The organism is Janthinobacterium sp. BJB301, assembly GCF_002735685.1.
Taxonomy (GTDB): domain Bacteria; phylum Pseudomonadota; class Gammaproteobacteria; order Burkholderiales; family Burkholderiaceae_D; genus Janthinobacterium; species Janthinobacterium lividum.
On sequence record NZ_PDZJ01000002.1, the window covers coordinates 1 to 115343 of the forward strand.

90 protein-coding genes and 1 tRNA gene (1 of these 91 running past the window's edge) are annotated in these 115343 nt (G+C 63.4%); 27 read left to right on the top strand and 64 right to left on the bottom strand.

Features of this window, described 5'->3' with window-relative positions:
• Positions 1-6835 (bottom strand): putative Ig domain-containing protein (locus CSQ91_RS13415; RefSeq protein WP_143451030.1); only part of this gene is annotated, 6835 nt, incomplete at its 3' end.
• Between the two features lie 607 nt (positions 6836-7442).
• Positions 7443-9455, bottom strand: coding sequence for a S9 family peptidase (locus CSQ91_RS13420; RefSeq protein ID WP_099388701.1), 2013 nt, complete (start codon positions 9453-9455; stop codon positions 7443-7445).
• 316 nt (positions 9456-9771) lie between these two features.
• On the opposite strand from CSQ91_RS13420, the gene CSQ91_RS13425 reads away from it, so the two are divergent.
• A complete protein-coding gene (locus tag CSQ91_RS13425) occupies positions 9772-10281 on the top strand; it encodes a DinB family protein (RefSeq protein WP_318526613.1) in 510 nt (169 codons plus the stop codon).
• A gap of 596 nt (positions 10282-10877) precedes the next feature.
• On the opposite strand, the gene CSQ91_RS13430 is transcribed toward CSQ91_RS13425, so the two are convergent.
• The 5 genes from CSQ91_RS13430 to CSQ91_RS13450 form a co-directional block, all read right to left on the bottom strand.
• Positions 10878-10954: transfer RNA gene (locus CSQ91_RS13430), tRNA-Pro, on the bottom strand.
• Between the two features lie 102 nt (positions 10955-11056).
• On the bottom strand, positions 11057-11671 hold the full coding sequence (locus tag CSQ91_RS13435; RefSeq protein WP_070282345.1) for a TetR/AcrR family transcriptional regulator: 615 nt from the start codon (positions 11669-11671) through the stop codon (positions 11057-11059).
• Between the two features lie 62 nt (positions 11672-11733).
• Complete coding sequence (gene adeC, locus CSQ91_RS13440; RefSeq protein WP_070282347.1) at positions 11734-13182, bottom strand: AdeC/AdeK/OprM family multidrug efflux complex outer membrane factor; 1449 nt, start codon at positions 13180-13182, stop codon at positions 11734-11736.
• Position 13183: 1 nt separating this feature from the next.
• Positions 13184-16348, bottom strand: a complete 3165-nt coding sequence (locus CSQ91_RS13445) for an efflux RND transporter permease subunit (RefSeq protein WP_099388703.1) — start codon at positions 16346-16348, stop codon at positions 13184-13186.
• A gap of 15 nt (positions 16349-16363) precedes the next feature.
• Complete coding sequence (locus CSQ91_RS13450; protein WP_052140403.1) at positions 16364-17572, bottom strand: efflux RND transporter periplasmic adaptor subunit; 1209 nt, start codon at positions 17570-17572, stop codon at positions 16364-16366.
• 423 nt (positions 17573-17995) lie between these two features.
• On the opposite strand from CSQ91_RS13450, the gene CSQ91_RS13455 reads away from it, so the two are divergent.
• The gene (locus tag CSQ91_RS13455; protein ID WP_099388704.1) at positions 17996-19507 is read left to right on the top strand and encodes an ATPase domain-containing protein; all 1512 of its coding nucleotides are present in this window, start codon (positions 17996-17998) and stop codon (positions 19505-19507) included.
• A 7-nt stretch (positions 19508-19514) separates the two neighbouring features.
• Complete coding sequence (locus CSQ91_RS13460; RefSeq protein WP_099388705.1) at positions 19515-21065, top strand: hybrid sensor histidine kinase/response regulator; 1551 nt, start codon at positions 19515-19517, stop codon at positions 21063-21065.
• A gap of 3 nt (positions 21066-21068) precedes the next feature.
• Here CSQ91_RS13460 and CSQ91_RS13465 read toward each other — a convergent pair whose 3' ends face one another.
• Positions 21069-22955 carry an MFS transporter gene (locus tag CSQ91_RS13465; RefSeq protein ID WP_034785493.1) on the bottom strand — a complete coding sequence of 629 codons (1887 nt, stop codon included), beginning with the start codon at positions 22953-22955 and terminating at the stop codon, positions 21069-21071.
• Between the two features lie 245 nt (positions 22956-23200).
• Between CSQ91_RS13465 and CSQ91_RS13470 the strand changes: the two genes are divergently transcribed.
• Complete coding sequence (locus tag CSQ91_RS13470; RefSeq protein WP_099388706.1) at positions 23201-26413, top strand: DUF2339 domain-containing protein; 3213 nt, start codon at positions 23201-23203, stop codon at positions 26411-26413.
• On the top strand, positions 26410-27867 hold the full coding sequence (locus tag CSQ91_RS13475) for a DUF3999 family protein (protein WP_099388707.1): 1458 nt from the start codon (positions 26410-26412) through the stop codon (positions 27865-27867). Before CSQ91_RS13470 ends, CSQ91_RS13475 begins: the two co-directional genes overlap by 4 nt.
• Before the next feature lie 25 nt (positions 27868-27892).
• On the opposite strand, the gene CSQ91_RS13480 is transcribed toward CSQ91_RS13475, so the two are convergent.
• A complete protein-coding gene (locus CSQ91_RS13480; RefSeq protein WP_034785491.1) occupies positions 27893-28636 on the bottom strand; it encodes a helix-turn-helix domain-containing protein in 744 nt (247 codons plus the stop codon).
• A 160-nt stretch (positions 28637-28796) separates the two neighbouring features.
• On the opposite strand from CSQ91_RS13480, the gene CSQ91_RS13485 reads away from it, so the two are divergent.
• Genes CSQ91_RS13485 through CSQ91_RS13495 form a run of 3 tightly spaced genes read left to right on the top strand, consistent with a single transcriptional unit; the run spans position 28797 to position 30451 of the window.
• Positions 28797-29219 (top strand): hypothetical protein, encoded by a 423-nt coding sequence (locus CSQ91_RS13485; protein ID WP_052140399.1) that lies wholly within the window; start codon positions 28797-28799, stop codon positions 29217-29219.
• Positions 29220-29243: 24 nt separating this feature from the next.
• Positions 29244-29660, top strand: coding sequence for a hypothetical protein (locus tag CSQ91_RS13490; RefSeq protein ID WP_034785489.1), 417 nt, complete (start codon positions 29244-29246; stop codon positions 29658-29660).
• A 5-nt stretch (positions 29661-29665) separates the two neighbouring features.
• The gene (locus tag CSQ91_RS13495) at positions 29666-30451 is read left to right on the top strand and encodes a DUF2145 domain-containing protein (RefSeq protein WP_034785488.1); all 786 of its coding nucleotides are present in this window, start codon (positions 29666-29668) and stop codon (positions 30449-30451) included.
• On the opposite strand, the gene CSQ91_RS13500 is transcribed toward CSQ91_RS13495, so the two are convergent.
• The 26 genes from CSQ91_RS13500 to CSQ91_RS13625 form a co-directional block, all read right to left on the bottom strand.
• A complete protein-coding gene (locus CSQ91_RS13500) occupies positions 30448-31071 on the bottom strand; it encodes a 4'-phosphopantetheinyl transferase family protein (RefSeq protein ID WP_143451031.1) in 624 nt (207 codons plus the stop codon). The two genes, CSQ91_RS13495 and CSQ91_RS13500, sit on opposite strands and share 4 nt — an antisense overlap.
• A gap of 133 nt (positions 31072-31204) precedes the next feature.
• Entirely contained in the window at positions 31205-31801 is a 597-nt protein-coding gene (locus CSQ91_RS13505; protein WP_099388709.1) for a hypothetical protein, read from the bottom strand.
• Between the two features lie 107 nt (positions 31802-31908).
• The gene (locus CSQ91_RS13510) at positions 31909-32358 is read right to left on the bottom strand and encodes an excinuclease ATPase subunit (protein ID WP_099388710.1); all 450 of its coding nucleotides are present in this window, start codon (positions 32356-32358) and stop codon (positions 31909-31911) included.
• 73 nt (positions 32359-32431) lie between these two features.
• A complete protein-coding gene (locus CSQ91_RS13515) occupies positions 32432-33664 on the bottom strand; it encodes a beta-ketoacyl-ACP synthase (protein WP_099388711.1) in 1233 nt (410 codons plus the stop codon).
• A complete protein-coding gene (fabG, locus tag CSQ91_RS13520) occupies positions 33661-34386 on the bottom strand; it encodes a 3-oxoacyl-ACP reductase FabG (RefSeq protein ID WP_249154090.1) in 726 nt (241 codons plus the stop codon). Before fabG ends, CSQ91_RS13515 begins: the two co-directional genes overlap by 4 nt.
• The gene (locus CSQ91_RS13525; RefSeq protein ID WP_099388713.1) at positions 34379-34852 is read right to left on the bottom strand and encodes an ApeP family dehydratase; all 474 of its coding nucleotides are present in this window, start codon (positions 34850-34852) and stop codon (positions 34379-34381) included. Before CSQ91_RS13525 ends, fabG begins: the two co-directional genes overlap by 8 nt.
• A complete protein-coding gene (locus tag CSQ91_RS13530; RefSeq protein ID WP_180278433.1) occupies positions 34849-36039 on the bottom strand; it encodes a beta-ketoacyl-ACP synthase in 1191 nt (396 codons plus the stop codon). The genes CSQ91_RS13525 and CSQ91_RS13530 overlap by 4 nt, the downstream gene beginning before the upstream one ends.
• Entirely contained in the window at positions 36040-36594 is a 555-nt protein-coding gene (locus CSQ91_RS13535; protein WP_099388714.1) for a DUF3261 domain-containing protein, read from the bottom strand. It lies immediately after the preceding gene.
• Positions 36594-38978 (bottom strand): MMPL family transporter, encoded by a 2385-nt coding sequence (locus CSQ91_RS13540; protein WP_099389258.1) that lies wholly within the window; start codon positions 38976-38978, stop codon positions 36594-36596. The genes CSQ91_RS13535 and CSQ91_RS13540 overlap by 1 nt, the downstream gene beginning before the upstream one ends.
• Before the next feature lie 5 nt (positions 38979-38983).
• The gene (locus tag CSQ91_RS13545; protein WP_099388715.1) at positions 38984-39595 is read right to left on the bottom strand and encodes a LolA family protein; all 612 of its coding nucleotides are present in this window, start codon (positions 39593-39595) and stop codon (positions 38984-38986) included.
• Entirely contained in the window at positions 39592-40047 is a 456-nt protein-coding gene (locus CSQ91_RS13550) for an acyl-CoA thioesterase (RefSeq protein WP_034750379.1), read from the bottom strand. The genes CSQ91_RS13545 and CSQ91_RS13550 overlap by 4 nt, the downstream gene beginning before the upstream one ends.
• Entirely contained in the window at positions 40040-41608 is a 1569-nt protein-coding gene (locus CSQ91_RS13555; protein ID WP_099388716.1) for an HAL/PAL/TAL family ammonia-lyase, read from the bottom strand. The genes CSQ91_RS13550 and CSQ91_RS13555 overlap by 8 nt, the downstream gene beginning before the upstream one ends.
• Positions 41595-42566, bottom strand: coding sequence for an LpxL/LpxP family acyltransferase (locus tag CSQ91_RS13560; protein WP_099389260.1), 972 nt, complete (start codon positions 42564-42566; stop codon positions 41595-41597). The genes CSQ91_RS13555 and CSQ91_RS13560 overlap by 14 nt, the downstream gene beginning before the upstream one ends.
• Positions 42563-43318: a glycosyltransferase family 2 protein gene (locus CSQ91_RS13565; RefSeq protein WP_257217336.1), complete on the bottom strand. Its 756-nt coding sequence runs from the start codon at positions 43316-43318 to the stop codon at positions 42563-42565. The genes CSQ91_RS13560 and CSQ91_RS13565 overlap by 4 nt, the downstream gene beginning before the upstream one ends.
• Positions 43311-44399, bottom strand: a complete 1089-nt coding sequence (locus CSQ91_RS13570; protein ID WP_099388717.1) for a class I SAM-dependent methyltransferase — start codon at positions 44397-44399, stop codon at positions 43311-43313. The genes CSQ91_RS13565 and CSQ91_RS13570 overlap by 8 nt, the downstream gene beginning before the upstream one ends.
• On the bottom strand, positions 44393-46225 hold the full coding sequence (locus tag CSQ91_RS13575; RefSeq protein ID WP_257217337.1) for an AMP-binding protein: 1833 nt from the start codon (positions 46223-46225) through the stop codon (positions 44393-44395). The genes CSQ91_RS13570 and CSQ91_RS13575 overlap by 7 nt, the downstream gene beginning before the upstream one ends.
• Positions 46218-46763 carry a hypothetical protein gene (locus CSQ91_RS13580; protein WP_099388718.1) on the bottom strand — a complete coding sequence of 182 codons (546 nt, stop codon included), beginning with the start codon at positions 46761-46763 and terminating at the stop codon, positions 46218-46220. Before CSQ91_RS13580 ends, CSQ91_RS13575 begins: the two co-directional genes overlap by 8 nt.
• Positions 46764-46766: 3 nt before the next feature.
• A complete protein-coding gene (locus CSQ91_RS13585; protein WP_099388719.1) occupies positions 46767-47024 on the bottom strand; it encodes an acyl carrier protein in 258 nt (85 codons plus the stop codon).
• Between the two features lie 29 nt (positions 47025-47053).
• Entirely contained in the window at positions 47054-47308 is a 255-nt protein-coding gene (locus CSQ91_RS13590; protein WP_034750401.1) for a phosphopantetheine-binding protein, read from the bottom strand.
• Positions 47301-48092, bottom strand: a complete 792-nt coding sequence (locus tag CSQ91_RS13595; protein WP_099388720.1) for a lysophospholipid acyltransferase family protein — start codon at positions 48090-48092, stop codon at positions 47301-47303. Before CSQ91_RS13595 ends, CSQ91_RS13590 begins: the two co-directional genes overlap by 8 nt.
• Positions 48085-48846 (bottom strand): beta-ketoacyl synthase chain length factor, encoded by a 762-nt coding sequence (locus CSQ91_RS13600; RefSeq protein WP_099388721.1) that lies wholly within the window; start codon positions 48844-48846, stop codon positions 48085-48087. Before CSQ91_RS13600 ends, CSQ91_RS13595 begins: the two co-directional genes overlap by 8 nt.
• 753 nt (positions 48847-49599) lie before the next feature.
• The gene (locus CSQ91_RS13605) at positions 49600-50673 is read right to left on the bottom strand and encodes an ABC transporter ATP-binding protein (protein ID WP_034785487.1); all 1074 of its coding nucleotides are present in this window, start codon (positions 50671-50673) and stop codon (positions 49600-49602) included.
• Between the two features lie 35 nt (positions 50674-50708).
• Positions 50709-52499: an ABC transporter permease gene (locus CSQ91_RS13610; protein ID WP_034785486.1), complete on the bottom strand. Its 1791-nt coding sequence runs from the start codon at positions 52497-52499 to the stop codon at positions 50709-50711.
• 183 nt (positions 52500-52682) lie between these two features.
• On the bottom strand, positions 52683-53780 hold the full coding sequence (locus tag CSQ91_RS13615; RefSeq protein ID WP_099388722.1) for an ABC transporter substrate-binding protein: 1098 nt from the start codon (positions 53778-53780) through the stop codon (positions 52683-52685).
• 43 nt (positions 53781-53823) lie between these two features.
• A complete protein-coding gene (locus CSQ91_RS13620; protein WP_070282362.1) occupies positions 53824-54819 on the bottom strand; it encodes a tripartite tricarboxylate transporter substrate binding protein in 996 nt (331 codons plus the stop codon).
• A 3-nt stretch (positions 54820-54822) separates the two neighbouring features.
• The gene (locus CSQ91_RS13625) at positions 54823-55884 is read right to left on the bottom strand and encodes a porin (protein ID WP_099388723.1); all 1062 of its coding nucleotides are present in this window, start codon (positions 55882-55884) and stop codon (positions 54823-54825) included.
• A 214-nt stretch (positions 55885-56098) separates the two neighbouring features.
• Here CSQ91_RS13625 and CSQ91_RS13630 point away from each other — a divergent pair, with 214 nt between their 5' ends.
• The 4 genes from CSQ91_RS13630 (at position 56099) to CSQ91_RS13645 (ending at position 59562) form a co-directional block, all read left to right on the top strand.
• Positions 56099-56821, top strand: coding sequence for a response regulator (locus CSQ91_RS13630; protein WP_099389262.1), 723 nt, complete (start codon positions 56099-56101; stop codon positions 56819-56821).
• Positions 56818-58323, top strand: coding sequence for a sensor histidine kinase (locus CSQ91_RS13635; protein WP_034785480.1), 1506 nt, complete (start codon positions 56818-56820; stop codon positions 58321-58323). Before CSQ91_RS13630 ends, CSQ91_RS13635 begins: the two co-directional genes overlap by 4 nt.
• A gap of 168 nt (positions 58324-58491) precedes the next feature.
• Entirely contained in the window at positions 58492-59052 is a 561-nt protein-coding gene (locus tag CSQ91_RS13640; protein WP_034785479.1) for an outer membrane beta-barrel protein, read from the top strand.
• 144 nt (positions 59053-59196) lie between these two features.
• Complete coding sequence (locus tag CSQ91_RS13645) at positions 59197-59562, top strand: ribonuclease E inhibitor RraB (RefSeq protein WP_099388724.1); 366 nt, start codon at positions 59197-59199, stop codon at positions 59560-59562.
• 63 nt (positions 59563-59625) lie between these two features.
• Here CSQ91_RS13645 and CSQ91_RS13650 read toward each other — a convergent pair whose 3' ends face one another.
• The gene (locus CSQ91_RS13650; RefSeq protein WP_034785478.1) at positions 59626-60948 is read right to left on the bottom strand and encodes a homoserine dehydrogenase; all 1323 of its coding nucleotides are present in this window, start codon (positions 60946-60948) and stop codon (positions 59626-59628) included.
• A gap of 73 nt (positions 60949-61021) precedes the next feature.
• Positions 61022-62251, bottom strand: a complete 1230-nt coding sequence (locus CSQ91_RS13655) for a pyridoxal phosphate-dependent aminotransferase (RefSeq protein WP_034750427.1) — start codon at positions 62249-62251, stop codon at positions 61022-61024.
• 424 nt (positions 62252-62675) lie between these two features.
• On the opposite strand from CSQ91_RS13655, the gene CSQ91_RS13660 reads away from it, so the two are divergent.
• From CSQ91_RS13660 to CSQ91_RS13705, 10 genes are all read left to right on the top strand, one after another.
• Positions 62676-63068, top strand: coding sequence for an Mth938-like domain-containing protein (locus CSQ91_RS13660; RefSeq protein WP_070260554.1), 393 nt, complete (start codon positions 62676-62678; stop codon positions 63066-63068).
• Positions 63065-64738 (top strand): glycosyltransferase family 39 protein, encoded by a 1674-nt coding sequence (locus tag CSQ91_RS13665; protein ID WP_099388725.1) that lies wholly within the window; start codon positions 63065-63067, stop codon positions 64736-64738. The genes CSQ91_RS13660 and CSQ91_RS13665 overlap by 4 nt, the downstream gene beginning before the upstream one ends.
• 206 nt (positions 64739-64944) lie before the next feature.
• A complete protein-coding gene (locus tag CSQ91_RS13670; protein ID WP_070260552.1) occupies positions 64945-66081 on the top strand; it encodes a DegT/DnrJ/EryC1/StrS family aminotransferase in 1137 nt (378 codons plus the stop codon).
• 11 nt (positions 66082-66092) lie between these two features.
• Positions 66093-67088 carry a glycosyltransferase gene (locus CSQ91_RS13675; RefSeq protein WP_034785511.1) on the top strand — a complete coding sequence of 332 codons (996 nt, stop codon included), beginning with the start codon at positions 66093-66095 and terminating at the stop codon, positions 67086-67088.
• Positions 67088-68005, top strand: coding sequence for a formyltransferase (locus tag CSQ91_RS13680; protein WP_099388726.1), 918 nt, complete (start codon positions 67088-67090; stop codon positions 68003-68005). The genes CSQ91_RS13675 and CSQ91_RS13680 overlap by 1 nt, the downstream gene beginning before the upstream one ends.
• A 21-nt stretch (positions 68006-68026) precedes the next feature.
• Positions 68027-69079 carry a bifunctional UDP-4-keto-pentose/UDP-xylose synthase gene (locus CSQ91_RS13685; protein ID WP_070282370.1) on the top strand — a complete coding sequence of 351 codons (1053 nt, stop codon included), beginning with the start codon at positions 68027-68029 and terminating at the stop codon, positions 69077-69079.
• A complete protein-coding gene (locus CSQ91_RS13690; protein ID WP_070282372.1) occupies positions 69079-70038 on the top strand; it encodes a polysaccharide deacetylase family protein in 960 nt (319 codons plus the stop codon). Before CSQ91_RS13685 ends, CSQ91_RS13690 begins: the two co-directional genes overlap by 1 nt.
• A gap of 74 nt (positions 70039-70112) precedes the next feature.
• Positions 70113-70583 (top strand): peroxiredoxin, encoded by a 471-nt coding sequence (locus CSQ91_RS13695; protein ID WP_034785468.1) that lies wholly within the window; start codon positions 70113-70115, stop codon positions 70581-70583.
• A gap of 290 nt (positions 70584-70873) precedes the next feature.
• Entirely contained in the window at positions 70874-72694 is a 1821-nt protein-coding gene (locus CSQ91_RS13700; protein WP_099388727.1) for a PhoH family protein, read from the top strand.
• 137 nt (positions 72695-72831) lie between these two features.
• A complete protein-coding gene (locus CSQ91_RS13705; RefSeq protein WP_099388728.1) occupies positions 72832-73506 on the top strand; it encodes a site-2 protease family protein in 675 nt (224 codons plus the stop codon).
• 24 nt (positions 73507-73530) lie between these two features.
• On the opposite strand, the gene CSQ91_RS13710 is transcribed toward CSQ91_RS13705, so the two are convergent.
• A complete protein-coding gene (locus tag CSQ91_RS13710; protein ID WP_257217339.1) occupies positions 73531-75942 on the bottom strand; it encodes a TonB-dependent siderophore receptor in 2412 nt (803 codons plus the stop codon).
• 146 nt (positions 75943-76088) lie between these two features.
• Positions 76089-77771, bottom strand: a complete 1683-nt coding sequence (locus CSQ91_RS13715; RefSeq protein ID WP_099388729.1) for a serine hydrolase — start codon at positions 77769-77771, stop codon at positions 76089-76091.
• 239 nt (positions 77772-78010) lie between these two features.
• On the opposite strand from CSQ91_RS13715, the gene yidD reads away from it, so the two are divergent.
• The 3 genes from yidD to CSQ91_RS13730 all read left to right on the top strand — a co-directional run bounded on the left by yidD (position 78011) and on the right by CSQ91_RS13730 (position 79971).
• Positions 78011-78490 carry a membrane protein insertion efficiency factor YidD gene (gene yidD, locus CSQ91_RS13720; RefSeq protein WP_080753757.1) on the top strand — a complete coding sequence of 160 codons (480 nt, stop codon included), beginning with the start codon at positions 78011-78013 and terminating at the stop codon, positions 78488-78490.
• 256 nt (positions 78491-78746) lie between these two features.
• Positions 78747-79688: a bestrophin family protein gene (locus CSQ91_RS13725; RefSeq protein WP_034788620.1), complete on the top strand. Its 942-nt coding sequence runs from the start codon at positions 78747-78749 to the stop codon at positions 79686-79688.
• Between the two features lie 82 nt (positions 79689-79770).
• Positions 79771-79971, top strand: coding sequence for a heavy-metal-associated domain-containing protein (locus CSQ91_RS13730; RefSeq protein WP_099388730.1), 201 nt, complete (start codon positions 79771-79773; stop codon positions 79969-79971).
• Positions 79972-80017: 46 nt separating this feature from the next.
• On the opposite strand, the gene CSQ91_RS13735 is transcribed toward CSQ91_RS13730, so the two are convergent.
• The 8 genes from CSQ91_RS13735 to CSQ91_RS13770 form a co-directional block, all read right to left on the bottom strand.
• Entirely contained in the window at positions 80018-80746 is a 729-nt protein-coding gene (locus CSQ91_RS13735; protein ID WP_099388731.1) for a glutathione S-transferase, read from the bottom strand.
• 20 nt (positions 80747-80766) lie between these two features.
• Entirely contained in the window at positions 80767-81186 is a 420-nt protein-coding gene (cueR, locus tag CSQ91_RS13740) for a Cu(I)-responsive transcriptional regulator (RefSeq protein ID WP_034788623.1), read from the bottom strand.
• Between the two features lie 2 nt (positions 81187-81188).
• Complete coding sequence (locus CSQ91_RS13745) at positions 81189-83624, bottom strand: heavy metal translocating P-type ATPase (protein WP_099388732.1); 2436 nt, start codon at positions 83622-83624, stop codon at positions 81189-81191.
• Positions 83625-83728: 104 nt separating this feature from the next.
• On the bottom strand, positions 83729-84484 hold the full coding sequence (locus CSQ91_RS13750) for a FecR family protein (protein ID WP_257217340.1): 756 nt from the start codon (positions 84482-84484) through the stop codon (positions 83729-83731).
• Complete coding sequence (locus CSQ91_RS13755) at positions 84453-92609, bottom strand: YDG domain-containing protein (RefSeq protein WP_099388734.1); 8157 nt, start codon at positions 92607-92609, stop codon at positions 84453-84455. Before CSQ91_RS13755 ends, CSQ91_RS13750 begins: the two co-directional genes overlap by 32 nt.
• Positions 92610-92625: 16 nt before the next feature.
• A complete protein-coding gene (locus CSQ91_RS13760) occupies positions 92626-94236 on the bottom strand; it encodes a ShlB/FhaC/HecB family hemolysin secretion/activation protein (protein ID WP_099388735.1) in 1611 nt (536 codons plus the stop codon).
• Positions 94237-94446: 210 nt separating this feature from the next.
• Positions 94447-96702 carry a CHASE2 domain-containing protein gene (locus CSQ91_RS13765; protein ID WP_257217341.1) on the bottom strand — a complete coding sequence of 752 codons (2256 nt, stop codon included), beginning with the start codon at positions 96700-96702 and terminating at the stop codon, positions 94447-94449.
• The gene (locus CSQ91_RS13770; protein WP_099389264.1) at positions 96699-98321 is read right to left on the bottom strand and encodes a GAF and HD-GYP domain-containing protein; all 1623 of its coding nucleotides are present in this window, start codon (positions 98319-98321) and stop codon (positions 96699-96701) included. The genes CSQ91_RS13765 and CSQ91_RS13770 overlap by 4 nt, the downstream gene beginning before the upstream one ends.
• 197 nt (positions 98322-98518) lie before the next feature.
• On the opposite strand from CSQ91_RS13770, the gene CSQ91_RS13775 reads away from it, so the two are divergent.
• A complete protein-coding gene (locus CSQ91_RS13775; RefSeq protein ID WP_099388736.1) occupies positions 98519-99415 on the top strand; it encodes an MBL fold metallo-hydrolase in 897 nt (298 codons plus the stop codon).
• A gap of 169 nt (positions 99416-99584) precedes the next feature.
• Here CSQ91_RS13775 and CSQ91_RS13780 read toward each other — a convergent pair whose 3' ends face one another.
• The 7 genes from CSQ91_RS13780 to rpsF form a co-directional block, all read right to left on the bottom strand.
• On the bottom strand, positions 99585-100595 hold the full coding sequence (locus CSQ91_RS13780) for an inorganic phosphate transporter (protein WP_034783457.1): 1011 nt from the start codon (positions 100593-100595) through the stop codon (positions 99585-99587).
• Between the two features lie 42 nt (positions 100596-100637).
• Positions 100638-101264 (bottom strand): DUF47 domain-containing protein, encoded by a 627-nt coding sequence (locus tag CSQ91_RS13785; protein ID WP_010400015.1) that lies wholly within the window; start codon positions 101262-101264, stop codon positions 100638-100640.
• A 94-nt stretch (positions 101265-101358) separates the two neighbouring features.
• Positions 101359-102744, bottom strand: a complete 1386-nt coding sequence (locus CSQ91_RS13790) for a replicative DNA helicase (protein ID WP_034750488.1) — start codon at positions 102742-102744, stop codon at positions 101359-101361.
• Positions 102745-102879: 135 nt separating this feature from the next.
• The gene (gene rplI / locus CSQ91_RS13795; RefSeq protein WP_034783456.1) at positions 102880-103335 is read right to left on the bottom strand and encodes a 50S ribosomal protein L9; all 456 of its coding nucleotides are present in this window, start codon (positions 103333-103335) and stop codon (positions 102880-102882) included.
• A 27-nt stretch (positions 103336-103362) separates the two neighbouring features.
• Positions 103363-103653 carry a 30S ribosomal protein S18 gene (rpsR, locus tag CSQ91_RS13800; protein WP_010400024.1) on the bottom strand — a complete coding sequence of 97 codons (291 nt, stop codon included), beginning with the start codon at positions 103651-103653 and terminating at the stop codon, positions 103363-103365.
• Between the two features lie 25 nt (positions 103654-103678).
• Entirely contained in the window at positions 103679-103978 is a 300-nt protein-coding gene (gene priB / locus CSQ91_RS13805; RefSeq protein ID WP_099388737.1) for a primosomal replication protein N, read from the bottom strand.
• 20 nt (positions 103979-103998) lie between these two features.
• The gene (rpsF, locus tag CSQ91_RS13810; RefSeq protein ID WP_034750499.1) at positions 103999-104388 is read right to left on the bottom strand and encodes a 30S ribosomal protein S6; all 390 of its coding nucleotides are present in this window, start codon (positions 104386-104388) and stop codon (positions 103999-104001) included.
• 275 nt (positions 104389-104663) lie between these two features.
• Between rpsF and lexA the strand changes: the two genes are divergently transcribed.
• Positions 104664-105299, top strand: coding sequence for a transcriptional repressor LexA (gene lexA, locus CSQ91_RS13815; RefSeq protein WP_034783454.1), 636 nt, complete (start codon positions 104664-104666; stop codon positions 105297-105299).
• Positions 105300-105365: 66 nt separating this feature from the next.
• On the opposite strand, the gene CSQ91_RS13820 is transcribed toward lexA, so the two are convergent.
• The 10 genes from CSQ91_RS13820 to truA form a co-directional block, all read right to left on the bottom strand.
• Positions 105366-106607 (bottom strand): cystathionine gamma-synthase family protein, encoded by a 1242-nt coding sequence (locus tag CSQ91_RS13820; protein WP_099388738.1) that lies wholly within the window; start codon positions 106605-106607, stop codon positions 105366-105368.
• 43 nt (positions 106608-106650) lie between these two features.
• On the bottom strand, positions 106651-108174 hold the full coding sequence (gene purF, locus CSQ91_RS13825; protein ID WP_034783451.1) for an amidophosphoribosyltransferase: 1524 nt from the start codon (positions 108172-108174) through the stop codon (positions 106651-106653).
• A 39-nt stretch (positions 108175-108213) separates the two neighbouring features.
• The gene (locus tag CSQ91_RS13830) at positions 108214-108702 is read right to left on the bottom strand and encodes a CvpA family protein (RefSeq protein WP_034783449.1); all 489 of its coding nucleotides are present in this window, start codon (positions 108700-108702) and stop codon (positions 108214-108216) included.
• Positions 108703-108722: 20 nt separating this feature from the next.
• Positions 108723-109694 carry an SPOR domain-containing protein gene (locus CSQ91_RS13835; protein WP_099388739.1) on the bottom strand — a complete coding sequence of 324 codons (972 nt, stop codon included), beginning with the start codon at positions 109692-109694 and terminating at the stop codon, positions 108723-108725.
• 24 nt (positions 109695-109718) lie between these two features.
• The gene (folC, locus tag CSQ91_RS13840; protein WP_034783446.1) at positions 109719-111017 is read right to left on the bottom strand and encodes a bifunctional tetrahydrofolate synthase/dihydrofolate synthase; all 1299 of its coding nucleotides are present in this window, start codon (positions 111015-111017) and stop codon (positions 109719-109721) included.
• A gap of 101 nt (positions 111018-111118) precedes the next feature.
• The gene (accD, locus tag CSQ91_RS13845) at positions 111119-111991 is read right to left on the bottom strand and encodes an acetyl-CoA carboxylase, carboxyltransferase subunit beta (RefSeq protein WP_010400390.1); all 873 of its coding nucleotides are present in this window, start codon (positions 111989-111991) and stop codon (positions 111119-111121) included.
• A 197-nt stretch (positions 111992-112188) separates the two neighbouring features.
• Positions 112189-112986 (bottom strand): tryptophan synthase subunit alpha, encoded by a 798-nt coding sequence (gene trpA / locus CSQ91_RS13850; RefSeq protein ID WP_099388740.1) that lies wholly within the window; start codon positions 112984-112986, stop codon positions 112189-112191.
• A 133-nt stretch (positions 112987-113119) separates the two neighbouring features.
• Positions 113120-114370, bottom strand: coding sequence for a tryptophan synthase subunit beta (gene trpB / locus CSQ91_RS13855; protein WP_099388741.1), 1251 nt, complete (start codon positions 114368-114370; stop codon positions 113120-113122).
• A complete protein-coding gene (locus CSQ91_RS13860) occupies positions 114363-115046 on the bottom strand; it encodes a phosphoribosylanthranilate isomerase (protein WP_099388742.1) in 684 nt (227 codons plus the stop codon). Before CSQ91_RS13860 ends, trpB begins: the two co-directional genes overlap by 8 nt.
• Positions 115047-115074: 28 nt before the next feature.
• A protein-coding gene (gene truA / locus CSQ91_RS13865; protein ID WP_099388743.1) for a tRNA pseudouridine(38-40) synthase TruA crosses the window boundary here: on the bottom strand, positions 115075-115343 show its 3' end. It continues 535 nt past the right edge of the window; the window shows 269 of its 804 coding nt (coding positions 536-804); its start codon lies off the right edge, out of view; its stop codon occupies positions 115075-115077.

Sequence of the window (115343 nt, forward strand, 5' to 3'; positions counted from 1 at the left end):
CAGGACCGAAGTAGTTCGCATTCGGCACATACGTCACCTTGAAGGAGCGGCCGCTGCCGCCCCCCGCCGCGCCGCTCGCCACCACCGTGACGCGCCCATGCTGCGGCGGCGTGACGATGGTCACATCCGTGATCGGGCTGCCATCCGTGGAAGCGATGGTCAGGCTCACTTCCTGGTTGGCCGAGGTCGTTGCCGTTTCATTCGGCACCGGCGGCGGCGCCTGGTTCACCTGCAGGGTCAACGCTTGCTGCACCGTGAACTGGTGCGCGTCCTTCGCTTGCAAGGTGAAGTTGTAGCTGCCGGCCACCGTTGGCGTGCCGCTGACGATGCCGGTCGCCGCATTGAGCACCAGACCGCTTGGCAAGGCGCCGCTGCTCACGGAGTACGCATACGGCGCGATGCCGCCGGCCGCCGTGAATGTCTGGCTATATGCGTCGCCGGCACGGATCGGCGCCAGGCTGGCCGGCGTCAGCGTCAGGACCGGTGCCGCCACTGCCAGGGTATAGCTGTTGCTCGCGCTGAATGGCGCACCCACGCCCGTGCTGCTGTCGGTGACCTTGATGCTGAACGGGAAACTGCCCGCCACATTCGTCGTGCCGGACAGTACGCCCGTGGCCCCGTTCAGGCTCAGGCCAGCGGGCAAGGTACCGCTGCTGACGCTGAAGGTGTACGGCGCCGTGCCGCCCGCTGCCGAGAGGGTCGCGCTGTAGGCCGCTTCCGCCGTCGGATTGGACAAGGCCGCTGGCGTCAGGCTGACTGTGGCCGAAGACACCACCAGGGTATAACTTTGCGTGCCGGTGAACTGGTGCGCATCGGCCGCCTGCACGGTCAAGGTAAAACTGCCGGCTGCCGTTGGCGTGCCGCTCAGCAAACCGCTGCTGCCCAAGGTGAGGCCAGCTGGCAGGCTGCCGCCCGACACCGTGTAGGCATAGGGAGCCACGCCGCCGCTGGCCGACAGTGGCTGGCTGTACGCCGTGGCCACTGTCGCCGCCGGCAAGGTGGCCGGCGTGAGCGTGATCGTCGGCGCGCCGACGGGCACGGTATAACTGTTGGTGGCGCTGAACGGCGCACCCGTGCCCGTGCTGCTGTCCGTGACCTTGATACTGAACGGGAAACTGCCCGCCACATTCGTCGTGCCGGACAGTACGCCCGTGGCCGCATTCAGGCTCAGGCCAGCGGGCAAGGTACCGCTGCTGACGCTGAAGGTGTACGGCGCCGTGCCGCCCGCTGCCGTCAGCGTCGTAGTGTAGACCGCTTCCGCCGTTGGATTCGGCAAGGTAGCCGGCGTCAGGCTGACCGTGGCCGAGGACACCACCAGGGTATAGCTTTGCGTGCCGGTGAACTGGTGCGCATCGGCCGCCTGCACGGTCACGGTGAAATTGCCACCCGCCGTTGGGGTACCGCTGAGCAGACCACTGCTGCTCAGCGTCAGGCCCGCAGGCAGGCTGCCGGCCGACACCGTGTAGGCATAGGGAGCGACGCCGCCGCTGGCCGACAATTGCTGGCTATACGCCGTGGCCACTTTCGGCGCCGCCAGCGAACCTGGCGTCACCGAGATTACGGGGGCAACGACTATCAAGGTATAGCTGTTGCTGGCGCTGAACGGTGCCCCCGCGCCCGTGCTGCTGTCCGCAACCTTGATGCTGACAGGGAAGCTGCCGGCCACATTGGTCGTACCGGACAATACGCCGGTGGCTGCGTTCAGGCTCAGGCCGACGGGCAAGGTGCCGCTGGTCACGCTGTAGGTATACGGCGCCGTGCCGCCCGTCGCCGCCAGGGTCGCAGTGTAGGCTGCCTCCGCCGTCGCATTGGGCAAGGTGGCCGGAGTCAGGCTGACGCTAGGATTGCCTACTGTGACCGTCACTGTGGCTGACGCAGACGTGCCGCCGGCATTGCTGGCCGTATAGGTAAAACTGTCTGGCCCGGCATAGCCTGCCGTCGGCGTGTAGGTGATGCTGGTGCCGCTGACCGTCGCCGTGCCGTGGCCGGCTGCGGAGGCCACCGCCACCGACGTAGCCGTACCGCCGCTCAGGTTCAGGGTGATCGGATTGGCGCTGCTGCCATATGCCACGCTGGCGCTGACGGCGCCGGCAATGGGCACGCTTGGCGTCACCGTGATCGTCACGACGGCAGCCGCCGACGTGCCGCCACCATTGCTGGCCGTGTAAGAGAAGCTGTCCGGCCCGGAATAACCTGCCGCCGGCGTGTAAGTGATGCTGGTGCCGCTGACCGTCGCCGTGCCATGGCCGGCGGCGGAGGCTACCGCCACCGACGTCGCCGCGCCGCCGCTCAGGTTCAGGGTGATCGGATTGGCGCTGCTGCCATACGCCACCGTCGCGCTGACGGCGCCGGCAACGGGCACGCTGGGCGTTACCGTGATCGTCACGATGGCTTCCGCCGACGTGCCGCCACCATTGCTGGCCGTGTAGGAGAAGCTGTCCGGCCCGGAATAACCTGCCGCCGGCGTGTAAGTGATGCTGGTGCCGCTGACCGTCGCCGTGCCGTGGCCGGCAGCGGAGGCCACCGCCACCGACGTCGCCGCGCCGCCGCTCAGGTTCAGGGTGATCGGATTGGCGCTGCTGCCATACGCCACCGTCGCACTGACGGCGCCGGCCACTGGGGGTGCCACCACCACCGTGACGGAGTAGGCGCGCGACCCCGTGTAGGGTCCGCTGCCACTGCTGCTGTCGGTCGCGGTGACGGTGAAGTTATATGGCCCCGCTGCCGTCGGCGTGCCGGACAAGGTGCCGTCCGCCGCCAGGCTCAGGCCCGTCGGCACGCTGCCGCCGGTGATGGCATAGCTATACGGGGCCGTGCCGCCGGCGGCGGTAATGCCCTGGCTGTAGGCGACGCCGGCTGTCATCGCCGGCATCACCGTTGGTGCCACCGTGATCGTCGGCGCAGTGACAGTCATCGAGTAGGCGCGCGCGCCGGAATACGGGCCGCTGCCCGTCGAACTGTCGGTGGCGCGCACGGTAAAGTTGAAGACGCCGCCCGCCGTCGGCGTGCCCGACAGTACGCCGGTGGCAGCATTCAAGGTCAGGCCGGCCGGCAAGGTGCCGGCGCTGATGGCGTAGGTGTACGGCCCGGTGCCGTCCGCGGCCGTCACGCTCTGGCTGTATGCGCTACCCACGGCCGCCGCAGGCACGGTGCTTGGCGCAATCGTGATGGTGGGTCCGCCGACCGTGATCGTCACGGTGGCGGGCGCCGAGGTACCCACGCCGTTGGATGCCGTGTAGGTGAAGCTGTCCGGCCCGCCGTAGCCGGCCATCGGCGTGTAGGTGATGCTGGTGCCGCTGGCCGTCGCCGTGCCGTGCGAGGCAGCGGAGGCCACAGCCACCGACGTCGCCGCGCCGCCGCTCAGATTCAGCGTGATCGGGTTGGCGCTGCTGCCATAGGCCAGGCTGGCGCTGACATTGCCGGCCACGGGCGCGCCGGCCGCTACGGTGACGGAATACGCGCGCGATCCCGTGTAGGGGCCGCTGCCGGTGCTGCTGTCGGTCGCGGTGACGGTGAAGTTATATGGCCCCGCTGCCGTCGGCGTGCCGGACAAGGTGCCGTCCGCCGCCAGGCTCAGGCCCGTCGGCACGCTGCCACCGGTGATGGCATAGCTATACGGGGCCGTGCCGCCGCCGGCGGCAATGCCCTGGCTGTAGGCGACGCCGGCTATCATCGCCGGCATCACCGTTGGTGCCACCGTGATCGTCGGCGCAGTGACAGTCATCGAGTAGGCGCGCGCGCCGGAATACGGACCGCTGCCCGTCGAACTGTCCGTGGCCCGCACGGTAAAGTTGAAGACGCCGCCCGCCGTCGGCGTGCCCGACAGTACGCCGGTGGCAGCATTCAAGGTCAGGCCGGCCGGCAAGGTGCCGGCGCTGATCGCATATCCGTACGGCCCGGTACCGTTCGCGGCCGTCACGCTCTGGCTGTATGCGCTACCCACGGCTGCCGCAGGCACGGTGCTTGGCGCAATCGTGATGGTGGGGCCGCCGACCGTGATCGTCACGGTGGCGGGCGCCGAGGTGCCCACGCCGTTGGATGCCGTGTAGGTGAAGCTGTCCGGTCCGCCGTAACCGGCCGTCGGCGTGTAGGTGATGCTGGTGCCGCTGGCCGTCGCCGTGCCGTGCGAAGCAGCGGAGGCCACGGCCACCGACGTCGCCGCGCCGCCGCTCAGGTTCAGCGTGATCGGGGTGGCGCTGCTGCCATAGGCCACGCTGGTGCTGACATTGCCGGCCACGGGCGCGCCGGCCGCGACGGTAACGGAATACGCGCGCGAACCCGTGTAGGGGCCGCTGCCGGTGCTGCTGTCGGTCGCGGTGACGGTGAAATTGAATGGTCCCGCCGCCGTCGGCGTGCCCGACAGAGTGCCATCCGGAGCCAGGCTCAGGCCCGTCGGCAAGCTGCCGCCGGTGATGGCATAGCTATACGTGGCCGTGCCGCCGGCGGCGCTGATGGACTGGCTGTAGGCGACGCCGGCCGTCATGGCCGGCATGACCGTCGGCGTGATGCTGATCGTTGGTGCTGCCACCGTCATCGAGTAGGCGCGCGCGCCAGAGTATGGGCCGCTGCCCGTCGAACTGTCCGTGGCGCGCACGGTAAAGTTGAAGACGCCGCCCGCCGTCGGCGTGCCCGACAGCACGCCAGTGGAGGCATTCAAGGTCAGGCCGGCCGGCAAGGCGCCGGCGCTGATGGCGTAGGTGTATGGCGCGCCACCGTTCGCGGCCGTCACGTTCTGGCTGTAGGCCGCCCCAACGCTTGCTGCTGGCACGGTGCTTGGCGCAATCGTGATGGTGGGACCGCCGACGGTGATCGTCACGGTGGCGGGCGCCGAGGTGCCCACGCCGTTGGATGCCGTGTAGGTGAAGCTGTCCGGTCCGCCGTAACCGGCCGTCGGCGTGTAGGTGATGCTGGTGCCGCTGGCCGTCGCCGTGCCGTGCGAAGCAGCGGAGGCCACGGCCACCGACGTCGCCACGCCGCCGCTCAGGTTCAGCGTGATCGGGTTGGCGCTGCTGCCATAGGCCACGCTGGTGCTGACATTGCCGGCCACGGGCGCGCCGGCCGCGACGGTGACGGAATACGCGCGCGATCCCGTGTAGGGGCCGCTGCCGGTGCTGCTGTCGGTCGCGGTGACGGTGAAGTTGAATGGCCCCGCCGCCGTCGGCGTGCCGGACAAGGTGCCGTCCGCCGCCAGACTCAGGCCCGTCGGGACGCTGCCGCCGGTGATGGCATAGCTATACGTGGCCGTGCCGCCGGCGGCGCTGATGGACTGGCTGTAGGCGACGCCGGCCGTCATGGCCGGCATGACCGTCGGCGTGATGCTGATCGTTGGTGCTGCCACCGTCATCGAGTAGGCGCGCGCGCCAGAGTATGGGCCGCTGCCCGTCGAACTGTCCGTGGCGCGCACGGTGAAGTTGAAGCTGCCGCCCGCCGTTGGCGTGCCCGACAGCACGCCGGTGGAGGCATTCAAGGTCAGGCCGGCCGGCAAGGCGCCGGCGCTGATCGCATATCCGTACGGCGCGAAACCGTTCGCGGCCGTCACGTTCTGGCTGTAGGCCGCCCCAACGCTTGCTGCTGGCACGGTGCTTGGCGCAATCGTGATGGTGGGACCGGCGACCGTGATCGTCACGGTGGCGGGCGCCGAGGTGCCGATGCCGTTCGTAGCCGTGTAAGTGAAGCTGTCCGGCCCGCCGTAGCCGGCCGTCGGCGTGTAGGTGATGCTGGTGCCGCTGGCCGTTGCCGTGCCGTGCGAGGCAGCGGAGGCCACGGCCACCGACGTCGCCGCGCCGCCGCTCAGGTTCAGGGTGATCGGGTTGGCGCTGCTGCCGTAGGCCACGGTGGCGCTGGCGGCGCCGGCCACGGGCGCGCCGGCCGCCACGGTGACGGAATACGCGCGCGACCCCGTGTAGGGGCCGCTGCCGCCGCTGCTGTCGGTCGCGCTGACGGTAAAGTTATACGGTCCCGCCGCCGTGGGCGTGCCGGACAGGGTGCCGTTCGCGGCCAGGCTCAAGCCCGTGGGCAGGCTGCCGCCGGTGATGGCATAGGTATAGGTGGCCGTGCCGTTCGCCGCAGTGATGCCCTGGCTATAGGCAAGACCGACGGTCATTGCCGGCATGACCGTCGGCGCGACGGTGATGGTTGGCGCATTGACCGTCAGCGCATAAGCGCGCGTGCCATTGGCAGCCAGCGAGTCCGTGGCCCGCACGGTGAAATTGAACGTGCCTCCCGCCGTCGGCGTGCCAGACAGACTACCGGCGCCGGACAGGCTCATGCCTGCAGGCAAGCTGCCAGCCGTTACCGCGTAGGTGTAGGGCGCCGCGCCGCCAGTCGCGCTCAAGGCCGTCACCGGATAAGCCTGGGCCACCGTCGCAGTCGGCACGGTGGCAGGCGACAGCACGATGGCGGAAGTGATCGTGACGTTGTACACGATGGGCTGCGCCACATCGTCCTTGACGGTGAAGGTATCGGAGGTCGCGCTGAGATTCGTATTCCTGTAGCGCACGGCATTCGTCTGGTTCGAATCCTCCAGCGTGCCGTGTTGCGGCGGCACCAGGGTGCCCGTCAGGCCGAAAGGGGAGCAAGCCGAATTGGAATAATCCTCGTAATACTCTTGCCCCGCCACCACGCTGATGTTGCGCGGACTCGGGCAGGCACTGGCGGCGGAAGCCTGGCTGGAAAAGAGGGATAGCAAGACAAACAGCAGGGTTCCCGCCAGACGCATCAGCCACGATGGCAGCAAGCCTTGGACAGGCTGCGCGCCATGGGCCCTGGCAATGAAGCCATCAACACTCCGGACAGGCGTGGATAGCCATCCAAATTTCGTGAAATTCAGAAACATTTGTCTTCCCTCAATACATTTATCTTGGCGCTGGAGCTATTGCAGATAACGGTCAAGGCAAACCTGCACGCCGATGACAACTACCGTCAACAGGACTCAAGGTGGCTTCCCAGCATGATTAAACCTTGCTTTAAGTCAATCTATGCTACTACGGCTTACAAAGAAAGCAACTATAAAATATTATCAAATAGGGAAGTTTTTTAATAAAAATCAATTGCTATTAAAATAGTGTATTTATTCAACAACAATTATGGAAAAGAAACCTGCGTGGGAGGCTATATTGACCTGCTCGCCGTAAGCCATGCGAACGCGGCATCACGCTAGCCTGCATGGGCAACAGCAAGGGCTTGCCGCCCATTTTCCCTGTCGAGTACGCTCGGTGCGCCAACAGGAAGACGGCTTTGCATGGGGAAATTCTGGCGGCGCATGCTTGCCGCTGCAGCAGCAGCGACCGCATCGAATACGGCCTCGCGTACCCTGCCATCAGTTGCACGCACGCCACGCCGGACGCTGTCACCTTGCAAGCCACCCGCGCAGAAATTCTTGCCAGCGGGCAGCATGGCCTGCCCGGCATGTTGCCCGCTGGCCATGCCACCTGTCGTCAGCTTTACTGCAGTGCTTGCTTCAAGCCCGGTGCAAACTCCGCGCCATGCTTGACCTGCGCGGTGGACGCCTTCAGGGTGGCGCCGATGGGCTCGGCGCGGCCAGCCAGGCATTGCCCCAGGAAGTTTTCCGTCACCGCATTGAAGGCGATGTTGTTCACGGGCCGGGCAAAGCCATGGCCCTCGTCGGGGAACAGCACATACGTGACGGGGATGTTCTTGGCCGCCATGGCCGCCACGATCTGGTCCGATTCAGCCACGTTGACGCGCGGGTCGTTCGCGCCCTGGCCGATCAGCAGCGGGCGCTGGATATTCTGCGCAAAGTTCAGCGGCGAACGCTCCTTCAGCAGCGCCTTGCCCTCTTCCGTGGTCGGGTCGCCCATGCGCTTGTAGAACTGCTGCTTGCCCGCTTCCCAATACGGCGGTATGGTTTGCAGCAAGGTAAACAGGTTAGACGGGCCGACGATGTCGACGCCGCAGGCAAATGTCGTCGGCGTGAACGCCATGCCGGCCAGGGTGGCATAACCGCCATACGAGCCGCCCATGATGGCCACCTTGTCGGCCGTGGTCACGCCGCTTTTCACCGCCCATTGCACCGCGTCGAGCAAGTCGTCATGCATCTTGCGGCCCCACTGCAGGTCGCCGGCCGAGATGAATTGCTTGCCGAAGCCCGTCGAGCCGCGGAAGTTCACCGACAGCACGGCGTAGCCGCGGTTGGCCAGCCACTGGTGATAGCCGTTGTAGCCATACGTATCGCGCGCCCACGGGCCGCCGTGCACCAGCAGCACCATCGGCACCGCCTGCGATGGCGTGCCGCCGGCGCTCGCCTTCGATGCTTGCGGCAGGGTCAGATACGACACCAGGTTCAGGCCGTCGCGCGCCTTGATTTGCTGCGGATACATGGGCACCAGCGGTGCGCCTTCCAGTTCCGGACGCGTCACGTACAGCCGCGTGAGCTTCCTGGTCTTGCGTTCGTACAGCCAGCTCGATGGCGGCGCCGTGACGGCATCGACGGCCACCAGCCATTTATCGTCGGCATCCGTGCGCGACGTTACCGTGAACTGGCCCTGGGTATTTTTTTTCAGGAAGGCCAGGTCGGCTTTCAGGTCGTTCGTCAGCGGCAGATACTCCTGCTGCAGAAAATTGACCGTGTAGGCCTGCACGCGGCCCGTGCGCGTGTCGTACAGTGCATCGGCAATATCCGTGCGCGGGTCTTGCGCCACCACCGTGCTCTTGCCGCTGGCCACGTCCTGCGCCAGCAGCGCCGAAGTATTGCGGCCGCGCGAATCGTTCCAGTACAGGGTCTTGCCATCGACCGTGAACGCCAGCGGCGACGTGGTCTGCGCATCTTCCAGGCCCACTTCGGCCAGCGGCGTGCTCTCGACCTTGCCATCGGCCAGGCGGAAATACGTCATGCCGCCATCGGCGCGCGCCTTGCTGGCAATGCGCAAGTTGAGCAGTTCATCGGCGACATAGCCGCCATAGCCATCATTCTGCTGCACCAGGGTCAGCTTGCCGCTGGCCAGGTCCAGGCTGTACACGTCGTGCCAGCGCGCATCGCGGTTATTGATGCCGACGAGGATGCGGTCCTTCACCTTGCTGCTGATCTGGACTATCCGCACGCGGGTCTTCTCGAACGGCGTGTAGTTGATCTGCTTGCCGCTCGCCACGTTCACGCCGTATAGCAGGAAGTTTTCATCGCCGCCCTTGTCCTGGATGAACAGCAGGGTTTTCGAATCGGGCGACCAGAAGCTGCTGCGGATGGGCCGCACCTTTTCTTCCGTCAGCGGGCGAGCTTGCGCCGGGTCGCTGGCCGGCGCCACCCACACATTGAGCACGCCGTCGCGCGGCGCGATCCACGACAGCCACTTGCCATCCGGGCTGATGCGCCCGCCGGACTTGCTGGGATTGCCAAAAATCTTCGCCCGCTCGATCAGCGGCGTGTCATTGGCAGGGGCTTGGGCGTGCGCCGGCAGGGCGGCGGCAAACAACAGGGCAGGCAGGGCATAACGGATCATGGACACCTCATGGTTGATGAATGAAGGGAAACTTCACACGTGCATGTGCCAGGCCATCATAGGCCAAACGGCTGTTGCCAGGCTGATCACAATGACCAAATCAGGAAACGGGGGAACAGAATGCCTGTAGCGGGGAATGAAATGCGGGAGGCAAGAATTGAGCAAGCGCAAGACGCTGGCACGATGGCCCGATGGCGTGACCCGAGCGGACGTAGCACGCTTGCCAATTCTTGCAAAACCATACACTATCTGCGTGCAGTAATTCAGCCCTGACATGGAGAGAGCACTCATGAGCACATGTGACCATATCGTCCGAATGGCCGCCTACAATGAAGTAATGAACGAGAAACTGTATAGTGCAGCTGGGCAACTATCTCAGGAGGAGCTCTTTGCCGACCGCAAGGCATTTTTTGGCTCCCTCTTCGGCACGATGAACCACCTTGTCGTCGCCGATACGATCTGGCTCAAGCGTTTCTGCGGACATCCGGCACGCCAGCCGGCGCTCGACGCCATCCGCGCGGCGGCCGCTCCGGCGGCGCTGAACCAGCCGCAGGCCGAAGACCTGACGGGCCTGCTCAGGCTGCGCCATACGCTGGACCAGACCATACAGCGCTGGGCCGCCGACCTGACGCCAGACGACCTGGAACAGCCGCTCGGCTACGCCAACATGAAAGGCATGGTGTCGCGCAAACGCTATTCGAGCCTGATCATGCATTTTTTCAATCACCAGACGCATCACCGGGGCCAGGCCACCACCCTGCTGTCGCAAAGCAGCATCGACATCGGCGCCACCGACCTGCTGATGCTGATTCCCAACGAAGACTGACGAGCGCAGTGTTCGTTTGCTCGCAGAATTGACCCACTCTGTTTGACCCGCCTTCCACTGCTTGGCAAACGCTGCCACGCAGTCGTATGACCCTACGTAGCCCAGCTCTTTCAGGTCTTCATGGATCTGCTTCAAATTGCGCCGCTGCTTACGCGGCTTAGTCGTCTCGGCCTTGAGCCAGCCGGATAGCTGCACCGAGTATTTGTCTAATCCGCTAATTGATCGCCGCTCCGCATAGGAGGGCTCAGTGTCTAGCTGGAAAATACACGAAATCTCACTCGCCGGTGACATGAACCAGGATGCGCCGAAAGGCTGGACTCCACGAGGACTTAAAAGAGTTGGGGTTCGATGGGGGGCTTACGACAGGGTCGCGGCGTTCGCGAGGACATGGAGGGCCGTCAAGTAGGCCTGGTCAATTCGGCCAGCAAACAAACATGCTCGGGCCTGGGAAAGAATCGTCAGCAGGAAAAACCTGTTTCAACCCATGCCAAATGATTGCAAACAAGCCCATGTTTTCGTAGGGGTAAATGCAGGGATAAAAACTCTCACCCAAGAAAAAGGCCACTCCGAAGAGTGGCCTAAGTCCTTGAATCTAATGGTCGGGGCGAGAAGATTCGAACTTCCGACCCCATGCACCCCATGCATGTACGCTACCAGGCTGCGCTACGCCCCGACGAGGTGGGAATTATAGCAGAGCCTTTTAGGTTTTTGCCATGCTTTGCGCGTGATTCATATCGAACTGCGCAAACTTTTTTGCATGGCCCTGGCAAGCGGCCTATTCGTTCAGCAGCAGCGCCGTCAGGACGATGCGGAAGCCCGCGATCAACGGCTCGACTTTCACGTCCGGATTGTGAATGAGGCGCACGGGCAAGCCCTGGTAAATGGCGACGAGGGCATTCAGGCGGCCTTCCAGCATCTCTTCATCGGCCGGCAAGCCGCGCTTGATGCGCGCATCGCGGATGATGGAGAGAAACAACTGGCGCGAACGCTGGTCCGAGCATTGCAGCATTTCCGCGATCACCGGATTGCGCGATGCTTCCGCAAAAATTTCCAGCGGCATCATCCACGTTTTCGGGTCCAGCGCTTCAAGCACATGCTCGCCCGCATTGTCGATCACGGCCTGCAGCGGGTCTTCGCGCTGCGCCAGGTCCTGCATCAGGTTCGACACCCGCTCCGTATTCTGCATGACGAAGGCGGCGATGATCGCATCCTTGCTGTCAAAATAATTATAGATGTGGCCCGCGCTCATGCCGGCCGCTTTCGATATCTCGGCCATGCTGGCGCCGTGGAAGCCACGGCGGCTGAAACAGCTTTCGGCCGCATCGAGCACCTGCTTGCGCCGCGTGTTGGCGCGCTCGGGGTCCGGATGCTTCTTTTCAACTTGGTTCATGATTTTCCAGTAGCGCGCCGGCCCTGCCCTTGCGGGCAAGGCCGGCGTCGGCGTCCCCGTGATTATTGGGCGCCGCCAGCCGCCGCGACGGCTGTCTGCTCAGGCTGCCAACCGCCGCCCAGCACCTTGTACAAGGTCACCAGATTGGTCGATTTGGCCAGGCGCGCCGTGATCAGGCTCTGCTGCGCCGTGTACAGCGCGCGCTGGGCCACCAGGGCGTTCAGGTAGGACTCGGCGCCCTGCTTGTAGCGCGCGTCGTGGATGGTGTAGCTCTTCGTCGACGCCTCGACCAGCGAGACCTGCGATTGCAGGCGCTCGTCGATGGTACCGCGCTGGGCCAGCGCATCGGACACTTCGCGGAAGGCGACCTGGATCGCCTTTTCGTATTGCGCCACGGAGATTTCACGCTGCACCTTGGCGATATCGAGGTTGGCGCGGTTCACGCCGCCATCGAAGATCGGCAAGCTGATCTGCGGAATGAAGCTCCACGTGCCGCTGCCCGCCTTGAACAGGCCCGACAGGTTGTCGCTCAGCGAACCGGCCGTGGCCGTCAGCGAAATGCGCGGGAAGAAGGCCGCGCGCGCCGCACCGATGTTGGCATTGGCAGCGCGCAAGGTGCGCTCGGCCGCCAGCACGTCGGGACGGCGTTGCAGCACGTCCGACGGCAAGCCGGACGGAATCTCCGCCAGGGCCGTGACGGCGCCGAACTCGCCTTGCGGCAGCAGATCGGCCGGCACGGGGCCGCCCACCAGCAAGACCAGCGCGTTTTGATCCAGCGCAACCTGGCTCGTGTAGACAGCCACGTCGGAACGGGCCGACTCGACGCTGGTCTGGGCATCGTACTTGTCCAGGCCGGAGGTAGCACCGGCACTGAAGCGGCGCACGGCCAGGTCATACGACGACTGCTGGCTCTTCAAGGTATCTTGCGCCACGCGCAGGCGCTGCTGGTCGGCCACCAGGTTCAGATAGGTGCTGGCCACTTCGGCCACCAGGCTGATCTGCTGTGCACGGCGTGCTTCTTCCGTGCCCAGGTATTGTTCCAGCGCGCTGTCGGACAGGCTGCGCACGCGGCCGAAGAAGTCCAGCTCGTACGCCGACACGCCCAGGTTCGCCGTGTACTGGCGGTTGATGGACGCTTCGCCGTTGGCGCTGGCGTTCTTCGGCACGCGGCTGGCCGACTGGCCGCCGGACGCCGACAGGGTCGGGATCAGCGCGGCGCGTTCGATGCCGTAGGTGGCGCGCGCCTTCTCGATGTTGAGGATCGAGACGCGCAGGTCGCGGTTGTTGGCCAGCGCCAGTTCCAGTACCTGGCGCAGGCGCGCATCGGCAAAGAACTCGCGCCAGGCGACGTCCGCCACCGGCTTGGCGTCGGCGGCGGCCGTGTCGGCCTTGTAGGAAGGACCGGTCGGCCAGCTTGTGGGCGCCGGCGCTGCCGGACGCTCATACGTAGGGGCCAGGCTGCAACCGGCCAGCAAGGCCAGTGCCGCCATGGAGAGTAGCGATTTTTTCATATTAATGTGCATCCTTGGAAAGCGTGACGGCTGGCGAACCAGGCGTCGCCGGCGTGGTTGGCGCGTCCGGCTTCGAGAAGAAGCCGCGCACCAGCACGAAGAACACCGGCACGAAGAAGATACCGAGGAACGTGGCCGTCAACATACCGCCCAGCACGCCGATACCGATGGCGTTCTGGCTGCCGGAGCCGGCGCCGCTGGAAATAGCCAGTGGCAACACGCCCAGGCCGAAGGCAATCGAGGTCATCAGGATCGGACGCAGACGCAGACGCACCGCGTGCAAGGTCGCGTCCAGCAGCGACATGCCCGATTCCTGCATTTCCTTGGCGAATTCGACGATCAGAATCGCATTCTTCGCCGACAGGCCCACCACCGTGAGCAAGCCCACCTGGAAGTACACGTCGTTCGACAGGCCGAACATCCACGTACCGAGCACGGCGCCGATCACGCCCAGCGGTACCACCAGCAGCACGGAGAATGGAATCGACCAGCTTTCATACAGCGCGGCCAGGCACAGGAAGACGATCAGCAGGGACAGCGCGTACAGCTGCGGCGTCTGCGAACCGGATTCGCGCTCTTCCAGCGACACGCCGGTCCAGCTGAAGCCGATGCCAGGCGGCAACTTGGCCACCATTTCTTCCATCGCGTTCATGGCGGCGCCCGTGCTTTGGCCCGGCGCCGGCGTACCCAGGATCTCTACCGACGGCAAGCCGTTGTAGCGTTCCAGGCGTGGCGACGCGTAAATCCACTTGCCGGTGGCGAAGGCCGAGAACGGCACCATCTGGCCAGCGGTATTGCGTACGAACCACTTGTTCAAGTCTTCCGGCAGCATGCGCGAACTGGCGTCACCCTGGATGAATACTTTCTTCACGCGGCCACGGTCGAGGAAGTCGTTCACATACGAACTACCCCAGCCGACGCTCAGCACGCGGTTGATTTCCGATATCTGCAAGCCCAGCGCCGTTGCCTTCTGCTGGTCGATGTCGATCTTGTACTGCGGCGTATCTTCCTGGCCGTTCGGGCGCACGCCGACCATGGCCGGATTCTGCGACGCCATGCCCAGCAACTGGTTACGCGCCGCCATCAGGGCGTCATGGCCGACACCGCCGATATCCTGCAGCTGCATGTCGAAACCGGTGGCGTTACCCAGTTCCAGCACGGCAGGCGGTGCAAACGTAAACACCATCGCATCCTTGATCTGCAACAACTTGCCCATGGCGCGGCCCGCCACTGCCGGCGCTTTTTGCGCCACGTCCTTGCGCAGCGACCAGTCTTTCAGGCGCACGAAGGCGATACCCGTATTCTGGCCGTTACCGCCGAAGCTGAAACCGGCCACGGCAAACACGGAAGCGACGTTATCTTTCTCGCTGTTCATGAAGTGGTCTTCGACCTGCTCGATCACTTTCAGGGTGCGCTCTTGCGTGGCGCCCGTCGGCAATTGAATCTGCGTAAACAGGATGCCCTGGTCTTCTTCCGGCAGGAAGGAGGTCGGCAAGCGCATGAAGATGAACACCAGGCCGGCCAGCAACAGCACATACAGCAGCATCGAGCGGGCGCGGTGGCGGATCATGCTGCCGACCAGGCCCTGGTACTTGTTGCTGCTGCTATCGAAGCTGCGGTTGAACCAGCCGAAGAAACCCTTGTTGGTCGCGTGATGGCCCTTTTCGACCGGTTTCAGCAAGGTGGCGCACAAGGCTGGCGTAAAGACCAGCGCGACGACGACGGACAGCACCATCGACGAGACGATCGTGATCGAGAACTGGCGGTAAATCACGCCCGTCGAACCGCCGAAGAAGGCCATTGGCACGAACACGGCCGACAGCACCATGGCGATACCGACCAGCGCGCCCGTGATCTGCGTCATGGACTTGCGCGTCGCTTCCAGCGGCGACAAGCCCTCTTCGCTCATCACGCGCTCGACGTTTTCCACCACCACGATCGCATCATCGACCAGCAAACCGATGGCCAGCACCATGGCGAACATGGTGAGGGTATTGATCGAGTAACCGAATGCATTCAGAATGCCGAAGGTACCCAGCAGCACGACCGGCACGGCCATGGTCGGGATCAGGGTAGCGCGGAAGTTCTGCAGGAACAGATACATCACCAGGAAGACCAGAATGACCGCTTCGACCAGGGTTTTGACCACTTCTTCGATGGACAGTTTCACGAACGGGGTCGTGTCGAACGCCACCTGGTAGCTCATGCCTTCAGGGAATTGCTTGCTCAGGTTGCCCAGCATGGCTTTCGCCGCATTGGCCGTATCGAGCGCGTTGGCGCCCGTCGCCAGCTTGATCGCCACGCCGGTTGCCGCATGGCCGTTGTAGCGGGCCACGGTGTTGTAGTTCTCGCGGCCCAGCTCCATGGTGGCCACGTCCTTCAGGTGCACCATGGCGCCGTCGGTCGTGGTTTTCAGCAAGATGGCACCGAACTGCTCCACCGTTTGCAAACGGCTTTGCGCCGACACGGTAGCGTTCAGCTGCTGGCCCTTGATGGACGGCGTGCCGCCCAGTTCACCGGCAGACACTTCCGCATTCTGCGCCTGCACGGCCGTGATCACGTCCGCCGGGGTCAGGTTGAAACTTTGCAGCTTGGCCGGATTGAGCCAGATACGCATGGCGTACTGCGAACCGAACAGCGTCACATCGCCCACGCCGGCAACACGGCTCAATGGGTCGACGACGTTGGCGGCCACATAGTCGCTCAAATCGGTCTGGTCCATCTTGCCGTTTTCGGAAATGAAGCCGAACACCATCAGGAAGTTCTTGGTGGCCTTCGACACGACGAGACCCTGTTGCGTGACAGCCGTCGGCAGCAGTGGCGTGGCCAGCTGCAGCTTGTTCTGTACCTGCACCTGGGCGATGTCGGGATTGGTGCCGCTGGTAAACGTCAGCGTAATGCTGATGCCGCCAGTGGCGTCGCTCGACGAAGCCATGTAGCGCAAGCCGTCGATACCCTTCATCTTTTGTTCGATGACCTGGGTGACGGCGTCTTCCACGGTCTTGGCGGAGGCGCCAGGATAGGAGCCGCTGATCGAAATCGACGGCGGAGCAATACTCGGGTACTGCGCGATCGGCAGGCTGAGGATCGAAATCACGCCGGCAAGCATGATGACGATCGCGACCACCCAGGCAAAAATCGGGCGGTCAATGAAAAAACGGGCCATTAATATTCTCCTGAATTAGTGGGCGCTGGCAGCCGATGCTGCGGCAGAGGCGGCAGCGGCAGGCGCGGCAGGCGCCTTGGCCGGCACGGCAACGGCTGGTGCGCCTGGCTTGACTTTTTGCAAGCCTTCCACGATCACGCGATCGCCTGCGGCCAGGCCGGACGTCACCAGCCAGTCGTTGCCGACCGTACCGCTGGTGGTCAGCACGCGTTGCTCGACCTTGTTTTCCTTGTTCAGGATCAGGGCCGTTGCCTGGCCCTTCTGGTTGCGCGTCACGCCCACTTGCGGCACAGTGATGGCTTTTTCATCGACGCCCGTTTCCAGCTGGGCACGTACGTACATGCCTGGCAGCAATTCGCCTTTCGGGTTCGGGAACAGCGCGCGCAAGACCACGTTGCCGGTGGTCGGATCGACCGTCACGCCAGCGAACTGCAGCTTGCCCGGTTCGCTGTACTTGCTGCCATCCGGCAAGATCAGGTCGACCTTGGCCTGGCCTTCGCCCACTTTTTTCAGCGAACCGTCGGCCATCTGGCGCTTCAGGCGCAGCAGATCCGTGCTCGACTGTGTCACGTCGACGTAGATCGGATCGAGTTGCTGCACGGTCGTCAGGGCTTCCGCCTGACCCGCCGTGACCAGCGCGCCGGCCGTCACGGTCGAGCGGCTGGTGCGGCCGCTGATCGGCGCCGTCACGGTGCTGTATTTCAGGTTGATATTCGCCGATTCCAGCGCCGCTGTGGCGGACTCGACGTCTGCCTTCGCTTGCTCGAACGCCGCGACGGCGTCATCGTATTCCTGGCGGCTCACGCCTTCGATGGCGACCAGCTCCTTGTAGCGCGATGCTTTCGGGCCGGCCGTCAGCAGGTTGGCCTTGGCTTTCGACAAGGCCGCCTTGGCCGAATTGTAGGCCGCCTGATAGGTGGCGGAATCTATCTGGTACAGGGCCGTGCCTGCTTTCACATCGCTGCCTTCGACGAACAGGCGCTTCTGGATCAAACCACCGACTTGCGGGCGCACATCGGCGACCTGGTAGGCATTCGTGCGGCCGGGCAGTTCGGCGCTCATCGGCAACGCGGCCGGATTAACAGTAAACACGACCACCTGTGGCGCTTGCTGCGCGTGAGGTGCTTCCTGTTTTTTACTGCAGCCGGCCATGATTACAGTGGCGCACAGAACGGCAATAGCGCCGCTCGTACGCGGCGACGTCAGGGAAAAAGTTGGTTGCATCTTGGACTTTCTGAAAAAGAAGCTGGCTAGTGTCGTTAGAAATGACTAAATTTATTAACGCAGATCAAAGAATGAACGATCATTCTAAAATCGTCAAGCATCGTTACAATTGAAACATAGTAACTATCAAGCGAATTAAATTATCAATGAAGCAATAAAATGAGGACAGCGACAGCGTCTGCACGTCAGCCAATTCGAACAGGAAGCTAGCGGACGGCGGCAAAACGGCAATGCGGGAAAGTTGGATTGAATGAATACTGTAGCAGGGTAATGCGTTTTTTGCTGAAGCCTTGATCGCGCGCGCAACACTGCCCCACGCGCGGCCGCCGGCCGCCATGAACATTTACCAATGGTATCGAAAAGACATGCCGCGGCGAACGCGCTAGTATAGTCTCCACAGCGTGGCAAAGCGGGGGCGCAACGATGACATCACAGGCGCGAAAAACACGGCGGCAGGATGGCGCCAGCGGCCCGGACACGCCGCCACTGCTGTCGACGGGGGTCGCTGGCCTCGATGCCATCCTCTCGGGCGGCTTGCTGGCCGAGCGCCTGTACTTGGTCGAAGGCGTCCCCGGCACGGGCAAGACCACCCTGGCGCTGCAATTTCTGGCCGAAGGCGCGCGCAGCGGCGTGCCCGTGCTGTATATCGCCCTGGCGGAATCCGAGATCGAACTGCGCGGCGCGGCCCTGTCGCATGGCTGGGACCTGGCCGGCATCGCCATCGAAGAAGTGGCGCCCAACGACGACATCCTCGACCCCGAGCGCCAGTACACCATCTTCCACCCGTCGGAAATCGAACTGGCATCGACCAACCAGCGCATCCTCGCCGCCATCGAAAAGCACCGCCCTGCCCGCCTGGTGCTCGACTCGCTGTCCGAACTGCAACTACTGGCGGAAAACCCCCTGCGCTACCGGCGCCAGGTCGTGGCATTGAAACAATACCTGGCCAGCCGGCACTGCACCACCCTGCTGATCGATGACCGTTCCGCGGTGGACGACGGCTTGCAAGTGCGTAGCGTAGCCCACTGCGTCATTTCCCTGGAGCTGCAAAACCAGGATTATGGCAATGACCGGCGCCGCGTGCGGGTGGTGAAATACCGGGGCGTGCCGTTTCGCAGCGGCACCCACGACTACAAGATCGCCCATGACGGCCTGCTCGTCTTTCCGCGCCTGGTGGCGGCCGACACGCGCCGCGATGGCGACCATCGGCGCCTGTCGAGCGGCGTGCCCGAACTCGACACCATGATAGGGGGCGGCCTGGAAGAAGGCATGAGCACGCTCATTTCCGGCCCGGCCGGCAGCGGCAAGTCCACCCTGGCGGCGCAATTCGTGCACGCGGCCACGGCGCGCGGCGAACCGTGCGCCATGTTCCTGTTCGAGGAAGCGCGCAGCAAGCTGCTGAACCGGGCCGACAACGTGGGCATGCGCCTGCAGGCGGCGCTCGACTCCGGCCTGCTGAGCGCACAGCAGATCGATCCGGCCGAGCTGACCCCGGGAGAATTCGCCCAGGCCGTGGTCGACGCGGCAGAACGGGGCGCCCGGGTCATCGTCATCGATAGCCTGAACGGCTACATGCACGCGGTGCCCGACGAGCGCTTCCAGAGCACCTATCTGCACGAACTGCTCAATTACCTGGGCCAGCGCGGCGTGGCCACCCTGCTCGTCGGCGTGCAGCAAAACATGCTGGGCACCGCGATGACAACTTCGGCCGACGCCAGCTACCTGGCCGACGGCGTCATCATGCTGCGCTATTACGAAACGGAAGGCGAGGTGCGGCAAGCCATTTCCGTCTTCAAGAAGCGCGGCAGCGCGCACGAGCGCAGCATCCGCCGCTTCGAGATCAGTCCGCAGGGCATCCGCATCGGCCCGGCCCTGGCCGGCTTTCACGGCATCCTGTCCGGCTTGCCCACCGTCGGCGGCACGCCCTTCCCCTAGGAATGCCATGGAGCAGCGTATCCTGATCTACGCGCCTGGCGGCCAGGACGCCTCCCTGACCACCAGGGTACTCGCCAGCGTAGTCATCGCCAGCCACGCCTGCCGCTCCGCCGGCGAGCTGGCCGAGCAGCTGGCGCTGGGCGCCGGCGGCGTGCTGACGGTGGACGAGGCCTTGCATGCAGGCGTCTACGCCGTGCTCGACACCTACACCCGCCAGCAGCCGGACTGGTCCGATTTGCCCATCATCCTGCTGACGCATGCGGGACTCGACTCCTTGCCCTTGCGGCAAGCCGTCGCCACCCTGGGCAACCTGACCCTGCTGGAACGCCCCGTGCACATATTGACCCTGATCACCTCGGCCCACGCCATGCTGCGCGCGCGCCAGCGCCAGTACCAGGTGCGCGAGACGCAGCGGCGCAAGGACGAATTCCTTGCCAGCCTCGGACATGAACTGCGCAATCCGCTGGCGCCCATCAAGACTTCGGTGGCCCTGCTCAAGCACCTGTATCCGGCCTCGGAGCAGGTCAGCAAGGTCAGCGGCGTGATCGAGCGCCAGGTGACGCATCTGACGCGGCTGGTGGATGACTTGCTCAACGTGGCGCGCATCACCAGCGGCAAGGTACTGCTGCAGCGCGAAAATATTGAATTACAGCAAGTACTCGACCATGTAATCGAACTGTGCCAGCCCGCAGCCGACAGCCGGCACATCAGCATCACGCGGGCGTTGCCGCCGCTTGCCATCACGCTGCACGCCGACTATGCCAGGGTGGTGCAGATCTTTGCCAATATTGTTTTGAATGCCGTGAAGTTCACGCCGGATGGCGGCCACATCCACATCACGGTGCGCCTGGCGCAGGGGCAGCTGCAGGTGACGGTCGAAGACAATGGCATCGGCATCGAGCCGGACGCCATCCCGCGCATCTTTTCCATGTTCGAACAGGGACGCACGGTGGAAGGCCAGATGGCCAGCGGCCTGGGCATCGGCTTGAGTCTGGCGCGCCAATTTGCCGAGATGCATGGCGGCAGCATCGACGCGTACAGCGACGGCCCCGGCCGCGGTAGCCGCTTCATCGTCACCTTGCCGGCCAGCGCCGGCGACGCCCAGACAGCCACCCCGGCCACCCCGGCGGCGGCCAGCGGCGAGGCGCCCACCGGCGCGGACCCGCCCGTGCAAGTGCTGGTGGTGGATGACAACCTCGATGCGGCCGATTCCTTGCAAAGCCTGTTCCAGCTCGAAGGTTATGCCGCCAATGTCGCGTATGGCGGCGCGCAGGCGCTGGAGGCCGTCGATATGGCCTGGCCACAACTGATCGTAATGGACCTGGGCATGCCGGACATGGATGGTTATGAGGCGGCACGCCAGATACGCCAGCGTGCGCAGGGGCGCGAAGTGCTGCTGATCGCCCTGACGGGCTGGGGCCAGGGCGAGGCGCGCTCACGCACGGAACAAGCCGGTTTCGACCATCATCTGACGAAACCGGTGGATTTCGCCGCCATCGCCGCCCTGCTGGAACAGCACCTGGCGCGGCGGACGGGGACAGCTACGCGGACAAAATAGCGTTTATTTCCACTTGCCGCGCAATTCCTGCACCTTTTGCTGCAGCAATTCCGGCGTGGCGGCCTCGGGCGCCACGGGCATGCCCACGGCCAGCGACAAACGCGAGCGCAAGCCCGCCTTGAAAGCACGCTCGAACAAATGGCCATTGCGATGGCTCAGCAGATGCCCCCACAAGCCGCGCAGCGCCAGCGGAATCACGGGTACCTTGCTGCGCTCGACGATCTTGGCGATGCCGCCCTTGAATTCGCTGATCTGGCCCGTGCGCGTCAGCTTGCCTTCCGGGAAGATGCACACCAGCTCGCCTTCGTGCAGCGCTTGCGCGATATCGATGAAAGCCTTTTCCATGAGGAACGGGTCTTCCTTGGCCGGCGCGATGGGGATGGCCTTGGCCGTGCGGAAGATCCAGCCCATCAGCGGCATCTTGAAGATGCGGTGGTCCATGACGAAACGGATGGGGCGCGGACTGGCCGCCATGATGACGATGGCGTCCACATAGCTGACGTGGTTGCATACCAGCACGGCCGCCCCCTCCGTAGGGATGCGTTCGCCATCGACCACTTTGACGCGGTGCACGGTCTGGATGAGTATCCACGCGAGGAAACGCATGAGAAATTCCGGCACCAGCGAAAAGATGTAGGCGGCCACCAGCGCGTTCAGGATGGCCGTGACGAGGAACAGCTGCGGAATCGTAAATCCTTGTCCCAGCAGCACGATGGCCACGCCGGCCGCCGCCACCATGAACAGGGCGTTGAGGATATTCATGCCGGCGATCGTGCGCGAAATGTGTTTCGGGTCGCAGCGCGTCTGGATCAGGGCGAACAGGGGCACGATGAAGAAGCCGCCGAAGACGCCGATCATGACGATGTCGATCAAAATGCGCGGCACGCCCGCCTGGCTGACGAACGCCAGCGCATCGACCACTTGCGTATTCGCATACGCATTGCTGGCGAAATACAGGTCGATGCCGAACAGCGACAGGCCGATGGAGCCGAACGGCACCAGGCCAATCTCGATCTTGTGGCCGGACAGGCGTTCGCACAGCAAGGAACCCGTGCCGATGCCGACGGAAAACACCGTCAGCAGCAGCACGAACACGCTGTGGTCGCCATGCAGGAAATCCTTCGAGTACACGGGGAACTGCGCCAGGATCAGGGCGCCATAGAACCAGAACCAGGAATTGCCCAGCATGGCTAGGAAGACGGGACGGTTCTTGCGCGAAAAATTCAGGTTACGGAATGATTCGGCAACAAAATTCAGGCTCACCTTCAAGTCCGGCTCCGGCGCCGGCGTGCGCGGCACGCGGTAGCTGGCGACCAGGCCGAATACGGCCACGGCGATGGTGGCACCGGCCACCAGTTCCACGCCCAGCGGCTTGTGCACGATCAGCACGGCACCGAGGATTTCGCCCAATAAGATGCCGACAAACGTGCCCATCTCGATCAGGCCATTGCCGCCAACCAGTTCCTCGGGTTTGAGCTGCTGCGGCAGGTACGCATACTTGACGGGGCCGAACAGGGTCGAATGCACGCCCATGCCGACGACGGCCGCCACCAGCAGCCACAGCGTATGCGTCATCCACCCAGCGGCGGCCACGGCCATGATGGCCAGTTCCATCCATTTCACGAAACGGGCCAGGCCCGCCTTTTCAAACTTGTCGGCCAGCTGGCCCGCCGTGGCTGAAAACACGACGTAGGGCAGGATGAACAGGCCGGGAATCAGGTTGGTGATGGTGGACGGATCGAGCGTGGTCCAGCTCAGCGCATCGTAGGCGAGGATCACCATCAAGGCCGTCTTGAACAGATTGTCGTTGAAGGCGCCAAAGAACTGGGTCCAGAAGAAGGGCCCGAAACGGCGCTGCGACAATAAGGAAAACTGGCTGCTTTGACTCATGGCATGGGGAACTGGCAATTAAGGAATTGCTAAAATACAGCACTATCTTGCGCACGACAATCTGAATGTCGACATCTTGCTTGGCATCAATACCGAAAGCAGCATGCCGCGTCATGCTCGCCTTGCCGCTCCATGCGCTGGCTGGCACTTACCCTGACACAACAGAAATCGCTTGTTTCTTGATAATAAGGTAATGTGCGCATACCGCTGGCGCCCCTGCCCGCCCCTTCCGGAAAGCTGCCTCCATGTCTGGATTCACATCATTGACCATTCTGGCCTTGCTGGTCACCGCCTTCGTGCTGGTGCTGCAGCACCGCAGGAAAGTAGCGGATCTGGAGTTGCTGACGGCGCGCTTGCGCAAGGAAGTCGACGGCATCCAGCAGCGCCTGCGGGCGCTGGAAGGCCAGGCCGAAGCGCCTGCGGCTACGTCCGTCGTTGCCGTAGCACCCTCCGTACCCGCTAGCGTGGCGCCGGTGGCAGTGCCTGCACCCATGCCGCCGCCCACGCCCGCCCCCGTGCCGCAGGCGGCCGCGCTCAAGGTGGCCGAAGTGGCGCAGGCCGCGCCGGCAGCAGCTCCCGCACCCGCCGCGCCCGTGCCGCCAAAACCAGCCCCGCCGATTCCAGCCCGGCCCGTTCCTGCCGTCCCCAACACCCCTTCCTGGATCGCGCACCCGGACGGCCTCGTTGCCAAGGCAAAGAACTGGCTATTCACGGGCAACCTGGTCGCCAAGCTGGGCTTGCTGATTCTCTTCCTCGGCGTCAGCTTCCTGCTCAAGTACGTGTCGGCGCAGGTCACGCTGCCCATCGAACTGCGCCTGGCCGGCATCGCGCTGGCCGATATTGCCCTGCTGGCCTGGGCCTGGCGCATCCGCCTCAGCCGTCCCGGCATCAGCCTGCCGCTGCAGGGCACGGCGCTGGCGATATTGATGCTGGTGACGTTTGGCGCCTTCCGCCTGTATGAACTGATCCCGGCCGGCCTGGCGTTTGCCGTGCTGTTCGTGCTGACGGCGTTCACCTGTCTGCTGGCCGTGCTGCAAAACGCCGTCTGGCTGGCCGTCTTCGGCATCGTCGGCGGCTTTGCCGTGCCGCTGCTCGTGTCGACGGGCAGCGGCAACCATATCGGCCTGTTCAGCTATTACGCGCTGCTCAATGCGGGCGTCTTCGCCATCGCCCTGAAACGCGCCTGGCGCGTCCTGAATGTGCTGAGCTTTGGCTTTACCTTCGTCGTCGCCACCACCTGGGGCCTGCTGCGCTACACGCCCGAGCACTACCTGTCGACGCAGCTGTTCTTGATCCTCTTCGTGCTGTTCTACGTCGGCATCGCCATCGCCTATTGCGCGCGCCAAGCGCCGCGCCTCAAGCATTACGTGGATGGCACCCTCGTCTTTGGCACGCCGCTGGCGGCCATGGGCTTGCAATACGGCCTGGTCCAGCACTTTCACTTCGGCCTGGCCTTTTCCGCGCTGATTGCCGGGCTGGGCTACACGGGACTGGCCGTGGCACTGTGGCGCCGCGCAGGTTTCAAACTGCTGGCCGAAGCCTTCCTCGCGCTGGGCATCGTCTTCGGCACCCTGGCCATTCCGTTCGCCCTCGATGGCCGCTGGACCTCCGCCGCGTGGGCGCTGGAAGGCGCGGGCATCGTCTGGGTCGGCTTGCGCCAGCGCCAGACACTGGCCTGGGCCTTCGGCCTGCTGGTGCAGGGGGCCGCCTGGATTGCCTTCCTGATCGCCATGCAGGAACTCGATACGGCTGCGGCCCTGCACGCCAACATCTGGCTCGGCTGCGCGCTGCTGGCCGCCGCCGCGCTGGTGATGGCCTACAATTTCCGCCGCCACGCCAGCCATTTGCATCCGGAGTTCATGAGCAGCCTGTCCGTGCTGTTCCTGACGGCCGCCGCAGCCTGGCTGCTGGGCGGCATCTGGAGCGAAATCCTGCTGCGCACGGATGCCACCACGCAATTGAACCTGCTGACAGTCAGCGCGCTGGCTGTGGCCGCCTTGCTGGCGGCGCTGGCGCGGCGCGAACAATGGCATGCGCCGCGCGCGCTGCTGCTGGCCGTGCAGGTACTGGCCGGCATGGTCATGCTCAGCCGCGCCAGCTGGGCCTGGGACCAGCACCCGGCCAGCCTGTTCGACGGTTCCTTCCTCAGCGCGCTGCTGCTGGGCGCCGCCGCCTTCGCCAGCGCCCGTTTCCTTGCGCTGCGCGCGCGCGGCGGCGACGAACTGCTGGCTCTGGCAGCACGCCCCCTGCTGGTCTGGAGCGGCTTGCTGTGGTTTGCCGCCATCCTCGTACCGCTCGTCAGCTGGCTGCTGCGCCTGATCGACGGCGATCCGAGCATGCAGCCGCACGCGGGCGAGCACTGGCTGGCGCTGTACCTGATCGCCGTGTGCGTCACGACGCCCGCGTTCGCCATCCTGGCGCGGCGCCTCGATTGGCCGCAGCTGCGCTGGTTCACCGTCGCCACCTGGCTCGGCCTGGGCTTGTGGAGCGCCAACATGCTGCTGGCGCTGTACCTGCGCGATTACCTGCCGACCGGCTTGAGCTGGCTGGCGCTGGGCAGCGCCCTGGCCGCCGGCGAATACCTGCTGCTGGCCTGGCCGCAAGCTGGCTGGCAACTCGGCCTGCGGGCGCAGCGCCTGCTCCATACGCTGCGCACTGCCGCGCCATGGCTGATGCTGTGGCCGGTCGGCGCCATGCATGTCAACGCCTGGCTGGCACAGCATGAAGACCGCGTCAGCCCGGCCTGGGCCCGCTACTTGCCGGCCTGGGCCATGATGCTGGTGCTGGCCTTGCTGATCCGCCGCTGCCGCGCGGGCGCCTGGCCGGTGGCGCCGATTGCAGAGTGGTACCAGCGCACCCTGATACCGCTAGGCGCACTCTGGTCGCTGCTGCTGATTGCCGCCTGGAATATCTTCGACGATGGCGCCATGGCACCGCTGCCCTACTTGCCGCTGCTCAATCCGCTGGACTTGAGCACGGGCTTTGCCATCCTGCTGGCCATTGCCAGCTACCGCCTGCTGCCGGCGAAGCAGTTGCCCCTGCCTGCCCTGTGGCAAGCACGTCTGCCTGCCGTGGCCGCCTGCTGCGTGTATGTGTGGTTCAACCTGATGCTGCTGCGCACGGTATCGCACTATGTCGGCGTGCCGTACACCTTTGACGCCATGCTGGCCTCGCAATTCGTGCAAGCGATGCTGTCGCTGGTATGGAGCATCACGGCCCTGCTGCTGATGCGCCACGCGGCGCGCCATCAACGGCGCCAGCAATGGAGCATGGGCGCTGTGCTGTTGGGACTGGTTGTCTTGAAACTGTTCCTGATCGATCTGTCGAACGTGGGCGGCATCGAACGCATCATCTCCTTTGTCGGTGTCGGCTTGCTGATGGTCTTGATCGGCTACCTGGCGCCTTTCCCCAAGGCTGCCGCGCCAGCGCCAGCCGAACCGCAACAAGGAGCAGCATGAAACACTCATTGATCTGCTGCAGCCTGCTGCTGGCAGGCGCCGCGCTGGCCGCTCCTGGCCAGGACAGGCCACAGGAATATGGCTGGAGCATGCCGGTGACCGTGCCGGCCGGCGCGGGCATCGTCAAGCTGGCATTGCCCAAGGAAGTCTACCTGCACGCCAGTTCGGCCAGCCTGGCCGACGTGCGGCTGTTCGATGCCGACGGCAAGCGCCTGGCCTATGCCATCGGCGCGCCGCCCGCCCAATCGGCGACGCAGCGGACAGCCATTCCCGTTCGCATTTTCCCCGTGACGGGCGCGCCGGCAACTGGCGACGGCTTGCAAGGCATCGACATCCGCACGGCGGACGATGGCCGCTTGCTGTCGGTCAGCACCCGCGCCGGCACAGCAGCGGCCACGGCGGCGCTGCAAGCGCTGATACTCGACCTGGGCAAGCAGACGCAAGACAGGCGCATCGCCGCCTTGCGCTTCACGCCACCGGAGCGCACGCAAAATTACAGTGCGCAAGTACTGCTGGAAGTGAGCGACGACCTGAAGCAATGGGATGCCATCGGCACCACCACCTTGAATTGGCTCAGCAACAGTGACACGCAAACGCTGGCCAACGACAGCATCGCTTTTGCGCCACGCGCTTTCCGCTACGCGCGCCTGAGCTGGCAGGAAGGCCAGCCGCTGGTGTTTGCATCGATTGCGGCGCAAGCCGTCAGCGAAACCGAGGCGGCGCCGCCACGCGCGAGCATCGTGCTGCGCGGTGCGCCAGGCAAACTTGCTGGCGATTGGGCGTATGCCACGCCGATCGCCATTCCCGCCGACAGCATTGCGCTGCAATTCAAGGAGCGCAATGTGGTGCTGCCCGTCACGCTGGGCGTGTATCGCCAAAGTCATTATGTGCCGCAGCGCCGCCTGTCCCTGCACCGGCAAACACGACCGGCAAATGGCGAATATTTTGAGCCGCTGCTGACCACCAGCTTTTACCGCATCAGCGAGGCTGGCAAGGAACGCGTCTCCGGCGACCTGGCCATGCCCGTGGTGCAGACCACGCAATGGGTGCTGCGGCCCGAGTCGCAAAGTACGGCGATGCCGACCAGCGCGCCGCTGTTGCGCCTTGGCTGGACGCCGGAAACGCTGGTGTTCCTGGCCGGCGGCAAGGGACCATATCGCCTGGCATTCGGCAAAACCGACGCGCAGCCGGTGGCGCAGCCGCTGTCGCAGGTGGCGCCCGGCTATGGCGACGGCGAATTGCAGGCGCTGCCGATGGCCACATTGGGCGCGTTGACGGCGCGCGCTGGCGCAAGCGACGCCGCGCCGGCACCGGCTGGCACCAGTGCGCCGTGGCGCCTGGCCGCGCTATGGGCGGCCCTGCTGCTGGGCGTGGGCGTGCTGGGCTTTTTTGCCTGGCGTTTGCTGTCGCAGATGAAAGAGGAACAAGGCAGTAGCGACAAGCAGGAACATTAGCCGCCTGAGCGCGTAGCTTGCCGACTCACTGCCGCAGCAGCGCCTTGAACGTCTGCGGCATCCACGGCCGCGCCGCCAGCATGAAGCTGATGGCCAGGCGCTCCTCACCAGGCAGGCGCGCATCTTCCTGGTGTTGCTGCGAGAATTCCACCGCGACTTGCTTCAGGCGCTCCAGCAAGGCCGCCGTGGACTTTTTCGACAGCATCACGTTCACCAGGCGCAGCAATTCCGTTTCACCATCGAATTGCGAATTCAAATAGTCGCCATAGGCTTCCTTTTTGAAATACGTATGGATGGGACCGTTCGGTATCCACGCAAACGTGCGCGCCACCAGCAGTTTGACCCGGTTATTCGGCAGCAGTTCCAGAAAACCGATCTTGTCGAGACGCAGCAGGTATTTCACGGCTTGCGCTTCGCTGATGTCGTAGATGGCAACGATCTGTTCCAGCGGTAACAGGTTCAGGGCGGACACGGCCACCACGAACAGCCGGGTGTCCTCGATGATTTCCTTTTCTTGCGCATACGTCAGCCCCGTGATCAGGGTGGGCGCGGCCTGGGCTGACTGCACGGCCAGCGCCAGCTGCTGGAAATCGCTGCCGATGGCCACCAGGATCTGATCCAGCCGCTGCAGGGTAAATTGCTTCTGCGAAAACATCCGCTTGACGCTGGCTTCGGATACGCCGATGCGCTGGGCCAGCTCGGCATACGTGACGGAACGCGCTTTCAACAGGCGTTTCAAGGCTTCGATCAAGGCGTGGGTTTGTGGCATGCACTTCCTTTATATAAATAGCATCGGTTCCAGCGGCAAAAAAGTAGCGCAATACGCTACCTGCGGTATGCCTGCCCGCTACGAGTAGCGTTTTCATTGACCAATTGCCCACAGTCTACAATGATGGCGTTGCCACTTGGCACACTTGAAGGAGAAACACATGAAACGCCTGCTGCCCCTCTGCCTGTCCCTGTCGCTGTTGACGCTCTCCGTAGCCGCTCCCGGCCTGGTCCACGCCGCCGCCTCCGAGAACCTGTCGAAAGGTTCGCAAAACCTCAGCCAGGGTTCCGCCGTGGTCGTCGCGGGTTCCATGTCGATGCTGGTCGCCTCCGGCCAGGTGGTCGTCGCCAGCGTGGAAACGGTGGGCGAAGGCATCGTCATCGTGCTGAAAGGCGCGTCCGAAGCGGGCGGCGCTTCCATCCAGATGAGCGCGCAAGCGGCCAAGGGCCTGTCGCTGGCAGCCGGCACCGTGGTCAACGTGGTGGCGCTGTCCACCGGCCACATGCTGGTCATGTCCGGCAAGGCCATCGCCTTCATCCCGAACGAACTGGGCAAGGCGCTGCTGCACCACTCCAAAGCGTAAGCACCAATGAAGAACGGACATCCCATGAAACAGTTGCTCGCCACCGCCCTGCTGTGCGCCGCCAGCCTGGCGCCGCTGGCCCAGGCCGCCAATTCCGACACCACCAACGCGTCCGACAACGCCAGCATGGCCTCGGCCATCGTCCTGGTCGGCTCCATGTCGGTGCTGGCCGCCGCCGGTGAAGTTGTCATCGACAAGGTGGAAGACGTGGCCGACGGCAGCGTCCTCGTACTGAAAAGCACGGCCCGGGGCGCCTCGCAGGCTGCCACGGCTTCCGTCAAGCTGAGCCAGAAGGCCACGCAAGGCCTGTCGCTGGCGGCCGGCACGGTCGTCAACGTGGTGGCCGTGTCGACGGGCCACATGCTGGTGCTGTCGGGCAAGGCCATCGCCTATGTGCCGAACGCCGCCGGCCAGGCCATCCTCTACCATTCGAAAGCGTGAACCCCATGAAACGCCTGACCGTGATTGTCATCAGCCTGGCCCTGGCCGGCGCCGCCCATGCGGGACGCTCGTGCGAGGAAAAGCAAACGGATGCGAGCACCCTCGTCAAATCGATGGACCTGGCGCAAAAGACCCTGCAGGCGCTCGATGGCTCGGGCGCGCAGGTGGCGCTGGTGGCGCGCGCCGGGCAAGACCTGTCGAAGTACAATTTGCGCTATTCGCACATGGCGCTGGCCTGGCGCGACCACCCGAAAGGCCGCTGGCTGGTGGTGCATGAACTCAATGAATGCGGCACGGCGCAATCGTCGCTGTACAACGAAGGCTTGGGCAATTTCTTCATGGATGATGTGTTCATGTATGAAACCCTGATCCTGATTCCCGGCCAGGATACGCAGCAGCAACTGGTGCGCCTGCTGACGTCGAACACGCCCAAGCGCCTGCATGAGCCGCACTACAATATGCTGGCCTACCCGTTTTCCACCAAGTACCAGAATTCGAATCAGTGGGTGCTGGAAACCCTGGCCGCCGCCAGCAACGAGCCGGGCAAGATCGAAACGCGCGCCGAAGCGCAAGGCTGGCTGCGCAGCGCCAGCTACGCGCCGCAAACGCTCAGCATACCCGCCGCCACGCGCCTGGGCGCGCGCATGTTCCGCGCCAATATCGCTTTTGACGATCACCCGTTCGAACGCCGCATGACGCGCCAGATCGATGTCGTCACCGTCGACTCCATCGTGCGCTTCATGCGCCAGCGCGAACCGAAGGTGCAGGAAATCGTCGTGCGGGGGAATTAGTCCGACACCAGGCCCGGCACGATCAAGGCGGGCGTCTGCGCCAGCGGCGCCGCGCTGCACAGCACGATGGACAACTCGGCATGCGCCAAGGTCACGCAGCTTGCCGCGTCCAGGCCCAGCTTGTAGCGCGCCTCCGCCTCGCTCCAGCGCTGGTAAAACGCCGCCAGCCGCGCTTCAAGCGGCATGCTTTCCAGCTCGGCGGCCACATCTGCGCCAAACGCCTGGCGCGCCAGCGCCAGCACGTCGCGCCGCGGGTCGCGCAGCTCAATATCGAGTCCCACCTGCGTAGTACCGCTCAATGCGCAGGCGACCCAATGGCCGCTGTGCGAAATGCTGAAATAGGGACCGCCGGCTGGCGCCAGCAGCCGCGGCGCCTGGCCTGCTCTCTCTTCCAGCGCGATGGACTCCGGCGCCACTTCCAGCATTTCCCCCATCGCCGTGCGCAGCAGGGCGCGCCCCAGCAGGAACTGGCGCCGGCGCAACGGCCGCACAAAGCGCGCGTAGCGGGCCGCTTCCGCCCCACCCAGCCACGTTTCATACTGGCTGCTCTGCGCAAGATCAATGCTGCGGGAATCGAGCAGCCAGATGCTGGCGCCGGTACTGGGCAAGGCTGGTGGCATGACAAGATCGGGATAGACAAAGGCGCAGTCTGCCACAAATTGCCAGTATGCATGCGGCAAAAAAAATGGCAGCGCGGTTGCCCATCGCTGCCATTCTCCGCAGGTCTGCAGGCGCTTGCGCGCCACGCCCGTCTTAGTTCGTCATTGCTGCTTCGACCGCTTTACTATCGGCGCCCGTCGGGCCGCCTTCGGCACGTACATAGTTGGCCTTGATGTAAGCGCTGGTCAGGTTGGCGATGCGGGTCAGCATCAGGTTATCGTGCACGCCGAACGTGAATCCTGCCGCCATCGCGTCCGCGCGCTGGAAGAACTCTGGCGTTGCGACCAGGGCCCCCTTGTTGTCATGGATCATGACGCGCATGCGCACGCCCGAGCTGCCGGCCAATGGTCCCAGCAGTACTCGCTTGGCGCCGCTCTTGAACTGGATTTCTTCGACGATAGGCTCGATGATCAGCACGCGGCCATTGGCCGGGGCGGCATTCCAGCTGGTCAGCGATTCGGCCAGGTCCTTGCGGATGTTCTCGTCGATTTTGGCCATGCCGGCCTGGTTGCCCTTGTAGCCTTCCGCAAAGACTGTCGGCTTGACTTCAATACGGCCAAACGACGAGAAAGCCTCGCTCGGCGGCGGATTGGTTGTCGATGATGCCTTGATGCGCGTGGCGCAGCCTTGCAACATGGTCAATGCCAGCAGTGCACCGGCCAGGATGACAGTTTTCGATACTTTTTGCATATTCTCTTTCTACTTTTTATTGGAATGGCTTCCGGACGCGATCGCTGCATCTGATTGCGCTGGTTACCGATGGGGTGGACTTCCCTGCTGCTTCCTGCTACTGCTACTTACTTATCTGCCTTCAACTTCACGAACTCGCCCTTCAAGGCCACTCCCGTCATCATCGTGCCTTCATGGCACTCGAATTCCGTGGCGCTGGAATTTTCGATGTTTTTGTAATTGCTGACGATATTGACGACGGCATCGGCGCCCACCGACTGGGCGCGCTTTTGCAACGACAGCATGGCCGACAGGAAGGCCCAGTTGCACGAGGTTTCTGCCGACTTGCCGACGCCATTGGTTTTCTGGCTGGTCTTGTCGCTGCTGATGCGCGTGGCAATCGGGGGCGTTGCCTGGTCGCCAAAATAGAATTTGACGGTATCGCCAAGGCGGGCCTGGGCGTCGTTGGCGGACATCGCATTGGCGATCGACATCATGTGTTTGGTATCGCCTGCCTGTGCCGGCAAGGCAATCGTCAGCGCTGCACTCAGCGCCGCCAGGATCATCATTTTTTTCATGCTGTTTTCCTCGATAAATTAAAGATAGTACAAAAGGAGCCACACTTGCCACTTGCGCCCGCACCAGCGGGCTTCACGGCCGATAACGCTTGAAGATCAGCGACGTGTTGATGCCGCCAAATGCAAAATTATTCGACATCACGTACTCGCATTCGATGGCCCGGCCTTCGCCTGCGATGTAATCAAGCGTTGCGCATTGCGGGTCGACTTGCTGCAGATTGATGGTGGGCGCAAACCAGCCTTCGCGCATCATCTCGATGCTGATCCACGCCTCCAGCGCGCCGCAGGCGCCCAGGGTGTGGCCCATGTAGCTTTTCAGCGAACTGATAGGGGTGCGGTCGCCAAACACCTCGAACGTGGCTTGCGACTCGGCGATATCGCCCTGCTGCGTGCCGGTGCCGTGCGCATTGATGTAGCCGATATCGGAAGGCTGCAAGCCTGCGTCGGCCAGCGCCAGCAGCATCGCCTGGCGCATGGTGACAGCGTTCGGCTGGGTCACGTGGCAGCCATCGCTGTTCGTGCCGAAGCCCACCAGCTCCGCGTGGATGGCGGTGCCGCGCGCCTGCGCATGGTCGAAATCTTCCAGGATCAGGCAACCGGCGCCCTCGCCGATGACCAGGCCATCGCGGCTGGCGTCGAACGGGCGCGGCGTCGTATGGCCTGCGTCGTTGCGCGTGCTGGTGGCGAACAGGGTGTCGAAGACGGCCGCCTCGGTAGCGCACAGCTCCTCGGCGCCGCCGGCGATCATCGCCAGTTGCTTGCCGCCGGCGATCGCCTCGTAGGCGTAGCCGATGCCCTGGCTACCCGAGGTACAGGCGCTAGAGGTGGTGATGACGCGGCCCGTGACGCCGAAGAACACGCCGATGTTGACGGGCGCCGTATGCGCCATCATCTTGATGTAGGTGGTGGCGTTGATGCCCTTGGTGGTACGCTCTTCCATCATGCGGCCAAAGTCGCCGATGGCGCTGGGCGTGCCGGCCGAGGAACCAAAGGAAATACCCATCTGTCCGCTCTTCACCACGGGGTGCCCGGCCAGGCCCGCGTGTTCCAGCGCCAGTTCGCTGGCGCGCGTGGCCATCAACGCGATGCGTCCCATGCTGCGCACGGCCTTGCGGTTGTAGCGGTCCGTCAGCGCGAACGGCGCGGCCGGCGCGCCCAGCTGCGTGTTCAAGCCTTCGTAGTCGGCCCATTCGTCCATGCGCACGACGGCATTGCGGTACTCGCCCAGACGCTGGCGGATGGCCGGCCAGTCGTTGCCGATCGGGCTGATGCCGGCCATGCCGGTCACGACTACCCGGCGGCTCATGCCATGCCTCCATTCACGGAAATGACCTGGCGCGTGATGTAGGCCGCCTCTTCGCCGACAAGGAAACTGACCGCGGCCGCCACTTCTTCCGGCGTGCCGACGCGGCGCGCGGGGATCATCTTCAGCGCTTCGTCGAGCGGCACGTCACTGATCATGTCCGTCTCGATCAGCCCCGGCGCCACGCAGTTGACGGTGATGGCGCGCTTGGCCAGCTCCAGCGCCAGCGCCTTGGTGGCGCCGATGATGCCGGCCTTGGCCGCGCTGTAATTGACTTGGCCCCGGTTGCCAATCAGGCCCGAGACGGAGGCCATGGTGACGATGCGCCCGGGCTTGCGGCGCTGTACCATCGGCATCACCAATGGGTTGAGCACATTGTAGAAACCGTCGAGGTTCGTTTGCAGGACGATGTCCCAGTCCTCGCCCGACATGGCGGGAAACGCATTGTCGCGCGCCACGCCCGCGTTGCACACGACGCCGTAGTAGCAGCCATGTTCGGCGATATCCGCTTCCAGCGCGGCGGCTGCCGCGGCACGGTCGCCGATATCGAATTGCAGCACACGCGCCACGCGTCCCAGCGCCTGCACCTGCTGCGCCACCGCGTCGGCTTCGCCGCGCGCGCTGCGGCAATGCAGCACTACGTCAAAACCGTCGCGCGCCAGGCGCAAGGCGATGGCCTTGCCGATGCCGCGCGACGATCCCGTCACCAATACACTTTTACTCATGCTGCGCTCCATTCATACTCTCCTGCAGAAATTGCTTTGCATCCTCGGGCTGGAATACCGTAATCGTCGCTTGCGCCAGGACGGCACCCGCCATCTCGATACGGCACTCGAACGCGCCCAGTCCATTCTCGCCCTGCAAGGCCTGCTGCACATGCACCTGCAGCACGCTGCCAGCGGCAAATACGGGCACCTGCGCTTCATAGCGCCGCGCCCCCAGCAAAAAACCGATCTTCACGGGTGCCCCGGCCTGGCGCGCCAGGTAGCCCGCATGCGCGGCGATCGCCTGCGCCATGTATTCGATGCCGACCCAGCTGCCAACGCCGGCCGACGGCGCGTCATAAAACACGCTGTCGGCATGGATGGCCACTTCGGCGCACAGGTTGTCGGCATCGGCCGACAGCACCCGGTCAAGCAGCACCATGGCGCCTGAATGGGGCACCAGCTCGCGGATAGCTGGAAAACTCATGCTCTCCTCCCGAACAACAGGGCGGCGTTCGAGCCGCCGAAAGCAAACGAATTGCTCAGCGCCCAGGCGAGCGGACGCCCCAGGCGCGCGCCGGGCAGGGCCAGGCGCAGCAGCGGCAGGGACTCGTCAGGGACGCCATCCCATAGGTGCGGCGGCAGCACCCCCTCGGCGTTATCGTCCTGCATCGCCAGCCAGCACAGCGCCGCCTCGATAGCTGCCGCCGCGCCCAGCGCGTGGCCCGTCAGCGGCTTGGTGGAACTGCTCATCGCCGTGGCGCCGAACAGGTCGAACACCACGCGCGCTTCCATCGCATCGTTCTGCGGCGTGGCCGTGCCGTGCAGGTTCACGTAGTCGACTTGCGACGCCGTGATGCCCGCGCGCGCCAATGCCTGGGCAATGGCCAGCCGCGCGCCGCCGCCTTCCGGATCGGGGGCAGACATGTGGTGGCCATCGGACGATTCGCCCCAGCCGCGCAAGGCCACGGTGGCCGGTTCCGCCGTCATCAGGAACAGGGCCGCACCTTCGCCGATATTGATGCCGTCGCGGTTCGCGCCCAGCGGATTGCAGCGCCGCGCGCTGACAGACGCCAGCGCGGAAAAACCGGCCACGGTAAAGCCGCACAGGGTATCGACGCCGCCCGTCAGCACGGCGTCGCACAGGCCCATGCGGATCAGGCGCGCCGCGCTGGCCATCGCCTTGGCGCCCGACGAACAGGCACTCGAATGCACGAAGGCCGGTCCGTCGATGCCCAGTTCCTCGGCCAGCATCAATGCCGGTGATGCCATCTCCTGCTGCCCATAATGAAAGGCGTCCGGCAAGCCGTCGCCCGCCACATGCTGGCCGATCGCGCCTTCCGTCTCGGCGATGCCCGAGGTGCTGGTACCGATCACCACGGCCACTCGGTCCGCGCCGTAGCGGGCGATGGCCTGTTCCACGGCCGGGCGGATCTGCGCCAGCGCGGCCAGCGCCATGCGGTTATTGCGGCTGCGCGCGGCGATGCCGTGCTGCGCCACCGATGGCAAGGCCGCAGCGACCACGCCCAGCGGCAGCACTCTTCCCGGCGTATAGGTATCGACGGGCACCACGCCGCTGTGCGCGGCAAACAGGCGCGCGCGCACTTCTTCGCGGCTGGCGCCCAGCGCACAGACGATGCCGCATTCATTCAGGTACACAGTCAAGCCAGTCATTCAACTACCTTCCGGGGCGTTCTGTATCGTCAGGCGATAGCGGTAGCGCAGGTTGTCGAGCACCACCGTGCCGCTCCAGCGCGGCATGCCGCTGTACTCGATCACCGTCACCGCTTCGTCATGCAGGAACAGAGTGCGGCGCAAACCGCTGTCCTCGATGCGCCAGCCGGCCGGCAGTGCTTGCGCAATCGCCTCGCGCGGCCACAGGGTCAGTTGCATGTCTTCCAGCACGTCCTCGGCGCGCACCTGCGCCGGCAGCATCAGGTGGCGCCACGAGGTCATGTCCTTGCCGTCGTAATGCAGAGAAAGCACGCGCTGGCCGAACGCCAGGCCCACCAGGTCCAGGTGCGATGGTTCCACTTCCAGCGCCGCATCGAGTTCGTCGATGCGCCCTGCCCGTTCGACGACCAGGTGCTGCTGCACGCTGACCGTGGCATCCAGCGCCGCCGGCGCCAGTTTCAGGCCCAGGCGCGCCGGCGTGGAAGACGGCGCGCTGGCGCAGCCGGCCAATGCCAGCAGCAGCGCCGGCGCCCATCGTTGACAGTGCAAAAACATCAGAGTTCTCCTGCGGCATCGGCCGCGCTACGGTTTTCGGCTTCGGCAAAGCATGGCGACAGCAGCCACACCAGCGCCGTGCCGATCAGCATGGTCAGGCCAAACGCCTGCAATGCGGCCGTCTTGCTCAGTGCAAGCAAGCCGAAAGACAGAATGGTGTTCGCCGCCGACAGGCCCACGGCCAGCCACGGCGTGTTGTTGCGGCGGTCCGGATGCTCCTGCATGAAGATGCCGTAGTCGACGCCGACGCCGAGCAGCAGCATCAGCGCCAGCACGTGGAACAGCTGCAGCGGCAGATTCAGATAGCCCAGCAGGGCCAGGGCCGCCACGCTGGCCAGGGCCGTGGGCGCCAGCACGCGCCAGGTGCGGCGCCGGTAGCGGGGCAGCAGCAAGCCAAAGACCACCAGATAGGCGCCCAGCACGACGGCGCCCATGTACACGCGGTAGCGGCCAAGCACCGAGGAAATCTCGGCCACCTTGTCGACCCACTGCACGCCCGGCAAACCGTCGGCCGCCCGCGCCAGCAGCGGGATGGCCGCGTACTGCATGCCGCGCAAGGCGACGATCGAGGCATGGCCGCCTTCCACCTTGCCCAGCCACAGATGGCGCCACGGCTCGCTGGCCGGCACGTCCAGGAAGGCGTCTATCGACAGCGGCGCTCCCGCCCGCGCCTGCTGCGCGCGTACCTTGCCGGCCCACTCCGGCCCCTCATCGACCGACTGCGCCAGCAGGTCGAGCGCGGCGCCCGGTTGCAAAATGGCCGCATCGAGCAGCGCGCGGCGCGCCGCCTGCGTTTGCAGCGACGGCACCCAGTTCGACATGGCCTGGTAGCCGCTAATGTGCTTTTGAGCGATCAGCGGCAGCAGCCGCTGTTTCAGCGCTTCCTCGCGCTGCAGCACGGCTTCCGCGCTATCGCCGCGCACCAGGTAGAACTGCACCGGCGTGGGTCCGTCCAGCAGCTTGCTCAATTTGATCTGGTCGCGTATCAGGTGCGCGGGCGGCGTTTGCAGCAAGCGGATATCGTCGTTGACACCGAGGCGGCTGATGCCGAATACCGCGAACAGGACGAACAACACGCCGCCAATCAGGGTGGCGCGGTTGGCGCGCAGCAGCGGCCAGCGCGCGCGGGCCTCTCCATAGCGTTCAACCAGGGCGCCGCTTTTCAAAGTGCCGCCACCGATCAAGGCAGGAAACCAGAACACCACCGTCAACCAGGCGAATACCAGGCCCAGGGCGGAAAACACGGCCATGTGGCGCAGGCCCGGGAATGGCGTCAGGGCCAGCCCCATATAGCCGATAACGGCGGCCAGCAAGGTCAGGCACAGACCCGGCAGCAAGCGGCGCAGCAAGGTACGCGAGTCCAGCGCAGGATCGGCGCCCAGGCGGTTGCACAGGAAATAGATGCCGTAATCCTGCGCCACGCCGATCAGGCTGGCGCCGAACACCAATGTCATCAGATGTATTTTGCCGAACAGCAGCCAGCATACGGACAGGGAACCGAGGCAGCCGATGCCGATCGACAGCAGGATCAGCGAAATCGGCTTGATCGAGCGGAAAGTCAGCCACGTCAGCAGGATGATGCCGGCCAGCGAACCGAGGCCGATGGTGGACATTTCGCCCGCCGCCTGGCTGCTGGCGGCCGCAGCATGCAGGATCACGCCGGCGCTGATGATTTCCACGCCGGCCACGGCCTGCCGCGCCGCCGCTTCGGCTTGCGCCAGCACCGGCAGCACGCTTTCCTGCGCGCCCAGCGAAAAGGCGGGCAGGCTCAAGGTCATCGGCAGCAGCACATACTGCCGCTCGCCGTCGGCGACGAACAGATGACCGTCGCGCGGACGCACGGGCGTTTCCTGCGCACGCTCCTGCACCCAGCCACCGAACAGGCCAAAGGGATCGTCCTGCCAGGCGCCCAGCTTCGGCCCGCCGAACGGGCTATACAGCTGGCTCAGCGCGGCGTCGCGCCAGAATGCGGGCGCTTCCTGGCGCAGCTGCGTTTCCTGCTGCGCCGTCAGCAAGGTCAGGCGATGCTGCTGGAACAGCGCCAGCCAGTCGTTCTGCGTCTGCTCGTCGAGCGGCGTGGAGTGGAACAGGCCTGCATGGCGCGCCAGCACGGCGCCGTAGGCGTCGGCCGCCTTTTTGGCCTCGCTCCAGTCGGACGCACCGACCAGCACCACCAGACGCTGCTGCGCCGCGTCGACCATGTGCGTAAATGACGCCTGCAGCACCGGATCGCGCTCCTGCACCGGCAGCAAGGCGAGAATGTCGGTTTCGGGCGCGATGCGCTTGCCCAGCCACAGATAGGCGTTATGCGCCAGCAGCAGCGCCACCACCAGCGCCCAGGCAATGGCCAGCAGGCGCCCGGCTTGGCGGCCGCGGTTGGTCAGGGAAATCAAAACAGGGCCGCCTCTTGCGCCGTGATGGCGGCCGGTCCCGTTTCAATCGCCGAGAACACGATGCTGGTGCGGTCGCCGCTCGCTTCGCTGATGCTGATGTTTTTCACGAAGGCACCGCCATCGAGGCGGATGCTGCCGATGGCCTTGGCCAGCGCCGGCTGGCGCGCCTTCAGCGCCACGTGCCAGGTGCCGCCATCGATGCTGCCGTCCACTTCAAACAGCGTATCAAGTTGCGCCAGGTCGCCGGCCAGCAGCGAAAACAGCACGCTGTTGATCATCTTGACCACCGGCTCCGTCTTCGCATCGAGGCGCATGGCCACGCGCTCGCCCTGGAAATGCACGATCTCGTCGCGCGTCAGGCGCAGGGTATTCGGAAACGGCTGCAAGGTGCGCCACAAGACGCCCTTGCCAGCCACCACGCAAAAGCGGCCATTCGACGCCAGAGCCTTTTTCATGCCAGCCAGCTGCTTGCTTTGGTCAAAGCGGCCGCACAGCTGCTGCGGCTTGGCCAGCATGGCCTCGATCTTCGCCACAGGCGCGGACGCATTGACCGGCAGCGTCGCCAGCAGGCACAAACTCGCCAGCAAGACTTTGAATTGTTTTTTCATACGGCTTTCAATCCCAATTTTTCAAACAGTATCGGCGGCGAGGCAAAGCACATCTCGCCGCTGGCGATATCGACGGCCACCTGCGTCGTGCTGGCACGGTTCAGGCGCTTGCCCGTCGCGCTGTCGCTGACCAGGTACTCGATCTTCAAGCGGTCTTCCCACTCCACCAGGTCGGCGCGCAGGGTCAGTCGCTGGCCAAACGTGGCGGGCGCCACGTAGCGCAAATGCATGTCGATCACGGGCCAGGCATAGCCGGACGCCTTCATGTCGACGTAGTTGTAGCCGATGCTGTCGAGCAGCGCGCAGCGCACCACTTCGAGGTATTTCACATAGCGGCCGTGCCAGACGATTTCCATTGGATCGAGGTCGAAGAACTGCACCTGCATCTCGACTTCGGCGTGCCAGCGGCTGGGCGTGGCCTTTTTGCCGCGCACTTTATGCGTCTCAGTCATTCCCGGCTCCGTACAATGGCCAGGCCTGGACACGTATGCGTTCGAGCAGCACGCGCAGTTCCGGGTCGAGTCGGCGGTCTTCCTCGACGGGCGCGATGTCGGCCGCCAGCGTCTCCAGCATCGCCGCCAGCGCCGCTTGCGGCGGCACGTCGGGATTGACCTTGCAGCGCAGCCAGACACCCTGGCGCACCGTAATCAGCAGGGCCGCCGCGACCTGCTCGCACAGTTCCAGCACGCGCAGGCAGTCGCGCGCGGCGATGGTGCCCATGCTGACCTTGTCCTGGTTGTGGCATTCGGTCGAGCGCGAAAACACGGAAGCCGGCATGGTCAGCTTCAGCGCTTCGGCCGTCCAGGCGGAGGCGCTGATCTGCAATGCCTTGAGGCCGTGATTGATGGCCGCGCGCGGGCCGGTGGCGCCCGACAGGTTGGCCGGCAAGCCTTGGTTGTAGCGGCTGTCGACGAGCAAGGCCATCTGGCGGTCCAGCAAGTCGGCCAGGTTGGCCACCGTGTTCTTCATGCTGTCCATGGCGAAGGCGATATGGCCACCGTAGAAATGGCCGCCATGCAGCACGCGCTCGCCTTCGGCGTCGATGATCGGGTTGTCGTTGGCGCTATTGAGCTCATTCTCGATGGACGAGCGCAACCAAGGCAAGGCATCGGCCAGCACGCCGATCACGTGCGGCGCGCAGCGGATCGAATAGCGGTCCTGCAGGCGCTTGCCGTTGCGTTCCCAGGAATCGGTGGGCAAGTCCGCGCGCAGCCAGGCCGCCACCTGCTGCATGCCCGGATGCGGCTTGACGGAAAACAGGGTTTCATCGAAGTGATGCGCATTGCCGTCGAGCGCGAACGAAGCCATGGCCGTGATGCGCGTCGTCAGGCGCGTCAGGTATTCGGCACGCTCATACGCCAGGCAGGCCAGCGCCGTCATGACGGCCGTGCCGTTCATGATCGCCAGGCCTTCCTTCGGCCGCAGGCGCAGCGGTGTGATGCCCGCTTCGCGCAGCGCCTGTTCCGCCGGCACCTGTACGCCATCGCGCCACACTTCGCGCTCGCCGCACAGCACCGCCGCCAGGTAGGACAGTGGCGTCAGGTCGCCGCTGGCGCCGACCGAACCTTCCGACGGAATCAGCGGCAGCAGGCCGGCGTCGAGCAGGCGCGCGATCTGCGCCAGCAGCTCCACGCTGACGCCGGAAAATCCTTTGCTCAGCGACGCCAGGCGCGTGGCCATGATGGCGCGCGTCTGCGCCGGAGTGAAGAATTCGCCGAGGCCGCAGCCGTGATACGTATATAGATGATGCGGCAGCTCGGCCACCAGTTCCGGCGGCACGGTCACCGTGCACGAATCGCCGTAGCCGGTGGTCACGCCATAGATGGTGCCATCCTCGCGCAGCAGGCGGTCGAGGAAATCGGCGCCGCGCGCGATCGCCGCGCGAAAGACCGGATCGGTCGACAGTTCGGCGCTGGCCCGGCCATGCGCGATATCGGTAATGTCTTCGACACGCAGGCGTTCGCGGTCGAAGCGGACGGCGCGCCGGGTGTTTTTCAGGTCAGCGAGGTGCATCGGGAATATCCAGTCTTGAAGTATCGGGGAGTTGCCAAAAATCGTAAAAATTGAACCACTCGAGTGGCGCGCGCAGGCAATGCTGCTGCAGGCGCGCCGCGTAGGCGGTGGCCAGTTCGGCCAGCATCGCCTCGCGCGCCTTGCGCGGCAGGTGCAGCGATTCGCGGAATAATTCGAAGTGTATTTCCGAGCGCTGGCCGATGCGCATCGAAAACAGCAGGTACACCGGGCATTGCAGCACGCTGGCCAGCACATACGGGCCGATCGGGAATGCGGCCGCCTGGCCCAGGAACGGCGCCACGGCGACGCGCGGCTGGGGCGAGACGGGAATGCGGTCGCCGGCGATCACCACGAACTCGCCCTGCGCCACCTTCTCGGCCAGCAGCATGGCCGTGGCAGGCGTGATTTCCGTTACCTGCATCAGATTGAGCTGGCTATCGGGATTGAGGCGCTCCAGCATGCGATTGAACGCTTGCGCATGGCGCGTATGCACGAGCACCGTCAGCTTCAGGCGCGTATTGCGCTGCGACAGTACGCGGCACAGATCCAGGTTGCCCAGGTGGGCGCAGACCAGCAAGGCGCCGCGTCCCTCCTCCAGGCAGCGATACACGCCGTCTTCGCCATCGACGCCGTGCAGGCTCACGTCGCGCGTGTCGTACAAGCCGCCCCACAGCAGCATCTTGTCGAGAATGGTTTCCGCAAACGCGGCGAAGTGCCGCAGCACGCTCAGATTCGCCGGGCCGCCGCAGGCCGCGACGCGGCGCAGGTAGCTGCGCGAGACGCGGCGTGCACGGGCATGCGTCAGCACGTACCAGGCCAGCACCGGATACAGCACGATGCGAAACGGCCAGCGGCCGAACACGCGGCAAATCCAGAACAGCAGGCGCATGCCGGCCACGAAGCTGACTTCGTTGAAGCCGGACCAGTGTCCGCGCGCCTGCTGCGAGGCCGTCGTCATCGCGCGCGCCAGTGGCGTGCCAGCAGGCGCGGTGCGCGCCACAGCATGCCGAAAAACAGGCGCGAGTGCATGCGTGAGATCAGCACGTTGTCGCGCCACAGCTCGAAATGCGAGACGCCGTCACTGGGGTAACTCACCTTCGTCGGCAGATTCGCCATCGACAAACCATCCCAGTACAGGTGCACCAGCACATCGGTGTCGAAGTTCATGCGCTGCCCCAGCTGACGCTTCCCTGCCAGCGCCATGAAAGGCGCCAGCGGATAGACGCGAAAGCCGCACATGGAATCGCGGATCTGCAGCGACAGGGTATTGATCCACACCCAGACGTGCGTCGCATAGCGGCCGTAGTAGCGCGCCTTCGGTACCGTGGCATCGTACACGGGATAGCCGACCACCACCGCCGCCGGCGCGGCCTGCGCCTGCGCCAGGAAGCGCGGCACGTCGTCCGTTTCATGCTGGCCGTCGGCATCGATCTGCAGCGCGTGGCTGTAGCCGTGCGCATGCGCGTGGCGGCAGCCCGTCAGCACCGCCCCGCCCTTGCCCTGGTTGTGCGCATGGCGCAGCAGGGTCACGCGCGACGGATGCGCCGCGGCCAGCGCATCCAGGGTGCGCGCGCCGGCGTCAAGGCTGCCGTCATCGACGAGGATCAGCGGCACGCCGTGCGCCAGCAGGCGCTGCACCACGGCGCCGATCGCGTGTTCATGGTTGAACACGGGGATCACGATGCAGGGGTGAAAACGCACTTCAGTCACCGCGTGCTCCGGCGCGGCCAAAGCGCAGCAGCGAGTGGCAATAACCGATGCCGTCGCGCGTCGTCAGCAATTCCAGGCCAGCCTCCTGCGCCAGACGGATATAGTCGGCGCTCTGGTAAATCTTGCTGTTACCGCTGGCCATGGCCGTGAAGTATGGCGACGTGTTGATCAGGCAGTAGGCAGCGATATCGTATTGCTGGCGGTCCCAGAAGGTATCCATGATCAGCACCTGGCCGTTCGGTCCCAGCGCCTGCGCCACGCGGCGCAGGATGCTGGCGATGGCCGGCTCGGAAAAGCAGCTGAGGAATTGGCTCATCCAGATCAGATCCATGCCGGGCGGCAGCGGCGCCGCGTCGTCGAGCAGGTCGCAGGCGTGCAAATGGGCACGCTCGCGCACGCCACCGTCAGTCAGTGTCCGCTCGGCCACCGCCAGCTGGCGCTCGAGGTCGACCAGGTGCAGTTCCACGCCAGCATGGTAGGCCAGCGCTGCGCTGGCGAACTTGCCCGTATTGGCGCCGATATCCATGATGCGACGCGGCGCCGTGGCGAAGACGTCCGGGAAGATCTCGGGGAAGGAGGTATCCGAATAATGGTGGTCGAAGGCGAACCAGCTGCCCTTGGCCGGTTCCGACAGGGCCGACAGGCCCTGGTACAGGGTGGGCCAGTCGCCCAGCGCGGCCAGGCCCAGTGGCTGCTCGGCGTCGAGCGAACGATCGAGGTCGAACAAACCCTGGTAGCAGACGTCATGCATGAAATCCAGGTTGACCTGGGTGATGCTGTCCGTCAGCATGCAAAAACCGACCTTGTCGAGCACATACGCGCCCTCGCGCAGCGACACGACGCCGGCCGACAGGCAGGACTCCAGCGCCACTTTCAGCGCATACTCGGTCCAGCGGCCGCTGGCGGCCATGTCGGCAATCGTCAGGCCGCTGTGGCCCGTGTCGGCCAGCGCCTGCAGCATGCCGCGCTTCCAGGCATAGCGCACGCATTGAAAGACGACGGGACCGAAAGCGATTTTTTGCGCCTCGAAACGGGCGGCAAAGGCGGTCTGGCGTTCGGGTGAGAATTTTTTATCTAACATGCGCTCGCTGCTGGAGTGGGTGTATCGGCGCCGCCACCGGAAACGGCAACGGCATTCGGGTGAAACAGGATGCGGCCGCTGGCATGCTGGCCAGCGTCCGACAGATAACGAAACTGCAGGCTGGTCTTGAGCGCGTCATACTCGAGCGCCAGCCGCACGGGCCGGTCCGGCAGCACCGGCTGCTGGAATTTCAGGGCATGCATGGCGCGGAAATGCGCGGGCAAGTCCAGGTGCAGGCGCGCAAAGTGCAGTGCCCATTCCACCTGCACCACGCCAGGCAGCAAGGGCGCGCCCGTGAAATGGCCGTCGAAATAAAATAGATTCGCAGGCACGCGCAGCTCAAACAGCAGCCATGGCGTTTCGCTTTCGGCCGAGCGCTCGAGCAGCTGCGCATGCGGCAGCCGGGGTTTCTCCAGCAGGGCCAGCAGCAGCGCCTGCGTCGTCTTGCCCTGCGCATTGATGGGCAGTTGTTCCAGGTAGCGCCAGCGGCGCGGCAAGGCAACGGTGTCGACCTGGCCACCGAGCGCCAGTTGCAGCTGGCGATTCAGGACCAGCTTGCCTTCGGCGTCGAGCAGCGTGCGGCCGGCGGCGCTGCAGACGATGAAGGCGGCCACCTTCTGGCGCTCGCCCGCCGGCGCGTCGCACAGCAGCACGCGCGCCTCCAGCACCAGCGGCGTGGCAAGCAAGGCCGCCTCGATGGCGTTCAGCGAAATGCGTTTTTCCTCAATCTTCACGATGCGGTCGCTACGCCCCAGCAGCTGGAAGCGTCCCGGCGCCATCTGTCGCGCGCGGTCGGCCAGGCATAGCCAGCCCTCATCGGCCAGGTGCGCCGAACGCACTTCCAGGGCGCCGCCATCCAGCAAGCGCCAGTCCACGCCCGGAAAGCCCTGCCAGCTCTCGTCGTCAGGCTGCTCTGACGCGCGCTGGCGCCAGGCCACGCCGCCCGTCTCCGAACTGCCATAGATTTCGCGCGGCACGCAGCCAAGCAACTGCCCCGCCGCCAGCGCGCTGTCCAGGGCCAGCGGCCCGCCCGAGGAAAACACGGCGCGCAGCTGCGCGCGCGCGCCGGACCAATCGATGTGTTCCGGCAGGCGCTTCAGGTGCGCGGGACTGGCGGCCAGCACGCATGGCCCGCGCGCCAGCAATACCGCCAGCTGCTCCGGATAATCGACGCTGTGCGCATGCACGGCGCGCCCGGCGGCAAGCGGCCACAGGACCTTGAACAGCAAGCCGTAGATATGCTGGTGCGAGACGGTGGCGACGACAGCCGCGCCATCGGCGTGTTTGCCAAACAGCTGCTCCAGCGTGGCCACCTCGCTGGCAAGTTGCGAGAGTTTTTTCGGGATGGCTTGCGCCGCGCCCGTGCTGCCGGAGGTGTACACCACCAGCGCCGGGAAATCGTCAGCGAGCTGCCTCCACTCGCGCCCGGCCGGGCTGTCCGCTGGCCGGGGTAGCGGTGCCTGCGCGGCCGGGAACTGCCCCAGGAAACCATCGACGGACGCGGCCAGCGAGGCGCAACTGGCCGGCAGCGTATCGGCCGTCAGCCAGACGGTCTTGCCCGCCTGCCAGGCGCCCAGCAAGGCAGCGCCAAACTCGATGCTATCGTCCAGGTACAGGGCGAAATGGCGTCCTGCCTGACCTTCCAGAAAGCCGGCCCAGGCGGACATGCGCACCGCAAAGTGCGCGTAATCGAGCACCGCGCCATCGCGCCAGCCGACGGTCATGGCCGGCGGGCGGCCATGCATGGACAGCGCAAGGCGCGCCAGCGAGGAAATCGGCGGATGTGCGTCAGGCACGGGAGCTTGCGGCAACGAGGATTCAGGCATGGTGCAAACGCTTAAAACGCAGGCGGACGAGATACTCGCCGCCAAATAACAGGGCCATCAGGATGTAGGCGATGACGCCCGTGTACAGCGACCAGACGGCTTCGCTGGCCCACAGTGCCGTACCCAGCGCAATGCCGCCATTGACGATGAAAAAGCCGCACCAGACTTGCGTCACGCGGCACGTATAGCGCACGGCGGCGGGCGGAAAATCCTTCTCGCGCAAGCGCGCCAGGCGTTCCACCACCGATGGCGGCGCCCACAGGCTGTAGCCGAAGGTGGCCAGCAAGACGACGTTGACCAATACCGGATACAGTTTCAGCGGCAGCAGCAGGTTGCTCCACAGAGCGATGGCGGCCAGCAGCAGCGCGGCGGCCACCGACCAGCGCGCGGCGCGCTGCAGCCTCAACGCAGGCAGGCGGCAGGCGACAGCCAGCAGCAGCAGCAGCGCCAGCCAGCGCGGCTCGACCTGACCGTGGCCGAACCAGATCGCCAGCGGATACAGTACGGTCAACAGCAACGCGACGGCATTGAGCAGCACGCGTTATGCCGCCTGTTCTGACACCGACATCGCGCGCAGCGCTTCGACCACATCGTCGATCGTACGGATAGTCTTGAATACTTCCGGCTGCAGGCGCTTGCCCGTCAGCTGCTTCAGCTTGACCGCCAGGTCGACCGCGTCGATGCTGTCGATATCGAGTTCGGCATACAGATTCGACTGAGGCGTCAGCGCCGCCGGATCCAGCTCGAACATTTCGGCCAGCAGCTGTACCACCCATGCGTACAATTCATTGCGGCTCATTGCGCTCATATCTACCATTTTGCTGCTCCTTACTTCTTTCTGTGAGTGTCAACCATCGCCGCCAGTGCCCGTACCGAGGCAAAGTGGCGGCGCGTATCGGCCGAATCGGCCGACAGAGAAATGCCATATTTTTTTTGCAGGGCGACGCCCAGTTCCAGCGCATCGATCGAATCGAGTCCCAGGCCCTCGACAAACAGGGGCGCATCCGTATCGATATCGGCAGCGCTCACGTCTTCCAGTTGCAGCGCCTCGATGATCAGTTCCTTCACTTCTTGTTCAAGCATGTTGTTCCTGTTTCCCGCTAAAGTAATGTTGCAAATGAGTGGTCAAGGTACGCGCCGCCATCACGTCGCTGGCGCCACCGCCGGTAAACTCGCCGATCACCAGGTCGTCCTGTACGGCGATCTCGAAATGCGCACGGCGGGCCGGCACGCGCCACCATGGTTCGCCCTTGCCCAGGGTCCTGGGCAGGCAACGTATCAGCACGGGCGTCACGTCGCGGCGGCCGCGCACGGCGATATTCGCCGCGCCCCGCTTCAGCACGACCTCGCCACTGCATGGCGTGCGCGTGCCTTCCGGGAAAATGATCAGGTTATTGCCGCGCTCCAGCGATGCCAGACAGGCGTCCACCAGTTCGGCGCCGCCCGTATTATTGATATAGCCAGCCGCGCGCACGGGACCGCCCGTAAACGGGTTATTCCACAAATCGGACTTGACGATGCAATCGGCCTGCTTGACATACGCCATCAGGAAAATCGTGTCGATCAGGGTCGGATGATTGGCCAGGATCAGCAAGCCGCCGCGTTCCAGCTTGTCGAGACCGCGCAAGTCGTAGCGCAGCACGCCCAGAAAACGCATCAGGCCGATATACAAGCGAAAACTCCAGCGGATGATCGCGCGCGCGCAGGCGATGCGCGTTTCGCGCCGCCACACCAGCACCTGCAGCACGGGGAACACCAGCACGCGCAGCAACAAGCCACCGAGGCCGAAGGCGGCAAAGCTGAACGCCGTCGCGATGGTACGCCAGCCTATCGATATGCCGGCGCGCACAGCCTCCAGCTTATGCATGGCGGCTCCAGCACCATGCCTGGCGGTTGGCTGCATGCTCGAACGTGCAGGCATCGCCGAGCATGAATCGCAACACGGCCAGGCTGCCCGGCATGGCGCCGGCGGCAACCGCCAACGCATCATTACTGCCGCGGGCGCGCCAGGTCAGGCTGAAAGCGGCGCCTGGGGTAGCCTCGGCCTGCATCAGCCAGGCAAACGCATGCGACTGCTCATGGCAGTCTTCAAAAGCTTCGAATGGCACTGGCAAGGGACACTCCGCCAGCACCAGCAATACCTGCGCCGCGCCATCGGCCAGCAAGCCGCACGCCTCGATCACCGCGGCTTCGAGGCTGGCCGCACCGGCGGCGATGGCCAGCTGATTCGCCGTATCGGCGCGGGCGATGGAAAACAAGCCTGCGCTGGCATTGTGCACGGCCATGCCGAATGCCGTCGGCGACAGGGGTTCGCCTTGGGCCAGCGCCGACAACAGTTCGACGGCGCGCGCCACCTCGCCGTGGCGGGAACAAAAGACGAGCGGAATATCGCGCTGTTCGCCGAGGCAGGCGTACGCCACTTCGAGCGCCATCTTGCCCAGCTGACCGGCGCGGCGGCGCAGCATCGGCGCCATGGCACGCACGCCCGGCTCGCTGCCAGCGGCAATCGGCGCGACGGGCAAAGCGCTTTGCGCCCACGCTTGCCATTGCTGCGGCGTTTCCAGGCCTGGCGCCCATCCGGCATATCTGACAATTGAAAAACAGACACCATCGGTGCGCATACGCATCTTCCTGAGCTCAAAAAAAGGGCGAACTCACGTCAAAACTGCGCAAAAAGCCTCGCCGGCGTTCTTTTCAAATTATAAACGATGGAAGTAAAAATAACTAAAATAAATGGCCGTGAGGCAACTTTTTAAATACAAAGACAAAACCCGTCTTTTAAAAAATTCTCCGCTTTAGTTACTATTTGTAACACTTGCATCCATTATCTTCCGATAGAAAAATCAGCATCCTCCGGCAAACCGTCGGCATTCCCTGACCTGGCTTTTTTATCAATGATCAAAACAAGCTGCGCATACGTCATAAAGAGCGTTGTTTTTAGATAACACTCGCTGCATCGCGCAAAGGCGCGGCAAACGCAGTCATCCGGCATGGCTGGCCAGTCCCCCGCCGAAGCGGAAAGACCCGAAATACGGATAGCCACATATTACCCACGCATGGCGGCGACGAGGATTAAAGCGGGTGCGCGGCAAGGACAATACAGAGCGTTTGCTTTATGCCAGTTCCAGCCGACCGATTCAACTCTGGCGGCTTTGTCTTGTCAGCAGGGAAAAGAATGGATCGGTCAGCAGTGCCATCCGCTGCCATGGCAAAGAAGGTGGTGGCATGGCGCCTGCGTGAACCGCACAGCGCCGGCGATCACGGCATATGGAGAATGAGGAAGGCCAGCACGGACACCGTGAAATATGGGGCCCATGCAAAACGGGTGGCCAGCGTGGCACAGACTGCGCGCCAAGGTGGCCACCACGGTACCGTTAAAACACCCAGAGCTTATCGGCCGGCATATGCAGCCAGTACTTGCCCGCCTCGAGCTTGTGGCGCGAGTACGCGCGCAGGCTGATGTTCTCGGCGCCACCGCGCTCGAACAGGCATTCCCAGCGGTCGCCCAGGTACATGCACGTCAGCAGCGGCAGCTCGATGGCGTTGTCGACCTGCGTGGCGCTGATCTTCACTTCCTCGACGCGGATCATGGTGGTCACTTCAGTGCCCACGTTGGCGCCGCGCGCCACGCCCTGCATGGACGCGCCATCGACCAGCAGGCGCACCTGATTGCCTTCGCGCTGCACCACCTTGCCGGGCAGGCGGTTGTTACTGCCCATGAATTCGGCCGTGAACAGGGTGTCCGGCGTTTCATACATGCTTTGCGGCGTGCCCTGCTGCTCGATCTTGCCGTTATTGAGCAGCAGGATGCGGTCGGAAATGGCCATCGCCTCGCCCTGGTCATGCGTCACCATCAGGGCCGACAGACCCAGGCGCACGATCAGTTCGCGCAGGAAGGCGCGCGCTTCCTCGCGCAGCTTGGCGTCCAGGTTCGACAGCGGTTCATCGAGCAGGATCACGGGCGGGTTGTACACCAGCGCCCTGGCGATCGCCACACGCTGCTGCTGGCCGCCGGACAGCTGATGCGGATAGCGCTCGCCCAGGTGCCCCAGGCCCAGCTGCGTCAGCACTTCCTTGATGCGCGCGGCGATCTCCGTGCTGCCCATCTTGCGCAATTTGAGGCCGTAGGCGACGTTGTCAAATACGGTCTTGTGCGGCCACAGCGCATACGACTGGAACACCAGTCCCAGATTGCGATGCTCGGCCGGCATTTCGAAATGCTGCGCGCCGTCGAAGACATTGCGCTCGCCGATCTGGATGGTGCCCGCCTTCGGGCTTTCCAGCCCGGCGACGGCGCGCAGCAAGGTGGTCTTGCCGCTGCCCGAAGGCCCCAGCAAGGCGACCACTTCGCCTTTTTTCAGGTGCATCGAGACACCCTTCAGGATCTGGTTGGCGGCGGCGCCGGTGCCGTAGTCCAGGTACAGCTCATTGACGGTCAATTCATTCATGATGTGGTCTCAGTTCTTGTATTTAGTTATGCAACTCAGTTGTGTAACTTCACGCCGAAGCGCAGCGCGATGCCCAGGCCGATGGCCACCAGGGTGATATTGATGAAGGACAGCGCCGCCACCAGGTCGGTCGAGCCGCCTGCCCACAGCGATACCAGCATGGCGCCGATCACTTCCGTGCCCGGCGAGAGCAGGTACACGCCCGTCGAATATTCGCGCTCGAAGATCAGGAACACCATCAGCCAGGCGCCCAGCAAGCCGTATTTGATCAGCGGCAGGGTCACATCGCGCGTCACCTGGCCGCGGTTGGCGCCGACGGCGCGCGCCGCCTCTTCCAGCTCCGGCCCCACTTGCAGCAGCGCCGTGGAAATGAGGCGCATGCCGTAGGCCATCCACACCACCGAATACGCGAGCCACAGGGCGAAGATCGTCGAGCGCACTTCACGCAGCACGGGAATCACATGGCCGCTCAGCCACAAGGCCACGCCGTTGTCCATGCCTTTCAATATGCCGTCGAGCCAGGCCGGCACGAACAGGAACACCCACAGGAACGACAGGCCGGCCAGCAGACCCGGCACGGCGCGCGGCACCAGCACGCTGTAATCGAGCAGACGCGTGATGCCGTCCTGCTTGCGGTGCATGGCCAGCGCGATGAAGCTGTAGCAGCCCACGGCCAGCGCGCCGCCGACGACGCCGATCAGGATGGTGTTGACGATGCCGCGCACCAGCGATGGCTGGTCAAAAATGTCGCGGAAATGCTGCAGTGTCAGCACGTCGGCCAGGTGCACGCCTTCGCCCCAGTACTGCACGAAGGAGCGCAGCACGATGCCTGTCAACGGCAGGATGATGGTGAAGATCAGCCAGCCGGCCAGCAAGGCAAACGCCAGCCACTTCCAGCGGCCCAGCGGCATGGCCTTGCTGCGCGCGCCCTTGCCCTTGATCGACACATACTTGTTCGCCGATTTCAGCAGCCAGCGCTGTATCATCACCAGCGGCATGGTCACCATCACCAGGCAGACGGCGACGGCGGCCATCAGGTGGTACGACGGCGTGCCCAGCTTGTTCGTCAGCTTGTACAGATAGGTCGGCAGCACCAGGTGGCCTTCCGGATCGCCGAGCACCAGCACCAGGCCGAACACTTCGAAGCCGAGGAAGAACACCAGCACGCCCGCATACGCCAGCGCCGGCATGATCATCGGCAGCGACACGTTCAGCATCACCTGGATCGGCGAAGCGCCGGCCACGCGGGCCGCTTCTTCCACGTCCGAGCCCAGGCTTTTCAGGGCCGACGAGGCATACAGGTAGACGTGCGGCACGTGCGTCAGGCCGGCGATGATGACGATGCTGGTGAAGGAATAGATATTCCAGGGCACGAAGCCGAACAGCTCCTTGGCCCAGATCGAATAGAAGCCCACGGGCCCCATCGACACGACGTAGCCAAAGCCCATCACCATCGGCGACACAAAGATCGGCACCAGCAGCATGGGCGCCACCCAGCCGCGGCCCGGCAAATCCGTGCGCACCATCAGGAAGGCCAGCATGCCGCCCAGCGGCACGGCGATCACGGTCAGGCCGCAGGCCAGCATCAGGCCATTCTTGAAGGCCATCGAGAAATCGGGATCATCGAAGATGAAACGGTAGGAGTCAAAGCCGAATTCGCGCACCGGCATGAAGAAGGGCGCGTTCAAAAAGCTCTGGTAAAAAATCAGGAACAGCGGCAGGAAAATGGCGACCAGGGTAATCGCCACGACCACGCCGCGCGACCAGTTCAGGCGCGACAAGGGAGAGCGCGACCGTGCAGGCAGCGGCAAGATAGCAGTTTGCATGATGAATCCAATGAATGAAGGGTGCGGCATCCAGCCGCCGGCGAACGCCCGCGGCTGGCCAAGGAACTCCGATAAAACCGTAGCGAGCGGCAGTGAGTTGTGGCTGAGAAGCGGATCTGTGCGAATGCACAGTGAGCATCGGAGGCCGCAAATCGCGACGCGCAGTAGGTTTTTCGGATGTTCCTATTTTTTGCCGGCTGTTTCTTTCCACTGCTTTAAGAAGGCCATGCGCTTGGCAGGTCCCAAAAATTGCAGGATGATCGGATGCACGGGAATCGGCTTGACGTTGGCCGCGCCGATTTCCTTGATCAGGTCCGCCGAGGTGGTCTCGCCCGTGACGTCGGCGCGAATCGCGTACAGCTTGGCGCCGTTGGCGATGATGGTCTGGCCACGGTGCGACAGGATGTAGTCGAGCCACAGCTTGCTGGCGTTGACGTTCTTCGCGTTCTTGTTGATGAACTGCACGCGCGACAGGATCAGGGTGTAGTCCTTGGGCAGCACCACGCCGATCGACGGGTCGGTCTTGGCGCGCACCAGGGCGTAGGAACCCAGCACGTTATAGCCGATCAGGTTTTCACCCGACGAAATGCGCTCCATCATGGTGCCCGTCGACGACTGCACGCGCACCTTGGCCACGCCAAACGCGTTTTGCAGCGCCAGGAATTTCGGATACTCCTTGGCGTCCTGCGACATGAACATGAAGCCCACGCCCGACTTTTCAATGTCGTAGGTGGTGACCTTGTCCTTGAATTTCGGCGTGGCGATCAGCTTGGCGAAGTCGTCGTGGTTCTTCGGCACTTCCTTCGGATCGAGCAAACGCTTGTTGTAGACGATGGCGGCCGGCTCGAACGTGGTGCCGTAAGCCTGGTCGTCCCACATGGCCCAGCCGGGGATCTTGGACGCTTCCACGGATTTGTACTTGAGCGCATAGCCGTCCGAGGCCAGGCGCATCTGCAAGTCCATCGCCGACGACCACATCACGTCGGCCGTGTTGCCGCCGGCGGCCACTTCGGAAATGAAGCGGTTGTACACTTCGGTGGAATTCATGTCGTTGTATTCGACCGAGATGCCGGGATACAGGGCGCTGAAATCCTTGATCAGCGGCGCGGCGGCCTTGCTGTCGGTGGCGCTGTAGATCACCACCTTGCCTTCCTTCTTGGCCGCGTCGATGATCTTCTGGTAGTCGGCCGGATAACCTGCCGGTACCTGGGCGAAAGCGGCGCCGGTGGTACCGGCGAAAGCGGCGGCCAGGGCGATGGCGAGAATGGTCTTGGTTTGCATGGTTTGTCTCCGTCTGTGATTGTTGTATGGTTTGCTAATGGATTCAGCGCATCAGGCCCAATTCGGCCGCCTGCCTGGAGTAGCGTTCGACCGCCTGGTTCACGTACTGCGTCAATTTGTCGCCCGTCAGCGCGAACGGATACATGCCTGCCTGCGTGCGCCACTGGGCAAACTGCGGCGTGGCCATGGCACGGTCGAACGTGGCCACCCAGCGCTGGTAATCCTGTTCCGGCACCTGCGGCCCCATCCACAAGCCGCGGATGATGGGCCACACCACGTCGATGCCCTGCTCGCGCGCCGTCGGCACGCTGGCCAGCACGCCGGGCAGGCGCTTTTCCGACAGCACCGCCAGCACGCGCGCATGGCTGTCGCCCGCGTTCAGGGTCGCTTCCGACGTGTCGCCCGACATCACCTGCACGTAATTGGCCTGCATCGCCGTGAAGATCTCGCCGCCGCCTTCCAGCGCGACGAAGCGCAGCACTTTCGGGTCGATGCCGGCCCGGCGCGCCACCAGCGCCATCTTCACCCAGTCCTGGCTGCCGATGGTGCCGGACACGCCGATCAGCACCTTGTCGGGGTGGCGCTTGAGCGCGGCGATCAGGTCGGCCAGGGTCTTGTAGGGCGAGTCGCTGCGCACGGCGATCATGCCGTAGTCGGCGCCCAGTGCCGCCACCCAGCGCACGTCGCCCGTCTTGGCGTTGCCGAACTTGCCTTGCGCGAGGTTCAGCAGCGAGCCGCCCGAAAACACCACCAGGGTGTTTGCTTCGGCACGCCGGCGCTGCGAGCCCATCGAGCGCCACGCCACCGCGCCGATGCCGCCTGGCAGATAGCTGATGCGCACCGAGGACGCGAACGGTGCCGCCGCCGCAGGATCGGGCTGCAGCAAGCCTTTCTGCGCCAGCTTGCAGGTCAGGTCCATGGCGCCGCCCGGTTTGGACGGCACCACGCAGTCGACTTCAGGCGCGGCGGCATTTGCCAGCGCGGGCAGCAGCGCGGACAACAGCAGCAGCGACAGGAACGCGGTGCGCAGCATGGTCATGCCTTAGAAGCGGTGCTGGATGCCGGCGATCAGGCCGCGCTGCGTGTCGCCAAAACCGGCATCGTCACGCGACAGGCTGACCAGCTGCTTGTGCTTGGCCTTGGCGTAGGCGCCGGCCACGTACAGGTCGGTGCGCTTGGACAGGGCATAGCGCACGCGCGCCACGTACATGATCGGATCGGCATCGAGGTTGGCGGCCACGTTCTTCACGTCCTGGTAGTAGATCACGCCCGTCAGGGTGACGACTGGCGTGGTCTTGTAGCTGACGCCGCCCCAGTACAGGGTGCCGCGCACGTCGGCCTTGCCGGCGGCAGCCGGATCGAGCTTGTAGTCGCGCGCCGCCGCCTGCACTTTCCACGGGCCGTCGTCATACATGGCGCCCAGGTGGTAGACGGTGGTCTTGTCGCGCGCGCCGCCAGCGATGGCATTGCCGTTCACCTGTTCATATGTAGCGAGCAGGCTGACGGGACCCGTCTTGTAGGTGACGGCCGTGGACAGCTTGGCGCTGTCCGAATTGCCCGTCGACTGTTCGCCGAAGCCGTACGATGCGCCGTAGCTGAAGTCGCCCGTCTTGCCAGAGTACTTGACCATATTGTCGAAGGCCGTCGTCATGCCGTATTTGCTCGGACCCGTCGCGTGGGCCGAAGTGGCCCACGAGTAGAACGGCGCATAGGCCATCGGATCGAACGGCAGCACGAAGTCATACACGGTGGTGAACGAGCGTCCCAGCACGACGCGACCAAACGCGCCTTCCAGGCCCACGTTGGCCTGGCGCTTGAACAGCGCGCCGTCGGCCGCGCCCGTGTCGACCAGGATGCCGCCTTCCAGATTGAAGACGGCCTTCAGGCCGCCGCCCAGGTCTTCGCTGCCCAGGATGCCCCAGCGCGAGGTGTTCATGCCGCCCGAGCTGACTTGCGTCATCGAGCTTTTGTTCGGACCGGCGTTGCTGGTGTTGCTGATGCCGGCGTCCAGTCGACCGTACAGGGTGACGTTCGACTGGGCGTGGGCGCCGCCGGCTGCGGCGAGTAGCGCCATGGCGGCCAGCGAGAATGCAGTTTTCTTCATGTAGAGTGTCTCCCTTAGATATAGTTATTAGTGATATGCCTGATCATTTTCATGAATCAGGATCACACTATATGAGCGCGATCCTTTCAATTCGCTTTCAGACTGACAGGTGTCGTCCGCCAGCCACAAGGAGGGCAAACATATTCATCGCCGCCCCTGTCGGCGCGGCGCCGGCAGGCTTACACTGCACCAATTCAAACGAATGGCGGAGACCATGCGCATATTATTAGTGGAAGACCATCTGGAGCTGTCGCACTGGCTGGCAAAGGCCCTGCGCGACGCGCATCTGACGGTGGAGACCGCCCACAACGGCGCCGATGCCGACGCCCTGCTGCATACGCAGGAATATTCCCTGGTGCTGCTCGACCTGACCCTGCCGAAGATGGATGGCCTGGACGTGCTGCGCCGCCTGCGCGCGCGCGGCGGCACGCGCGGCAAGACTCCCGTCATGATACTCACGGCGCGCGGCGGCCTCGATGAAAAAGTGCAGGGCCTGAACCTGGGCGCAGACGACTACATGGCCAAGCCGTTCGAGCTGGCCGAACTGGAAGCGCGCGTGAAAGCCCTGCTGCGCCGCAGCCAGGGCAACGAGGCACTCGTGCACACCTGCGGCGCCCTCAGTTTCGACACCGTCACGCGCATGTTCAGCTATGGCGGCGCGGCGCTGGCGCTGACGCCGCGCGAACACGCGGTGCTCGAAGCGCTGATCACGCGCTCGGGGCGGGCCGTGTCGAAGGAAAAGCTGTTTGACGAAGTCTTTGCGCTGGCCGACGACGCCAACCTGGACGCCATCGAACTGTATATCCACCGCGTACGCAAAAAACTCGAGAGCGGCGTGGAAAGCGGCTCGCCCGACGGCGCCGTCATCACCACCCTGCGCGGCATCGGCTACCTGCTGCAGCCGCGCAGCGCGATGGCGCCGGCTGCGCCAAAATGACCGTGCGCTCCCCACGCCTGCCGCTGCTCGAACGCCTGCGCCGGCGCTGGGCGCAGAGCCGGCCGCTGGGCAGCCTGCGCAGCCAGCTGCTGCGCTGGCTGCTCATTCCGCTGGTGATGCTGGTGCTGCTCGATGCCGTTTTTGTCTACCGCAACGCGCTCGACGCGGCCGACATGGCCTACGACCGCTCCTTGCTGGCATCGACGCGGGCGCTGGCCGAGCGCGTCTCCATCGTCGGCGGCAAGGTCGTCGCCGAAGTGCCTTACGTGGCGCTCGACAGCTTCGAGACCGACACCCTGGGCCGCATCTACTACAAGGTGACGGGCATCAATGGCGAGCTGGTGTCAGGCTATGGCGACTTGCCGCCCGTGCCGAAAAACGTGCCACGCTCGCAGAACTATCCGGCCCTGGTGCGCTTCTACCACGCCGACTACCACGGCAAGCCGATCCGCATCGCCGCCCTGCTGCAACCCGTGTATGACGACTCGATGCGCGGCATCGCCCTGATCCAGGTGGCCGAGACGCTGGACGCGCGGCGCGGCCTGTCGAACCAGATCCTGTTCGACACCCTGATCTGGCAGGCGGCAATGATACTGGTGATGGGCGCCCTCGTGTGGTTTGCCGTGCGCCTGGTGCTGCGTCCGCTAATGCGCCTGAAAACGGAAGTCGAGACGCGCACCCTGTCCGATTTGTCCGACGTCGATCCCACCCTCGTGCACAAGGAAATGCGCCCGCTGGTCAGTGCCATGAACGGCTCCATGTCGCGCCTGCAGCAGCTGATCGCCAGCCAGCGCCGCTTCATCGCCGACGCCTCGCACCAGTTGCGCACGCCGTTGACGGTGCTGAAAACCCAGGCCGAACTGGCCATGCGCGAGTGCGACCGCCAGGCGGGCGCGCCGCCGGACATCGCCGCCCTGCGCGACATCGTGCGCTCGATCGCCGCCACCACCGATTCGACCGTGCTGCTGGCCAACCGCCTCCTGACCCTGGCGCGCATCGAGCATGGCGGCGAGAATCTGGCGATGGATACCGTCGCGCTGCGCGACGTGGCGCAGCAGGTGGGACTGGAAATGGCCATGACCGCGGTCGCCAAACATATCGACCTGTCGCTGGAAGCGCCCGACGAGGCACCCGTGCATGGCCAGGCCCTGCTGCTGCATGAACTGGTGGCCAACCTGGTCGACAACGCCCTGCGCTACACGCCGCAGGGCGGCAGCGTGATCCTGCGCGTGCGCGCGGCGCAGACGGGGAACGGACACGAACACGGCGCCGTGCTGGAAGTGGAAGACAGCGGCAAAGGCATCCCGCCGGCCGAGCGCGAGCGCGTGTTGACGCCGTTCTACCGGGTCGGCGCGGCGCTCGAGAGCAATCCTGGCGGCGCCGGGCTGGGCCTGGCCATCGTGCGCGACATCGCGGCCCTGCACGGCGCCCGGCTGGAACTGGCGACGGCGGCGAATGGACATGGACTGAAAGTCAGCGTGCATTTCAGCGGTGCCGCATGACGGATTGCGCAGACAAGCAGTTCACATGTTACGTTGCTTAAAAACAACAAATGATTTATTTCTAATATTTTTAAAATAATTGCCTTACATAAACATATTCATCCCTATACAATTCGGCTCCCATTAAGCGGCGAGACAGTCTCTCCGCATTAATTATCTAGGATTAATATGAAAAAGCAATTGTTTGCAGTAGTCGTCGGCGCCGCTCTGGCATTCCCTTTGTTTGCACAAGCTGAAAACATTTATGTCGGCGCGAATGCCGGCCGTTCGGAATTGAAATTGTCGGGCGATGTCGCTTCGGGCAAAGAAAACAAAACCGGTTTTAAAGTTTATGCCGGTTACGACTTCACGCCTAACTTCGGCGCGGAAGCCGGTTATGTCAATTTCGGCAAACTGAAAGAAAGCGAAGGCAAGGAATCGCTGAGCATGGAAACCAGCGCAATCTACGCAGCCGCCACCGGCACCTTGCCACTGAACGCTGAATTCTCGCTGTTTGCAAAAGTTGGCGTTACTCAAAACCACACCAAAGCCAAATTGAACCTGATCGGTTTCAGCGCCAGCGAATCGAAAAACAAAACCGCTGCCCTGTTTGGCATCGGTGCTGCTTATAACTTCAATAAAAACCTGTCGGCCGTTGCTGAATATGAAAACTTCGGCAAAACGATGAGCCAGGATGGCATGAAACTGAAAGCCGACCTGCTGTCGATCGGCCTGCGTTACAAGTTCTAATTCACGCTCGCGCGAATCAGAATCAAGCCGTTGTTAGCGGCTGATAAAAAAACCGGCCATGCAGCCGGTTTTTTTATGGGTGAATGGCAAGCAGGCGGCATGGATGCTAAGATCGCGCCCTGAGATTTTAAGGAAGGCACCGCCATGATGACCAAAGAAGATGTAAGCGAACTGTTTGCCAATATCGCCGAGAACGCGCCATGGGACCTGTCCCAGCCGCTGCTGTGGGGCTATTACTTCACCAACCCCACGTCCGAACCGCTGGAGCAGGCCGCCACCCTGCTGGCGCTGCAGGGCTACCGCCCGGTGGAACTGTACCAGCCGGAACTCGACGATCCGGCAGCACCGCCCGTGTGGGTGCTGCATGTGGAAAAGGCCGAAGTGCATGGCGTCGACAGTCTGCACGCGCGCAATGGCGAACTGATGGCGTTTGCGCAGGACAACCAGCTGGCCAGCTATGACGGCATGGATGTAGGCCCCGTCGGCGCGCCCGACGTGCCGCAGCATTAAGACCGCCATCGGATGAAAAAACGGCGCCCGCGGGCGCCGTTTTGCATGGATCGCTGAAAACGCTCAGCTCAGGTTTTCCAGGCGGATCTTGGTCACCGTGCCCACCACGCTGTTGAGCGCTTCCATCTTCTCGATGGCGGCCGTGACGTTCTTTTCCTGCGTCTGGTGCGTCAGCATGATGATGTCCGTGTGCGTCTCGCCCTCGGCCGGCTCTTTTTGCAGCATGGCGTCGATCGAGATGCCGCGTTCGGCCAGGATGCGCGTCAGGTCGGCCAGCACGCCCGGCTGGTCGGCCACGTGCATGCGCAGGTAGTAGCTGGTGGTGATTTCCGACATCGGCAAGATCGCGATATCGGTCATCGCGTTCGGCTGGAACGCCAGGTGCGGCACGCGGTGTTCCGGGTCGGCCGTGGCCAGGCGGGTGATGTCGACCAGGTCGGCGATCACCGACGAGGCGGTCGGCTCGGCGCCCGCGCCGCGGCCCGAGTACAGGCTGGCGCCGACGGCGTCGCCATGCACCAGCACCGCATTCATGGCGCCTTCCACGTTGGCGATCAGGCGCTTGGCCGGGATCAGGGTCGGATGCACGCGCAGCTCGATGCCTTCCACGCCATTGACGGTGGCGCGCTTGGTGATGCCCAGCAGCTTGATGCGGTAGCCCAGTTGCTCGGCGTAGCGGATATCGACGGCATTGAGGTTGCTGATGCCTTCCACGTAAGCCTTGTCGAACTGCACCGGGATGCCGAAGGCGATGGCCGACATGATGGTGGCCTTGTGCGCGGCGTCGACGCCTTCGATGTCGAAGGTGGGATCGGCTTCCGCATAGCCCAGTTCCTGCGCCTGTTTCAGCACGGTTGCGAAATCGAGGCCCTTGTCGCGCATCTCGGACAGGATGAAATTGGTGGTGCCGTTGATGATGCCGGCGATCCATTCGATGCGGTTGGCCGTCAAGCCTTCGCGCAGCGCCTTGATGATGGGGATGCCGCCGGCGACGGCCGCTTCGAAGGCCACCATCACGCCCTTGTCCTGGGCGGCGGCGAAGATTTCGTTGCCGTGCACGGCCAGCAGGGCCTTGTTGGCAGTGACCACATGCTTGCCGTTGGCAATCGCCTGCATCACCAGGGTTTTCGACAGGTCGTAGCCGCCGATCAGTTCGACGACGATGTCGATCTCGGGATCGTTGACGATCAGCATCGGGTCATTGACGACCTTGCAGCCGCCGGCGACCAGCGCTTCGGCGCGCGCCACGTCGCGCACGGCGACGGCGACGACTTCAATGCCGCGGCCCGCGCGGCGCTTGATTTCTTCCTGGTTGCGTTTCAGGACACTGAACGTGCCGTAACCGACATTGCCCAGGCCCAGCAGGCCGATCTTGATGGATTTCATAGTTGTGCTTGACTGCTCATAAGTGGCGCCCCCTTGGGCGGCGCCAGGTTGATCGAGATTGCTGCTGGCTGATTCAGCCCCGGCCGTGACGCTTGCGGTAACCTTCGAGGAAGCGCGCAATGCGCCCCATGGCCTCGGTCAGGTCATCGGAGTTGGGCAGGAAGACGACACGAAAATGGTCGGGCGCGATCCAGTTGAACCCCGTGCCCTGCACGATCAGGACCTTGGCTTCGGCCAGTAATTCATAGGCAAACTGCTGGTCGTCGGCGATCGGGTAGATCTCCGGGTCCAGGCGCGGGAACATGTACAGCGCGGCCTTCGGCTTGACACAGGTGACGCCCGGAATATCGGTCAGCAGCTTGTGCGCCAGATCGCGCTGTTTCAACAGGCGCCCGCCGGGCCCCACCAGGTCTTGTATGCTCTGGTAGCCGCCAAGCGCCGTCTGGATGGCAAATTGCCCCGGCGCGTTGGCGCATAGCCGCATCGAGGCCAGCATGTTGAGGCCTTCGATGTAATCCTTTGCGTGGCGCTTTTCGCCCGAGACCACCATCCAGCCGGAACGGTAGCCGCAGGAGCGGTAATTCTTCGACAGGCCGTTCATGGTGATGAACAGCACGTCGTCGGCCAGCGAGGCGATCGACACGTGCTCGGCTTCGTCGTACAGCACCTTGTCGTAGATCTCGTCGGCGAAAATGATCAACTGGTGCTGGCGCGCCAGTTCGACGATCTGCAGCAGCACGGAAACCGGGTACAGCGCGCCCGTGGGATTATTCGGGTTGATGACGACGATGGCTTTCGTTTGCGGCGTGATCTTGCGGCGCATGTCCTCGATGTCGGGATACCACTCGTTCTGCTCGTCGCACACATAGTGCACGGGATTGCCGCCCGACAGGCTGACGGCGGCCGTCCACAGCGGGTAATCGGGCGCCGGCACCAGCACTTCGTCGCCACTGTTGAGCAGCGCGTTCATCGACATGACGATCAGTTCGGAAGCGCCATTGCCCAGATAAATGTCATCGATGGTCACGCCGGCGATATTCTTGCCCTGGGTGTAGTGCATGACGGCCTTGCGCGGCGCGAACATGCCTTTCGAATCTGTATAGCCGGCCGCGTTCTGCAGATTGAGCATCATGTCGCGCACGATCTCGTCGGGCGGATCGAAGCCGAATACGGCCAGGTTGCCGATATTGAGCTTGGTGATCTTGTGGCCTTCTTCTTCCATTTGCCTGGATTTTTCCAGGACCGGGCCGCGGATGTCGTAGCAGACGTCCGCCAATTTATTCGATTTCTGAATCGGTCGCAAAATAAATCCCTGTCGTGATGCGGCGCGGTGACCAGAACTTGCAGCATGATAGCCGCGCCAGAACTATGAACCCGTGAAACTGCAATGCGAAAGACTGCAAGGCGAAAACAACCATTCTCGCCGAAAACAGGCCATTTTATCAAATTAAACATGGCCAACCCCAGCATTTGACGCCGATTCTGCCACGCCGGCGCCTCCTGACGACAATCGGGCGGGCGCCATCTTCATCTTCCCTTAATCTTGCAGCATTACCATGGCGAAAGCAGGCATCGCCACTGTGGCGCCGAACATTGCAATTTGGAAAGGATGTTGCTTTTCAGTCGCTCTTTTCTGTCATTTATGGCATGCTTACGCCCTTGGCCGCGGCACGCAATTTGGCCGCGCGCGCACCGATCAACCGACACGACCAGCCCCCGATATCGCCATGAAACTCCATGCCAGCAGCACCCAACAATACCAGACTGTCACCGGCTATGACGAAAACGGCGTCGAGATCAATGCCCAGCCGTATAACTATAGTCTGATCGTCATGCCGGAAATGCCCCCGCGGGCGTGGGAGGTGGACAGTTTCGAACAGCTGAACGAGGCGCATTTCGCGCAAATCCTGGCCGATGCGCCCGACGTGGTCATCCTCGGTACGGGCGAGCGCCAGCGCTTTGTGCACCCGAAGCTGACGGCCGCGCTGACCATGCGCCGCATCGGCGTCGAATGCATGGATAGCCAGGCTGCCTGCCGCACCTACAATATCCTCATGGGCGAAGGCCGCAAAGTCACCCTGGCACTGATCCTGGCCCCGGCTGCAGGCAAGGCCGCATGAAAATCAATGTCAACGAGCTGCACTCGTCGCGGGTGCTGATGTGGTCGCTGCTGGGCATCTTCATCGTCGTCACCCTGTATGCGCTGGGCGTGCGCACCCTGGTGCCGCCCGACGAAGGCCGCTACGCGGAGATGGCGCGCGAAATGTTCGTCACGGGCGACTGGATCACCACGCGCCTGAACGGCATCAAGTACTTTGAAAAACCGCCGCTGCAAACGTGGATGAATGCGCTGACCTTCGCCGCCTTCGGCCTGGGCGAATGGCAAGCCCGTTTGTGGACGGGCCTGTGCGGCATCATCGGCGTGTGCATGACGGCCTACGCGGGCAAGAAAGTGTTCGGCCCGCGCGTGGGTCTGTATGCGGGCCTGGTGCTGGCGTCGAGCCTGTTCTGGCTCGCTTCCGGCCAGATCAATTCGCTGGACATGGGCCTGTCGGGCATGATGACCCTCACCATGGGCAGCCTGCTGATCGCCCAGCGCGACGACGCCACGGCACTTGAACGGCGCAACTGGATGCTGGCCTGCTGGGCCGCCATGGCGCTGGCCGTGCTGGCCAAGGGCCTGATCGGCATCGTGCTGCCGGGCGCCGTGCTGGTGCTGTATTCGCTGTGTGCGCGCGACTGGCGCATCTGGACGCGTTTGCATCTGGTCAAGGGCTTGCTGGTGTTCTTTGCCATCGCCACGCCGTGGTTCGTGCTGGTCGCCCTGCGCAATCCGGAACAGCCGCACTTCTTCTTCATCCATGAGCATTTCCAGCGCTTCCTGATGAAGGGCCACAAGCGCGAAGGCGCCTGGTATTACTTCCTGGTGCTGCTCATTCCCGGCATCCTGCCGTGGATAGGCGTGCTGCCGCAAAGCCTGGCTGCCGCCTTCCAGCGCCAGGAAGGCGCCTTCCAGCCCCGTTTGATGCTGCTGGTCTGGGCCGTCTTCATCTTCTTCTTCTTCAGCTATTCGACCTCGAAGCTGCCTGGCTACATCGTGCCCATCTTCCCGGCGCTGGCCCTGCTGGTGGCGCTGTACCTGGAATCGGCCTCGCGCCGCCAGCGCATGCTGGCCGCAGGCCTGCTGTGCGTGCTGGGCGCGGCCGTCCTGATCGGCGGACCGATCGCCTTTGGCAAGGCCAGCGCGCGCGACGCGGAAGCCTTGATCGCGCTCAAGGGATACCAGCCATGGCTGATGGCGGCCGGCTTCTTCGCCCTGGCCGGTGGCGCCCTGGCCTTGCTGCATGCACGCCAGCTGCGCCGCGACATGACGGTGCTGACCATCGCCGGCGCCGGCTTCCTGGCCACGCACTGCATCCTGGCCGGCTCCGAACTGTATGGCCAGAACCGCGCGGGCACCGACATGCTGCCGCAGATCCAGGCCGAACTGACGGCCGATACCAAGCTCTATTCGGTCGGCATCTATGAACAGTCGCTGACGTACTACCTGCAGCGGCCAGTAATCCTCGTCGACTACTGGGATGAGTTCACGTTTGGCCTGAAACAGCAGCCCGAGCTGTCCATGCCGAGCGTCGAGACTTTCATCACGCAATGGACGAACGATGCCAACGCCGGCGTACGCGACATGGCCATTATCAGCCTGTACCGTTACAAGGAATTGCAGGAACGTGGCGTGCCCATGCGTGTGATTGCCAAGGATGCGCGCCGCATGGTCATTGCCAACAAATAAATGTTTAAAGGGGCGCGAGGCAGTATGGATCGCGCCCCCGGCCAGCTTGCCCCGCCCCCGCATCAGCAGGATTTTTCACCGCTGAACCGGCTGCGCCGCCGTACTGACGATATAAAATAGCCATGCCTGCCAGCGGCCATTCACCGCACTGGGAGCCTCAGCAACGCCGATACCCTGACACAATACAGATCCAAGAACTGCGCCCCATGACCTCTACCCTGCCCTTTTTGCCATTTTCCAAACCCACCATCGATGAAGCGACCATCGCCGCCGTCGGCGAAGTGCTGCGCTCGGGCTGGATCACCAGCGGCCCGAAAGTGCAGGCATTCGAAGCCCAGCTGTCCGAGTATTTCGGCGGGCGTCCCGTGCGCACCTTCAATTCGGGCACGTGCACCATGGAAATCGCGCTGCGCATCGCCGGCATCGGCCCCGGCGACGAAGTCATCACCACGCCCGTGTCGTGGGTAGCGACAGCCAACGTCATCATCGAAGTGGGCGCCACGCCCGTGTTTGCCGATATCGACCCCGTCACGCGGAATATCGACCTCGACAAGCTGGAAGCGGCCATCACCCCGCGTACGAAGGCCATCATCCCCGTCTACCTGTCCGGCTTGCCCGTCGACATGGACCGCCTGTACGCGATTGCTGAAAAGTACAATTTAAGGGTCGTGGAAGACGCGGCGCAAGCGTTCGGCTCCACCTGGAAGGGCAAGCGCATCGGCGCGTTTGGCGACTTCGTCTCGTTCAGCTTCCAGGCCAACAAGAACATCACCACGGGTGAAGGCGGCTGCCTCGTCCTCAACAACCTGGAAGAAGCGAAGCTGGCCGAGAAATACCGGCTACAGGGCGTCACGCGCAGCGGCGTCGACGGCATCGACGTCGATGTACTGGGCGGCAAATACAACATGAGCGACATCATGGCCGCCATCGGCCTGGGCCAGTTCGCCAATATCGACGCGATCACGGCCCACCGCCGCGCGCTGGCACGCCACTATTTCGCGCAATTCGGCAGCGACTTCGAAGCGCAGAGCGGCGCCCAGCTGCCCGTGCAGGACTTTGAAAACAGCAACTGGCATTTGTTCCAGATCATCCTGCCCGACAACGGTCCCGGCACGCGCGCCGCCTTCATGCAGCAAATGGCGCAGCAGAACGTGGGAACGGGCTATCATTACGCACCGATCCACCTGTTTACCATGTACCGCGAACGCGGCTTTACCGAAGGCATGTTCCCCGTCTCGGAAAAGATCGGCCGCCTGACCGTGACCTTGCCGATGTTCTACGCCATGACAACACAGGACGTGGAACGCGCCGTCGCCACCGTCAAATCCATTCTCATCAAATGAGCAGCGCGCCGATGAAACCTGAACTGTCCATTATCATTCCAATCTACAACGAGCAGGATGGCCTGGCCAGCCTGTTCGCCCGCCTGTATCCGGCCCTCGATGCCCTGCAGACGAGCTACGAGATCATCTTTGTCAATGATGGCAGCCGCGACAATTCGGTGGCCATCCTGGCGGAACAGTTCCGCCAGCGCCCCGACGTCACGCGCGTAGTCTTGTTCAACGGTAATTATGGCCAGCACATGGCCATTCTGGCCGGCTTTGAAGCTTCGCGCGGGCAAATCATGGTCACGCTCGATGCCGACCTGCAGAATCCGCCCGAAGAAATCGGCAACCTGGTGGCAAAGATGCGCGAAGGCTACGATTACGTGGGCTCGATCCGGCGCAAGCGGCAAGATTCCGCCTGGCGCACCCTGGCGTCGAAAATGATGAACCGGCTGCGCGAGCGCATCACCAACATCAAGATCACGGACCAGGGCAACATGCTGCGCGCGTATGGCCGCAACGTGATCGACCTGGTCAACCAGTGCGCCGAAGTCAACACCTTCGTTCCCGCCCTGGCCTACACGTTTGCCCGCAAGCCCACGGAAATTACCGTCGAGCACGAGGAACGCTCGGCCGGCGAGTCGAAATACTCGCTGTACAGCCTGATCCGCCTCAATTTCGACCTGGTCACGGGCTTTTCGCTGATTCCCCTGCAAATCTTTTCGATGCTGGGCATGCTGCTGTCACTCAGTTCGGCCCTGCTGGTGATCTATCTGCTGGCGCGCCGCTTCCTGTTCGGCGCCGAGGCGCAGGGCGTGTTCACCCTGTTCGCCATCGCCTTCTTCCTGATGGGCGTGATCCTGTTCGGCATCGGCCTCGTGGGCGAATACGTGGGACGCATCTTCCAGCAAGTGCGCGCCCGTCCCCGCTACGTGGTGCAAACCATCTTGCAGGACGGCATGGCCCAGGCGGAAGCCGAGGCGCCATCGTACGTGCGCCTGGAAAAGCGCCAGGTGGGCCGCTGATGGGCGCCCCGCGCGCCGTCGTCTTCGGCTACCACAATGTGGGCGTGCGCTGCATCAAGGTGCTGCTGGCCGGTGGCGTCGATATCGCCCTGGTCGTCACGCACGAAGACAGCCCCACGGAAAACCTGTGGTTCGAGTCCGTCGCCAGCCTGTGCCAAGCCGAAGGCATCCCGTACATCACGCCCGGCGATCCGCGCGCGCCCGAGCTGCTGGCGCAGGTGCGGGCGGCATCGCCGGACATGCTGTTCAGCTTTTACTACCGCCACATGCTGCCCGCCAGCATCCTGGAAGTCGCGCCCGCCTACAACATGCACGGCTCGCTGCTGCCGCAGTTCCGCGGCCGCGCGCCCGTCAACTGGGCCGTGCTGCATGGCGCCCCGCAAACGGGTGCCACCCTGCATGAAATGACGGTCAAGCCTGATGCCGGCGCCATCGTCGCGCAAACGGCCGTGCCCATCCTGCCCGATGACACGGCCTTTGAAGTCTTCGGCAAGGTCACCGTGGCGGCGGAACAAACCCTGTGGAACGTGCTGCCGGCATTGCTGGACGGCACGGCGCCACGCCAGCTCAACGATTTGCGCCAGGGCGGCTACTTTGGCGGGCGCAAGCCGGAAGACGGCCGCATCGACTGGAAGTTACCCGCGCAGCAGGTGTACAACCTGCACCGGGCCGTCGCGCCGCCCTATCCCGGCGCCTTCACCGAAGTCAACGATGTCATTTACACCATCGAAAAAGCCCGCTTGAGCAAGCATTCCGCAGGAAGTTTGCCACCGGGCTTGGCGGTAGTGGATAATTGCATCTTTGGCGTCTGCGGAGACGGCCGCATGCTGGCCATTTCCGCGCTGAGGGCTGCCGGGGAGCCGATTTCGGCTCAGCAATTGCAAGCAAGTCTGACCACCCGCGTCAGCACACACTGATATCACTCAAGAGAATCTCACATGAAAAAAGTCCTCATCTTAGGCGTCAACGGCTTCATCGGCCACCACCTGTCCAAGCGCATCCTGGAAACCACCGACTGGCATGTCTACGGCATGGACATGAACACGGACCGCATCACGGAATTGCTGGAAGATGACAACTACAAGTCGCGCATGCACTTCTTCGAAGGCGACATCACGATCAACAAGGAATGGGTCGAGTACCACGTCAAGAAGTGCGATGTGATCCTGCCGCTGGTGGCCATCGCCACGCCGTCGACCTACGTCAAGCAGCCGCTGCGCGTCTTCGAACTGGACTTCGAAGCCAACCTGCCCATCGTCCGCTCGGCCGCCAAGTACGGCAAGCACCTGGTCTTCCCGTCGACCTCGGAAGTGTATGGCATGTGCCATGACGAGGAATTCGATCCGGAAAACTCGGAACTGATCTGCGGCCCGATCAACAAGCCGCGCTGGATCTATTCGAACGCCAAGCAGCTGATGGACCGCGTGATCTGGGGCTACGGCATGGAAGGCTTGAACTTCACCCTGTTCCGTCCATTCAACTGGATCGGCGCCGGCCTGGACTCGATCCACACGCCAAAAGAAGGTTCTTCGCGCGTGGTGACGCAATTCTTCGGCCATATCGTGCGCGGCGAGAACATTTCGCTGGTCGATGGCGGCGCGCAAAAACGCGCGTTCACCTACATCGACGACGGCATCGATGCGCTGATGCGCATCATCGCCAACAAGAACGGCATCGCCAGCGGCAAGATCTACAACATTGGCAATCCGATCAATAACTATTCGATCCGCGACCTGGCCGGCATGATGCTGACCCTGGCCGCCGAATACCCGGAATACGCCGAAGGCGCGAAACACGTGAAAATCGTGGAAACGACCTCGGGCGCCTACTACGGCGCCGGCTACCAGGACGTGCAAAACCGCGTGCCGAAAATCACGAATACCTGCGAAGAGCTGGGCTGGGTGCCGACCACCACTATGGCCGATTCCCTGCGCAATATTTTCGACGCCTACCGCAGCCAGGTAGCCCAAGCCAAAGCCCTGATGGATTAATGTTGAGCAAGCCGTTCCTGACCCTGAAAATCGACGTCGATACCTATCGCGGCACCCGCGAAGGCATGGGCAATCTGGTGCGCATGCTGGCCGCGCACCAGGCCAAGGCCACCTTTCTGTTCTCGCTGGGCCCCGACCACACGGGCTGGGCCCTGCGGCGCGCCTTGCGGCCCGGCTTTTTCAGCAAGGTGTCGCGCACCTCGGTGGTCGAACACTACGGCTTGAAAACATTGATGTACGGCACCTTGCTGCCGGGACCCGATATCGGCAAGCTGTGCGCGGCGCAATTGCGCGCCGTGCGCGATGCCGGTTTCGAGTGCGGCATCCACACCTGGGATCACACCCTGTGGCAAGACAACGTGGCCAAGCGCAACGCTGCTTGGACCATCAACATGATGCGCAAGGCCGCCAACCGCTACGAACAGGTGTTTGGCACCAAGCCGCACACGCACGGCGCGGCCGGCTGGCAAATGAATGTCAGCGCCTTTGTCGAACACGACACGGCCGGCTACCGCTTTGCCTCCGATGGCCGCGCCATGCTCGACGCGCGCGGTGCCATGGTGCATGCCACGAATGGCCCACACCGCGTGCGCAACGGCAACACCATCCTGCAATGCGTGCAATTGCCTACCACCCTGCCCACCCTGGATGAATTGCTGGGCTGCGAAATCGACGGCAAACTGATCACAACGAGCAATGTTGCCGCGCATATATTGTCGCTGACGGCGGATAATCCCCGCGATCACGTATATACCTTGCATGCGGAACTTGAAGGACAGAAACTCGCCCCCATTTTCGAGCAACTGCTGGCTGGCTGGAAAGCCCAGGGCTACCAGTTTGCAGCGATGGGCGATTATTATGAAAAGATAAAAAATACGGACTTGCCCGTTTGTCCCGTCACCTGGGATGAGTTGCCAGGCCGTTCGGGACGCCTGATTGTGCAGGGCAAAGCGGCCTGAATGCTGTATTGTTGCATCTGGATGCGTTGCCAGATTAAAAACAGCGCTGATGATCACCGTTCAGGAGAGAACCTGTGGCTGATAGCCAATCCCTCGTTAGCATACCCGACTTTAGCGCCGCCATGACCAGCGGCAAGACCTTTCAGTTGCTGGGCCGTCCGGCCAAGGCTACGGTGCTGTTTTTCTATCCGAAGGACAACACCCCTGGCTGCACCACGGAAAACATCGCCTTCCGCGATGCGTATTCGCAATTCGTCGCAGCCGGCGTGGAAATCTACGGCATCAGCCGCGATTCCCTGCGCTCGCACGAAAGTTTCAAAGCCAAGCTGGAACTGCCGTTCGAGCTCATTTCCGACCCGGACGAAGCCGTTTGTCTGCTGTTTAACGTCATGAAGATGAAACAGATGTACGGCAAGACGGTCCGTGGCGTCGAGCGCAGTACGTTTGTGATTGACGCCCAGGGCCGATTGGTGAAAGAATGGAGAGGCGTGAAGGTCGCAACTCACGTGGAAGAAGTGCTGGAATTCGTAGCGCATCTGAATTGATCGTCCATTTTTGATCCAATGCGCGTTGTCGGCTTCCAGCGAGCCTGGTTCAACCGCAGTTCAGTTCACGGTACCTATCGCCATTTTGAGTCAACGAAGCGCCTCCATCCACTCCGCCAGGCGGGCATGCAGCCCGTCGATGGCGTCCATGACCGGCCATGCTGCCGGCCTTCCGGCAGTTACTCGTCCTGTAGCATTGTTGTTCCCCCGCATCCACCCCATGAGAAGTGCCGCCAGAAGCTGGCTGCCCATGGGCGATTCATTCCAGAAATTTTTTGATTGAGATCCTGATGCCACTGCCAAAATTACCGAGCAAGCCAGCCACCATCCTGGCCACCCAAGATTACCCAACCGCAGGCGCAGCGCGCCCGGCCACCAAAACCCCGGCAGCCAAGAAAGTGGCTGCACCAATTATTGAAGCGGCGATCGCCGAAGTTGCCAAGCCGGTCCGCAATGCGGCCACGAAGATCAAGCAAGTGGCGGCCCTGATGGTCGCCAAGCCGGCGCCTGCCGTTGCTGCACCGGCGCCGGTCGCGGCCGCGCCTGCCCCCGTTGCTGCGCCTGCAGCGAAAGCCAAGCCGGCGGCAAAAGGCAAGGTCACGCCGATCAAGCCCGTCAAGCAAGCCGAGCAGCCACATCCGGCCAAGCACAAGGCTGTCGAAGTGCAGCTCAAGTCCTCCGCCAGCCGCGCCGCCGACCAGCGCGGCATCAGCAAGCTGTTCGTGCTCGACACGAACGTGCTGATGCACGATCCATCGTCGCTGTTCCGCTTCGAGGAACACGATGTGTACCTGCCGATGATGACCCTGGAAGAGCTGGACAACCATAAAAAGGGCATGACGGAAGTGGCGCGCAATGCACGCCAGGTCTCGCGCACGCTCGACGCCCTGATCAGCAACACGGATGACGACGCCATCGAACACGGCATCCTGCTGTCCAAGCTGGGCAACAAGGATGCCAAGGGCCGTCTGTTCTTCCAGACGCGCCTGCAAAGCGCCGACTTGCCGGCTGGCTTGCCAGTGGGCAAGGCCGACAACCAGATCCTCGCCGTCGTGCGCTCGCTGGAATCGGAACAGGAAGGCCGCCCTGTCGTGCTGGTGTCGAAAGACATCAACATGCGCATCAAGGCGCGCGCCCTGGGCCTGCCGGCCGAAGATTACTTCAACGACCATGTGCTGGAAGACACGGACTTGCTGTACTCGGGCATCGTGCAATTGCCGGACGACTTCTGGAACAAGCACGGCAAGGACATGGAATCGTGGCAGGAAAGCAAGAACGGCTACAGCTCGACGTTCTACCGCGTGACGGGCCCGTTCATCCCGTCGCTGCTGGTCAACCAGTTCATCTACCTGGAACCGAAAAACGGCGAAACGCCGTTCTACGGCCAGGTGAAACAGATCAACGGCAAGACAGCCGTGCTGCAAACCCTGCGCGACTTCAGCCACACGAAGAACAATGTGTGGGGCGTGACGGCGCGCAACCGCGAGCAAAATTTCGCGCTGAACTTGCTGATGAATCCGGAATGCGACTTCGTCACCCTGCTGGGCCAGGCCGGTACCGGCAAGACCCTGCTGGCCCTGGCCGCCGGCCTGGCGCAAGTGCTGGAAACCAAGCTCTACAATGAAATCATCGTTACCCGCGTCACGGTACCGGTGGGCGAAGACATCGGTTTCCTGCCAGGCACGGAAGAAGAAAAGATGTCGCCATGGATGGGCGCCTTCGACGACAACCTGGAAGTGCTGAACAAGTCCGACTCCGATGGCGGCGAATGGGGCCGTGCGGCAACGCAAGACCTGATCCGCTCGCGCATCAAGATCAAGTCGCTCAACTTCATGCGCGGCCGCACATTCGTGAACAAGTTCCTCATCATCGATGAAGCGCAAAACTTGACGCCGAAACAAGTCAAGACCCTCGTGACGCGCGCCGGTCCCGGCACGAAGATCCTGTGCCTGGGCAACATCGCGCAGATCGACACGCCGTACCTGACGGAAGGCTCGAGCGGCCTGACTTACGTGGTCGACCGCTTCAAGGGCTGGACCCACAGCGGCCACGTCACCCTGGCCCGCGGCGAGCGCTCGCGCCTGGCCGACCACGCCAGCGAAGTACTGTAAGTGATAGCGGGCGGCGCGAGCTGCCCAGTCATTTGAAGCCCCGGCTGCAGCGATGCAGCCGGGGCTTTTTTCATGTGCGCGACTTTTCATGGCGGCATGTTCTAATACCGCTCCTTTCCTTCTGGACACATTGCCCGATGCATCCCGCCTTTCAGTTGTTGCTCTGCTTCATCCTCTTCATGTTCATCCACATTTCCGTCATGGCGGCCTGCGCCAGGCTGTCCGGCATCACGGTGCGCAGCGTCAGCTATGGCGTGGGACCGACTGTGCTGACCTGGGGAAAAGTCTACGTCAAGCTGCTGCCGCTGGCCGGCAGCTTGGTGCTGAAAGATACGCGTGAAGAAGAACTGTATGACGACGATCCCTGCCTCGATGCCTACAACTTCCAGCCGCTGTGGAAGCAGGTGCTGCTGCCATTGAGCGGCGTGGGACTGCTGCTGGCATTGTCGCTGGGCATCATGGGAGCCTCGGGCTGGGACAGCTTTGTCGCAGCCTTCGGGCAAATCGTCCACGGCGCGCTGGCACCGCTGTCGACGGCGCAGGAATTGCTGGGCAATGGAGAGGCGTTTGCCCGCACACACGGCTTTGCGCTGGTGTTCGCCCTGTTCTCGTTGAAACTGTGCGCCTTGAACCTGTTGCCGTTTGCCGGCTTGAACGGGGGACAGGCGCTGCTGGCCATCGTGCGCGGCGGCAAGCCGTATGTGACGTGGGAAGAGACGGCAGCAAAATGGCTGCTGCTGCCGGGGCTGGCGATCCTGCTGGCGTGGGCGGCGGCACTGGCCGTGTATTGCTGGCGCGCGCTGGGGCTGTAATCGCACGGCCCCAGTTGGCTACAGCTAGAAATTCACCTTCATGCTCAGCAGGGCTTCGCGTTCGGCGCCACGGAAGATGCCGCCAAAGTATTTCTTGTCAAATACATTGCCGATATTCAGAGCCAGGCGGTAACGCGCCGTTTCGTAGGCCACGGCGATATCGGCCAGGGTGTACGGATCATTCATGTACAGCGCATTGGCCGCGCCATTGTAGGGCGAACTGCCACGGTAGCGCAGGCCGCCAGCGAGCATCAGGCCGGGCACGGCCATGGGCCGGTAGTCGAGCCAGACGCTGGCCGCATGGCGCGTCGTCTGCAGGGTCTGGCGGCCGATTTCGTAGTCGCGGTTGCTCTTCGTCGTGCGCGGGTCCAGATAGGTATAGCCGGCCAGCACGCTCAACTCGGGCAAGGGTTTGAACGTACCTTCCAGTTCCACGCCCGTCGAACGTACCTCGCCCGTCTGTAGCGACGAACGCGGATGCAGCGGGTCTGGCGTGGTGACATTCGTTTGCGTCAGATCAAACAGCGATGCCGTCAACATGGTCGATGTGCCGGCAGGCTGGTACTTGATACCCAGTTCCACCTGCTTGCCCTTGCGTGGCTGAAAAGCCTTGCCGTCAAAGTCGCGGCCCGTGGCCAGGTCGAACGAGGTGGCATAGCTGGCATACGGCGCCACGCCATTGTCGAACAGGTACAGCAGGCCGGCACTGCCCGTGGTGGCATTGTCGTCGATGCGCGTGCTCGCCGAATTGAGCTGCGTGCTGCGCGCGCGGTCGTGGCGCAGGCTGGCGTTCGCCACCCATGCGCCCAGCTTGAACTGGTTCAACGTGTAGATGCCCGTCTGCTTGAGTTCAGTGTCGGTATAGTCGAGTCCCGGTGCGGCGATCGATTGATGGTAGACCGGCGCATGGATATCGAGGTTCGGCACGTCCCAGCCAAAGCCCAGTCCATCGTTTTCCTTGTATTTCAGGTAATCGATGCCCGCCACGAAGCTGTGTTCGATCTCGCCCCAGCGAAAGTCCTTTTGCGCGCGGCTGTCGACCGTCCAGGTCTTGCCGTCCACTTTTTCCGCCAGGCTGCCGCGCGTGGCCGTGCGCCCGTCAGGCAGCAAATCCATGGCGTAGATATGCTGGTAATCGACCTTGATGGTCGCATAGCGCAAGTTTTGCGTCAGCTTCCATCCATTCCCTGTTGCATGCTCGAACATATAGCCAAGGGCGCGCGTATCGCGGTCGAAATAGTCGAAGGAGGGGTCGCCCGCCGTGCGGCTGACGGGCAAGTCCTTGATGTGCGGATGGACAAACAGGCTGGGCCACCATGGTTTCGGCGTGCCCCGCTCTTGCGAATATGTGCCCAGTACGGTCAGGCTGGTGCGCGCCGAGATGTCCCAGCGCAGCGAGGGCGAGATGGAAACGCGGTTGTTCTTCGATTCGATGGGACGATCGTCGGCATCGCGGCCCGTCAGCGTGACGCGGTACAGCAAGCCATCGTTGCCCGCGACAGCGCCGCCCAGGTCGGCATTGATCTGATAGCGGTGATAGCGTCCCGCGGAAAACCCCACGCTATTGACGTGGTCTGCACCCGGCAGCTTGGAAGTGACATTGATCATGCCGCCCGGGCGGCCCTGGCCGTAGAAGACGGACGCGGGCCCCTTGATGACTTCGACGCTGTCGAGGTCTTCCATTTCGCTATTCCACGAACCATAACTGCCCGCCGACAGCAGCTTCAAGCCATCCTGGTAGTACGAGCTGCCATCGCTGAAGCCGCGGATGGTGGCGCCCGACATGCGCACGTCGGCACCCGTCACGTCCGTCAGCACGCCCGCCGTATAGGCCAGCGCCTGTTCGATGCTTTTCGGGGCCTGCGTCTTGATCTGTTCACGCGTGACAACGGAAATGGCGCGCGGCGTCTCGAGCAATGGCGTGCCCATCTTGGTGGCGGCCACGCTGATGGGCACGTAGCCGCGCGACACCGTGCCCTCGCCCGCGTCAGCCGCTGCCATGATGGAAATCAATGGCATGACGGCGTCGGGCGCCGTGCTGGCCACGGCAGGCGCGGCGCGCAGCACGTAGCTGCCCGCCTCCAGTTCCACCGCCTGCAAGCCCGTACCCGTCAGCAAGACGGCCAGGGCAGCCTGCGGCGTGTACTGGCCTTGCAGGCCGGCCGTGCTCTTGCCGCTGGCCTGGTCTGGCGTGTAGCTGAGCAAGACATTCGCCGCGCTGGCCAGGCTGCGCAGCGCGGGCGCCAGCGGACCGGCAGGGATGTCGTAGGCCAGGCGCATGGCGCCAGCCTGCTGGGCATTGGCCGCTTGCGCCTGCGCCAGGGCTGGCATGGCGGGGTACAGCGCCAGGCTGCACACGGCCAGCGACACGGCACGGGCGATGGGAAGGATTTGCGGTGTAGAAATATAGTAGCGCTGCTTGCGGCGAACGGACATGGTGTAAAGCCTCTCAAATGGACTGCTGAAATGATTCCCTTACTTAGCAGGTGCCTTGAGAATGCGAATCGGTCAGGCTGGACACGAAAAAATAATGCCTGCCGGCAGTATCGACTGGCCGGCAGGCATGCGCTGTACTGCGGCGATCAGTTCACGCGTTTGGCCGGCATATCCTGCCCCTCCTGGCGCAGCACCAGTTGTTGCGTCTTGCCATCGGCATCCTTGCTGAAACGCACTTCCGCATCGACTTCATTCGAGAAGAAAGCCGTCTCGCTCATCGGCAGCATGGCCAGCTTGCGGAAACCCGTCACCTGGGCGAAGAATTTATCGCCTTCGCGCGTCACTTCCAGGTAGACCTCGGGCGCCAGCGCATACCTGCCCACGTAGGCATCGAATTGCGCCGTCGTCATGGCAACCACCGTACGCGCCGGCTTGGCGGCGCTGGCGCGTTCGTGCACGGACTTCGATTCGCCGCCGTCATTGAGGATCAGCTGCGCCTCGCCCTTCGGTCCCCGCTCGAATTCGGCAGTGGTGAGCGTATTTTCGATCAGAAAGCCATTTGGCGAGTACGCCAGCATGCGCTGGGCGGGACGGCCCGTGCGCTGCAGCAGCAAGTTGCCCTCGAAGTTACGGATCGTATAGCCGGCCTTGTCGTTGATGGCGTACACGCCCGCGTACGCATCGAGGATGGCGGGCTTGAGCGTGATGACCTTGATCTCGGGATACGGCCGGCCCACGGCGACAGCAGCCGCCTTGCGCGCCACCACGTCGGGATTGACCAGGCCAGTATCCGAATTTTCCAGCACGGCCACATAGACTTTTTCCTTCGGCAAACGCATCGCATACGTGGCAAAACCATTGATGCCGCCGCTATGGTGGATGACGGGCGTGTTTTGCCAGGTGCCCACCTTCCAGCCCAAGCCGGAACGGGTCGCCTTGCCATCGTTCAGCTTGGCCTGCGTGAACGCCTGCTGCCAGGTGGAAGCCTTGAGCAGCTTGCCGTCGGAGATGGCCGCGTCCCAGCGCGCCAGGTCGTCCACCGTGGACACGAGCGCGCCGGCCGCATACGGCTGCGTCATGCTCAGGGGCAGGTTCGGCACATACGTCTCGCCCGAACGGATATGCCCGGCCGCGCGCTTGGCCGGCCGGCGCTCGTGGCCTTCATATGCCGTATCGTTCATGCCCAGTGGCACGAAGATCTGCTGTTCCACAAACGTGGCATACGGCTGGCCCGATGCCTTTTCAATGATGGCGCCCAGCAGGAAATAGCCGGAACTGCTGTAACTCCACTGCGTGCCCGGCTCAAAGTCGGGCGGATCGTTCTTGAAGAAATCGATCATCTGCGCGACGCTCAAGTCTTTCGTGCTGTTGGGCACAAATTCCGGCTTCCTTGTGTAGTCGTGGATGCCGGACGTATGCGCGAGCAGCTGTTCGATCGTGATTTTCTTGCCATGCGTCGGATAGTCGGGCAGGAATTTCGTGATGTCATCGGTGATGGCCAGCTTGCCCTGGTCGGCCAGCAGCAGGATGGCGACGGCCGTGAATTGCTTGGAAATGGAACCCAGGCGCAGCGACATGTCAGGCGCCAACGGCTGGCCATCCTTCACGCTGGCCAGGCCATACGCCTTGCGCAACAGGGACTGGCCATCCTTGACGACGATGACGACGGCGCCAGGTTCCGTGGCCTTGTAATAGGGAGCGATACTGGCGTCGATTTGCGCGGCCAGCGCTTGCTGCTGCTGGCTCAGGGGCGCCGGCTGGCCAGCCCAGCCGGCTGGCGCTTGCAACAGGATCAACGTGGCGAGGCAGATGCTGGAAACTGTAAACATGCAGATCACTTTCACAGGAAGGATAAACCAGCTTGGCCATGCCCCTGGCGGCGGCTACCGGGATGGGATAATTTTTTTAGACAATATTTCAAATTTGCCCACCCAGCCTAGCAGACGCGTCACGCATAATTCTCTCCATTTATCACCATGATAGTTTGTGCCTGCTGACGCTATTATTTTCGGGATACCTAACGTATGCTCGCACCAGTGACTTGATGGCATAGAAAAAAGGAGTTGGCATTTTCTCATTCGACACTTGCGGCAAACGCCTGGCCCTGTTGGCCATTCGCGCTTACCAGCGCTACCTGTCGCCCTATAAAGGCTATTCCTGCGCCCACCGCGTGCTGACAGGCCGCGACAGCTGTTCCGCCTATGGCTACAAGGTCATCGCGCGCCACGGCTTGCGTCCGGGACTGGCGCTGTTGCAACGCCGCCTGCGCGCCTGCGGCGAACGCCATCGCCAGCACGGCGCGCTGCAGCCACCGGCACGGCACAGTGCGCGCAGGCAGGCACAGGCGGGGTATTGCGACTGCGATGTGCCCCTGGTCGACTGCGCCTGCGACTGCGCCGACGTGGCAAATGTACTGAACTGCAGTTGGCCGGGTCAGCATAAGCAGACAAGCTGGTTTCGCAATGGCTATACGACAAGCAAGGCATTGAAACAGCAGCAGGCGGCACATCGCAAGAAGATCAGGCAAGGGCAGAACCCGGACAACTGAAATTCACACGAATACTTACAAATGAAATATTCATTCATGAAATGAATAATGCCCATTATCACTGTGAATTGGCTGGAAGCGGGCCTGCGGCCTATACTCATGCCGTCTCCCCTACTTTGCTTCCCATGCACACCCTGCTCAGCCCGCATATATCGCGGGCTTTTTGTTCCCGGCAATTGCCACTCTGCCTTTCCCCTCTTACCGATCACCAGGTGCGCGTTTCCCCGCCAGCCCAGCCCCAAACCGGGAGTACAGCATGATCGTGCGCGAGCGTCCATCGGCGCTACGGCTGTTCCTCGTGGTGCGCGGCTCCGTCCTGCCACGCATCCGCACTACGCTCATCGTCAATACCCTGATCGCCACCCTCGTCACCTGGTGCCACGGCACCTTGTTCGACCACAAGGTCATCCTCACCACCATCCCATTTACCCTGATCGGCTTGCCACTGGCCATCTTCCTGGGCTTTCGCAACACGGCCGCCTATGACCGCTACTGGGAAGCGCGCAAGCTGTGGGGCGAACTGGTCTTGCGCAGCCGTAATTTCTCGCGCCAGTGCCAGACCATGATACGCAGCGACACGCCGGCCCACGCAAGGCTGGGGCTGGACGATGTGCGCGTGCGCATGATTTACCGTACCATCGCCTTTTGCCACGCGCTGCGCCACCAGCTGCGCGACACGCGTGGACCGGCCGACTTGCAGCCGCTGCTGCGCCCGGCCGAATGGGAAGCGGCCTGCAAGGCGGCGAACCCGTCCGACTACCTGATGCTGCAGATGGGTCACGACCTGGCCGATTGCATCGCGCAAGGCCGCATCGACAGCATCCTCGCCACGCAGATCGATAACACGGTCTCGGCCATGGTAGCGGCAGGCGCCTCGTGCGAGCGCATCCGCAGCACGCCGATTCCCTTCTCGTATTCGCTGCTGCTGCACCGCACGGCCTATCTGTACTGTTTCCTGCTGCCTTTCGGCCTGGTCGATTCGCTCGGTTTCATGACGCCCTTCGTCGTCGCCATCGTCGCCTACACCTTCTTTGGCCTCGATGCGCTGGGCGACGAGATCGAGGAGCCGTTCGGCGAAGATGCCAACGATCTGCCGCTATCGGCCATGTGCCGCGCCATCGACATCAGCTTGCGCGAATCCGTGCAGGACGAAAACGTGCCGCCGCCCATGCAAGCCGTCGACTTCCTGCTCCATTAAAACGCCGCAACGCTTCCGCTTGACCTTCCCACCGGGGTAAGGATTACAGTGGATGCACTTAATCATTCAAGGAGTGCTTGTCATGTATCAGTTACAAGTTGAAAACATGAGTTGCGGCCATTGCGTCGGCTCGGTCACGAAAGCGGTGCAGACGATCGATCCTGCGGCACAGGTGCAGATCGACCTGGCCAGCAAGCGCGTCACGGTGGAGTCACCCGCCGAACTGGGCGCCATCAGCGCCGCCATCGTCGATGCGGGCTACCCCGTCACCAGCGCACAATAACGGCAGAGCAGCACCAAGACAGCCGGCCCTTGCGCCGGCTGTTTTTTTATCCGTCCAGTTCGGGGTAATGGCGGAAGATGCCTTCTTCATTGAAGGCGATTCTGCGCTTCGACTTCAGGTAGCGGGCGATATTCGGCCGCGCCGCCACCGCATCGTGCAGCGCAAACAGGGCTGGATACTGCGGCGCCAGGCGCGCCATGGCTTGCGGAAACGCATAGCGCAGGCCGGCCAGCATCTGGAACAGCGACAGGTCGCCATACGTGAGTCTGGCACCCACCAGGTACTGGCCGCGGCTGCGATTATTCAACAACACTTGCGTGAAATAGGAAAGAAACTTGGGCAAACGTGTTTCGCGGAAATCCGCGCTGCGCAGCATGGCCGCCTGCCGTTGCTCTTCGTAATATTGATTCATCGACAGCGGATGATGCGTGTCGTGCACTTCCGCCAGCCAGTCGGCCATCGTCAGTTGCAGCTGGTTCAGCCACAAACGGCCGCTTTCCGTACGCGGCGCCAGCCCCAGACGCCGGCCCAGGTACAAGAGGATATTCGTGGTCTGGCCGATCAGCACGTCACCATCGCGCAGCACGGGCGGTGCGTAGGCCGCCTGTGGCATGCTGTCGCCATCGAGGCAGGCCAGCATGGCGGGAACGCCTTGCCCCTTGCGTTCAGGCAAACGGGCGATATCGCGGTAGTCGGCGCCCGCCTCTTCCAGCGCCAGCCGGATGAATTCGCCGCGCCCCTGTATCGTGGGCCAGTAATACAGTTCATACGCCATAGCCCCTCCGTTGATTCACATCAATGGCAACATGCTTTCGCGTCCGTGTCACCAGCCAACCCCAGGCTTTGCAGGATAGGGCAATCGGGCTTGTCGTCGCCGTGGCACGATTGCGCCAGGTGGGCCAGGGTATCGCGCATTTCCGTCAGTTCGGCGATGCGCTTGTTGAGCTCGGCCACGTGGGCCAGGGCGATGCCTTTCACGTCCGCGCTGGCGCGCTGGTCGTTTTGCCACAGCGACAGCAGCTCGCGGATCTGTTCCAGCGAAAAGCCAAGACCCCGCCCGCGCTTGATGAAGCGCAAGGCGTGCAAGTCGTTCGGCGTGTAGATGCGGTAACCGGCGTCGCTGCGCGCGCTGGGTTTTAACAATGCAATACTCTCGTAGTAGCGTATCATTTTTGCCGATACGCCCGTTTCGCTTGCCGCCTGGCCGATATTCATCCTTATTGCTCCTTGGTATGCGCACTACCTGCATGACTGCGGGCTTTCCAGCGGCGCAGCAACAGGGCATTGCTGATCACGCTGACCGAACTGAAGGCCATCGCCGCGCCCGCCACCATGGGGTTGAGCAAGCCGAAAGCGGCCAGCGGAATGCCGATCAGGTTATAAATGAAGGCCCAGAACAGATTCTGCCGTATCTTGCTGTAGGTGCGGCGCGAGATATCGATGGCGTCCGCCACCAGGGCCGGATCGCCGCGCATCAGCGTGATGCCGGCCGCATGCATGGCCACATCGGTCCCCGTCGACATGGCGATGCCCACGTCGGCGGCCGCCAGCGCCGGCGCATCGTTGATGCCGTCGCCCACCATGGCCACCTTCGCGCCCTCGCCTTTCAACGCGACAATTTTAGCGGTTTTATCGGCCGGCAGCATTTTCGCCGCCACCGTGTCGATGCCCAGCAGCTTGCCGACGGCGTCGGCGCTGCCTTGGTTATCTCCCGTCAGCATCACCGTGCGGATGCCCAGGCTGTGCAAATGGGCAATGGCCGCCTGCGCGTTCGGCTTGACCTGGTCGCTGAAGGCAAACAGGCCCAGCAATTGCGTGCCCGTCGCCAGCCACGAAATCGTGTTGCCCGTGGCTTCCAGTTCCTGCGCCTGCGCGGCCAGCGGCGTCATGTCCACGTTCAACTCCTGCATCAGCCGCGTGCTGCCCAGCTTCAATTCCAGGCCATCGACGTGGGCCGCCAGGCCGCGGCCCGGCAAGGCCGACAGGGCCGTAGCTGGCAAGGGGGCGATGTGGCGCGCGGCAGCAGCATCCAGCACGGCCGTCGCCAGGCTGTGTTCGCTGCCACGCTGGATGCTGGCCGCCAGCTGCAGCAGCCGCGCATCCTCGATGCCGTGCGCATGCAGGGCCGCCAGCGCCGGTTTTCCCACCGTCAGGGTACCCGTCTTGTCGAACACGACAGTATTGACGGCGTGCGCCACTTCCAGCGCTTCCGCATCCTTGATCAGGATGCCGTAGCGGGCAGCCACGCCCGTGCCGGCCATGATGGCCGTCGGCGTGGCCAGGCCCAGCGCGCATGGACAGGCGATGACCAGCACGGCCACGGCATTGATGATGGCGTTCTCCAGCTCGCCGGTAGCGAGCCACCAGCCCAGCATGGTCAGCAGCGCCAGCACCAGCACCACGGGCACAAAAATGGCGCTGACCTTGTCGACCAGATGCTGGATCGGCGCCTTGGCCGCCTGCGCATCTTCCACCAGGCGGATGATGCGCGAGAGGGTCGTCTCGCCGCCCACGGCTTGCGTACGCACCAGCAGCAAGCCGTCCGCATTGATGGCGCCGCCCGTGACCTTGTCGCCAACGTGCTTATCGACCGGCAAGCTTTCGCCCGTGATCAGCGATTCATTGATCTGGCTGGCGCCTTCCACCACCACGCCATCGACGGCTACCCGCTCGCCGGGACGGATGACCACCAGGTCGCCCACTTTCACCTGGTCCACGGGCAAGTCCAGCTCCACACCGTCGCGGCGCACGCGCGCCGATTCCGGACGCAAGACTTGCAGCGCGCGGATGGCGGAGGCCGTCTGGCGCTTGGCGCGGCTTTCCAGCCATTTGCCCAACAGCACCAGGGTGATGACGACGGCCGACGCTTCGAAATACAGGTGCGGCAGCATCTCGCCCGCCGTCAGCCATTGGTAGACGGACAAGCCATACGCGGCGCTCGTACCCAGCGCCACCAGCAAGTCCATGTTGCCGCTACCGGCGCGGGCCGCCTTCCAGCCCGCCTTGTAGAAGCGCGCGCCAAAGTAAAACTGCACGGGCGTGGCCAGCGCGAACTGCAGCCAGCCTGGCAACATCAAATGGATGCCGGCCCACTCGAGCAGCATGGGCAGCATCAAGGGGAAAGCCAGCACGGCCGCGAACGCCACTTTCATGCCGTCGCGGTTCGGTGCGGCAGCGGGCGCGCTGGCCTGGCTGGCGACGGGCACCTTGGCGGCATAGCCGGCCTTGTCGATGGCGGCGATCAGGGTGCCCGCTTCCAGGCCACCCGCCACCTTGATGCGCGCGCTTTCCGTGGCCAGGTTGACGCTGGCGGCCAGCACGCCTGGCACTTTCAGCAAGGCTTTTTCCACCCTGCCCACGCAAGAGGCGCACGTCATGCCGGCGATGCTCAGGTCGATCTCGCGCTGCGCCACCGTGTAGCCGGCCTTTTCCACTGCCGCCTGCAAGGTGGCCAGGGGAATCGGCGTGCTGGATGTGACTTTGGCCACTTCGGTGGCCAGGTTGACACTGGCCTGGCTCACGCCAGGCACGGCGGCCAGGGCCTTTTCCACGCGGCCCACGCACGAGGCGCAGCTCATGCCTTCAATGGCCAGCGCCTGCGCATGCGCGGCGTCGGGAGGGAAAGCGGCGGGGACGAGTGCACTCTGGTTCATGGCAGATCCTGTACGAAAGATTAACGAATAGGGTCAGGATCTGCTATCCAACGATGGGAAGGTCAAGCCCTATTTGCAAAGTGTGCGGGCTTGTTTGCGGATGCTTAACGCACCACGCAGTCGATGGCGGCAGGCTTGCCGCTGTTGGCGCCGGCGCCCGTGCTGGACAGTGGCGCCGAAAACGCCGGCGGCGGCGTGAACGGGATGCCGGGATTGACGGGCAGCATCACGGGCGGCTGCTTGAAGCTGGGCGTAAAACCGAACTGGCCGGCAGCAAAATTTTGCGTCCCGGCAGGATTGGTGACATGAATCAAGCCATCGAGCACCTGCACATACAAGCCCGGCGCCCTCGCCACCCCGACTGGCGGCGATACCGTTGGCAGCGCCGGTGCCGACGGTGCTACGTAACTGGCAACAAACGTCGTGCCGCGGATGCCGATGGTGGCGGCCGGCGTCTTCATCTCGAAGCGCTCCTTGTTGCGCTTGCCCAGCAATCCCGTGACGGAACGCAAGCCCCCCTTGAGCAAACTGAAGATCGCATGGTCGCCATCGGGCTGCTCGGCCGTGTAGCTGAATTGCTCGATCACGAAACTGGTATTCGGCTTCAGGGTGATTTCGCTATTGTCGATCAGCTTGATCAAGGCATAGGTCTCCTTTTCCGTCAGCAAGGTGTCCCCCTGCTCGACTTCGGACTTGATGGCCAGGATTTTCACCTTGCCATCCGCCTTCTTGGCCATCAGCGGACCACTCAATTGCATCACCGTGCCGGCCACCTGGCCGGCCCAGGCGTGCGCACCCACGCACATCAGGGCCAGCCACAGCAGGGCCTTAATTGCAGTACATTTTTTTAGCAGGGTCATCGAATTTGTATCCTGTGGGTTTATCTGTGGCATCGGCAACATCCTTGCTGTCCGGCTTCTTGTCGTCCAGCTTGGCTGGCGGCGTGGACGCGAGCGTATCGTTGGCACGGTCAGCCTGCTTGATGATGCGCAAGGCATCGTCGATGGCCGCGCTCGTGGCGGCATCGATCACGGGCTTGTCGATGGTCGTCGCTGGCAGGAAGATGGCGTCCGCCATGCTCACCGTGCCATTCGGCGCCAGCAGAATCACGCCGCTGCGCTGGCGGTTGATGCGCACGCCCGTGTCGCCCGTGATGCTGCCCGTTTTCGCCAGCACGCTCATGCTGGACACTGCCGGCAAAGCGACGCTTGCCGTGTCCGCAAAGCGCACATGGCCTTCCGCGGTGGCGGCAAAATTGCCACCACTAACAATCTGCGCATTGCCGCCGACATGGATGTCGCGACCCGCCGTCAAACTGACATGGCGCGCAGCTGCCAACTGCGCGCCATCGCCCAGCAGCACGTCCGTGCTGGCATTGAGGGCGATATCATTGCCCTCGATCTTGCCGTTGACAGTGACGGGGCTGTGCGCCGTCACGCTGACGTTGCCGCCGTTCGCATTGATATTGCCTGCCGCGACACCGCCCGTGTTGTCGATGGCGATATTGCCCGCGCCTGTGGTGAGCGTTCCCAAGGTCAAGGTGCCCGGCGCCGAGGTATTGTTCAGCGCAATGCCGCCACCTGCACTATTGCTGGCGGTAAAACTACCCACCTGGTTGCCCGCATTGTCCAGCACGATGCCATCGCGCGCCTGCGCAGCCAGGCTGCTGGCGAGCAGCGCGCCGTCCTGGCCGATGGCGCCGTTCAGGGCGCTCAATTTCACTTCGTTCGCCGCCAGGCTGGCGAAACGCAAGTTGCCATTGGCTTGCGTGATGGCCAGCTGGCCCGCGAGCCGGATGGCGCCGGCCGCCTGGCTGAAGCTGTTGGCGACGAGCAAGTTGCCGTTGCCGCTCAGCAGCCCGCCGCCTTGCGCGTAGCGCTCCGCCGACAGGCTGCCGTTCAGCAGCAAGCTGCCGCCGTTGATTTCCAGGCCGGCCAGGCCACTCAGCACGGAGAGGTCCAGCGCGCTTTCCCCCAAGGTCAGGCTGCCGCCCGTCAACAGCAAGCCCGTCGCCGAGTTCAGGTTTTTCAGGATGGTGCTGCCGGCCGCCGCGCTGTAGGTGACGATGCCCTTGCTGTTGCTGAAGTCGACCGCCAGCACGTTCGCGCCTTCCGGCACCACGCCGCCGTCCCAGTTGGCGGCATCGCTCCACAAGCCGCTGCCGCTGCCGACCCAGGTGGACAATTGTTTTTGAGCAATTGATGCCTGCGCCGTGCCGCCCGTCGTTTCCAGGGTGTAGTTGCCCGCATCGGCGCCCGCCAGGCGGAAACCGCTGGCCGTCACCAGCTTGCCCGTACCCGCATTCTTGTCGGCAAAGCTGCCGCTGCCGCCTACCACGCTGACCACATCCTGGCCCAGCACGCCGTTCGCCGACGCGCTGACCGCCGCGGAAGTGGTTCCGTCATACACCTTGCCGGCGGCACTCAGGCTTGCCAGGGTCAGGCTGGCCGGTGTAATGCTGGCCAACAAGCCCGTCGGCAAGACGATAAAGTAATTGCCTGCATCGGCGCCCGTCAGCGCCGCGCCGCTGAGCTGCACGGCCTTGGCCGCGCCCACGTTCTTGTCCGCAAAGCTGGCCACCGCCGAGGCCGTCAAACTGTCGCCAGCGATACGGTCATCACCCAGACTCAGCTGCGCACCCGTCGTGCCATCGTAGACCTTGCTGCCCACCACGCCAGACAGGTTCAGCGCGCGCGCCGCGATATCGGCCGTCGTGCTACCCGCATTGCTGCCCAGCACATAGTTGCCCGCGTCACCGCCGCTCAACGCCACATCCGTGACATTGACGGCCTTGCCGGCACCCGCATTCCTGTTGCCAAACGCGGCATTGCCCGCCACCGTCAAGGCGTCACCGTTGATGCGGTCGTCGCCAAAGTGCACTTGCGCGCCCGTCGTGCCGTCATACGTCTTGTTGACGCCGCTGAAGCTCACGTTCAGGGTGCGCGCCGCGATGTCGGCCGTGGTGCTGCCCGCATTTCCATTCAGCACGTAGTTGCCCGCGTCACCGCCGCTCAAGGCCACATCCGTGACATTGACGGCCTTGCCGACACCCGCGTTCTTGTTGCCAAACGCGGCATTGCCCGCCACCGTCAGGGCATCGCCCTGGATGCGGTCGTCGCCGAAATTCACTTGCGCGCCCGTCGTGCCGTCATACGTCTTGTTGACGCCATTGAAGCTCACGTTCAGGGTGCGCGCAGCGATGTCGGCCGTCGTGCTGCCTGCATTGCTGCCCAGCACATAGTTGCCCGCATCGCCGCCACTCAACGCCACATCCGTGACATTGACGGCCTTGCCCGCACCCGCATTCTTGTTGCCAAACGCGGCATTGCCCGCCACCGTCAGGGTATCGCCCTGGATGCGGTCGTCGCCAAAGTGTACTTGCGCGCCCGTCGTGCCGTCATACATCTTGTTGATGCCGTTGAAGCTCACGTTCAGGGTGCGCGCCGTGATGTCGGCCGTGGTGCTACCCGCATTGCTGCCCAGCACATAGTTGCCCGCGTCACCGCCGCTCAAGGCCACATCCGTGACATTGACGGCCTTGCCGGTACCCGCGTTCTTGTTGCCAAACGCGGCATTGCCCGCCACCGTCAGGGCATCGCCTTGGATGCGGTCGTCGCCAAAGTGCACTTGCGCGCCCGTCGTGCCGTCATACGTCTTGTTGACGCCGTTGAAGCTCACGTTCAGGGTGCGCGCCGCGATGTCGGCCGTGGTGCTGCCCGCATTTCCATTCAGCACGTAGTTGCCCGCATCGGCGCCCGTCAGCTGGCCCGTCGCCACCTGATAATCGACCACCTTGCCAGTGCCCACATGCTTGTCGCGGAAACTGCCCTGCAACCCTGTCATGCTGACCTGGTCGCCCGTCACAAGGCCCTCGAAGTAGCCGTTCAGGCCAGCCTGCAAAGTGCCGTCGTAGACGCGGCTTTGCGCGCCCGTGACGCCATAGTTCAGCACGCGCGCCGTGATGTCGGCCGTCGTGCTGCCCGCATTTCCATTCAGCACGTAGTTGCCCGCATCGGCGCCCGTCAGCTGGCCCGACGCCACCTGGTAATCGACCACTTTTCCGGTGCCCACATGCTTGTCGCGGAAGCTGCCCTCCAAGCCGGCCATGCTGACCTGATCGCCCGTCACCAGGCCCTCGAAGTAGCCGTTCAGGGCCGCCTGCAAGGTGCCGTCGTAGACGCGGCTTTGCGCGCCTGTGACGCCATAGTTCAGCACGCGCGCCGTGATGTCGGCCGTGGTGCTGCCCGCATTTCCATTCAGCACGTAGTTGCCCGCGTCGGCGCCCGTCAGCTGGCCCGTCGCCACCTGGTAATCGACCAATTTTCCGGTGCCGACGTGCTTGTCGCGGAAGCTGCCCTGCAAGCCGGTCATGCTGACCTGGTCGCCCGTCACCAGGCCCTCGAAGTAGCCGTTCAGGCCAGCTTGCAAGGTGCCGTCGTAGACGCGGCTTTGCGCGCCCGTGACGCCATAGTTCAGCATGCGCGCCGTGATGTCGGCCGTCGTGCTGCCCGCATTTCCATTCAGCACGTAGTTGCCCGCATCGGCGCCCGTCAGCTGGCCCGTCGCCACCTGATAATCGACCACCTTGCCAGTACCGACATGCTTGTCGCGGAAGCTGCCCTGCAAGCCGGCCATGCTGACCTGATCGCCCGTCACCAGGCCTTCGAAGTAGCCGTTCAGGCCAGCCTGCAAGGTGCCGTCATAGACGCGGCTTTGCGCGCCCGTGACGCCATAGTTCAGCACGCGCGCGCTGATGTCCGCCGTGCCGTCCGCCGTGGTCGCGGCCAGGCTGTAGTTGCCCAGCTCATTGCCGCCCAGGGCCAGGCCGCTGGCATGCACGGCCTTGCCGTTGCCCGCATTCTTGTCGAGGAAGGCGGCGCTGCCACTGATGCTGATGTTGTCGCCCGCCACCACATTGCCCAGCACGAAATTGGCGCCGTCGTAACCCAGGGTGCCGTCATAGATCTTGCCATTGCCGCCGATGCTCACCGTCAGCGCGCGCGGCGTGATGGCGAAAGTCGTCGTGCCGCCCAGGCTGATGTCGTACTTGGTCGACCACAGGCCTGTCGCTGCATAGCTGCCCACATTGCGCGCGTTGCTGCCGTAGCCGAGGCTGCCATTTACGCCCGTGTCGCCGTCGATCAATCCCACATAGCCGATCGAACCGAGGAAGGCAGCCAGCTGGCCATCGTAGACCTTGCCCGCAGCATTGCCAGAAAGGTTCACTTGCAGCGGTTTCAGGAAAGCCTTCAGCATCGGCGTCGTGTAGCCATCGTAGATGCGCCACACGCTGCTGAAATTGTAGTCGTTGAACATGCCCTGCTGCTTCATCTGCGCCGTGCTGCGTCCGCTGGAACCACCGCCATCCATCAGCACCAGCGATGTTTCATAATTGAAAAAACCATAGCTGAAACTGGAACCGGAAGACACGCGGCCGGCTACCGCGCCGACTGCCGCATAGCCGCTGCCAGTCACGGCGCCACTGCTGAAGACATGGCTGACGCTGCCCGTGCTTTCGCCGACCAGCCCGCCCATGTTTTCCCAGGCGAGAATGGGATCGGCAACGCCGGCCCGGCCCACGGCACCGCTGGCATACGCATCATCGATGCTGCCGCCGTTCAGGCCCACCAGGCCGCCGATGCTGCGCGCGCCAGTGACATTGCCGGTGGCATAAGACTGGCTCAGCGCGCCCTGGTTATTGCCAACCAGGCCGCCGATCATTTCACGCGCGCCCGTCACTACGCCGGTGGCGTACGAGGTCGTGATGCTGGCGCCGGACGCATTCAATCCCGCCAGGCCGCCGATGGCGCCGCCGCCATCGGCATTGATGCCGGTGACGGCGCCGCTGCTGGCGGACAGCGTGATGGCGCCCCCGTTGCTGCCCACCAGGCCGCCAACATTGCGCTGGCCACTGACGGCCATGCTGCTGTTCACGCCATCGATATTGCCGCTGACGACCTCGCCCGCCAGCGCGCCCACGTTGGCCGTACCGGTGACGCTGCCGCCGCTCAGGGTCAGGTTGCGCAAGGTGCCGCCCTGGACGGTGCCAAACAGGCCTGCCGCCGAACCGGACGCCAGGCTGCGGTCGATTTTCAAGTTACTGAGAGTAAATCCAGCGCCATCGAACACGCCGGAAAAACCGCTGCCGCTGCCGGCGATCGGCATAAAACCCTGGCCATCGTTCCAGTTCGCGGTGCCGCTGGCGTCGATATTGCCCGCCAGGCGATAGCTGTTGCCAAGGCCGAGGCTGCCGATGCCTTGCAAGCCATGGATATCGGCGATCAGATAGGGCGAGGACGAACCGCCGTCGCCGCCTGCCGCGCGCAGGAAGCTCCCCTGCGCGATGCTGAAACCGCGCGCGGAAAACGCGGGCAGGCTGGCGCTGTTCTGCACCCAGCGGCCGCCATCGAGCAGGAAGTCGCCGCCCACGCTGACGGCGCCGCTCGCGCTGATGTTATTGCCGGAAGCCAGGGTCAAGCCCTTGGCCACGCTGAGGGGGCCGTTCAGGTTGATATTGCCGCCCGTGCGCAGCACAAGCTGGTTCAACTCGCCTTGCGACGCCAGGTCCATCGCGCCCACGAGATTGACGACGCCGGCAAAACTGTCGCCGCCCACCTGCACGGTGCCGGCGCTGATGGTCTTCAATTCCGCTTCGCTCAAACCCAGGCTGCCGGCATTGTCCGCCGCGCCCGTGCCCAGGGTGATGGCGCCCACGCTGGAACGGCGGTTCAGGCTGACGGTACCACCCGCCGTGGCCGCTATCGATTGCGCGCCGCCGCCCAGGCTCATATTGTCGGCAACCAGATTGACCGCGCCGGCGGACAAGCCGCCGCCACTGGCGAGCGACAGCAAGCCACCGGCCGTGGCGGTGAGACTGCTGCCGTCCTGGCGCAGCGCCAGCGTGTTCGAGACGAGCACATTGCCGCCGCTTTCGAGCACCAGGTTTTTCACGCCGCCGTCCGCCGCGACCGTTGCCAGGTCGATCGCCTGCTCCACCGTCAGGTCGCCGCCTGCAGCGCTGCCGATATGCACGCTGCCGGCGGCGATGCGGTTCAGTTCGGCGTTTGTCAGGCGCAGGCCGCTGCCGGGCTTGTCACCCAGCGCGATCTGCCGTCCCGCGCTGAACGCTTGCAGGGTCACCCCGGCATTGCCGGCGGCGCCGCCAACATTGATGGCGCCGTTGATGCTGATGTTGTCCGCCTCCAGCAGCACCGTCTGACCGGTGACGCCACTGCCCAGCAGCTGATCGCCGCTGCCCGTCAGGTCGATGGATCCACCGGCGACATTCGCGCGCAAGGTCAAATTGCCGTTGCCGACATTCACGGAGCCGACGCCGAAAGTGACGCCGGCGCCGGACAACCGTACGTCGCCATTGCCGCTGCCGAGCGCCGCGTTCAGATTCACATTCGAGCCGGCGCCATAGGCCATGCCAGCGGCCGCATCATTGGCCGACAGCGTGATATGGCCGCCATTGGTGGTGATGGGCGCATTGACATTGATGATCTCGCCCGCCTGCGCCGTCAAGCCCACGCCTTGCTGCGCGATGTTGATGGCGCTGTTGAAATTGATGCGGTGCAGGGCCTGCAGCGTGACGTTGCTGCTGGCGCCGGAAATGAGGTCGGCGCCGATGCTGGCGTTGCCGGTGGCCGGAGAGTCGGCGAATTGATCGAAGGAACTCAGCTGGCCGCCCGAACCGGCGACCACGGTGATATCGTAAGGATCGAGCAGCCAGTTGCCCCGCTTGCCATGCGCCGCGCTGGTATTGACGCGGATGCCATCGACGGCCAGGTAATGGCCGGATGTTTCCACGAAGCCCCCGTCGCCGCCCTGCGCGCCGCCGCGCGCGGAAATGCTGCCGTGTACCTGGGCCGATTCATTGCCCCAGGCGATGACCTTGCCGCCGTTGCCGCCATGGACGGCATCGGCATTGACGCTGGCGTCCTTGCCGACGAGCACCTGCCGCGCATTCTGCACGGCCGCGTTCTTGCCTTGGTAGTCGCCGCCCAGCAGTACCGTGCCGCCGCCCGTGGCGCCGCTGGCGTCGATTGCCGCATTGCCCAGCAAACCCACTTGCTCGCCCAGCACCTGGATGTCTCCCCCCTTGCCCACCGCGCCAGTGGCGCTGGTAACGCTGCCCGCCTCCAGCAACGCCTTGCCGCTGGCCTTGAGCACGATCCTGCCATTCTCGCCGACGACGGCGCTGTTGGCGTTGAGTACGCCGCGCTGGCTGACCAGCGCGCCGGCCATGCCGATGCTGCCGCCCTGGGCGATGATCTGGCCCAGGTTCAGGGCCTGGTCCGCTGGTGCCGAGACCAGCACGCGCAATTGCGGATTGCCGGGGTCGGCCAGCTGCACGCTGCGTCCGGCCGCCAGGATCACTTCGCCATTTGGCGCCGTGATGATGCCCGTGTTTTCCACGTTCGGCGCGATCAGCAGCACTTGCCCGCCCTTGCCCGCCTGGATCAGGCCCGCATTGCTGACACCGCCTGCCACGCCGCCGGCCGTGAACTGGCGCTTGCCGGCCAGGAAATCCTCGTTCGTCATGCCCAGGCTGGACGCCACCAGCCCGTTCACGTCCACTTTCGCGCCCTGGCCAAAGACGATGCCGTTCGGGTTGATCAGGAAGACCTTGCCGTTCGATTCGAGCGCGCCCAGGATCTTGCTGGGGTCTTGTCCCGTGATGCGGTTGAGTACGGCGCTATTGCCGTTCTGCTGGATGAAACGCGTGATTTCACCCGCATGGATGGAAAAGCTCTGCCAGTTGATGATGGTGTTGGGCGTGTTCGTGATCGAGAAGATGTTGCCCTGCTGGTTGAACGTCGCCTGTCCGTTGACCACCTGCGGCAAGGCGGGGTTGGCCTGCGCCGCGCCGAAACAGCCGGCCAGCAGCAGCGCCAGCGCCGTGCGGCGCAGGGGCAGCGCAAAGGGTGACGAAAAGGATGGCGTCAGGATGAAAACGGAGGCGTGCTGGACATGGTTGTGCATGGTGTTCATCCTGATACTAGTAGGCCAAGGCGAGGCGGAAATGCAGGCGGTTGGCGCCCCGCTGTCCCGTGTCGCCGCCATTGACGACATGGGCGTAATCGAGTTGCAGATTGGCATAGCGGCTCAGCAGTAAACGCAGGCCGAGGCCGCCGCTGCTGATGCCTTGCGACGCGCTTTCGCCGGGCAGCCCATGGTTGCGGCGCAGCCATGCCGTGTCATAGAACGCCAGTGCGCGGCATTGATAGCCGAGTGCCTGGCCGCACCAGTTCGGCGTATACAGTTCCAGGTTCAGGTTGACGCCCGAATCATTCGATACCTCGCGCTCGGCAAAGCCGCGCACGGACGCGGCGCCACCGGCGCCGAACTGCTCGCCCGGCACCAAGGCGTCGGGCGTGACTTGCGCGTTGACGAGCGCGCGCCATTGCCAGTCGCCGGCCAGCACGCGCCCCGAGCTGGCGCTCAGGCGCAGGGTGTTGTAGGCCGCCTTGGCATGCGCGCGCACGCGGTCGAAATCGGCTTGCGCGCCATGCTTGCCACCAGGGATATTGTGCGCGAAGGTGACCGCCACGCTGGTCTCGCCCGTGGGCAAGGTCCAGCTGCCGATGTAGCTGACGCTGAGCGGATGCACGGTGACGTCGGCGCCCAGCTCCATGCCGAACAGCTGCACGCTGTTGCGGTAAGCCTTGTAATCGACGCCGTACACGAGCTTGGGTTCGAAATCGCCGCTGCGGGCAAAGTTCTGGTTGTAGCGGATGCCGGCCATGCTGCCCTGGCCGCTGACGGCCAGGTCGAAGATGCCGGCCGAGACGCTGCCCGAATCGACGTTCGAATAGCTGGCGAAGAAATCCATCGAGTCGCCCAGCGCATACAGCGGCAAGTGGTAGCCGGCGCCATACACGCCCACCTTGTCCGGCTTTTCCAGGCTGCTCGTGTATTGCAGGCTGGCGACATGGTCGCGGCCGAACAGGTTGGCATGCTGCAGCACCACGCCCACGTGCGTCTTGCCCGTTTGCGCATTGCCCGTATTGTCGACGTTGAGCATGGCTTTCCAGGGCTTTTCATCGGCCACCGTGACGATGGCGTCGATGGCGCCCGCCGGCTCGTCCGCTTGCAGGCGCACTTCGATCTTGCGCGCCGGGTTTTCATTGGCCAGCCTCAGGCTTTGCGACAGGGCCGGCACGTTCGGCGTCTCGCCTTCGCGCAGGGACGGCAGGGCGCGCCGCACGTTGGCCTCGTCGACATGCTCGTTGCCGCTGATGGCGAGCTTGCCCAGCGGCGTTTGCAGCACGCTCAGGCGCACCACGCCCCGTTCCAGTTCCTGCTCGGGCAATTGCACCTGCACGGCGCTGTAACCGCGCTCGCGGTAGGCCGCTTCCAGCGCCTCGACGGCGCGGGCGATGTCGGAAAAATCGCGCTGCGCGCCCGTGTAGGGTGCCAGCAAGGCTTGCACCTGCGCGGACGTGAGCAGGGTATTGCCCTGGACGTCGAAGCGGCGGATCTCGAAGCGCGGCACGCCGTCTTCCTGCATCGCAGGAGCAACGTCATCCATGGGAACGGCAGCGCCGGCGGCGCCGACGGCGAACAGCAGCGCGGAACCCGCAAGCAGGTGCACCAAACGATATGTCATGTGAAGGATTTCTTGTGTAACCGGACAAGCGCGCGGCCCGCAGGCGCCAGCATGTCCGGCAATGGATTGAAGACAAATTTTAGACGGCTTTTAGTTTCCAGTCAGAAATTTCTAACATTTCTCCCTGATTTTTATCGCAGCGCAACAAACCGTGCGCCGGCGAGGGTGAAAAATGCGGCCATCGCTTGCATTTTCGGGCGCGATGGCGGGCTATTTGCTGTGCAATGCTGTCACGCCATCCCAGTCGGCAGGCGGCGGCGCGTTGCGGTACTGCTCCAGGCGCGCCGCGTACAGCCGGTACAGGCCGTCATCGGGAAAGTCCGCCTGCAAGCGGGCCAGCTGCGCGCCAGCCTGCTCCCAGTCGCGCGCGCGCAGACTGGCCAGCACCGCATGCCAGCGTTCCATCTGCGCCAGCTCCGCTTTGCCGGCGTCGGCCAGCAGGCCGCGCGGCTCGAAGATGGCCACCGCTTCCTGCTTGCCCAGCACGCGTATGCGATCGAGCTCGCGGTACAGGAAATCCGGGGCGGCGGCGCGCGTGACCTCGCCCACCACGATGCCCACGCCATACAGCTTGCTGGCGCCTTCCAGGCGCGCGGCCAGGTTGACGCTGTCGCCCATCACGGTATAGGCGCGGCGGATGCGCGAGCCCATGTCGCCCACATGCATGGATCCCGTATTGATGCCGATGCCGATGCGCAGCGCCGGCCAGCCGCGCGCACAAAACTGCCGGTTCAGCCGCGCCGCGCTGCCCTGCATCAGCAAGGCGCTGGCCACGGCCCGGCTGGCGTGATCGCCAAAGGCGACGGGCGCGCCCCAGAACGCCATCACGGCGTCGCCGATGTATTTGTCCAGGGTGCCGCCATGGCTGTCGCGGATATCTTCCGACATGGCCGTCAGGTACTCATTGATGTATTCGCGCAGCGCGGCCGGCGCCAGCTGCTCGGAAATGGCCGTGAAACCGCGCACGTCGGCAAACAGCACCGTCAGTTCGCGGTTCTCGCCCTCCATGGTATAGCGCTGCGGATCGTCGGCCATCTCGGCCACCAGCTCGGGCGCCACATATTCGCCGAAGCGCGCCACCAGCGCGCGTCCCTTGCGCACCTCGAAAAAATAGCCCCACGCCAGGTTGGCGATGAACAGTGCAAGGATCAGCAGCAGCAGCACGGCGCCGCCCAGCACCAGATCGTGCGCGGCGTACAGGTACAGGTTGATGCCGATGGCCGCCGCCAGCGCGCCCACGGTGGCCAGCATCACGCCGGCCGGCGGCAGCACTGCCAGGGCGCCCGCGAGCAGCAGGCCACACAGCACGATCTGCACCAGTTCCAATGCCAGCGCATAGTCGGGCCGCGCCTTGAAGCGCCCGTCGAGCATGGACTTGATCAGGTTGGCGTGCACCTCCACCCCCGGATACTCGGCATTCACGGGCGTGGCGCGGATATCGTTCAAGCCGGGCGCCGTAGTCCCCACCAGCACGATGGCGCCCTTCAGCAGCGCGGGCGGGACCGTGCCGGCCAGCACGTCGGACGCCGAGACGTAGCGGAAGGCGCCGCCATCGGGGCCGCCCGTGCCGCGGTACTGCACCGTGGTCGTCAAGGCTTCGCCCACGGGGATCGCCATCGCGCCGCGCGGGGTGAACAGCATGAGGTGTTCGAGTCCGCCGTTGGCCAGTTCGCGCGCCGACAGGGTGTCGGCCGTGCCCGTGAAGCGGGGGGCGATGGCGCGCGCTTGCAGGTAGACGGCCACGGTGGCCAGCGACAGCGAAGGATAATAGCCGTCGCCGATGCGCTGCAACAGGGTCGAGGAACGCACCACGCCATCGGCGTCGGTCAGGGCCGTGAAGATGCCGGCGCCTTGCGCGGCCGCCTGCAGGGGCGCGATATTGGCTTCGTAGCCGCGCGCCACGTAGGCCGTGACGCTGCGCCCGTTCAAATCGGCCACGGTGAAGGCCGGCTTGGGCAGCACGCCCTTCCTTTGCTGCTCCGAGACGCTGTAGCCCAGCACCACGGGCTGGCCGCGCATGGCCTCGGCAAACAGGCCATCGTAATCCATGGCGGGGCGCAGCTTTTCCAGCTGCGCCGGCAAGCCGGCCACGCCCGCCAGTTCGCCATGCGCCAGGCCTTGCAGCACGGCGTAGCCGGAACTGGTGTCCGCTTCGGGAAACGCGATATCGAAGCCCAGCGCAGACACGCCGTAATGGCCGGTGAGCTGGCGTACCAGACGCGCCTGGATATCGCGGCTCCAGGGAAAACGGCCCACCCGGGCCAGGCTTTGCTCGTCGATGTCGACGATGACGATGCGGCGGTCGAGCTGCGGCTTTTCCGCGCGCATGCGCCAGTCGCCCAGCATGGCGTCCAGCCGCGCGATGTTGTCGTTGCCGGCCAGGCACAGCAAGGCCGCCGCCAGCGTCAGCAGTATGCCCAGCAAGCAACGCGCCCCATGCTTGCGCAAGGCCAGCGAGGACTTCAAGGGGTATAGCCTGGAATGGCCGCCTCGTCGACGGCATCGATCTGGCTCGGATGCATGTGCTTTTCAGCGAAGGTCAGATAGACTTTGCTGCGGATGAAGACGTCGAACAGCTCCGGGTCGATATGCCCGTTCAGGCTGAAATTGCCGAGGATGCGCAGGGATTCGGACAGCGACTTGCCCTTCTTGTAGGGCCGGTCGCGCGCCGTCAGGGCCTCGAAAATATCGGCGATGGCCATCAGCCGCGCCGGCACCGACATCTGCTCTTTCGTCAGCCCGCGCGGATAGCCCTTGCCATCCATGCGCTCGTGGTGGCCGCCCGCATACTCGGGCACCTTTTGCAGGTGCTTGGGCCACGGCAGCGCTTCGAGCATACGGATCGACACGCTGATATGGTTGTTGACGATGGCCCGCTCGGCCGCCGTCAGGGTGCCGGCGCGGATGGTCAGGTTTTCCGTCTCGTCGGCGTCCAGAAAATCGCGCAGTTCGCCATCGGCCGCGCGCCAGCGACGCCTGGCGATCTGCCGCACGCGCTCCTGGTCCGCCTGCGCCATGCTTTCGCCGCCGATGTTCACCCTGCGGATGAAGTCGCGCTCTTCGCGCAGCGCGGCCTGCTCCTGCGCCAGCGCGCGGGCAATGGCATCTTTCTGCTGCGGCTGCGCCGCCTGCTGGCGCAGGGCCGCGATCTCGGCGTCGCGCAGCAGCACTTCGTAGCGCGTATCGATCAGGGCGATGCGGTCAAAAATGGTTTCCAGCTTGGTCGCCTTGTCGACCACGTGCACGGGCGTGGTGATCTTGCCGCAATCGTGCAGCAGGCCGGCCAGCCACAGTTGCTTGCGCTCATTGTCGCTGAGCCGGAAATCGGCCAGCGGCCCGGTGTCCGTCGCATGCGCGGCGTCCGCCAGCAGCATCGTCAGCTCGGGCACGAACTGGCAGTGGCGCCCCGTGTACGGCGACTTTTCATCGATGCCGATATTGATCAGGGTAACCAGCGATTCAAGCAGCTCTTCCAGCTGCGAGATAAGCAGTTGATTCGTCAGCGCCACGCCCGCCTGCGCGGCCAGCGCCTCGATGAAGCGTTGGTCGGTGGAGGAAAAGGCGCGCACCTGTCCCGTTTCCCCATCCTTGGCATTGACCAGCTGCAGCACGCCGATCAAGTCGCCCTCGTGGTCGCTCATGGGCACCGTCAGGATCGATTGCGTGTGGTAGCCGTGGTGGCGGTCAAACTCGCGCATGCCGGAAAAATTGAAGCCCTCGTCGCGGTAGACGTCGGCGATATTCACACTGCGGCGCAGGTTCGCCGCATACGCGGCCACCGATGCCAGATTCGGCTGGCCGGCAGCGTCGAACAGGGGCACGCCGGGCAAGCCCATGTCCGCCCCCTGCGCGATGCCCAGGCTGTCGTTGACGCTGATGTCGAACGCCAGCTGGCGACCACCGGCCATGGGCCGGTACAGGGTGGCGCCATCGGCGCCGCTCATGCTTTTTGCCAGCAGCACGATGCGCTGCAACAGCGCGCCGATATCGTGCCCCTCGCCGCCCAGGCCATGGCCGAGCGCGACACTGAGTTCGGTCAATTGCTCCAGTCTGTGGGCGATTTTCTCAGGGTGCAGCTGAGGCATGTTGGCGGCAATCAGGTAATGGGCAAGCAAAAAAGGGAAGTCGGCAAGCGCCAGTGTAACGGCCACCCTGCGCACTGTACATTACTTAGTTACAACAAAATGAAATAACTTTCCGTATCGCAACACGCATAAATGTTGCCGCCAATCTCATTAATTAGAATAGAATCAACAATAATTACACCGTAACAAGGTACTGAATGAAATTCACGTTCAGGGGCGTGCGCGGCTCCATCCCCTCTCCCGGCCCGCGCACGGCGCGCTATGGCGGCAACACCACGTGCATCGAAGTACGCACCGACAGCGATAGCCTGATCATTCTCGATGCGGGCAGCGGCATCTTCTCGCTGGCGCAGCAACTGCCGCCGGGCGAGCCTGTCGACGCGCACGTCTTCATCACGCACAGCCACTGGGACCACATCCACGGCCTGCCCATGTTTTCGCCCCTGTTCGTGGCCGGCAACCGCATGCGCCTGTACGGCGCCCACGATGCCGTCGCCGGACGCGGCATCGAGCACGTGATGGCGGTGCAACTGCAAAACAGCTATTTTCCCGTCAGCGAAGCGGCCATGGCGGCCTGCATCGAGTACCGCACCCTGGCGCCCGGCGAGGCCGTCGAGGTAGGCGGCGCGCAGGTGCGCGGCGCGGAAATGAACCACCCCGTCGTCAACCTCGGCTACCGCATCGACTGCGGCGGCGCCGCGCTGTTTTTCAGTGGCGACCATGAACCGTTCTACAACCTGCATCCGCCCGGCCATGCCGAGCATGCGGCCTGCGCGGCGCGCAATGCACAGCGCCAGGCCGGCATCGACGCACTGGTCGCCGGCGTCGACGCGCTGATCATGGATTGCTCGTACACGCGCGAGGAATATCCGGGCAAGCAGGGCTGGGGCCACGGCACCTTCGACGCCGCCTTCGACCTGGCCCTGCGTTGCGGCGCGCGGCGCCTGTACTGCACCCACCACGAGCCGACCCGCAGCGACGAGCAGCTCGAAGCCGTGTTTGCCGACGTGATGGGCCGCTATGCGAGCCGCCTGGCCGGCCTGCAGGTGTTCCTCGCCTACGAGGGGCTGACGGTGGAACTGGCCGGCGCATAAAAAAAAGGAACCTTGCGGTTCCTTTTTTTGAATGTGCCCAATTGGCCCAAGGCCCTCTGAAAACCGTAGCGAGCAAGCCCGATATCGGATTGAGTAGCGGAGCTGTACTTTAGTACAGTGAGCAACGGAGATTCGATAGGGGGCTACGCAGTAGGTTTGCAGAGGCGCCTTACATGATGTGGTGGCCAATCCACCAGGCGACTGCGGCAACAAACGCGGAGGCAGGAATCGTGAAGATCCAGGCCCAGACGATATTGCCCGCCACGCCCCAGCGCACGGCCGACATTTTTTGCGACGAGCCGACGCCGACGATGGCGCCCGTGATCGTGTGCGTGGTCGACACGGGAATGCCCAGCGCCGTCGAGACGAACAGGGTGATCGCGCCACCGGTTTCGGCGCAGAAGCCGCCCACCGGTTTGAGCTTGGTGATCTTCTGGCCCATGGTCTTGACGATGCGCCAGCCGCCGAACAGCGTACCGAAGCTGATGGCCGTGTAGCACGAGATGATGACCCACATCGGCGGCATGGCATCGGCCGCGCTCGAGTAGCCGGCGGCGATCAGCAGCATCCAGATGATGCCGATGGTTTTTTGCGCATCGTTGCCGCCGTGGCCCAGGCTGTAGGCGGCCGCCGATACCAGCTGCAAACGGCGGAACCACTTGTCGACCTTGCGCGGCGTCGAACGCACGAAAATCCACGACACGAGCAGCATCATGATCGAACCGAACACAAAGCCCAGCACGGGTGCGATGACGATGAAAGCCACGGTTTTCCACAGGCCGGCCGCGACCAGCGCGCCCGTGCCGGACTTGGCGACAGCGGCGCCCACCAGGCCGCCGATCAGCGCGTGCGAGGACGACGAAGGAATGCCGTAGTACCAGGTAAACAAATTCCAGAAGATGGCGCCCATCAGCGCGCCGAAGATCACGTACTGGTCGATCACCGCCGGGTCAATGGTGCCCTTGCCCACCGTGGCGGCCACGGTCAGCTGGTGGAACACGAAGATGGCGACGAAGTTGAACGTGGCGGCCATGGCAACCGCGGTCTGCGGTTTCAATACGCCCGTCGAGACCACCGTGGCGATCGCGTTGGCGGCATCGTGGAAGCCGTTCATGAAGTCAAACAGCAGCGCGAGGACGATCAACAGGCCTAGCACGTAGATGCTGATTTGTATGGTCATTGTAGTTTCTTTTCTGATTCTGGTTCAGGACAGGCCCAACGCTTACGCGTTTTCGACGATGATGCCTTCGATAATATTGGACACATCTTCGCAACGGTCGGTCACGGTTTCCAGAATTTCGTAGATCGCTTTCAGCTTGATCAGGTTGCGCACGTCCGGCTCATCGCGGAACAGCTTGGACATGGCGGCGCGCATCACGTGGTCGGCGTCCGATTCCAGGCGGTCGATCTCTTCGCAGATGGCGACGATCTTGCGCGAGTTGTCCATGTTGTGCAGCATGGCGACGGCGTCGCGCACTTTTTCGGTACAGGCCAGCACCAGTTCGGCCAGGCGCTTGGCTTCCGGCGTGACGGCTTTCAGGTCGTACAGCGAAACGGTTTGCGCCGCATCTTCCAGCAGGTCGAGGATGTCGTCCTGGCGCGTGATCAGCTGATGGATGTCGTCGCGGTCGATCGGCGTGATGAAGGTCTTGTGCAGCATTTCCACGGTGGCGTAGGTGACTTTGTCCGCCTGTTTCTCGATGCTTTCGATCGCATGCACGCGGTTTTCCAGGTCGTCGAAATTGGTCATCAGGCCGAGCATCTCTTTGGCGCCCTTGACGCACAGTTCCGCGTGCTGGTTAAACAATTCAAAAAACTTGCCCTCAGTGGGCATCAAGCGTCCAAACATGTCATTCTCCGTTAAGCATTGAGTCGTGTTATTTACTACAGAAAGCCGCCCCTTTTGATGAAGGGGCGGCCAATGGAATATCAGTGCTGCTGTGTTAGTCGCCTTGGTAAAGCGCCAGGCCACCACTGTAATTGCCAAATTTGGTGTACTGCCCCATGAAGGTGAGGCGGATGCTGCCGATTGGACCGTTACGTTGTTTACCGATGATGATTTCGGCCGTTCCCTTGTCTGGCGAGTCGGGGTTATACACCTCGTCGCGGTAAATGAACAGGATCACGTCGGCATCCTGCTCAATAGCGCCCGATTCGCGCAAGTCGGACATGACAGGACGTTTGTTCGGGCGTTGCTCCAGCGAGCGGTTCAGCTGGGACAGCGCGATCACGGGGCAACCGAGTTCTTTCGCCAGGCCTTTCAAGCCCCGTGAAATCTCGGAAATCTCCGTGGCGCGGTTGTCGCCCGGCGTATTGGCCGACATCAGCTGCAAGTAATCGACGATGATCAGGCCCAGCTTGCCGCATTGACGCGACAGGCGGCGCGAACGGGCGCGCAATTCGATCGAGTTGAGCGCCGGCGTTTCATCGATGTACAACTGCGCGTCGTTCATCTTCTGGATCGCATTCGTCAGGCGCGGCCAGTCCTCGTCGTTCAGGCGGCCCGTGCGCAGGCGGTGCTGGTCGAGCTGTCCGACGGAGCCGAGCATACGCATGGCCAGCTGGGCGCCGCCCATCTCCATCGAGAACACGGCCACGGGCAAGCCGCTGTCGATGGCCACGTTTTCGCCGATGTTGACGGAAAACGCCGTCTTGCCCATCGACGGACGGCCCGCCACGATCACCAGGTCGCCCGGCTGCAGACCGGAGGTCATGCGGTCGAGGTCGATGAAACCGGTGGGCACGCCCGTGATTTCACTCTGGTTGTCGCGGCTGTACAGTTCGTCGATGCGCTCGACCACTTGGGTCAGCAGGGGCTGGATGGCGGTCCAGCCCTGGGCGCCGCGCGCGCCTTCTTCGGCGATGGCGAAAATCTTCGACTCGGCCTCGTCAAGCATCTGCTTGACTTCCTTGCCTTGCGGGCTGAAGGCCGTGCCGGAAATATCGTCGGCGACGGTGATGAGCTTGCGCAGCACGCCGCGGTCGCGCACGATCTCGGCGTAGCGCCGGATGTTCGCGGCCGATGGCGTGTTTTGCGCCATGGCGTTCAGGTAAGCGAGTCCGCCCACATCATCGGCCTTGCCGAGCTGGGTCAGGGTTTCAAAAACAGTAATGACATCGGCTGGCTTGGAAGCGTTAACCATCTTGACGATTTGCTCGAAGATGATGCGATGGTCATAGCGATAGAAATCCTCCGCATGCATGAAGTCGGCGATGCGGTCATACGCGGCATTGTCGCGCAGCAGGCCACCGATAACGGATTGTTCTGCTTCGATCGAATGCGGCGGAATACGGAGGGAATCCAGTTGCGGATCAGAGGGGGCGTTCATGGCGCGAATTATACCCGCTTCGGCGTGCTGGCAAAAATAAAGGGCTGAAATTGAGCGAAAAAAAGGCCACAAAAAAGCCGGGCGAACCCGGCTTTTCATAGTGCGGCAACGCTTGCGGGCCAGGCCCGCAGACGATTACGCGTTCGCGTCTGGTACGACAGCGATAACAACTTCCACGACCACGTCGGTGTGCAGAGCAACCGAAACGTTGTGCTCGCCAACGATCTTCAGCGGGCCGGTAGGCATGCGGATTTGTGCTTTTTCAACAGCAAAACCTTGCTTGGTCAGCGCTTCAGCGATGTCGAAGTTGGTGACGGAACCGAACAGACGGCCATCAACACCAGCTTTTTGAGCAACTTGAACGGTCAGGCCGCTCAGTTTTTCGCCCTGGGCTTGCGATGCGGCCAGTTTGGCGGCAGCAGCTTTTTCCAGTTCGGCGCGCTTGACTTCGAATTCAGCCACAGCGGTTGCCGTAGCACGACGTGCCAGGCGTTGCGGGATCAGGAAGTTACGTGCGTAACCGTCTTTGACTTTGACGACTTCGCCGAGGTTACCGACGTTAACAACTTTTTCTAACAGAATGATTTGCATAGTTCTTCTCCAGGAATATCTGACCGATTAAGCGTGGTGCAGATCGGTGTATGGCAGCAGCGCGAGGAAGCGAGCGCGCTTGATTGCGGTGTCAACTTGGCGCTGGTAGTGCGCTTTGGTACCGGTCAGGCGTGCTGGCATGATCTTGCCGTTTTCTTGGACGAAGTCTTTCAGCGTGTCGACGTCTTTGTAGTCGACTTGCTCAACGTGAGCTGCGGTGAAGCGGCAGAACTTCTTGCGTTTGAACAACGGGTTTTGCTGTTTGCGTTTTTCTTTAAGCTTGAGCTTATTTTTGTCGAACTTTTTACCGAATGCCATGTCAGGCTCCTGTATCTAAAATGCGCTAGTCAGAATTGACTGCACTAAAATCAATGATGTGAAACACCAAACTCTTGCTGTTGCGGCTCTTCCTGGCCAGGAAACCCGTGAACTGATACACCCCGCTCAAGCTTGCCTGACTGAACCTGCCTGAAATTTCGCCAGCGGCTAGCGCGGCAACATCAAACTCGGTCAAACGGGCAATCCCTGCTTCCATCTGCTGCGAACTGTGTTGCAATACTGCATTCACAATCGGCAGCCCTGCCGGGGTATAGCGCAATATTTCGCGCTCGGCAATGATGGCGGTTACTTGTAGCTGGTTCAGCGCACGATCCTGGTCAAGAATTAAGCTGCTGCTGCGGCTGGAGCGGCTGCTGGTGCTTCGGTGCGGTGGCTTTTGGCCGCGTCTTCGCGTTGTACCGATTTCATCATCGGCGAAGGAGCTGTTTCAGCTTTCTTCATTTTAACGGTCAGGTGACGCAACACGGCATCATTGAATTTGAATGCTGTTTCCAACTCGACCAGGGTCTCGTTGTCGCACTCGATGTTCAGGCAGATGTAGTGTGCTTTAGGCAGCTTTTGGATCGAGTAAGCCATTTGACGGCGGCCCCAATCTTCCACGCGGTGAACCGAACCGCCGCGGGTGGTTACGCTGGCTTTGTAGCGTTCGATCATCGCGGGCACTTGCTCGCTTTGGTCCGGATGGACGATAAAGACTATTTCATAATGACGCATGCAAACTCCTTCAGGTCGGATTGATAATCGCCCACCCCGGCGTCAAGACGGGTGTGGGAAGGTCAGCCGAAGATTATAACCGCCTTTTGCAAACGTTTCAATCATTCCTTCCACCAGCGCCCGAAAAGCCCGCGCGCCACCGTGCTTTCCGCCCCTGGACAAGTATTTCTTGCGAAATTCGCCCAAAACACGGAAATCCCCTTGCATAGTGGGCGATACTGTACAAAAATACAGACTGTTCATATAGACAGCATTTTAGTATGCACCCACCGCTCATGATCAAGCTGACAGCACGACAAGAACAAATCCTGAACCTGATCAAGGACGCGATTGAAAACACGGGCTTTCCTCCCACCCGTGCCGAAATCGCCAATGAACTGGGTTTCAAATCGGCCAACGCGGCCGAAGAGCATTTGCAGGCCCTGGCCCGCAAGGGCGCGATCGAGATTTCTCCCGGCACCTCGCGCGGCATCCGCCTGATCGGCGCGGCCGCTGAAGCCCTGCCATCGAAAGTGCCGGCAGCGCTGCTGATGTCGCTGCCCCTGATCGGCCGGGTGGCGGCAGGCTCGCCCATTCTGGCACAGGAAAACCTGGAAGCGAGCTACAACGTGGACCCCGCCCTGTTTTCGGCCAAGCCCGACTTCCTGCTGAAGGTACGCGGCTGGTCCATGCGCGACGCCGGCATCATGGATGGCGATTTACTGGCCGTCAAGAAGGTCGATAGCGCCAAGAATGGCCAGATCGTTGTCGCCCGCATCGGCGACGAAGTCACCGTCAAGCGCTACAAGAAAACGGGTTCCGTCATCGAATTGCTGCCGGAAAACCCCGACTTCAAGGTCATCACCGTATCGCCGGAAGATGAATTCGCCCTGGAAGGTTTGGCGGTAGGCTTGATGCGCAGCTGGCATTGAACCACCGCATGTAAAAAGGGCCGCAACAGCATGACTGTTGCGGCCCTTTTTTATTGCCCAGGCGTTTTATGCGTCCAGGGCGCTACGGAAATCCTCGAGCAAGTCCGCCTCATCCTCGATACCGACGGAGACGCGGATCAGGGATTCGGCGATGCCCATGCTGGCGCGGCGCTCGGCGCCCATCTCGTAAAAGATCGTATGGGCGACGGGAATGACCAAGGTGCGCGTGTCGCCGAGATTGCTCGCTGGAATGGCAAGATTGAGACGATTGAGGAAATCGAAGCAATCGATGCCATCCTTCAGCTCAAAGCTGAACAGCGAGCCATAGCTGCGGAACAAATCCGTCGCCAGCGCGTGCTGCGGATGCGCGGCCAAGCCCGGGTAATGCACGGCCGCTACCCGCGGGTCGGCGGCCAGCATGGTGGCCAGCGCCAGGGCGTTCGAGCAGGTGCGGTCCATGCGCAAGGCCATGGTTTCCGCGCCGACGGCGATATGGTGCGCCGCTTCCGGCCCCAGGGATGCGCCGAAATCGCGCAAGGCCTTGGCGCGGATTTGCGCGATGCCCCACTGCGCCGGCGCCGCCTTCTTGTAATTGTCGAAAATATTCGGATACTGCGTCCAGTCGAACACGCCCGTGTCCGTCAAGCTGCCGCCCAGGGCATTGCCGTGGCCGCCGATGGATTTTGTCAGCGCATTGACCACCAGGCCCGCGCCCACGGCTTTCGGGCGGAACAGGTAGGGCGTCGTCATCGTATTGTCGACGATGTACAAAATGCCGCGTTCCTTGCACAACGCGCCGATCTTCGCCAGATCGGCGATCTGCGTGCGCGGATTGGCGATGGTTTCGACAAACACGATGCGCGTTTGCGGCGTGATGGCGGCGGCCACATTGGCCACGTCGGTGGCGTCGACGAACGACACGCCGATGCCCTGCCCCGTCACCGTTTGCCACAGGCTGTTGGTGTTGCCAAACAAAAAGGCCGACGACACGACATGGTCGCCCGCGCGCAAGAGCGCCTGCACAACGGCGCCGATGGCGCCCATGCCGGTGGCGAAGCACAGCGTGGCGACGCCGTCTTCCATCTTGTTGACCTTGTCTTCCAGCGCGGAGACGGTCGGATTGCCCTGGCGGCCGTAGCGGAAGCCGGGCTCCTTGCCCTGGAATACGGATGCGAGCTGGCGCGCATCGCCGTAGCCGAAGGCAACGGAAGTATGCACGGGCTTGTGCAGGGAACCGTGCTCGATGCCCTTGCGGCGGTCGTTATGCAGGATGGTGGTGGTAAAGCCGTAGTTTTTTTTATCGTTCATGATCGCGGAGCAAAAAAAGCCCGGCGCTAGCCGGGCAAGATAATTACGCTTCTGTTGTCGCCAGGTTCAGGTTCAGCTGGGAACGCGGCGTATCTTCGGGCGCTGCCGCCTTCGGATGGTGGCGCGCATATTCCAGGCGGTCCAGGTATTCCTGCGACACGTCGCCCGTCACGTACACGCCATCGAAGCACGACGCTTCGAAGTTGGTCAGGGCCGGGTTGACGTCGGCGATGGCCTGCTTGAGCGCGCCGATATCCTGGTACACCAGGTAGTCGGCCGTGATTTCGCGGCACACTTCTTCCGTCGTGCGGCCATAGGCGATCAGTTCGTCGCGCGTCGGCATGTCGATGCCGTACACGTTCGGGTAGATCACCGGCGGCGCAGCCGAGGCGAAGATGACTTTCGTCGCGCCTGCTTCGCGCGCCATCTGCACGATTTCACGGCTGGTGGTGCCGCGCACGATGGAATCGTCGACCAGCAGCACGACCTTGTCCTTGAATTCGGACGGGATCGCGTTGAGCTTCTGGCGCACGGATTTCTTGCGCGCCGCCTGGCCCGGCATGATGAAGGTACGGCCGATATAGCGGTTCTTGATGAAGCCTTCGCGGTACTCGATGTTCAGCGCCATGGCCAGCTGGATGGCGGCCGGACGCGAGGAATCGGGAATCGGCATGACCACGTCGATATGCACGCCTGGCAATTCGGCGCGGATCTTCTCGGCCAGGTACTCGCCCATTTTCAGGCGCGTGGCGTACACGGAGGCACCGTCGATGACGGAGTCGGGACGGGCCAGGTAGACGAATTCGAACACGCACGGGTTCAGGCTGGCATTGTCGGCGCATTGGGCGCTGTGCAATTGCTTGTCAGCATCGATGAAGACGGCTTCGCCGGGACCGATGTCGCGCACGAAGCGGAAGCCCATGCCTTCCAGGGCCACGGATTCGGAAGCGATTAGGTATTCCGGACCTTGCTCCGTTTCATTGATGCCCAGGCACAGCGGGCGGATGCCGTGCGGATCGCGGAAGGCCAGCAAGCCCACGCCGGCGATCTGCGCCACGGCGGCGTAACCACCCTTGACGCGGCGGTTCAGCACGGTAACGGCCTTGAAGATGGCTTCCGGGTCCAGGTTCAGGCCCGTCGTCGCTTCCTGGATTTCATGCGCCAGCACGTTGAGCAGCACTTCCGAATCGGAATCGGTATTGATGTGGCGGCGGTCGTTCTTGAACATTTCCAGCTTCAACTGTTCCCAGTTGGTCAGGTTGCCATTGTGCGCCAGGGTGATGCCGAACGGCGCATTCACATAGAACGGTTGTGCTTCCTCTTCGCTCGACGAACCGGCCGTCGGGTAGCGGCAATGGCCGATGCCCGTCGTGCCTTGCAGCGAACGCATGTTGCGCGTACGGAAGACGTCACGCACGAGGCCATTGGCTTTGTGCATGGAAAACATACTGCTGTGATTGGTCGCAATCCCTGCCGCGTCCTGACCGCGATGTTGCAGGAGCAACAATGCATCATAGAGCAATTGATTGACAGGTTGATGGGAAACGACGCCGACGATGCCACACATGGTGTGCTCCTAAACTGTGCTACTGATTTTAAAAAAAATTCAAAATTTCACATGCTGCGCGTAAGCGGCAGGCAGATAAGGCTTGATGGCGCGCGCGCCCTGCTCCGCGAGCGGGCTGAGCTGCGCGTTTTTCCAGAATGGCTGCTGCGGTATGGAAGTCATGCCACACAAGATGACGGCGGTCAGCACGATCACAAGGCCCCGCGCCACGCCAAACAGGCTGCCCAGGGTGCGGTCGGCCAGGCTCAGGCCCGTCACCTTGACGAGCGCGTCGACCGTCATGGACAGCAATCCCATCAAAATGCGTACGCCGATGAACAGCACCACGAAAGCCAGCAACAAACGGACGGCTTCGCCCGGCACGGCTTCCGGCAGGAATTTCGCCAGCGTGGCGCCATAGGCGTTGGCAATGACGAAAGCCACGATCCAACTGACCAATGACAGTATTTCCTTGACCAGGCCACGCATCATGCTGATCAGCACGGACGTCACCAGCACGAACAGCACCAGGTAATCGAAGATCGTCACGCGCGCTCAGCCTTGCAACATCACGCCGGTACCAGGCTGCCGCCCAGGCCCAGCTTTTGCAGCTTGGCGCGGGTCTTTTCGGCGTCTTCGCGGCTGCCGAACGGGCCCACGCGCACGCGGATGCGCTCGCCCGCCGGGCTGGAGACTTTCTGCGTGTACGACTTGATGCCCGCTTCGCGCAGCTTGTCCTGCAATTCATCGACCTTGTCCTGCGTCGCCAAGGCCGCCACCTGCACCACGAACTTGCCGCTGCCGGCGTCATGCGCCTTGTCTTGTACTTTCTCTTGCGGCTTGCCTTCCAGGATAGCCAGCGCGCGCGCGGCATCGTCGGCCGATTGCGCCGGCTTGGCAGGCTTAGTCTCGGGCTTGGCTTCCGGTTTTACTTCATGCTTGGGCTCGGGCTTGGGCTCGTGTTTCGGCTCAGGCTTGGGTTCGTGCTTCGCTTCCGGCTTCGGCTCCACCTTGACAGGCTTGGGCTCAGGCTTGGGCTCAGGTTTCGGTTCCACATAGGTCGGCTTGACCGTTGCAGGCTGGACGGCGGCCAGCACGGGTGCCGGTGCAGGCGTCGGCTTGGCCGCAGGCGGCAGCGGCGCATCGACGATTTCCTCGGACTGGTCCAGGCCATTCGCTGCGGCCTGGGCCGGAACGGCCGGCACGGGCGCCGGTGCAGGTGCGGCGGCCTTTTCCTTCGACGGAATGTCGATGGCGATATCGTTGAAGGGCGCCTTCGGCTCGGAATCGAGCAGCATCGGCAAGCCGACAGCTACGCCCAAGGCCAGGGCAATCGCCCCGACCAGGCGGCGGCGTGCGCGCTTCTTTTCAGGCAAGACCGGATCCGGCGCTTCCTTGCCGCCACGGCGCGATCCGCCGCCACCGGAGGTGTTGGCTGCGCGCTTGCGGGTCGGCGACTGTGCTTCGCCAGGGACATAAAAGCCGCTGTCTTCGCCAGAGGATTCTTGCTTGTTTTTAAACAGTTTCGAGAACAAGCCCATGCGTGATTTTCAGTCGAGTGCGTTTCAGTGAAGTGAGGATTTTCGGGCCTTCATCACGCCGGCAACGGTGAGGAAAGAACCAAAGACCACAATTCTATCATTCTCACCGGCCCGGCTCATTGCATTTGCAAAAGCTTGTGCCGGATCATCGAAAATAGACACAGTATGTTCGCTGCTGTCGGGCTTGTCTTCGAGCATGATCTGCACCTTGGCGGCCAGCTCGGAGGCCGTGGCCGCGCGCGGTGAAGGCAGGCCCGTCAGGCACCAGTGGTCGACGTGCTCGCTCATCGCGGCCAATACGCCATCGATATCCTTGTCCAGCATGGAGCCGAACACGGCATACGTGTACGGGTGGAAACCCATATTGCCCAGGTTCTGATTCAGCGCCGAGGCTGCATGGGGGTTGTGCGCCACGTCGAGGATCACGCTGGGGCGGCCAGGCAAGACCTGGAAGCGGCCTGGCAGCTCCACCGTCACGAGGCCCGTGCGCACTTCCTGCGCACCCACGGGCAGTTTCAGCTTCAGCACTTCCAGCGCGGCCAGCACGGCCGTCGCGTTGAGGATCTGGTTGGCGCCGCGCAAGCTTGGATACGCCAGCGAATTGCGGCGCTGCTCGCGCCCGCCATAGTTCCACTGCTGCTTGTCGCCCGAATAATTGAAATCGCGGCCCATCAGCCACAGGTCGGCGCCGATGGCTTCCGCATGGTCGATCAGCGACTGCGGCGGCACGGGGTCGCTGCAAATGGCCGCCTTGCCCGGACGGAAGATACCCGCCTTTTCAAAGCCGATCGCTTCGCGCGTGTCGCCCAGGTAATCCGTGTGGTCGATATCGACGCTGGTGACGATAGCCACGTCGGCGTCGATCACGTTGACGGCGTCGAGGCGCCCGCCCAGACCCACTTCCAGGATGGCCACGTCCAGCTTGGCCTGCGACAGCAGGTGCAGGATCGCCAGGGTGGTGAATTCGAAATACGTCAGCGGCGTGTCGCCGCGCACGGCTTCAACAAAGTTGAAGCTGGCAACGAGCTGTTCGTCGCTGGCCATCTCGCCCAGCACGCGGGCGCGCTCGTTAAAATCAAGGAAGTGCGGCTTGATGTACAGCCCCACTTTGTAGCCGGCACGCAACAACACGGATTCCAGCATGGCGCAGGTGGACCCCTTGCCATTCGTGCCCGCCACCATGATCACGGGGCAAGTAAACGCCAGTTGCATGCGCGCCTTGACGGCTTGCACGCGGTCCAGGCCCATGTTGATCTGGGTTTCCGAATGGCGGGTTTCCAGCATGGCGAGCCAGTCCGGCAAGGTGGTGGGGAGGTTTTGCATGGGAGACTTCTTGATGAGGAGACAGTGCGCGAAGCGCGGAGACGGTGTGGCGTGGCAACCGGGCGGGTCCTTCGGACGCCGCCCAGCCTGTTACTTTGGCGTTAAGCCAAGACTTCGACGGCCTGGTTTTGCAACAAGGCCAGCAGGCGGGCGATTTCTTCGCGCATCTTGCGGCGGTCGACGATCATGTCGACGGCGCCCTTGGTGACGAGGAACTCGGCGCGCTGGAAGCCTTCCGGCAGTTTTTCACGCACGGTGTTTTCAATCACGCGCGGGCCGGCAAAGCCGATCAGCGCTTTCGGTTCAGCGATGACCACGTCGCCCATGAAGGCGAACGAGGCGGATACGCCGCCCATGGTCGGGTCGGTCAGCACGCTGATGAATGGCAATTTCTTTTCCGACAGCTTGGTCAGCATGGCCGTGGTCTTCGCCATCTGCATCAGCGACAGCAAGCCTTCCTGCATGCGCGCGCCACCGGTGGCGGTGATGCAAATGAACGGCACCTTCTGTTCCAGCGCGATCTGCGCGCCGCGCACGAAGCGCTCGCCCACGACGGAGCCCATGGAGCCGCCCATGAATTCGAATTCGAAGCACGCCACGACAACCGGCAGGCTCATGATGGCGCCGCCCATGACGACCATCGCATCCGTCTCGCCCGTCGCTTCCATGGCGGACTTCAGGCGGTCCGGGTATTTCTTGCTGTCCTTGAATTTCAAGGTATCGACTGGCAGGATTTCCTGGCCGATTTCATAGCGGCCGCCCGCGTCGAGCAGGCTGTCGAGGCGTTCACGCGCGCGGATGCGCATGTGGTGGTCGCATTTCGGGCACACGTGCAAATTCGATTCCAGGTCCGTACGGTACAGCACGGCTTCGCACGACGGGCACTTGACCCACAGGCCTTCCGGCATGGTCTTGCGCGCGGCGGCATCAGAACGCTGGATGCGCGGTGGCAGCAGTTTTTCCAACCAACTCATATTTTCTCCTTGGGCCCTTGTAGGGGTAGCGTCGGTGGACGCCCCCGGCAGACGGTAAACGGCGACGCCCCGCAGGGCGCCACCAAAAATTTTATCTATTGCACAATAACAGGCAAATCAGTGGCCGAAGTGTAGCCGTTTATCGCCGGGCTGTCGAACTTTGCCGCCACCCGAGCTTGCGTAAACAACAAGCTTGCTCAGGCGTCCAGTGCGGCGCGGATGCTTGCCGTAAAGCTGCGCACGGCGTCGACGGCGCCACCTTCCGGGGCATTTTCAATCTCCTGGATGATGCGGCTGCCGATCACGACGGCATCGGCCACCTTGGCAACGGCCTTGGCCGTGGCGCCATCGCGGATGCCGAAGCCCACGCCGATAGGTAATTTTACATGCTGGCGGATGGCCGCGAGGCGCTCTGCCACCTGTTCCGTATCAATGTTGCCGGCGCCCGTGACGCCTTTCAGCGACACATAATAGCTGAAGCCGCCGCCAACCTTGGCCACTTGCGCAATGCGCTCTTCGGTCGAGGTGGGCGCCAGCAGGAAGATCAGGTCGAGCCCAGCCTCGCGCATGGCGGCGGCGAATTCCTCGCACTCTTCCGGCGGATAGTCGACGACGATGGCGCCATCGGCGCCGGCCGCTTGGGCCGCATCAATAAACGCGGCGCTGCCGATGCGCTCGATAGGATTCGCATAGCCCATCAGCACGACGGGCGTCGTCTGGTTCGTTGCGCGGAACTGGCGCACATAGCCGAACACATCGTGGATGCCCACATTGAATTTCAAGGCCCGTTCGCAGGCACGCTGGATGACGGGGCCTTCGGCCATGGGGTCGGAAAACGGCACGCCCAGCTCCAGCACGTCGGCGCCGCCCTCGACGAGCGCGTGCATCAGGGGCACGGTGGCGTCAGGGCCGGGGTCGCCGGCGGTAATGAAAGTGACCAGGGCGGTCTTGTTGTTGGATTTTAAGTTGGCAAAAGTGGCGGAGATACGGGACATGATGAGCTTTCTTAATGATGGATAGATGGAATAATTTCAACCCAAAGCAAAGGCTGGGGTCAGTCCCTGCGGGATCGGAATGCGCACCACTGGCGCGCACTCCCCCGGCGGGTCTGACCCCGTTGACACGCTGTTAGTTGAAATTGAGTCCCATGCGTTCCGCCACGGTATGCATGTCCTTGTCGCCACGGCCCGACAGGTTGGCCAGTACAATTTTGTCTTTCGGCAAGGTGGCCGCCAGCTTGGCCGCGTAGGCCAGCGCGTGCGACGATTCCAGGGCCGGGATGATGCCTTCGATATGGCAGCAATCGTGAAACGCTTGCAGCGCCTCGTCATCCGTGATCGACACGTATTGCGCGCGGCCCGAGTCTTTCAGCCACGCATGTTCCGGGCCCACGCCCGGATAGTCGAGGCCGGCCGAGACGGAATGCGTCTCGATAATCTGGCCATTTTCATCCTGCAGCAGGTAGGTGCGGTTGCCGTGCAGCACGCCAGGGAAGCCCGCCGTCAGCGAAGCCGAGTGCTTGCCCGTGTCCAGCCCTTCGCCGGCCGCTTCCACGCCGATCAGTTTCACGTCTTTCTGGTCGATATACGGGTAAAAGATACCCATGGCATTCGAGCCGCCGCCGATACAGGCCAGCACGTAGTCGGGCTGGCGGCCCGTCATTTCCGGCATCTGCACCAGGCACTCCTCGCCGATCACGGACTGGAAGTCGCGCACCATCATCGGATACGGATGGGGGCCGGCCACGGTGCCGATGATATAAAAGGTGTTTTCGATATTCGTGACCCAGTCGCGCATGGCTTCGTTCAGCGCATCCTTGAGGGTCTTGGAGCCGGATTCGACGGGCACGACGGTCGCGCCCAGCAGTTTCATGCGGTAGACGTTCTGCGCCTGGCGCTTGACGTCCTCGCTGCCCATGTAGACCACGCATTCGAGGCCGAAGCGGGCGCAGATGGTGGCCGTGGCCACGCCATGCTGGCCGGCGCCCGTCTCGGCGATGATGCGCGGCTTGCCCATGCGCTTGGCCAGCAGGGCCTGGCCGATCACGTTATTGATCTTGTGCGCGCCCGTGTGGTTCAAGTCTTCGCGCTTGAAATAGATTTGCGCGCCGCCAGCCATCTCGGACCAGCGCTTGGCGTGGTAGATGGGCGACGGACGGCCGACGAAATGTTTCAGCTCATAGCGGAATTCTTCGAGGAATTCTGGATCGGCGCTGTAGCGCGCGTAAGCGTCTTTCAGCTCGGCCAGCGCGTGGGTCAGCGTTTCGGCAACAAACGAGCCGCCATAGGGGCCGAAGTGGCCGCGTACGTCAGGAAAAGGGTAATCGGTGGCGTGGAACAATGCGGCGGCTGCGCCGGGCGCGGTGGTGTGGTCATTCATGGTGGTTTCCTCTGGCAATGATGGCATCGGCATCCTGCACCGCGGCGATAAACGCGCGGACTCGGGATGCGTCCTTGATGCCCTTGGACGCTTCGACACCACTGCTGATGTCGACGGCGTAAGGGCGCACGCGCACCACTGCGTCAGTCGCGTTTTGTACGCTCAAGCCACCACTTAAAACGACCCGAGGCGCGAGTTCTTTTGGAATGAGGGACCAATCAAATACCTTTCCTGCACCGCCGTAGGCATCCACATAGGTATCGAGCAAGAGGCTGGAGAACAAGGGACTGGCGGCGCGATAGCGCTGTTCGTATTCTAGCAAATCTTCAAAGGAAGTGTCGGGTTTGACGCGGAACACTTGCGTAAAGGGCGTATTCACGGCGCCAGCCAGCGCGGCGCTGTGTTCGGGCGTCTCGTCGCCATGAAATTGCAGCAGGGACAAGGGCGCCACGGCCCTCGTAGCCCGCACCTCGTCCAGCGTGGCATTGACGAACAGGCCCACCGTCGTCACGTAGGGCGGCATGGTGGCGATCAGGCTGGCGGCCTGCTGCGGCGTGACGTAACGGGGGCTTTTCGGATAAAACACGAAGCCGATGGCGTCGGCGCCCGCGGCCACGACGGCCTGGATGTCTTCGGCGCGGGTCAGGCCGCAGATCTTGATGCGTGTGCGAGGCATGGCAATCCTTTACTTGATTTGATGCAGATCAAAACCAGGGCAAAGCGCTACTACTGTCTTGCGGCAATGCCCATTTCGGATCGTAATCGATCTGTGCCAGGTACAGGCCGTCCGGCATGAAGGTGGGCGCCGCCGCGTGGCGGTCTTTACTTTCAAGCAATTGCCCCAGCCAGTCCGGCTTTTCGCGCCCCGTACCGATGTAGACGAGCGAACCGACCAGGTTACGCACCATGTGGTGCAGGAAGGCATTGGCCGTAATGGTAAAAATCACGCAATCGCCGCGCCGCTCGATGCGGA

Coding starts and splice junctions, on each gene's coding strand:
- CSQ91_RS13420 (WP_099388701.1), bottom strand. CDS start 9,455: ATGATCCGTTATGCCCTGCCTGCCCTGTTGTTTGCCGCCGCCCTGCCG.
- CSQ91_RS13425 (WP_318526613.1), top strand. CDS start 9,772: ATGGCCGCCTACAATGAAGTAATGAACGAGAAACTGTATAGTGCAGCT.
- CSQ91_RS13435 (WP_070282345.1), bottom strand. CDS start 11,671: ATGAACCAAGTTGAAAAGAAGCATCCGGACCCCGAGCGCGCCAACACG.
- adeC (WP_070282347.1), bottom strand. CDS start 13,182: ATGAAAAAATCGCTACTCTCCATGGCGGCACTGGCCTTGCTGGCCGGT.
- CSQ91_RS13445 (WP_099388703.1), bottom strand. CDS start 16,348: ATGGCCCGTTTTTTCATTGACCGCCCGATTTTTGCCTGGGTGGTCGCG.
- CSQ91_RS13450 (WP_052140403.1), bottom strand. CDS start 17,572: ATGCAACCAACTTTTTCCCTGACGTCGCCGCGTACGAGCGGCGCTATT.
- CSQ91_RS13455 (WP_099388704.1), top strand. CDS start 17,996: ATGACATCACAGGCGCGAAAAACACGGCGGCAGGATGGCGCCAGCGGC.
- CSQ91_RS13460 (WP_099388705.1), top strand. CDS start 19,515: ATGGAGCAGCGTATCCTGATCTACGCGCCTGGCGGCCAGGACGCCTCC.
- CSQ91_RS13465 (WP_034785493.1), bottom strand. CDS start 22,955: ATGAGTCAAAGCAGCCAGTTTTCCTTATTGTCGCAGCGCCGTTTCGGG.
- CSQ91_RS13470 (WP_099388706.1), top strand. CDS start 23,201: ATGTCTGGATTCACATCATTGACCATTCTGGCCTTGCTGGTCACCGCC.
- CSQ91_RS13475 (WP_099388707.1), top strand. CDS start 26,410: ATGAAACACTCATTGATCTGCTGCAGCCTGCTGCTGGCAGGCGCCGCG.
- CSQ91_RS13480 (WP_034785491.1), bottom strand. CDS start 28,636: ATGCCACAAACCCACGCCTTGATCGAAGCCTTGAAACGCCTGTTGAAA.
- CSQ91_RS13485 (WP_052140399.1), top strand. CDS start 28,797: ATGAAACGCCTGCTGCCCCTCTGCCTGTCCCTGTCGCTGTTGACGCTC.
- CSQ91_RS13490 (WP_034785489.1), top strand. CDS start 29,244: ATGAAACAGTTGCTCGCCACCGCCCTGCTGTGCGCCGCCAGCCTGGCG.
- CSQ91_RS13495 (WP_034785488.1), top strand. CDS start 29,666: ATGAAACGCCTGACCGTGATTGTCATCAGCCTGGCCCTGGCCGGCGCC.
- CSQ91_RS13500 (WP_143451031.1), bottom strand. CDS start 31,071: ATGCCACCAGCCTTGCCCAGTACCGGCGCCAGCATCTGGCTGCTCGAT.
- CSQ91_RS13505 (WP_099388709.1), bottom strand. CDS start 31,801: ATGCAAAAAGTATCGAAAACTGTCATCCTGGCCGGTGCACTGCTGGCA.
- CSQ91_RS13510 (WP_099388710.1), bottom strand. CDS start 32,358: ATGAAAAAAATGATGATCCTGGCGGCGCTGAGTGCAGCGCTGACGATT.
- CSQ91_RS13515 (WP_099388711.1), bottom strand. CDS start 33,664: ATGAGCCGCCGGGTAGTCGTGACCGGCATGGCCGGCATCAGCCCGATC.
- fabG (WP_249154090.1), bottom strand. CDS start 34,386: ATGAGTAAAAGTGTATTGGTGACGGGATCGTCGCGCGGCATCGGCAAG.
- CSQ91_RS13525 (WP_099388713.1), bottom strand. CDS start 34,852: ATGAGTTTTCCAGCTATCCGCGAGCTGGTGCCCCATTCAGGCGCCATG.
- CSQ91_RS13530 (WP_180278433.1), bottom strand. CDS start 36,039: ATGACTGGCTTGACTGTGTACCTGAATGAATGCGGCATCGTCTGTGCG.
- CSQ91_RS13535 (WP_099388714.1), bottom strand. CDS start 36,594: ATGTTTTTGCACTGTCAACGATGGGCGCCGGCGCTGCTGCTGGCATTG.
- CSQ91_RS13545 (WP_099388715.1), bottom strand. CDS start 39,595: ATGAAAAAACAATTCAAAGTCTTGCTGGCGAGTTTGTGCCTGCTGGCG.
- CSQ91_RS13550 (WP_034750379.1), bottom strand. CDS start 40,047: ATGACTGAGACGCATAAAGTGCGCGGCAAAAAGGCCACGCCCAGCCGC.
- CSQ91_RS13555 (WP_099388716.1), bottom strand. CDS start 41,608: ATGCACCTCGCTGACCTGAAAAACACCCGGCGCGCCGTCCGCTTCGAC.
- CSQ91_RS13560 (WP_099389260.1), bottom strand. CDS start 42,566: ATGACGACGGCCTCGCAGCAGGCGCGCGGACACTGGTCCGGCTTCAAC.
- CSQ91_RS13570 (WP_099388717.1), bottom strand. CDS start 44,399: ATGTTAGATAAAAAATTCTCACCCGAACGCCAGACCGCCTTTGCCGCC.
- CSQ91_RS13575 (WP_257217337.1), bottom strand. CDS start 46,225: ATGCCTGAATCCTCGTTGCCGCAAGCTCCCGTGCCTGACGCACATCCG.
- CSQ91_RS13585 (WP_099388719.1), bottom strand. CDS start 47,024: ATGAGCCGCAATGAATTGTACGCATGGGTGGTACAGCTGCTGGCCGAA.
- CSQ91_RS13590 (WP_034750401.1), bottom strand. CDS start 47,308: ATGCTTGAACAAGAAGTGAAGGAACTGATCATCGAGGCGCTGCAACTG.
- CSQ91_RS13595 (WP_099388720.1), bottom strand. CDS start 48,092: ATGCATAAGCTGGAGGCTGTGCGCGCCGGCATATCGATAGGCTGGCGT.
- CSQ91_RS13600 (WP_099388721.1), bottom strand. CDS start 48,846: ATGCGCACCGATGGTGTCTGTTTTTCAATTGTCAGATATGCCGGATGG.
- CSQ91_RS13605 (WP_034785487.1), bottom strand. CDS start 50,673: ATGAATGAATTGACCGTCAATGAGCTGTACCTGGACTACGGCACCGGC.
- CSQ91_RS13610 (WP_034785486.1), bottom strand. CDS start 52,499: ATGCAAACTGCTATCTTGCCGCTGCCTGCACGGTCGCGCTCTCCCTTG.
- CSQ91_RS13615 (WP_099388722.1), bottom strand. CDS start 53,780: ATGCAAACCAAGACCATTCTCGCCATCGCCCTGGCCGCCGCTTTCGCC.
- CSQ91_RS13620 (WP_070282362.1), bottom strand. CDS start 54,819: ATGACCATGCTGCGCACCGCGTTCCTGTCGCTGCTGCTGTTGTCCGCG.
- CSQ91_RS13625 (WP_099388723.1), bottom strand. CDS start 55,884: ATGAAGAAAACTGCATTCTCGCTGGCCGCCATGGCGCTACTCGCCGCA.
- CSQ91_RS13630 (WP_099389262.1), top strand. CDS start 56,099: ATGCGCATATTATTAGTGGAAGACCATCTGGAGCTGTCGCACTGGCTG.
- CSQ91_RS13635 (WP_034785480.1), top strand. CDS start 56,818: ATGACCGTGCGCTCCCCACGCCTGCCGCTGCTCGAACGCCTGCGCCGG.
- CSQ91_RS13640 (WP_034785479.1), top strand. CDS start 58,492: ATGAAAAAGCAATTGTTTGCAGTAGTCGTCGGCGCCGCTCTGGCATTC.
- CSQ91_RS13645 (WP_099388724.1), top strand. CDS start 59,197: ATGATGACCAAAGAAGATGTAAGCGAACTGTTTGCCAATATCGCCGAG.
- CSQ91_RS13650 (WP_034785478.1), bottom strand. CDS start 60,948: ATGAAATCCATCAAGATCGGCCTGCTGGGCCTGGGCAATGTCGGTTAC.
- CSQ91_RS13660 (WP_070260554.1), top strand. CDS start 62,676: ATGAAACTCCATGCCAGCAGCACCCAACAATACCAGACTGTCACCGGC.
- CSQ91_RS13665 (WP_099388725.1), top strand. CDS start 63,065: ATGAAAATCAATGTCAACGAGCTGCACTCGTCGCGGGTGCTGATGTGG.
- CSQ91_RS13670 (WP_070260552.1), top strand. CDS start 64,945: ATGACCTCTACCCTGCCCTTTTTGCCATTTTCCAAACCCACCATCGAT.
- CSQ91_RS13675 (WP_034785511.1), top strand. CDS start 66,093: ATGAAACCTGAACTGTCCATTATCATTCCAATCTACAACGAGCAGGAT.
- CSQ91_RS13680 (WP_099388726.1), top strand. CDS start 67,088: ATGGGCGCCCCGCGCGCCGTCGTCTTCGGCTACCACAATGTGGGCGTG.
- CSQ91_RS13685 (WP_070282370.1), top strand. CDS start 68,027: ATGAAAAAAGTCCTCATCTTAGGCGTCAACGGCTTCATCGGCCACCAC.
- CSQ91_RS13690 (WP_070282372.1), top strand. CDS start 69,079: ATGTTGAGCAAGCCGTTCCTGACCCTGAAAATCGACGTCGATACCTAT.
- CSQ91_RS13700 (WP_099388727.1), top strand. CDS start 70,874: ATGCCACTGCCAAAATTACCGAGCAAGCCAGCCACCATCCTGGCCACC.
- CSQ91_RS13705 (WP_099388728.1), top strand. CDS start 72,832: ATGCATCCCGCCTTTCAGTTGTTGCTCTGCTTCATCCTCTTCATGTTC.
- CSQ91_RS13710 (WP_257217339.1), bottom strand. CDS start 75,942: ATGTCCGTTCGCCGCAAGCAGCGCTACTATATTTCTACACCGCAAATC.
- CSQ91_RS13715 (WP_099388729.1), bottom strand. CDS start 77,771: ATGTTTACAGTTTCCAGCATCTGCCTCGCCACGTTGATCCTGTTGCAA.
- CSQ91_RS13725 (WP_034788620.1), top strand. CDS start 78,747: ATGATCGTGCGCGAGCGTCCATCGGCGCTACGGCTGTTCCTCGTGGTG.
- CSQ91_RS13730 (WP_099388730.1), top strand. CDS start 79,771: ATGTATCAGTTACAAGTTGAAAACATGAGTTGCGGCCATTGCGTCGGC.
- CSQ91_RS13735 (WP_099388731.1), bottom strand. CDS start 80,746: ATGGCGTATGAACTGTATTACTGGCCCACGATACAGGGGCGCGGCGAA.
- cueR (WP_034788623.1), bottom strand. CDS start 81,186: ATGAATATCGGCCAGGCGGCAAGCGAAACGGGCGTATCGGCAAAAATG.
- CSQ91_RS13745 (WP_099388732.1), bottom strand. CDS start 83,624: ATGAACCAGAGTGCACTCGTCCCCGCCGCTTTCCCTCCCGACGCCGCG.
- CSQ91_RS13750 (WP_257217340.1), bottom strand. CDS start 84,484: ATGACCCTGCTAAAAAAATGTACTGCAATTAAGGCCCTGCTGTGGCTG.
- CSQ91_RS13755 (WP_099388734.1), bottom strand. CDS start 92,609: ATGCACAACCATGTCCAGCACGCCTCCGTTTTCATCCTGACGCCATCC.
- CSQ91_RS13760 (WP_099388735.1), bottom strand. CDS start 94,236: ATGACATATCGTTTGGTGCACCTGCTTGCGGGTTCCGCGCTGCTGTTC.
- CSQ91_RS13770 (WP_099389264.1), bottom strand. CDS start 98,321: ATGCCTCAGCTGCACCCTGAGAAAATCGCCCACAGACTGGAGCAATTG.
- CSQ91_RS13775 (WP_099388736.1), top strand. CDS start 98,519: ATGAAATTCACGTTCAGGGGCGTGCGCGGCTCCATCCCCTCTCCCGGC.
- CSQ91_RS13780 (WP_034783457.1), bottom strand. CDS start 100,595: ATGACCATACAAATCAGCATCTACGTGCTAGGCCTGTTGATCGTCCTC.
- CSQ91_RS13785 (WP_010400015.1), bottom strand. CDS start 101,264: ATGTTTGGACGCTTGATGCCCACTGAGGGCAAGTTTTTTGAATTGTTT.
- CSQ91_RS13790 (WP_034750488.1), bottom strand. CDS start 102,744: ATGAACGCCCCCTCTGATCCGCAACTGGATTCCCTCCGTATTCCGCCG.
- rplI (WP_034783456.1), bottom strand. CDS start 103,335: ATGCAAATCATTCTGTTAGAAAAAGTTGTTAACGTCGGTAACCTCGGC.
- rpsR (WP_010400024.1), bottom strand. CDS start 103,653: ATGGCATTCGGTAAAAAGTTCGACAAAAATAAGCTCAAGCTTAAAGAA.
- rpsF (WP_034750499.1), bottom strand. CDS start 104,388: ATGCGTCATTATGAAATAGTCTTTATCGTCCATCCGGACCAAAGCGAG.
- lexA (WP_034783454.1), top strand. CDS start 104,664: ATGATCAAGCTGACAGCACGACAAGAACAAATCCTGAACCTGATCAAG.
- CSQ91_RS13820 (WP_099388738.1), bottom strand. CDS start 106,607: ATGAACGATAAAAAAAACTACGGCTTTACCACCACCATCCTGCATAAC.
- purF (WP_034783451.1), bottom strand. CDS start 108,174: ATGTGTGGCATCGTCGGCGTCGTTTCCCATCAACCTGTCAATCAATTG.
- CSQ91_RS13835 (WP_099388739.1), bottom strand. CDS start 109,694: ATGGGCTTGTTCTCGAAACTGTTTAAAAACAAGCAAGAATCCTCTGGC.
- folC (WP_034783446.1), bottom strand. CDS start 111,017: ATGCAAAACCTCCCCACCACCTTGCCGGACTGGCTCGCCATGCTGGAA.
- accD (WP_010400390.1), bottom strand. CDS start 111,991: ATGAGTTGGTTGGAAAAACTGCTGCCACCGCGCATCCAGCGTTCTGAT.
- trpA (WP_099388740.1), bottom strand. CDS start 112,986: ATGTCCCGTATCTCCGCCACTTTTGCCAACTTAAAATCCAACAACAAG.
- trpB (WP_099388741.1), bottom strand. CDS start 114,370: ATGAATGACCACACCACCGCGCCCGGCGCAGCCGCCGCATTGTTCCAC.
- CSQ91_RS13860 (WP_099388742.1), bottom strand. CDS start 115,046: ATGCCTCGCACACGCATCAAGATCTGCGGCCTGACCCGCGCCGAAGAC.